Origin of the sequence: Streptomyces sp. NPDC048337 (genome assembly GCF_043201175.1) — a bacterium.
In the GTDB taxonomy this organism is placed as follows: domain Bacteria; phylum Actinomycetota; class Actinomycetes; order Streptomycetales; family Streptomycetaceae; genus Streptomyces.
On record NZ_JBICYR010000017.1, the window covers coordinates 57,672 to 168,036 of the forward strand.

Sequence of the window (110,365 nt, forward strand, 5' to 3'; positions counted from 1 at the left end):
CTCCAGAACGACGGCAAGCACGCCGCCACCGCCACCACTGAAGCGGCGGGCGCGCTCACGAAGGAGAACTTCGGGAGCGGGGCGGCGCTCCTGAAGGCCAACACCACCTGGGAAAGCCAGGTGAAGACCCTCGTGGCGGCCCTCGCGAGCATCTCCAACGGCCTGAACTACTCGGTCAAGTCCCACGCCAAGGACGAGCAGCAGCTCCACGCGGACTTCACCGCGTCCGCCATCGACCAGTACCTGAAGTAGGCCGCCCCCATGCTGACGTACGAGAATGTGATGCACGCCCCGCTGGACAAGCTCCAGACGGCGGTCACCGACTGGAAGGCCATGGCCGACAAGCTGGACGAGATGGCCGAGGCCGCTCGTAACGGCATGAAGGCCAAGGCCGACAAGGCGGAGTGGAGCGGGGTTACGGCCGGTGTCGGGCGGGCGTTCGTCGACAAGACGGCCAAGGAGTTCGAGGACGCGGCCAAAGAGGCCAGGGGCGTGCACCAGCTCCTCAGCGACGGCCACGCCACCATCAAGACGGCCCGGGACGCGCTGAAGAAGGCTGCCGACGAGGAGGCCCCGGCAGCCGGGTTCCGCGTGGACGCGGCCGGGAAGGTCTCGGCCATCCCGATGGACCCGAAGACCGAGTTCGCGGCCCGGCACGACCCGGACTACCAGGAGTGGAAGCGGAAGGAGGAGGAGAACCGCAAAGCCTGGCAGGCGAGGGTGGACCGGCTCGTCGAGGACTGCGCGGACGCCGATGACTCCCTGGCCCGCGCACTGCGCGCCAACGTCTCGGACGACCACAACTTCACGGCGCCGAAGTACACCACCCTGGACGGCGAACAGGCCGACCGGGCGGCCGAGCTGATGAAGAAGCTCAGCAAGGAGCCGGGCGGCGTGGCCCGCAACCCCGAGGCCCTGCGCGAGCTGGAGGAGCTGCTCGACGACAACCGCAACGACGCCGAGTTCGCACCGGACTTCTACCGCAAGCTCGGCCCCGAGGGCACGCTCGAGGCGTACGCGAGGCTGTCCATCGACGCGTCGTCCCTGGGTGAGGCGGGCAAGGACCGCCTGGGGATGGTCGGGAACATCCAGAACGACATGGGCGCGATGCTGGGGCTCGCCACGCAGAAGAGTTCGCCGAACCACCTGGATGCGGCGTGGACGACCGAACTGATGAAGGCCGGCCGCAAGGAAATGCAGGTCACCGGCGATCTGACCAGCAAGATCTACGGCTACCAGGCACTGGGCGCGCTGCTCCACGAGGGCAAGTACGACAAGGACTTCCTGACCTCGGTCGGCCGGGACATGGTGGCCTTCGACCGCGAGAACCCGAAGGCCTGGGAGCACGGGTCCCCGTATGACCCGAAGACGGTGCTGAGCCAGGGCAAGGACGGCAGCCGGGGCTTCTACCCGCTGACGGGCCTGATGGACGCGATGTCCCACAACCCGGACGCGGCGACGGCCTTCTTCAACGAGCCGGTCCGCCAGGACAGCAACGGCGACGGGATCGTGACCACGGCCGACAAGGCGGTGGACGGCCAGCACGGCAAGGCCCGGGGCATGGTCGACTACATGCTCGACAAGGAGTCGTGGGCCGACGCCTTCGACCGGAGCCCCAGCCACCCCTACGGCGAAGCGGGCCCGGCGCAGGACGCTGTGGGCGCTGCGCTGGAGGCGGCGGTCAGCGGCCGCGCGGCGGGCGACGAGGACGCGAAGCCGGTGCCGCACACCAAGGAGATGACGGCGATCATGGAACGCGTCGTCGAGAAGATCGGTGACAAGCCGGAGCTGGTCGTGGCGAAGCCGGGTGAGCCCGACGGCCCGCTGAAGGGGCTGTCCGGCCACTTCGGCCAGATGGCGGCCGAGTACATGCCGGACATCCAGGCCTCGGCGGAGAACAGCAGCGGGATTATCAAGGTCAGCGGTGACATGGCCGAGTTCCACAAGGCCGACATGGCGACCTTCATCGGGGCCGTCGGCCAGGACCCGGACGCGTACGGTGCCATCACCAACTCCCAGCGGGCGTTCACGACCACGCTCATCAACGACGTCGTCGCGCACCGGGGCGAGTACGAGGACTTGGACGCGGCGATCAAGACCGCGGTGCACCCTGGAGGCCAGATCGCCGGAATCCTGTCCGAGGCTCGGGCGGAGGGCACGTTCGCCGAGAACGGGCACAAGGCAGAGGAGTACGTCAAGGGCGTCGAGGATAACGCCAAGTGGATCAACCGGGGCATCAGCGCGGCGGGTGGCAAGTACCTGGAGATGGTGCCGCTCGCAGGGGACGTCGTGGAATGGCTCCAGGAAGACATCACGGAGAGCGTGGTCGAGCGGGCGAAGAAGGACCAGGGGGAGAAGACCGGCGAGGCTGATCACAAGGCGGTGATCAGCTATACGGACGCACAGGTGGCGGCCGGTGAGTCCGCTGCGCAGTCGGTCCGCAAGGCCGTGGCGGGGACGGGCATGAGCCAGAGGACGATCGATGCCCTCGCAGGTGTGGCTTCGACGGAGACGGCGAACGCTCACGCGGTCGGTCGAGGGCAGGTCGCCACTTCGAACGGCGGTTCCTGATGCGCAATGTTCGTATCCCCCTCGCATGCGCGGCGACCTTGCTCGCGGCGACAGCAATGACGGGCTGTGGCGACGAGAAGAAGGCGGCGGCCCCGCAGCTGCCGGAGCGCACCTGCTTCGGCGTCTTCACGCGGTCTGACCTGGAACCGCTGATGGGTTACGGGGAGACGGTGAAGGTGGATTCGCCGGTCGATCTCCGACTGACCGCGGAGCGCCGAGGGGCGACCTGCAACGTTTACGTCGACGGCAGGGGCAGGGTCCTCGTCTCGGCCACGCGGCAGCCCCTGGGGCAGCACTTCACCTGGCCCCCCACCGATGCGAACCAGCCCGCGCCGGATCCGCTGCCCCTCGGTGACAAGGGGCTCGTGAGGGACACGGGCGCCCGCGTCACTCTCACGTGCGAGGGCGCCAAGGACTCCTTCGAGCTTGAGATGGTGATCAGTGGATCCGTCGAGCACATGAAGCCTGGTACCTCACGGGCCCTGTTCACCAATCTCATGACGAAGTACGTAGACGTGGCCAAGCAGCAGACCGGCTGCGGCAGCCAGTGAGCACGGCGGCACGCATCACCGGTTTGCGTGGACCGGTGGACGCGTGCCCAGGGTTGATCACGGATGCCGCCGGTGAGGCGCTGAGTGACCTGCTGCAGTCCTCGTATCTGGTCAACGACGAGGGGCAGACCGTCGGCCTCAAGGCCATGGGCAAAGGGCTGGAGGAGGCCTACCGGGCGGAACCGAAGGGCCGGGAGTTCGCGGCCCCTGCATGCACCGTCACCGGGAGCGTGGTCAGGGGCATCGGGGGGAATTCGGCCTAGCCGGGAGCCGGGCCCCCGACGCCGAGAAGCGACCAGACCGGCGAGGACTACCTGGTCCTGGCCCACTCCGCGGCTCTGGCGATGGCGCAAGAGCTGGGGTGTGCGAACAACGGCGGACTGCCGGCCAAGGCAGGGGAACTGCCCGCGGTGTCGTAGCGGCGGTGCTGCCGCGCCCCGGCATGGCGAAGGCCGCTCAGGGGTGCGCCTGATCCTGAGCGGCCGCGCCGCGAAGCCGTGACCGGAATCGAACCGGCGTAACTCCCCGTGGGCGGAGCCCGCTGTCAGACGCGGTGCGGGCGAGTCTCTCAACCACTCGGGCACACGGCTGTGAGGTGGTGACGAGTACGACCGTACGGAGGTGCGCCGGTCGCCGGAAGGGATTCTCGCGGGTCGCAACACGACTGCCATGACGCGTTCACAGTCCTAGGTCCGTCGGCCGAGGGGGGATCCGTCTAATTGACAGGGGTGAATCAGGGCTGCGCGCCTTACTCTGGGGCGATGAGTGCCCTGGAGCCCCGGACCCCCGAGAAGACCGACCCCCTCGCCCCGACGACACCGCCTACCGGCGGGATCATGGGGGCTGCCTACCGGACGCTCAGCTTCGGGATCATTTCCGTTGTTTTTCTGATCGCCTTCGAGGCCACCGCCGTGGGGACGGCCATGCCCGTCGCCGCGCGTGAGCTGGAGGGGATCGGGCTCTACGCCTTCGCCTTCTCCGCCTACTTCACCACCAGCCTCTTCGGCATGGTCCTGTCCGGGCAGTGGGCCGACCGGCAGGGCCCGCTGCGGCCGCTGACCGTCGGGATCGCCTCCTTCGCCTCGGGGCTCGTGGTCGCCGGGACGGCCGGGGCGATGTGGGTGTTCGTGCTCGGGCGGGCCGTGCAGGGTTTCGGGGGCGGGCTGGTCATCGTCGCGCTCTACGTCGTCGTCAGCCGGGCCTACGAGGAGCGGTTGCGGCCCGCGATCATGGCCGCCTTCGCCGCGAGCTGGGTGGTGCCGTCGATCGTGGGGCCGCTGGCCTCCGGGACCGTGACCGAGCACCTCGGATGGCGGTGGGTGTTCCTCGGGATCCCGGCCCTCGTGGTCGTGCCGCTCGTCGTCGCGCTGCCCGCGATACGGCGGACCGCCTCCGGCCCCGTCGACACGGGCGCGCCGCCCGCGGCCTTCGACCGGCGGCGGATCCGGCTGGCCTTCGGGATCTCGCTCGGCGCCGGGCTGCTCCAGTACGCCGCCCAGGACCTGCGGTGGCTGTCCCTCCTCCCCGGCGTCGCCGGCGCGGCCCTGCTCGTCCCCGCCGTGCTGGGGCTGCTGCCGAGCGGGACGTACCTGGCGCGGCGCGGGCTGCCGTCCGTGGTGCTGCTGCGCGGGGTCGCCGCCGGGTCGTTCATCGCGGCCGAGAGCTTCGTGCCGCTCATGCTGGTCACCCAGCGGGGGCTCAGCCCGACCCTGGCCGGCTTCTCGCTCGCGGCGGGCGGGCTGACGTGGGCGGCCGGCTCGTGGGTGCAGTCGAAGGGGCGGATGGCTCCGTACCGGGAACGGCTGATGGTGGCCGGCATGGTGATGGTGGCCCTGGCCATCGCCACCGCCCCGGCCGTGCTGATCGAGTCCGTGCCGGTGTGGACGGTCGCGGCGGCCTGGGCGGTCGGCTGCCTCGGCATGGGCCTCGTCATCGGCTCCACGAGCGTGCTGCTGCTGAAGCTGTCCGCGCCGGAGGAGGCGGGGGCGAACTCCGCCGCCCTGCAGATCTCGGACGCGCTGGCCAATGTGGTGCTGCTGGCCGGTGGCGGGGCCGCGTTCGCCGCGCTCGGGGGCGGGGCCGTCGGCGCCTCCCACGCCCTGACCGAGGGGGCCTCGGCCTCGCACCCCGCCGCGTTCGCGGTCGTGTTCCTGCCGATGGCCTGCGTGGCGCTGGTGGGGGCCTGGGTCGCTACCCGTCTGGAGCCTGCCCCCAAGGAGTGAGGGCCCAAAGAATTCCGGTGTGGCGGGAGGGCCTGACGCGCTAGCTTTCCGGCCATGAACGAGCTGACCGTCCCGCTGTCCGACGCCGAGCACGCCGAACTGGCCGATCTCGCCGACGCCACCGGGCAGACGCCCGAGGAGCTCGCCCTGGACGCCGTACGGGCACGGCTGAGGGCGGAGCGGGCCCAGGCCGGGGCGCAAGCGGAGCGGCTCGCGCGGCGGCACGCGGCGCTGCTGAAGCGGCTCGGCGCATGAGCGCCCAGCCGCCCCAGGTGCGACACCTGACGCTCGCCGAGGTCCTCGACCTCGCCCGGCACGCCTGCCTGGCCCAGGACCAGCCCGTAGAGCTGCGCGCCCCCGGGCTGTTGGAATCGGCGGTGCACCGGCCGCGGGCCCGGATGTTCGGCACGCCCGCGTACGTGGACCCGTACGAGCAGGCCGCCGCGCTGCTCCACGGCATCGCGATCAACCACCCCCTCGTCGACGGGAACAAGCGCACCGCCTGGCTGGCCGCCGCGACCTTCTTGGCCGTCAACGGGGTCGACCTCGCCGATGTGGATCAGGACGCCGCCTACGCACTGGTGATCGACGTGGCCGCAGGGCGCGAGGTGGAGATCGCGCGGATCGCCGACCGGCTGCGGGCATTGAGCGAAGAGATGTGACGCTCGCCGCACCCCGCAAGGTCACGGGCCTGTCCCGCCGCGAGGGGCGGGCCCGCACCGGTAAGGTGGCCCGGTTGTCCTACGTACGACTGCCGAACTGCCGAGAGCGACGAACCGGAGACCGTGACTACTACCGCCTCCCACCACCTCTCACCCGCCTTCCCCGGCCGTGCGCCGTGGGGCACCGCCAGCAAGCTGCGTGCCTGGCAGGAGGGTGCCCTGACCCGGTACATCGAGACGCAGCCGCGGGACTTCCTCGCCGTCGCCACGCCCGGCGCCGGCAAGACCACCTTCGCGCTGACCCTCGCCTCCTGGCTGCTGCACCACCACGTGGTCCAGCAGGTGACCGTGGTCGCGCCGACCGAGCACCTCAAGAAGCAGTGGGCGGAGGCCGCGGCGCGGATAGGCATCCGGCTCGACCCCGAGTACTCCGCCGGGCCGCTCAGCAAGGAGTACCACGGGGTCGCCGTCACCTACGCGGGTGTCGGCGTACGGCCGATGCTGCACCGCAACCGGTGCGAGCAGCGCAAGACCCTCGTGATCCTCGACGAGATCCACCACGCCGGCGACTCGAAGTCCTGGGGCGAGGCCTGCCTGGAGGCCTTCGACCCGGCCACCCGGCGCCTGGCCCTGACCGGAACGCCCTTCCGGTCCGACACCAACCCCATCCCCTTCGTGACCTACGAGGAGGGGAACGACGGCATCCGCCGCTCCTCCGCCGACTACACCTACGGCTACGGGAACGCGCTGGGCGACGGGGTCGTCCGGCCCGTCATCTTCCTCTCCTACAGCGGCAACATGCGCTGGCGTACCAAGGCCGGCGACGAGATCGCCGCCCGGCTCGGCGAGCCGATGACCAAGGACGCCATCTCGCAGGCCTGGCGCACGGCGCTGGACCCGCGCGGCGACTGGATGCCGAACGTGCTGCGCGCCGCCGACCAGCGGCTGACCGAGGTACGCAAGGGCATCCCCGACGCGGGCGGCCTCGTCATCGCCTCCGACCAGGACTCGGCGCGCGCCTACGCCAAGCTGATCCGGGAGATCACGGGGACGAAGGCGACCCTGGTGCTCTCCGACGACACCGGGGCGTCGAAGAACATCGACACCTTCAGCGGGAACAGCGACCGCTGGATGGTCGCGGTCCGGATGGTGTCCGAGGGCGTCGACGTACCGCGGCTCGCGGTGGGGGTGTACGCCACCACCATTTCCACCCCGCTGTTCTTCGCCCAGGCCGTCGGGCGCTTCGTGCGATCGCGCAGGCGCGGCGAGACCGCCTCCGTGTTCCTTCCGACGATCCCCTACCTGCTCGGCTTCGCCAACGAGATGGAGGTCGAGCGCGACCACGTCCTCGACCGGCCGAAGAAGCAGGGCGAGGAGGACCCGTACGCCGAGTCCGAGAAGGAGATGGACGAGGCGAACCGGCAGGAGGACGAGGACACCGGCGAGGACGAGCAGATGTCCTTCGAGGCGCTGGAGTCCGACGCGGTCTTCGACCGGGTGCTGTACGACGGCGCCGAGTTCGGCATGCAGGCCCACCCGGGCAGTGAAGAGGAGCAGGACTACCTCGGCATCCCCGGGCTGCTGGAGCCGGACCAGGTGCAGATGCTGCTGCAGAAGCGGCAGTCCCGGCAGATCGCGCACAGCCGGCGCAAGCCGGACGCGGAGGCGGACCTCCTGGAGCTCCCGGCCGACCGGCGGCCGGTCGTTTCGCACAAGGAACTGCTGGAGCTGCGCAAGTCGCTCAACACGATGGTGGGTGCGTACGTCCATCAGAGCGGCAAGCCGCACGGGGTGATCCACACGGAGCTGCGCAGGGTGTGCGGCGGGCCGCCGAGCGCGGAGGCGACGGCGGGTCAGCTGCGCGAGCGGATCAAGAAGGTGCAGGAGTGGGCCACCCGGATGCGGTGAATTCCCACAGGGGGTGGCACGGGTCCGTGCGGAGGTTCACACGGACTTCGCTCGCTTCGGGGTCGTGTGACCGCATTCGCCCCCGTCGCCGCCGGTCCTGGATCTTGTCGAAGGCGGCGTGGCCAGACGGCTGTCGGGTTTGCGCCACCGCGCACGCACGTGGCTGGTTTCCGGCACCGGAGCCCTTCTGGAACCGGCATAAACAGGTGGCAGGCGCCCGGATTCTGGACGAGCCCTTCCGCTGAGCGGACCTGCTCGCTACTGTCCCCGCATCGAACGCACCGTGGCAGCGCCGCCGCGGGAGCGCAGCCGGTGCCATGGCCGCTACCGGCGGCCTCTCCGTGCGTCGCCACGGGACCGGCGGCGCGCCAAGCAGAGAGTCACCGCCGCTCACCGAAAGAGGGAGAGGCGTCGTGACCGCGGAAACCTCCCAGACTCTCGACAGAGGGCTCAGAGTCCTCAAACTGCTCGCCGACACCGACCACGGTCTGACCGTCACCGAGCTTTCCAACCGCCTCGGTGTCAACCGCACCGTCGTCTACCGTCTCCTCGCCACCCTGGAGCAGCACGCCCTGGTCCGCCGTGACCTCGGCGGGCGGGCCCGGGTCGGGCTCGGGGTGCTGCGGCTGGGGCGGCAGGTGCATCCGCTCGTACGCGAGGCGGCCCTGCCGGCGCTGCGGTCGCTCGCCGAGGACATAGGTGCCACCGCGCACCTGACCCTCGTCGACGGCACCGAGGCGCTGGCCGTCGCCGTCGTGGAGCCGACCTGGACGGACTACCACGTGGCCTACCGGGCCGGTTTCCGCCACCCGCTGGACCGCGGGGCCGCCGGGCGGGCCATCCTCGCCGCCCGTCAGGGCCAGCTGATCGAGCCGGGGTACACGCTGACCCACGGGGAGCTGGAGGCGGGCGCCAGTGGCGCTGCCGCGCCGCTCGTGGGGATCACCGGGCTGGAGGGCAGCGTGGGTGTGGTCATGCTGGCCGACGCGGTGCCGGAGCGGGTGGGGCCGCGGGTGGTGGACGCGGCGCGGGAAGTCGCCGACGCCCTTCGCTAGGCGCGGCCTTGGCGGTGTCCCCGGTGCCCGTGTCGGGTGCCGGTGCGGCGCCGTTGCCGGGGGCTCCGCCCCCGGACCCCCCGCGGGGCTCCGCCCCCGACCCCGCGCCTCAAACGCCGGCGGGGCTGGGTTTTGCCGCGGGCGGATAGATTGGGGCCGTGCTCTCTCGTCTCATGCGTTTGCCGCGTCCCACCGCGCTGGCCGTCTGCGCCGTGCCGGTCATCGGGTTGTTCGCCGTCGCGGCGTTCGCGCCGCTGCCCTTCGTGATCGCGCAGCCGGGGCTCACGGCCGACGTGCTGGGTGAGCGGGACGGCAAGGCCGTCATCGCCGTCTCCGGGGCCGCGACCCGCCCGACTAAGGGACAGCTCCGGATGACCACCATCCAGGCGACCGGGCCCTCCACCACCGTGAACCTGCCCGAGCTCGTCGGCCACTGGTTCGACACCACGCGGGCCGTCATGCCCAAGGAGGCCGTCTACTCCTCCGGTGGAAGCGACAAGGAGATCGAGGCGCACAACCTGGAGGAAATGGCCAAGTCCCAGTCGACCGCCACCCAGGCCGCTCTCGGCTTCCTCCACAAGGACCCCAAGGACCTGAAGGTCCAGCTGAACCTCGCCGACGTCGGCGGTCCGAGCGCCGGGCTGCTCTTCTCCCTCGGCATCGTCGACAAGCTCGACGGCGACGGCAGCGGCGGCGACCTCACCGGCGGGCGCACCATCGCCGGTACGGGCACCATCTCCCCGGACGGAGAGGTCGGCGCGGTCGGCGGGGTGGCCCTGAAGACCCAGGCCGCGAAGCGCGACGGGGCGACCGTGTTCCTCGTACCGAAGGCGGAGTGCTCGGACGCCCGGTCGGAACTTCCCGAGGGGCTTCAGCTGGTCCCGGTCACTTCGCTGACGGACGCGGTGAACGCTCTGCGCGCGCTGAACCGGGGAGAGACCGTACCGGCCTGCTGAGCGGTGCGCGGTCCAGGCCGCGCCAGGCCGGGAAGACCAGCGGGGTGAGGGTCGTCAGCAGGTACGTGCCGCCGAACAGCAGGAGCGCCCGGGTCGGGCCGAAGCCGTCCACCAGCAGCCCCGCCGCCAGTCCGCCGAGCGGCATGGTCAGTTCGCAGCCGGCCGTGGTCACCCCCGAGACGCGGCTGCGCAGTTCCTCCGGGATCCGCTCGTACATGACGGTGGTCAGGATCGGGTTGAGCAGGCCCGCGCCCAGGCCGGACAGGGCCATCGTCACCGCGAGCGGCAGTGGTGTGTCCGTGACGGCGGCGGTCACGAAGCGGGGTGCCCCGCAGACCAGGAAGGCCGCCGCGAACACCGCCCGGCGCGGGAACCGCTCGCCCCACGCCCCGTAGAGCAGGGCGCCCAGCAGCGCGAAGCCGCCGAAGAGGGAGATCGTCAGGCCCAGGGTGGTGGCGCCGCCGAGGGCCTCGCGGCCGTGTACGGGCAGCAGGACCGAGGACCAGCCCTGGTCCAGGCCGTTGGTCACCATCACCATCAGGGTGATGCCGGTCAGCAGCCGAGACCGGGTCAGGAAGCCCCAGCCCTCGGCCAGTTCCGCCCGGTAGGCCGCGAACGAGACCTTCCCGGAGGCGCGTTGCGGCTCGGCGGCCGGGATCCCGCGCAGGAAGGCGGAGACCAGCAGGGCGGAGGCCCCGAACGTGGCCGCGTCCAGCAGCAGTACGGTCTCGGCGCCGACGGCCGCGATCAGTACGCCGGCCAGCGCCGCCCCGATCATCCGGGCTCCGCGCGAGATCGCGTCGTAGAGGCTGGCCGCCCGGGCGAGGGTGGTGCCCGCGTGCTCGGCGAGGTTCGGGAGCAGGACGTAGCGGGCGGTCAGGCCGGGGGTGTGCACGAGGCCGCCGACGGCCATCAGCGCGCACAGCATCCAGAACTCCAGCACGCCCGCGAAGTGCAGCAGCGGGATCGCGCCGACGGCCAGGCCGCAGATCAGGTCGGAGGCGGCCGACACCCGGCGGCGGCCGATCCGGTCGATGACCGGGCCGCCGACGAGCGCGGCGATGACGACGGGCAGGGTGGCGCAGAAGGCGACGACCCCGGCCCGGCCGGCGCTTCCGGTGGTCTGGAGCACGAACCACGGGACGCCGATGAGGGTGAGCGAACTCCCCGCTATGGAGATGGTGTTGGCGGCCAGGACTGCGGTGAACGGCCGCCTGCTCATGCCGCGTGCGGGCGCTGGACGCGGGTGTGGGCCGACTGCTGCAGGCGCGTGCCGGCGCCGATCAGGGCCTCGCCGAGCCGGATGCGCAGGGTGGGGGCGGTGTCCGCCTCCCGGGCGAGGCGCCAGGCGGCGGCCTCGGCGGCCAGTTCGGTGGTGCGGGTGGCGTGTTCGCGGAGGTGGGTGAAGGCGTGCATGGCAGGACTCCTTCTGCGAATGGGGGGAGGGGAGGAATTGCTATTCGGCGGCGCGGCGCGGGAGGACGTGCGTGTGGACGCGGACGGACTCGGCGCCCTCCTCCGGCGGCACGTCGCGGTAGCTGTTGACGAGTTCGTGCATCCTGCGGACCAGTTCGAGGGTCTGCCTGGGCGTCAGGCGCAGCGTGAAGTCGCTGAGGTCCGAGCCGCGCCGCCACTCCCGCGACCACTGGTGGGCGGTGCCGAGCCAGGTGCTCATCTCCTGCGTGTGGATCGTCGCGATCTCGTGCAGGAAGAGGTCCGCAGCGCCCCGGGTCTCCGGATCCTCGTCGTAGATGAGCGACTCGTCGAAGGCGGTGCCGTCGTGGGCGGCCTTCCACCAGCGCTCCCGGCCCTTGCCGTGCTCGGGCGCGTCCTCGACGAAGCCGTGCGCGGCGAGCTGGCGCAGGTGGTAGCTGGTGGCCCCGCTGGACTCCCCGAGCCGCTGGCCCAGTTGGGACGCGGTGGCCGGGCCGTCGTGGCGCAGGGCGGCCAGGAGGCGCATGCGCAGCGGGTGGGCGAGGCCGCGCAGGGAGCGGGCGTCGAGCAGGCGCTCCCCGGCGGCGGGCGCCGGCCGCTGCTGCGGTTCGCGGGCTTCCTGGGGTTCGCGGGCTTCCTGGGGCTCCGGGGCTTCCGGCTTCTCGGGCATGGCACAACCGTAAGCTTGCAAAGACTCCTATGCAAGGGTTTCTTTGCAAGCTCTTCTTTGCATCCTTCGGGGCCGGGTCAGCGGCTGTCGTCCCCCGCCGCCTGCTCCACCAGCGGGATGATCCGCAGCGGCACCGGGTTCTCCATCACGATCGCCGTCGAAGCCCGGACGATCCCCTCGAACGCGACGACCCGGTCGATCACCCGCTGGAGGTCGGCGTTGGACCGGGCCACGAGCCGGCACAGCATGTCCCCGTGCCCGGTGGTGGTGTGCAGCTCCAGCACCTCGGGCACCCCGGCCAGGTGGGCCCGTACGTCGGCCCCTTGCCCCTGCTTGATCTCCAGGGTGGCGAAGGCGGTCACCGGGTAGCCGAGGGCCGCTGGATCGACCTGCGGGCCGAAGCCGCGGATGACCCCGTTCGACTGCAGCCGGTCCAGCCTGGCCTGCACGGTCCCGCGGGCCACGCCGAGGCGGCGCGAGGCCTCCAGGACGCCGATGCGCGGCTCGCGGGCGAGCAGGACGATGAGCCGGCCGTCGAGGTCGTCGATGCCCATGGGTGCCTCCCGGGCTCGGGGGTGGTCATAGTGCACAGATGTTTCAACCATCCTCCCGCCATGCTGGTCATTCTGTACAGCAGAAATGGAAACTATTGCGCAGCTTGTGGATCAGCGGGACTCTGCGCTCATGACTGAGACCCTCGACACCACCCCGCACACCGCGCGTGAGGCAGACCCCTTCCCGGTGAAGGGCATGGACGCGGTCGTCTTCGCCGTCGGCAACGCCAAGCAGGCCGCGCACTACTACTCGACCGCCTTCGGCATGAAGCTCGTCGCCTACTCCGGACCGGAGAACGGCGTCCGCGAGACCGCCAGCTACGTCCTGACCAACGGCGCCGCGCGCTTCGTCCTCACCTCGGTCATCAAGGCGACGACCGACCGCGGCCGCTTCCTCGCCGAGCACGTCGCCGACCACGGCGACGGCGTGATCGACCTGGCCATCGAGGTCCCCGACGTGCGGGCGGCGTACGCGTACGCCGTCGAGCACGGTGCGCGCGGCCTGGACGAGCCGTACGAGGTCAAGGACGAGCACGGCACGGTGACGCTGGCCGCGATCGCCACCTACGGCCAGACCCGCCACACGCTCGTGCAGCGCGGCGACTACACCGGCGTCTACCTGCCGGGCTTCGTCCCCGTCGCCCCGATGGTCGAGCCCCCGGCCAAGCGCACCTTCCAGGCCATCGACCACTGCGTGGGCAACGTCGAGCTCGGCCGCATGAACGAGTGGGTCGCCTTCTACAACAAGGTCATGGGCTTCACGAACATGAAGGAGTTCGTGGGCGACGACATCGCGACCGAGTACTCGGCGCTCATGTCGAAGGTCGTCGCGGACGGCACCCTGAAGGTGAAGTTCCCGATCAACGAGCCGGCGATCGCGAAGAAGAAGTCGCAGATCGACGAGTACCTGGAGTTCTACGGGGGCGCGGGCGTCCAGCACATCGCGCTCGCGACGAACGACATCGTGGCCACGGTCCGCTCCATGCGGGCGGCAGGCGTGCAGTTCCTGGACACCCCGGACTCGTACTACGACACGCTGGGGGAGTGGGCCGGCGAGACCCGCGTCCCGGTCGAGACCCTGCGCGAGCTGAAGATCCTCGTCGACCGCGACGAGGACGGCTACCTGCTGCAGATCTTCACCAAGCCGGTGCAGGACCGGCCGACGGTCTTCTTCGAGATGATCGAGCGGCACGGGTCCATGGGCTTCGGCAAGGGCAACTTCAAGGCGCTGTTCGAGGCCATCGAGCGCGAGCAGGCCAAGCGCGGCAACCTCTAGGCTCCCGCCTGGGGTCTGGGGCGGAGCCCCCGGCTTTTGAACCGGTCGTCCCCCTAGCGGGGGGAGGGGGACGGCTTCGGCTTCGGGGTGGCGGGCTGCGCCGCAGGTTTGGAGGCCTTCGGGAGTTCCGGGGCCACCCACGGCGTGGTCGGGAGGAGGTTCTCCGGGCCGCCCGGGGGCGGCTGGCCGATGGCCGTCAGGGCCTGCTTCGCCAGCGGCGCCCGCAGCGGCGAGAAGTGCGGGTTCGTACGCATCGCCTCCTGCAGGTGGCGCCGCGTCGCCGCCTCGTCCCCCAGGCCCCGCTCGATCATCGCCCGGTGGAAGGCGAAGTCCGCACTCCGCAACCCCAGTTCCGTCGCCTTCTTCGCGTACTCCAGCGCCGCCGAGTCATCGCCCGACCGGTGCAGCGCCCACCCCAGCGCATCCGCCACCTGCACGCTCTTGTGCCGCGTCCACTCCTCCGACAGCCTCCGCACGGCCGCCGCCGGATTCCCGTGGTCCGCCTCGTACAGGCCGAGCACCACGTCGTCGTCGACCCCGTTCGTGCCCTCCCGCGCCGCCAGCGTGCTCAGCATGTCGTACGGCGCGCGGGCCTCCTGCCCGCGGCCCAGCGCGTCCAGCAGCTCGCCCAGCTCCAGCGCCAGCTGCGGCACCGGGGTCCGCCCCAGCGCCAGCCGGTAGTCCCGCACCGCCTCCCCGCCGCGCCCCAGCGCGGCCAGCGCCCGGGCCCGGCCGCCCAGCGCCTCGGCCTGCGCCGGGTCCGTCCGCAGCGCGGCCTCGTACAGCCGCAGCGCCTGCGCCGCGTCCCCCCGCTCCCAGGACAGCTCCCCGAGCCGGAACAGCGCGTAGGCCTTCTCCGCCGGGGCCTTCGCCACGCCCGCCGCGTGCTCCATCGCCACCGCCGCGTCCTCGCGCCAGCCGCGGTCCCGGTAGACCTGCGAGGCCCGGACGTACGCCGCCAGCCCCGTCCGCAGCTCCAGCAGCCGCTCCATCGACTTCTGCGCGGCCTTGTAGTCGCCCAGGCCCGTGTACGCGTCCACCAGCACCGGGTACGCCGTCCACCGCCGCGGCGCCTGCGCCCGTACGAGCTCGCCCCACTTCTTCCCGGTCCCGAAGTCCCGCCGGGCGTTGGCCAGCGTGCCCATGCCCGTCATCGCGTCGAAGTTGCCCTTCTCGGCCGGGCGGACCTCCAGCGACCGCTTCAGCGCCTTCTCCGCCTTCGGGAACCAGGCCGGATCCGCCGTGCGCCGCGCCTGCTCCAGATAGGCGGCGCCGAGCACCGCCCACGAGGCGTCGTCGTCCGCGTGCGCCGCGACCCACTTCTCCCGGTCCGCGACCAGCGCCGTCAGGTCCACCGCCGCCGCGGGCGCGCCCATGCCGACCGCCTCCGCGGCCCGCTCGCTCGGCCCCGGCGGGCGGGCGTCGTCCCCGGTCCGGGCCGGGCGGATCAGCAGGGCCCCGGCGATCAGGACCACGGCGACCGCGGCCGCCACGAGCGTCTTGCGGCCGGTGAAGGTCACGGGCGGCGCCGGCGTCTGCGATTCCTCGTCGTTACCGTCGATGCGGTCGGTACGGTCCATGGGGTCACTGTGCGTCAATATGAAGAGCCCGCCGAGGTGTCCGAAGAGGGTCGCGGCCGTGTTCACACCGATGGCCCCGGCTGTCACTCTGACCTCATGGATGAAGACGTCTCCGCACGGCTCACCGCCCGCCTCCTCGAAGAGCTCCCGCCCGAGGCCCTGATCACCGACCCGCAGGTGGCCGTCTCCTACGCCTCCGACATGGCCAGCTTCTGCCCCGCCGGCACCCCGGCCCTCGTCGTCCTGCCCCGGACCGTGGAACAGGTCCAGCACGTCATGCGCACCGCCACCGCCCTACGGATCCCCGTCGTCCCGCAGGGCGCCCGTACGGGCCTGTCGGGCGGCGCGAACGCCTCCGACGGCTGCATCGTGCTGTCCCTGGTGAAGATGGACCGGATCCTGGAGGTCTCCGCCGTCGACCGGATCGCCGTCGTGGAGCCGGGCGTGGTCAACGCCGTCCTCTCGCGGGCCGTCGCCGAACAGGGCCTGTACTACCCGCCGGACCCCTCCAGCTGGGAGCAGTGCACCATCGGCGGCAACATCGGCACCGCCTCCGGCGGGCTGTGCTGCGTCAAGTACGGGGTCACCGCCGAGTACGTGCTCGGCCTCGACGTGGTCCTGGCCGACGGGCGGCTGCTGCGCACGGGCCGGCGTACCGCCAAGGGCGTCGCCGGATACGACCTCACCCGGCTCTTCGTGGGCTCCGAGGGCAGCCTCGGCGTCGTCGTCCGGGCCGTCCTCGCCCTGAAGCCGGCGCCGCCCCGGCAGCTCGCGCTGGCCGCCGAGTTCCCCTCCGTCGCGGCCGCCTGCGAGGCCGTCTGCGCCGTCATGGAGGCCGGACTGACCCCCTCGCTGCTGGAGCTGATGGACCGTACGACCGTGCGGGCCGTCAACGCCCTCGGCAGGATGGGGCTGCCCGAGACCACCGAGGCGCTCCTGCTGGCCGCCTTCGACACCCCGCACGCCCCCGAGGACCTCGCGGCGGTCGGGGAGCTGTGCACGGCCGCCGGGGCCACCGCCGTCGTGCCCGCCGAGGACCAGGCGGAGTCCGAACTGCTCCTCCAGGCCCGCCGGATGGCCTTCCCCGGACTGGAGGCGCTCAGGCCCGCCACGATGATCGACGACGTGTGCGTACCGCGCTCGCGGCTCGCCGAGATGCTGGACGGAACGGCCGCCATCGCCCGCGCGCACGATCTGCTCATCGGGGTCTGCGCGCACGCGGGCGACGGCAACACCCACCCGATCGTCTGCTTCGACCCCGCCGACGAGGACGAGACGCGGCGGGCCCGCGCGTCCTTCGGCGAGATCATGGCGCTCGGCCTGTCGCTCGGCGGGACCATCACCGGCGAGCACGGGGTGGGCGTGCTGAAGAAGGAGTGGCTGGCCCGAGAGCTGGGGCCGGTGGGACTGGAGGTGCAACGGGCGGTCAAGGCCGCCTTCGACCCGCTGGGCCTGCTCAACCCCGGCAAGCTCTTCTGACGGGGTCCCCGACGGCATCACAGGTCCCCGTCGGCCGACTCGTCCGACGGCCACGGGTCGCGCAGCCACAGCTCGTCGGCCGGGGTCGGCGCGAGCAGCTCGGCCAGCGCGTCGTCCAGGCCCAGCCGCTCGGCCTCCGTACCGGGCGGGACGACGCGCAGGGTGCGCTCCAGCCAGGCGGACACGGCGCCGGCGGGGGCCTCCAGCAGGGCGTCGCCGTCGGGGGAGCTGAGCGCCATGCAGAGCACGGCCTCGTTGTCGACCTTGGTGGGCCAGATCCGCACGTCGCCGTGGCCGCACGGGCGGAACACCCCCTCGACCAGCAGCTCGCGGGCGAAGGTCCAGTTCACGGGCGTGCTGGAGCCGGTGTGGAAGGTGATGTGGACGGCGTACGGGTCGTCCGTGAGGTAGAGGAGCCGGGCGGGTACGGGGATGCTGCGCTCGGGGGACAGGACCAGCTTCAGTTCCAGCTCGCGCTCGACGACGGGGTGGTGCATTGCGGCCTCACTTCGCTTCGGTGTGCGGCGCCGGATCGCGCCCCACATCCGGAGAGAGCTCCGTTGTGCCCGGGTATGACGCGACTTCGTGCCGCGAAAAGGAGATTGGCCGAATTCTGTCGGCTGACCGAAAACCGTCGTATGGGCGGCGGTTCGCCCGAAGGCTTGGATTCTCCCGTTACCGGACCTGTCGGAGGGAGGTTCTTGGCTATGGTCCTCCCTTGCACAGCCTCAAGCCACGATCGGAGTTGGGGACATTGACGGCCTCCCCTGGTGACGGCGAGCACGCGGCCCGCGAGGGCTACTACCCCGATCCGTCCATTCCCGGGTACGTCCGGTACTGGAACGGTGCCGCCTGGGTTCCGGGTACGAGCCGCCCCGCGCCCGCGCCCGCGCCTCCGGCGGAGCAGACGGGTCCGGTTTTCCTCGACCAGACCTCCGTGACGGAGGCGCTGCCGGAACCCGATCCCGAGCCGGTGGTGTGGCAGGCCGACCCCCTCCACCAGGCGGGCTTCGGCGGCCCGCGCGACCGCCGGGTGTCGTGGGGCAGCCCGCCGGAGCCGGAGGCCCGCCCGGCGGGCATCTCCCTGGCCCGTACCCCCGAACCCCGACTCCCCGCCCAGGCCGCGGCGGGCATCCTGTCGGCCCGCTCCGCGCAGGATGCGCACGACCCCGGTTCCGGCGGGGACGGGTGTGTGCCGGGGCGCCCCCGCAGGGCGCCGAACGCAGTGCCGCTGTCACCCTCCGACCCCTGGTCACGTTCGGCGCCCGAGGAGGTGCCCCGGCGCGCGCCCGGCCTCGCCGCAACCGCCCCGGCAGCCCCCGCCCCGGCGTGGCCAGAGGCTCCCGGGGCCGGGACCTCCGGGGCCACGACCTCCTGGCCCGAGGGCTTCGCCGCCTCCGCGGCACCCTCGGCCGAGGCCCCCCGGCGGGAACCCCCGGCCGAGGCCCCCCGGCGGGAACCCCCGGCCGAGGCCCCCCGGCGGGAACCCCCGGCCGAGCCGTCCCGCCCCGAGCCGTGGGCGCCCCGCAGCGGCGCCTACCTTCCGGAGGCCCGGCCCGAGGCCGCCGCCCCGGCCGCGGCCCGGCCGTGCCGTTCCGAGCCGTGGGAGCCCCGTACCGGCGGCGCCCGCCCCTCGCTCCCGGCGGACCGGGCCGCCCGCCCAACCGCCCCCCGCCCGGAGGGCACCGGCACCCCCAGAGCCGTGTTCGAGCGGATGGCCGAGCGCGCCGTGCGCCCCGCCGGGCTCGTGCGCCGGACGCTGGCCCGCGCCCTGGACTCCCTCATCCTCGCGGCGGTCGCGGCGGCCGCCGCCTGGCCCCAAGTCCCCGCCGCCACCGCCCACCTGGAGACCAAGGTGGACGCCGCGCGCGCGAGCGGCCGCACCACCACCGTCTGGCTGCTCGACGGAACCATCGCCGGCCACCTGGGCCTGGTCCTGGGCGCGGTCCTCCTCTTCGGCGTCCTCTACGAGGCCCTGCCCACCGCCCGTTGGGGCCGGACCCCGGGCAAGAAGCTCCTCGGCGTCCGGGTGCTGGCCACCGCCACCCTCCGCCCGCCTTCCTTCGGCGCCGCGCTGCGCCGCTGGCTGGTGTACGCGCTGCTGGGCCTGCCGGGTAGCCTCTGGTGCCTCGTGGACCGCCCGCGCCGCCAGGCCTGGCACGACAAGGCGGCGAAGACGTACGTGGCCCGCTGAGGCGGCGGGGCCGGGCCCCTCCCCCGAACGGACGCGGTCCCGTTGCGGGGCCGCCGGAGCCGGGTTCGACTCGGGCCATGAGTACCGATCAGCCGCCGCCGGGCGAACGGCCCGAGGACGACCCGTTCCTCAAGAAGCCCCAGGAACCGACGCCGCCCGGCGGGACCCCGCCCCCGCCGCCGGGTGGTCCGTACGGCGGCTCCGGCGCGGGCGGCGGCGGATACCCGCCTCCGCCGCCCCCGTACGGCGGAGGCGGCGGCCCGGGTGACCCGTACGGCGGGAGCGGCGGCTACGGCATGCCCGACCCGCTCGCCGGCATGCCCCCGCTCGCCGACTTCGGCAAGCGGCTGGCCGCCCGCATCATCGACGTGCTGATCGTGGCCGTCCCGCTGTTCCTCATCCAGCTGGCCTTCGGCACGAACCGCTACATGGTCGAGACCAACAAGGGCGAGGACGTCAGCGAGGTCATCACCAGGTCCTACAGCGGCAGCGGTCTGGCCATGACCCTGATCTCGATCGTCGCGTACGTCGGCTACGACTGGTGGTTCACCCACAAGAGCGGCCAGACGATCGGCAAGAAGGCGATGGGCCTGCGCGTCGCGATGCTCAACGACGGCAGCGTCCCGCCGTCCGGCGCGGCCCTCGGCCGCGCCGCCGTCCTCTGGCTCCCGACGCTGATCTGCTGCTTCTGCCTGTGGCCGATCGCGCTGGTCATCTCGATCCTCGTCGACAAGCCGTACAAGCAGGGTCTGCACGACAAGGTCGGCAAGACGGTGGTCGTCCAGTCCACCTGACGGGCCGACGGGCCGACGGGCAGCACACAGCGGGCGGTCTCCCTCCGGGGAGGCCGCCCGCACCGCGTCGTTCAGTGGTGCACGGGATGTTCGGCGGGGGCCGGCATCGGCTCCGGCACCCGGACCGCCTCGGTGCGGGCCGCGCGGGCGGTGCGGGCGGCGGCGGGGGCCGCGTGGCGGCCGCGGCGCCGCGGGAGGGGAACCGTTACGGCGACGAGCAGGCCGAGGGCGAGGGCGGCCGCGCAGATGACGGCGATCCCGAGCCCCGTGCTCGTCTGCGAGAGCAGCAGCATGGCGATCGTCGACGCGACGACGGTGGCGGACCCGTACGCGAGCTGTGCGGCAGTCGGACGCGGCATGGCGATATCCGTCCTCGGAGAGGGGAGGGGGAGTCGGCTCAACTAGGTCGCGCGTCAAGTGACTCTACGACGGGGGATGCCCGAGCGGAACAACCGGTAAGCGTGACCTAACCCACGGTGCCGGAGCACGGGGGGCGCACAGGATCACATCGCGTGTCGCGGAGCGGCCGCATGCGGCTCGCACGCGGCACACATGCAGCCCAAATACGCCAATAATGCTGCCCGGAGGCCCTCGCGAAGCCCTCGTGGGGCGCTGGAGAGCGGTCGGGAAGCGCCCTTCGCCCCATATGGCAGCGGAACGTCCGATTACCGGAACTGACTGACCGCATAGTGCAGTTGTAAGGAACAAGTCAAGGTCTGTCTTTTCTCTCGACTCTCCGGTCAAATGTCGTCACTTGAGACGCGCGCCGCGCGGAACCCCCCGCTCCTATGGAGACGTTCCGACCGTCCATGCGGCCGCGGGAGGGGAACGACATCAAGTGACCAGCAATTCCGCCAGACGGCGTGCGATCCGCGCTGCCGCCGTCACCGTGACCATGGCCGCGTGTGCGACCAGTGCCACCTTCTTCGCCGTCACCGCGGCCCAGGCCGCCGAGGACCGGGGTGCGACCGCCCCGGCCGCCGACCGCCAGGACCCGACGGCTCCCTCGAAGGTCGTCGAGCACGACCTCAAGGGTCCGTTCAGCGACCAGCAGGCGAAGCAGAAGAAGGCCGCCCTCGAGCAGGTGCTGAGCGGCAAGAAGGACGTCGAGCAGCGCGGCGCCTCGAAGGTCGTCAAGCTCGACGACAAGAAGTACGTCGAGCTCGGCCGCGAGAAGACCGACAAGATCTTCACGATCCTCGTCGAGTTCGGCGACCAGGTCGACAACACCACCATGTTCGACCCGGACGGCCCGGGCCCGAAGCCCTCGGTCCCGAAGTACGGCGGCACCCCCGGTCCGCTGCACAACACGATCAAGGAGCCTAACCGCGCTGTCAACAACAGCACGGCCTGGCGCAAGGACTTCAGCCGGGACTACTTCCAGGACCTGTACTTCGGTACCGGCCAGGGCAAGAACTCCCTGAAGACCTACTACGAGAAGACCTCCTCGGGCCGTTACTCGGTCGAGGGCGAGGTCGCCGACTGGGTCAAGGTCCCGTACAACGAGGGCCGTTACGGCTCGAACTACTGCGGCCAGACCAACTGCTCCAACGTGTGGGACACCGTCCGCGACGGCGTCACCGCGTGGACGGAGGCCCAGAAGAAGGCGGGCAAGACCGACGCGCAGATCAAGGCGCAGCTGGCCCAGTACGACCAGTGGGACCGCAACGACTTCGACGGCGACGGCAACTTCAACGAGCCCGACGGCTACATCGACCACTTCCAGATCGTCCACGCGGGCGAGGACGAGTCGGCCGGCGGCGGCGAGCAGGGCACCACCGCGCTGTGGGCGCACCGCTGGTACGCGTACGGCACCGACGTCGGCAAGACCGGCCCGGCGAACAACAAGGCCGGCGGTACCCAGATCGGCGACACCGGCATCTGGGTCGGCGACTACACGATGCAGCCGGAGAACGGCGGCCTCGGCGTCTTCGCGCACGAGTACGGCCACGACCTCGGCCTGCCGGACCTCTACGACACCTCCGGTGGCGGCGAGAACTCGGTCGGCTTCTGGTCCCTGATGTCGGCCGGCTCCTGGCTCGGCAACGGCAAGGACTCCATAGGCGACCTCCCGGGCGACATGACGGCCTGGGACAAGCTCCAGCTGGGCTGGCTGAACTTCGACAAGGCCAAGGCCGCGACGAAGTCCACCCACAAGCTGGGTGTGTCGGAGTACAACACCAAGGACAAGCAGGCGCTGGTCGTCGACCTGCCGAAGAAGCAGGTCAAGACCGACATCGTCGCTCCCGCCGAGGGCTCCTCGCAGTGGTGGAGCAACATGGGTGACGACCTCAAGAACACCCTCACCCGCTCGGTCGACCTGACGGGCAAGAAGTCCGCCGCCCTGTCCCTCAAGGGCTGGTGGGACATCGAGGCCGACTACGACTTCCTCTACACCGAGGTGTCCACGGACGGCGGCGCCACCTGGACCGCCCTCGCCGGCACCGCCGACGGCACGGCCATCCCGGCCGACGCCTCCGGCAGCCCGTCGCTGACCGGCGTCTCGGGCGCCTGGAAGTCGCTGAACTTCCCGCTCGACGCCTACGCGGGCAAGAAGGTCGACCTCCGCTTCCGCTACCAGACGGACGGCGGCGCGGGCGGCAAGGGCTTCACGGCCGACGCCGTCACCCTCACCGCGGACGGCTCCGCGCTGTTCACCGACGGCGCCGAGAACGGCGACAACGGCTGGACCGGCAAGGGCTTCTCGCGCATCGGCGCCGGCTTCACCAAGGAGTACGCGCAGTACTACCTGGCCGAGAACCGCCGCTACGTCTCGTACGACTCCACCCTCAAGGTGGGCCCGTACAACTTCGGCTTCGCCAACACCAAGCCGAACTGGGTCGAGCACTACCCGTACCAGGACGGCCTGCTGATCTGGCTCTGGGACACCTCCCAGAAGGACAACAACACCAGCCAGCACCCGGGCTCCGGTCTGATCCTCCCGATCGACGCCAACGCCAAGCCCATGAAGTGGGCCGACGGCACCCTGCTGCGGAACAAGATCCAGCCGTACGACGCGCCCTTCAGCGCCTACTCGACGGACGCGTTCACCCTGCACAAGAACGGCGAGGAGCTCTTCCTCAAGCCGAAGCCCGCGAACCTGGTCTTCGACGACCACAAGGGCAAGTACTACTACGACGAGAACCCGACCGGCTCGGTGAAGGTCACTGACACCAACACCAAGATCAAGATCGCCAAGGAGACCTACGACGGTCTCGTCATGACGGTCGAGGTCGGTCCCGCCGTTAAGTAATTCGGTAAAATCGCAGGTCAGAGCATGATCGGCCGTCGCCCTCTAGCGGGCGGCGGCCGATCGCGTTTAGATGCCCCGGTACGAGGTTCTTATTGACGGGGGAGATGACCGACATGCCAGGTGGAGGTTTCGTCAGATTGCCGGGCGGCAGCGTGGTGGTCGCGCTCACGCTGCCGAGGCCCTCCGGTGAGGGCGGAAATGTCCGTGTGCTGGTGCACGCCGCGAACCGGGCCCGCGCCCTGACCAGGCTGCGGAACCTCGGCATGCGGGCGGTGTACCTGCGGGGCAACGCGCAGCCGCCCACGCCCGACGAGGTCACGGCCGTCCTGCACCACCCGGACGGCCTGCTGTGGCGCGGCGCCCCCGACCGGGCGCAGGAGCTCTGGCACCCGATCCGGGCCCTGCTGGCCCCCTAGGGGGCCTAGGCGGCCTTGCCGCCGACCAGGGTCACCCCGGCCGCCCGGAGCTCCTCCAGCGCCTTCTCGGTGGTGTGCGGGGCCACGGCGGCCGTCAGGTCCAGCAGTACGCGGGTGGCGAAGCCTTCGCGGGCGGCGTCCAGGGCGGTGGCCTTGACGCAGTGGTCGGTGGCGATGCCGACCACGTCCACCTCGGTGACGTGCCGGTCGCGCAGCCACCGGGCGAGCGTGGCCCCGTTCTCGTCGGCGCCCTCGAAACCGCTGTAGGCGGCTTCGTACGCGCCCTTGTCGAAGACGGCGGCGACGGCTCCGGAGGAGACGGCGGGGGCGAAGTTCGGGTGGAAGCCGACGCCCTCGGTCCCGGCGACGCAGTGGACCGGCCAGGAGGTCTCGTAGTCCGGCTCGGCCGGGGGGTGCGCGAAGTGCGACCCGGGGTCGACGTGGTGGTCCCGGGTGGCGACGACGTGCCGGTAGCCGGCGGTGGCCTGGCCGATGAGCTCGGTGATGGCGGCGGCGACGTCGGCCCCGCCGGTGACCGCGAGGCTGCCGCCCTCGCAGAAGTCGTTCTGTACGTCGACGACGATCAGTGCGCGGTGCATGACGTTGTCCTTCGGCTCGATGGTGTTCTGCGGCGGCGGGGCCCTGCGGGGGCTCTTCCCCCACCCCGCCCCTTCCCGAAACTGGAGCTCCGCCCCAGGAGCCGGGCCGCGGGCTACGCGTACTCGGTCGGGAGCACGGCCTCGCCGCGGGACAGCTGGGTCGCGGACAGGGGGAGCCCCGCGCGCGCCGTGCGGTGGCGGTCCCGGGCCGCCTCCAGCGGCTCGCGGGCGATGACCTCGCCTGACTTGACCAGCTGGGTCAGCAGCTGGTGGTCGGCCAGGGCCGACGGGACCGGCCCGGTCCCGACGACCTCCGCCTCGGCGACACCCTCCGCGTCCAGACGGCGGGCCGCCCACTTGCGGCCGCCGATCGACGTCTTGCCGCCCGTGGACTTCTTCGCCACCGGCGCCAGCGCCGCCTTCGGGTCCGCCGAGGTCGCCCGCGCCACCAGCTTGTAGACCATCGAGCACGTCGGGTGCCCGCTGCCCGTCACCAGTTGCGTGCCCACCCCGTAGGCGTCCACCGGCGCCGCCGCCAGCGAGGCGATGGCGTACTCGTCCAGGTCGGAGGTGACCACGATCTTCGTCCCGGTGGCTCCGAGCTCGTCCAGCTGCTGCCGCACCCGGTGCGCCACCAGCAGCAGGTCCCCGGAGTCGATCCGGACGGCACCCAGCTCCGGGCCGGCCACCTCCACCGCCGTGCGGACCGCCTCGGCCACGTCGTACGTGTCCACCAGGAGGGTGGTGCCCCGGCCCAGGGAGGCCACCTGGGCCGTGAACGCGTCCCGCTCGCTGTCGTGCAGCAGCGTGAACGCGTGGGCCGAGGTGCCCACCGTAGGGATCCCGTACCGGAAGCCGGCCGCCAGGTCCGAGGTGGAGGTGAAGCCGCCCACGTACGCTGCCCGGGAGGCCGCCACCGCCGCCAGCTCGTGCGTGCGCCGCGCGCCCATCTCGATCAGCGGCCGGTCGCCCGCCGCCGAGGCCATCCGGGAGGCGGCCGCCGCGATCGCCGAGTCGTGGTTCAGGATCGAGAGGATCACGGTCTCCAGCAGCACGCACTCGGCGAAGCTGCCCTCCACCCGCAGGATCGGCGAGCCGGGGAAGTAGACCTCCCCCTCCGGGTAGCCCCAGATGTCGCCGGAGAAGCGGTACGAGGCCAGCCAGTCCAGCGTCCGCATGTCGACGACGGCCCGCTCGCGCAGGAACTCCAGCACCGCGCCGTCGAAGCGGAAGTTCTCCACCGCGTCGAGCACCCGGCCGGTTCCCGCCACCACCCCGTAGCGGCGTCCCTCCGGCAGTCGCCGGGTGAACACCTCGAAGACCGAGCGGCGGTCGGCGGTGCCGTTCGCCAGGGCGGCCTGCAGCATCGTCAGCTCGTAATGGTCCGTGAAGAGCGCTGTCGACGGCACGTCCACCGGCAGGCCCAGGTCCGCAGGGTTCATGTCACGGATGCTAGCGCACATTTCGTCAAAGTGACGAGATGTAGGCCCCGTTTGTGCGACGGACCGGTCACGGTGGCAGCATGGGACGAGTGAGTGTTGCTCCTGTAGAGATCGAACGCACCGAATCGGCCGAAGAGACCTTCGCGGTCCCGGAACCCGACGTCCCCTGGGTGACCCTGGTGCACAACGACCCGGTCAACCTCATGAGCTACGTGGCGTACGTGTTCCAGGCGTACTTCGGCTACTCCAAGGACAAGGCGCACAAACTGATGCTCGACGTCCACCACAAGGGGCGCGCGGTCGTCTCCAGCGGGACCCGTGAGGAAATGGAACGCGACGTGCAGGCCATGCACGGCTACGGCCTGTGGGCGACCCTCTCCCAGGACCGCGGCTGATGAGCGGCGGACACTTCGAGACCCTGAAGGGCGGCGGCGCCGCCATCGCGCTCGACGAGATCGAGATCTCCATCCTGCGCTCCCTGGTCGTGCAGCTGCTGGAGCTGATCGGACCCGGCGAGCCGGAGCCCGCCGAGGACGCGGACCCGCTGGCCGCCCTCTTCGCCTCCGACGGCCCCACCGAGCCCCCGGCCGACCCGGCGCTGGCCCGGCTCTTCCCCGACGCCTACGGGGGCCCCGGCGGCGCGGGCGACGAGGGCGTCGATCCGGCGGAGCTCAAGGCCCGTTCGGCGGAGTTCCGCCGCTTCACCGAGAACGACCTGCGCACCCGCAAGCGGGAGGACGCGCTGGCCGTCGTACGCAGCCTGGACGGGCTCACCCCGGCCGGCGACGGGGCGGCGGTCCTGGAGCTCACCGGGGAGCTGCCGCTGCGCTGGCTCGGCGCGCTCAACGACCTGCGCCTGACGATCGCGGCCCGCCTGGAGATCACCGAGGACGACGAGAGCGCGATGCTCTTCCGGCTGCCGGACGACGACCCGCGCAAGCCGATGGTGATGGCGTACCTCTGGCTCGGCGGGCTCCAGGAGACGCTCATCGAGACCCTCTGAACCCTCTGAAGATCCTCAAGGGCGAACGCCGTTCGCTCAGCGGACGCTCAAATCCGGATAACGATCAGATCACCGCGATGCGGTGATCTGATCCATTTCGGGACCTATGTCCTGGATTTCCCGTGTCCTGCGCCACATTTCCCGCCCCCGTTCACCCGTAATGGCGTGATAAATCTTCACGACCGCCGACGGGGCGCCACCCATGTCCCCCGGCTCGCTCAACCCGGCTGACCGCCGGCGTGCAACTCCATCCGTATCCGGGGGGATCGAGGACCCGATCCGCAGCCAACAGAAGGCGCGGGTCGGCGTGGAGAAAGGCGCACCAAGACATGACCTCTGTGCAGGTCGAGCAGCACGACAGGACGCCCGGCGAGGGCGTTCAGGGCGAGGGCGGCGGCGAGGGTTACCACCGCGCGCTCGGCGCCCGCCAGATCCAGATGATCGCGATCGGCGGAGCCATCGGCACCGGCCTCTTCCTGGGCGCCGGCAAGGCGATCTCCAAGGCCGGCCCCAGCCTGATCCTGGCCTACGCCATCGCGGGCCTGGTCATCTTCTTCATCATGCGGGCCCTGGGCGAGCTGCTCATGTACCGCCCCGTCTCCGGCTCCTTCTCGGACTACGCCCGCGAGTTCCTGGGCCCGTTCTGGGGATACGTCACCGGCTGGACGTACTGGCTCTTCTGGGTGGTCACCGGCATCACCGAGGTCACCGCCGCCGCGCAGTACATGTCGTACTGGACCCACGACAGCTTCCCGCAGTGGGCGTACGCGCTGATCTTCACCGTCGTCCTCTACGGCGCCAACCTGATCTCCGTGAAGCTCTTCGGTGAGCTGGAGTTCTGGTTCTCCATGGTCAAGGTCACCGCCATCGTCGGCATGATCCTGATCTGCGCCGGCATCCTCACCATCGGGTTCTCCGACGCCGCCGACACCGCGACCGTCGCCAACCTGTGGAACGACGGCGGCTTCTTCCCCAAGGGCATCGGCGGCACGCTGATGACCCTGCAGATCGTGATGTTCGCCTTCCTCGCGGTGGAGCTGGTCGGCGTCACCGCCGGCGAGTCCAAGGACCCCGAGAAGACCCTGCCCAAGGCCATCAACACCGTGCCGTGGCGCATCGCCGTCTTCTACGTCGGCGCCCTGATCATGATCCTGTCGGTCGTCCCGTGGACGCACTTCCAGCCCGGCGTCTCGCCCTTCGTCGCCGCCTTCGAGCGCATGGGCCTCGGCATCGGCGCCGCGATCGTCAACTTCGTCGTGCTGACCGCCGCCCTGTCCTCCTGCAACTCGGGCATGTACTCCACCGGCCGCATGCTGCGCGACCTCGCGCTCAACGGCCAGGGCCCGAAGGTCTTCACCAAGCTCACCAAGGGCGGCACCCCGCTCGTCGGGACCACCTTCTCCGCCGCGCTGATGCTGGTGGGCGTCTGGATCAACTACGTCGCCCCGGGCAAGGCCTTCGACTACGTCGTCTCCTTCGCCACCATCTCCGGCATGTGGGCCTGGATCATGATCCTGGTCTGCCAGATCCGCTACCGCGCCAAGGCCGACCGCGGCGAGCTGCCGGCCTCCCCGTTCCGGGCGCCCGGCGCCCCCTGGACGAGCTGGTTCGCCCTGCTCTTCATCGGCATGGTCATCGTGATGATGGGCCTCGACAAGGACGCCCGCGTCTCGCTGTACTGCGCCCCGCTGTGGGGCCTGATCCTGGGCCTGTCCTACCTGGTCCTGAAGTCCCGCAACCCGCGCGGCGCCGCCTTCGCCAAGGCCTCGTAGCCCGCTCCGTTCAGGCTGCCTGTCCAGTATTCGGGCCCTCCCGTACCACTCCTCGGTACGGGAGGGCCCGTCTGCTTATCCTGTCGCTCATGCTGACCCTCACCCAGGCCCTGTACGACCGGATCGTCGAGCACGCCCGCCAGGACCACCCCGACGAGGCGTGCGGTGTCGTGGCCGGCCCGGCGGGCACCGACCGCCCCGAGCGCTTCATCCCGATGCTCAACGCGGCCCGGTCGCCCACGTTCTACGAGTTCGACTCCAAGGACCTGCTGAAGCTCTACCGCGAGATGGACGACCGGGACGAGGAGCCCGTGATCGTCTACCACTCGCACACCGCCACCGAGGCCTACCCCTCGCGCACGGACATCACGTACGCGAACGAGCCCGGCGCGCACTACGTGCTGGTCTCCACGGCGGACAAGGACGGCCTCGGGGAGTTCCAGTTCCGCTCGTACCGCATCGTCGACGGCGTGATCACCGAGGAAGAAGTGCAGGTCGTAGCCACCTACTGACCACTATGTGAGCAGAAGGCGTCCACGATGCGGGATCACACTCCAAACGGGGGACCGGGAATCGTTAACATGACCGCATGGTTTCCCACGACGTGAGCATCGAGACGCCCGGCAGGCTGCTGCTCGTGGCGCGGCTGCACGTCGATCTGTGCCGCCTCGCCAGCGCCATGTGTCCTGCTGTCTGAGCACCAGAGCCCCCTCGCGCGGGGGGCCGAAGAACCGCGCGCCCTTCACTTTCCCACGCACTTGCTTACGCCCTGACGACTGGAGCCCGGCCATGGCCATCGAGGTCCGCATCCCCACCATCCTCCGCACCTACACCGGCGGCGAGAAGGCCGTGAACGGCTCGGGCGCCACGCTCGCCGAGCTCTTCGCGGACCTGGAGACCCGCCACAAGGGCATCGAGGAGCGCATCGTCGACGGCGGCCAGCTGCGCCGCTTCGTGAACGTCTACCTCAACGACGAGGACGTCCGCTTCCTGGACGGCATCTCCACCGGCGTCAAGGACGGCGACAACGTCACCATCCTCCCTGCCGTGGCCGGCGGCTCGAAGTAATGCGTTACGACTCCCCCCTGGCCGCGGTCGGCAACACGCCGCTCGTACGCCTGCCCCGGCTGTCGCCCTCGGACGACGTCCGCATCTGGGCGAAGCTCGAGGACCGCAACCCGACCGGCTCGATCAAGGACCGCCCCGCGCTCCACATGGTCGAGCAGGCGGAGAAGGACGGCCGGCTGTACCCCGGCTGCACCATCCTCGAACCGACGTCCGGCAACACCGGCATCTCCCTGGCGATGGCGGCGAAGCTCAAGGGCTACCGCATCGTGTGCGTGATGCCGGAGAACACCTCGCAGGAGCGGCGCGACCTGCTGGCCATGTGGGGAGCCGAGATCATCTCGTCGCCGGCGGCGGGCGGCTCGAACACGGCCGTCCGCGTCGCGAAGGAACTGGCGGAGCAGCACCCGGACTGGGTGATGCTCTACCAGTACGGCAACCCGGACAACGCGGGCGCGCACTACGCCACCACTGGCCCGGAGATCCTCGCGGACCTCCCCACCATCACCCACTTCGTGGCGGGCCTGGGCACCACCGGCACCCTGATGGGCGTCGGCCGCTACCTGCGCGAGCACGTGCCGGGCGTGAAGATCGTCGCCGCGGAGCCCCGCTACGACGACCTCGTCTACGGCCTGCGCAACCTCGACGAGGGCTTCGTACCGGAGCTGTACGACGCGTCCGTCCTCACCACGCGCTTCTCGGTGGGCTCGGCCGACGCGGTCACCCGCACCCGCGAACTCCTCCAGCTGGAGGGCATCTTCGCGGGCGTCTCCACCGGGGCCGCGCTGCACGCGGCGATCGGCGTCGGCCGCAAGGCGGTGGCCGCCGGCGAGACGGCGGACATCGTCTTCGTGGTGGCCGACGGCGGCTGGAAGTACCTCTCGACCGGCGTCTACACCGCGGCCACCACCGAGGAGGCCATCGAGGTCCTCCAGGGCCAGCTCTGGGCCTAGCGGCCTCTTGCTCCCGGCGCCCGCTTCCCCCATGGGGAGGCGGGCCGCCGCGTTTCGGGGTGGATTCACCCGAATGGCCCCTGTGAGTCGCCGGGACGGCGGTACGGGTCGAGGCTGAACGTGCCCGACCGACCCCACAGAGAGGCTGGTGGCCCGATGACGACCGCTCCCAACCCCGCGGCTCCCGGTAATTCCGGTGCCCCGCCTCCATCGGGGGGCGATTCCGCCTGGGCGGCGGGCGGCACCCTGTTCGCCGCCGTCCTGATGATGGTCAACGGCGTGTTCGCCATCTTCGAAGGGATCGCCGCCCTCGCCAAGGACGACGTCATCTGGCGGGTCCGCAACTACACGTTCAAGTTCGACGTGACCGCCTGGGGCTGGATCCACCTGCTCCTCGGCATCGTCGTCCTGATCATCGGCATCGCGATCCTCAAGGGCACGACATGGGGCCGGGCCCTCGGGATCGCCCTGACCGGAGTGCTGATCATCCTGCACTTCCTGTGGCTGCCGTACCAGCCGTTCTGGTCCCTCATCGCGATCGCGATCGGCGTGTTCGTGATCTGGGCCCTGTGCACCGACCGCAGCCCCAGCGTCTTCTGACCCCCCCCCGCCCCCGCGCGGGCCGGAACCCCGATCCGCCTCCCGGCCCGCGCGGCCCGCGCCCGCGGCAGCCCTGCGGGCCCCGCGCCTGCGGCCGCAGCCCTGCGGGCCCCGCGCCTGCGGCCGCAGCCCCGCGGGCCCCGCGTCCGTGGCCCGGATCCTGCGGGTTCCGCGTCCGTGGCCCGGCGGTCCGCCGCCCGGCAGCCCCGGAGCCTGTGGACCCCGCAAGGTTCGGCGGCCCGCGGCCTCCCGCCCGGTGGCCTCGTGCCCGCGCCCCGGCGGCCCTGAAGCCTGCGGGCCCGCAAGGTTCGGGGGCCCGCGGCGCGCGCGGCCCGCGCCCGCAGCCAGACACCACCCCACAAGCCCCACAGCCCTGCGGGCCCGCGGCCCCGCGCCCGTGCCCGGGGCCCAGCGGCGGGCTGTGGGCCAGGGCTCAGGGCGGGGTGTCGCCCAGTAGCTCCGCCAGGATCGCGGCGTGGCTGGAGGCCGGGTCCTTGACCGCGGTCAGCAGTGTCAGGGGGCCCGCCGTCGTCAGGCGCCGCAGGCGGGTCAGCTCCGTCGCCGCCTCCGGCGCCGCCAGCTCCGCCTCGTACCGCTGTCGGAACTCCCCGGCGGAGCCGCCCCCGTGGAACCACTTGCGCAGCTCCCCGGACGGGGTCACCGCCTTGGGCCACTCGTCCACCCGCGCCGCCTCCTTCGACAGCCCCCGCGGCCACAGCCGGTCCACGAGCACCCGCACACCGTCCGCCCCCGGCTCGGGAGCGTCGTACACCCGCCGGATCCGGATCACCCTCGTCACCCGCCACCTCCCAGTCCCTTGACCTCGTCCCACACCGCCGGATCCAGCACCCCCATCCGCCGGTGGAGCTCCCACAGCGACACCTCTTCCGGCCGGTCCGCCTCCAGGAACCCCGCCCGGCCGCCCTGCGCCCCCACCGTCCCCGGGGGCAGCGGGATCACCCCGGCCCGCCGGTCGTCGTACTTGCCGGTGATCCACGCGACCCGCGCCCGGTGGCTCCGTACCGGCCCCACCGCCAGGACCAGGCACATCCGCCCGTCCGCCAGGGACCACAGCTCACCGGCCCGCGGCCGCGGCGGCGGCCCGGTCCCGTGGGCGGGCGGGGCCCGGCGGGGGAGCCCCAGCCGGGCCCCGGCGACCAGCACCACCAGCGCCACGGCCACGACCGCAGCCACCGCCGGCCACCACGACGTGTCCATGCTTCGACCGTAGCCGCGCGGGAACGCCCCGGCATGGCAACCTGTGGCAACGTCCGTGCCCGCCGTCGCTCCCCCGGGTGACAGCGCAGGTGATTCCCCCCACAACGGCCCGCCGCGGAGGAGCGACCGGCCGTTTCGCGCCTTACGCTCGACCCACGCACGGCCCGCATTCCGTCCACGGACCGTCCACGGAGGTTCACGCTCCATGAAGCTCACCGTCGTCGGCTGTTCGGGGTCGTTCCCGTCCGCGGAATCGGCCTGTTCGAGCTACCTCGTCGAGGCCGACGGCTTCCGGCTGCTCCTCGACATGGGCAACGGCGCCCTCGGCGAGCTGCAGCGCCACATCGGCCTCTACGACCTCGACGCGATCTTCCTGAGCCATCTGCACGCCGATCACTGCATCGACATGTGCGCGTACTTCGTCGCCCGCTTCTACCGGCACGAGGGCGGCCGCTGCGGCACCATCCCCGTCTACGGCCCCGAAGGCACCGAGAAGCGCCTGTCCACCGCCTACGACGACGTCCCCGACGAGCGCTCGATGAGCGAGGTCTTCGACTTCCGCACCCTGAAGCCGGGCACCTTCGAGATCGGCCCCTTCCAGATCCGCACCGAGCGGGTCAGCCACCCCGTCGAGGCGTACGGCATCCGCGTCGAGCACGGCGGCCGCTCGCTCACGTACTCCGGTGACACCGGGGCCTGCCCCGAGCTGGGGCTGCTCGCCGAGGGCACCGACCTCTTCCTGTGCGAGGCCTCCTTCACGCACGGCAAGGAGGACATCCCCGACCTCCACCTCAACGGCCGCGAGGCCGGCGAGTACGCGCGCGGCGGCCGGGTCGGCCGGCTCGTCCTGACCCACATCCCGCCGTGGACGGACGCCGAGCAGAACCTCGCCGACGCCCGCGCGGTCTACGACGGCCCGGTGGACCTGGCGTACTCGGGCGCCGTCTACGAGATCTGACCCCGCCAGGGGACACGACGAAGCCCCCGCCCTCCCTTCCGGGAGAGCGGGGGCTTCGCGTCGTACGGGGCTGCCTACTTGGCCTCGGCCTTCTGCAGCTCGGCGAGCTCCTCGTCGGACTCGCGGCCCGGCGTCGGGAGGTTGAACTTCGTGATCGCGAAGCGGAAGACGAAGTAGTAGACCACCGCGAAGCAGAGGCCGATGCCGGCCAGGCCCCACGGGTTGTTGGCGATGCCCAGGTTCAGCAGGAAGTCGACCGCACCGGCGGAGAAGCCGAAGCCGTCGCGCATGCCCAGGGCCCAGGTCAGCGCCATGGACACACCGGTGAGGACCGCGTGGATCGCGTAGAGCACCGGGGCGATGAACATGAAGGTGAACTCGATCGGCTCGGTCACACCGGTGACGAAGGCGGTGAGCGCGAGGGAGAACATCATGCCGCCGACGACCTTGCGGCGCTCGGGGCGGGCGCAGTGGACGATCGCGAGGCAGGCCGCCGGGAGGGCGAACATCATGATCGGGAAGAAGCCGGTCATGAACTGTCCGGCGCTCGGGTCACCGGCCAGGAAGCGGGCGATGTCACCGTGGACGGCACCGTTGGCGCCGTCGAACGAACCGGCCTGGAACCACGGGAAGGAGTTCAGCAGGTGGTGCATGCCGATCGGGATCAGCGCACGGTTGGCGACACCGAAGAGACCCGCGCCGACGGCGCCCGAACCGGTCAGCCACTCACCGAAGTTGTGCAGACCCGTGCCGAGGACCGGCCAGATGAGACCGAAGACGATGCCGGTGACCAGACCCGCGAAGGCGGAGAGGATCGGGACCAGGCGGCGGCCGCCGAAGAAGCCCGCCCAGTCCGGCAGCTTGGTCCGGTAGAACTTCTGGTACAGCAGGGCGGTGATGATGCCCATGACCACGCCCCCGAGCACACCGGCGTTGACGGCCGCGTCCACGTGGATGATCTTGTCGCCGTCGACCTTGGCGACCTTCGGCAGGTTGCTGTCGGTGAAGGTGGCCAGCACCTTCTGGAAGACCAGGTATCCGGTGACGGCCGCGAGGGCCGTCGAGCCGTCCGACTTCTTGGCGAAGCCGATCGCGATGCCGACGGCGAACAGCAGCGCCATGTTGTCGAGGATCGCGCCACCACCGGCGGCCATGTAACCGGCGATCTTGTTCACGAAGGTCGGGAAGGATTCCTTCCCCAGCATGTCGCCCGCGCCCAGGCGGAGCAGGAGCGCACCGGCAGGCAGCACCGCAACGGGGAGCATGAGACTCCGGCCGATGCGCTGCATGACGGCCATCACGCCAGCGCCCTTCTTGTTTTCCGCAGCAGTCGCTGTGGACATGTGGTTCCTCCAGTGGGCAAGGCGCCGCCAGGGGACATGAACAGGGGGGACGGCGGCGTCTCAGAAAGGGAGACCACGGCTGCTCGGCATGCGCATGGTCTACACCATTCGGTGGTGTAGACCAGTTGTAGCACGGTCGGGGTTAGATAAGGAACCTTCGATTTTCTGTGGTCTAAACCACACGGCGAAGGGCCCTCGGATCGAAGGATCCGAGGGCCCTTGAGGCATGGGGCATAAGGCCCTGGCGGGTCTACGCCTTCACGTTCTCCGCCTGCATCGCCGCGATCTCCTCGTCCGACTCCCGGCCCGGGGTCGGGATGTCGAACTTCGTGATCGCGAACCGGAAGATCACGTAGTAGACGACCGCGAAACACAACCCGATTGGGATGATCAGCCACGGCTTGGTCGCCAGCTGCCAGTTGATGACGTAGTCGATCAGGCCGGCCGAGAAGCTGAACCCGTCGTGCACGCCCAGCGCCCACGTCACCGCCATCGACACACCCGTCAACACCGCGTGGATCACGTACAGCAGCGGCGCCACGAAGAGGAACGAGTACTCCAGCGGCTCCGTGATGCCCGTGACGAACGAGGTCAGGCCGACCGACAGCATCAGCCCGCCGACCTCCTTGCGCCGCTGCGGCTTCGCGCAGTGCGCGATCGCCAGCGCCGCCGCCGGCAGGGCGAACATCATGATCGGGAAGAAGCCCGACAGGAACTGCCCGGCATCCGGATCGCCCGCCAGGAACATGCTGATGTCGCCGTGCTTCACCTGGCCCTCCGGCGTGGTGTAACTGCCGAACTGGAACCACACCGGCACGTTCAGGAACTGGTGCAGGCCGATCACCAGCAGCGCGCGGTTCGCGACCCCGAAGATGCCCGCACCCCACGCCCCCAGCCCCACCAGCCAGTCCGAGAAGCTCTCCAGCCCGTCACCGACCGGCGGCCACACCCACAGGCAGAGCGCGGCGAAGGCGATCGCGACGAAGGACATGATGATCGGGACCAGGCGCCGGCCGTTGAAGAAGCCGAGCCAGTCCACCAGCTTCACCCGGTGGTAGCGCTGCCAGAACCAGGCGGTGAGCAGGCCCATGATGATGCCGCCGAAAACCCCGGGATTCTGGTACGTGAACCCCGTGAAGGCGTCACCCGCCCCCAGGCAGCCACCCCCGATGTCCTTGCTGCCCGCGGGGCACTTCTTCGGGAACGCGTGCAACACGCCCCGGTAGACGAGGAAACCCGCCACCGCGGCCAGCGCGGTCGAGCCGTCCGCCTTCTTCGCCATGCCGATCGCGACGCCGATGCAGAAGAGGAGCGGCAGGCCGAGGTCGGCGTCCAGCAGCGCCCCGCCCGCGCCCGCCATCACCTTGGCGACGTTGGTCCAGTTCAGGCCGTCCTTTCCGAAGACGTCCGGCTGGCCCAGCCGGTTGATGATCCCCGCCGCGGGCAGTACGGCGATCGGCAGCTGAAGGCTCCGCCCCATCTTCTGCAGCCCCTGGAACAAGCCGCCCCACCACTTCTGCTGTGGCACTGCTGCGGCGCTGCTCGCGCTCATCGGCGTCCTCCCTGACCGGCCCGTTTTTGGCAGCCGCAGCACTTGCGGCACACTGGTGTAGACCAGTTGAGGGCAGGCTGCTGCTGATCATCATCCTTCGGCAGATACCGGTCATGCGCTCGCGTAGATGGGCCAACCGTGCGTTAACGTGACAAAGCGGAGCGCACAGGCGGGAACCATGTACCTGGCCGCCGAGACTCGTTCTTCGTAGAACTCAGGGAGAAACACATGGCCACCAAGGCTGAGAAGATCGTCGCCGGGCTCGGCGGCATCGAGAACATCGAAGAGGTCGAAGGCTGCATCACCCGCCTGCGCACCGAGGTCGTCGACCCGTCCCTCGTCGACGAGGCCGCGCTGAAGGCCGCCGGCGCCCACGGCGTCGTCAAGATGGGCACCGCGATCCAGGTCGTCATCGGCACCGACGCCGACCCGATCGCCGCCGACATCGAAGACATGATGTGATCCGAGCGCTCCGAGCGATCTGAGCCGGCTCACCCGAAGACCCCGTACCGGACGCACCCGGACGGGGTCTTCGCGTTCCACCGCAGCGACTAGGCTCGGAGCATGTCTCGCATCGACGGCCGTACGCCCGAACAGCTCCGCCCGGTCACCATCGAACGCGGATGGAGCAAGCACGCCGAGGGCTCCGTCCTCATCTCCTTCGGAGACACCAAGGTCTTCTGCACCGCCTCCTTCACCGAAGGCGTCCCGCGCTGGCGCAAGGGCAGCGGCGAAGGCTGGGTCACCTCCGAATACTCGATGCTGCCCCGCTCCACCAACACCCGCGGCGACCGCGAATCCGTCCGCGGCAAGATCGGCGGCCGCACCCACGAGATCTCCCGCCTCATCGGCCGCTCGCTGCGCGCCGTCATCGACTACAAGGCCCTCGGCGAGAACACCATCGTCCTGGACTGCGACGTCCTCCAGGCCGACGGCGGCACCCGCACCGCCGCCATCACCGGCGCCTACGTCGCCCTCGCCGACGCCATCGCCTGGGGCCAGAAGAAGAAGCTCATCAAGGCCGGCCGCAAGCCGCTCACCGGCACCGTCGCCGCCGTCAGCGTAGGCATCGTCGACGGCGTCCCGCTCCTCGACCTCTGCTACGAGGAGGACGTGCGCGCCGAGACCGACATGAACGTGGTCTGCACCGGCGACGGCCGCTTCGTCGAGGTCCAGGGCACCGCCGAGGGCGAGCCCTTCGACCGCAAGGAACTGAACGCCCTCCTCGACCTCGCGGCCGGCGGCTGCGCGGACCTGGAGGCCCTCCAGCTGGGCGCGCTGGAACTGGAGCTCTAGGCCCCGCGTCTACGAAGATACGGGCGCACGGTGTCACAGCCGTGCGCCCGTCCACGTATCCACATCCTCTTGGGGGGACCCGCAATGAAGCCGAAGTTCCGCACGGCGGCGGCCATGGCCGTGGCAGCCGTCCTCACCCTCCCCGCCCTGACGTCCTGTGACGCGATCTCCACGGCGATGGACTGCGCGAACACGGCCGTGGCCATCACCGACGGCGTGGGCGACCTCCAGCAGGCCGTCTCCCAGGCCGGCAACAGCCCGCAGGACGCCCAGAACGCCCTCAACCAGATCGACGCGAACCTCAAGAAGATCGGCGACCAGACGGACAACGCCGACCTGGGCAAGGCCATCAACTCGATGACCACCGCCGTCAAGAACGTCCGCACCGCCATCGAACAGGGCAACACCGCCCCGGACGTAAAGCCGGTCGCCGACGCCGCGAGCGAGATCTCGAAGGTCTGCACCCCCGGATAATGGGGTCATGACTGCGACGCCCACCCGCCTGATCCTGGCCACCCGCAACGCGGGCAAGATCTCCGAACTCCACGCCATCCTGTCCGACGCCGGCCTGCCGCACGAGCTGGTCGGCGCGGACGCGTACCCGGAGATCCCGGACGTCAAGGAAACCGGCGTCACCTTCGCCGAGAACGCCCTCCTCAAGGCCCACGCCCTGGCCCGGGCCACCGGCCTCCCGGCGGTCGCCGACGACTCCGGCCTCTGCGTCGACGTCCTGAACGGCGCCCCCGGCATCTTCTCCGCCCGCTGGGCCGGCCGCCATGGCGACGACGCGGCGAATCTCGCCCTCCTCCTGGCCCAGCTCGGGGACATCGACGACGCCCACCGCGGCGCCCACTTCGCCTGCGCGGCGGCCCTGGCCCTCCCGGACGGCACGGAACGCGTGGTCGAGGGCCGCCTCCTGGGCACCCTCCGCCACACCCCGTCGGGCACGGGCGGCTTCGGCTACGACCCGATCCTCCAGCCCCTGGGCGAGTCCCGCACCTGCGCGGAGATGACGGCCGAGGAGAAGAACGCGATCTCCCACCGCGGCCAGGCCTTCCGCGCCCTTGTCCCGGTGGTCCGCGAACTGTTGGGCTGACACCGCCGACATACCGACGGCCGGTGTCCATCAGGATGGACACCGGCCGTTGCGGTAGGCCCGGTGGGACTCGAACCCACGACACACCGCACCTAAAGCGGCGCCCTCTCGGCCAGCTGGGGTACGGGCCCGTGCTCTGTGCCTACCTTACTGGTCGAGCGCTGCTCGTTGCGAAGGGATGGCCCCCCTTGATCGCTTGGCGAAGGTCGGAGTCTGGCTGTGGCATGAGGGGCACAAATAGCGGAGGTTCTCCCGGCGGTTGTCCAGGCGGTCGCCATTCACATGGTCGATCTCCAGGACGAGCCTCCGGCCGCGCCAAACGTCCCCAATGCCGCACTCCGCGCATACGTGTGGCACCCCGAGGTCGTCCAAGGCTCGGCGCAGCGTCACCGTCTTGGCGCGTGAGGAGCCGACGTCGAGCCGCTGCAGGATCTCCGTCGACGACTTCCGTGCGGGGGAGGGGCGGCCGATGGTGTGCCCCTGGCCAGTGAAGTGCTCTGTCGACAGCCCGTATTCCTGGATGCTCCGCCTGGCTTTGGCGCGTGCGGCGCCGTCGAACGGGTGGTGGCCGAGTGCGCGCATGACCCCCGCCATGCTCTCCGAGCCGGCGACAGCGGGTGTGATCTCCTCGCGTACGAAGAGGCGGCGTGACGAAGGAGTGTCTCGACGGGGGAAGTGCGACGTGTCTATCCCGAAGCGTTCGAGGAGCTTGGCGATGTGGACGCGGGCGCTGTTGTATGGATCGACGCCCATGTAAGCGAGCATCCCCGCGATGCTGTCCGTGTGGGCGGCCGCTTCTCGGAGCCGCTCCTCCGTGTAGCGCTGCCGGACCCGGACAGGAAGCGGCTCGTCGACGAAGTGGGACGTGTCGATGCCGTAGTGAGCCAGCCTGTCACGCAGGTACCGGCGAGGACCGGCCAGCAGTGGGGCGTCCAGAAGTCGCATGAGGTCGACAAGGCTGGTGGCCAGAGGCGCGGTTCGGCTCAGCAGGTCGCGGGTGTACCTGACCTCGCTCATGCAGCCCTCCTCGCCTTGCGACCGCGATAGGTGTCCGTAGCCGCGTGGCAGTTGGGGCACAGGATCCGAAGGTTTTCCTGCCGGTTGTCCCACCACTCGCCATTGATGTGATCGACTTCGAGTCGAAGTGGTTTGTTGTTCCACTCCGGACCGACCCCGCATTCGGCGCATTCCTCGGGAACGCCGACCTTCAGCAGCTCTCGTCGCAGGCGCTCGCCGGGGACCCTGCCGTCTTGCGGATCCCTGACCGAGAGCGTCGCTCCCAGAGCGCCCTTGGAGCGAGGCCTCCGTGTGGCGACGAAGTGCGATGTGTCGATGCCGAGAGTCGCGATCCGCCGGGCGATGTGCGTCTGGTTGCCGCCGACATTGCTGATGCCGAGTCGGCTGACCACCTCCGAGATGGATGTGGACTCGGCGACGAGTTCCCGGAGCCGCTCCTCCGTGTGCCGTGCCCATCTCGTGGGGAAGTGGGAGCAGTCGATACCCGCTTCCCGCATCTTGGCCCGCAGATAGCGCCTGCTGCCGCTGCTCGGTGTGCCCCCGCACCAGCGGACAGCATCGTCCCAGTTCTTCGTCTCGCGGGCCGCGGCTTCCAGTAGCTCCCGCGTGTATCGGACCGCCATCGCTTTCCCCTCTCGGCCGCGCATGCGGCTCTCGTACGGAGTAACGGACCGATAGTCGGACGGTTACGGCAGATTTCGTCCGATAAGCGGAGCGGCCCGCACCGGTTGGGGTGCGGGCCGCTGCGTTCGGGCGGGGGCGGGGGTCAGATGCCCAGGTCCTTGATGATCTTGGCTACGTGGCCCGTGGCCTTGACGTTGTAGAAGGCGTGCTCGACCTTGCCCTCCTCGTCCACGACCACCGTGGAGCGGATGACCCCGGTCACCGTCTTGCCGTACAGCTTCTTCTCGCCGTACGCGCCGTAGGCGGCCAGCGTCTCCTTCTCCGGGTCGCCGACCAGGGTGACCTTCAGGTGCTCCTTCTCGCGGAACTTCGCGAGCTTCTCCGGCTTGTCGGGGGAGACGCCGATCACGTCGTAGCCGGCCGTGGCCAGTACGTCCAGGTTGTCCGTGAAGTCGCACGCCTGCTTCGTGCAGCCGGGCGTCAGCGCGGCCGGGTAGAAGTAGACGATGACCTTGCGGCCCTTGTGGTCGGCGAGCGAGACCTCGTTGCCGTCCGCGTCGGGCAGGGTGAAGGCGGGGGCGGTGTCGCCCGGCTGAAGTCGCTCGCTCATCTGAAGAGTCTCCTCAAGAGGGGATCGGTATGGCACGAGACTAAGCTGCTGACAGACTGTTCATGGCGGACTACGCCCGCCGCACGACCACGACCACGACGACGGAGGCAGCGCGGTGCCGGAAGCCAGGACCCCCGCACAGATCGAGGCGGACATCGTCCGCCGCCGCGAGCAGCTCGCCGAGACGCTCGACGAGATCGGCGTGCGCATGCACCCGAAGACGATCATCGGGGACGCGAAGGCCCGGGTCGCCTCGACGGTCGACCACACCGCCGGGCGTGCCTTCGCCGCGGTCAGCCGGTGCGTGACCGACGTACAGGCCAAGCTGCGGCACGAGGACGGGGCCCCGCGTGTCGAGCGGATCGTGCCGGTGGCGCTGCTCACCGCCGGTGTGGTCGGGCTGCTCGTGCTGTCGGTGCGGCGCAAGCGCGGCTGACGCCCTCAGGTAGGTTCAAGGCGTGAGCGAGAACACCACCCACGACAAGCTGCCCATCCGCATGCTTCACGACCGCGTGCTCGTGAAGTCCGACTCGCCCGAGGGTGAGCGCCGCTCCGGCGGCGGCATCCTCATCCCGGCGACCGCCGCGGTGGGCAAGCGGCTGGCCTGGGCCGAGGTGGTCGCGGTCGGGCAGAACGTCCGGACCGTCGAGCCCGGCGACCGGGTGCTGTACGACCCCGAGGACCGGGCCGAGGTAGAGGTGCGGGGGGCGACGTACGTGCTGATGCGCGAGCGGGACCTGCACGCCGTGGCCGCGGAGCGGCTGGAGGGGACCAAGGACTCCACCGGGTTGTACCTGTAGACAGGAGGAAGGGTCGGTGATCGAGGTCACCGGCCCTTTTGCCTGCTCTTTGCTACCTTGGTGGGGAACCCCGACGAGACGCGCCGTACCGGGTACGACAAGACGACGCACCCCGTATCGCTCGATGTCTCGGAGGTGCCGTCATGGCATGGGTTCTTCTTCTCGTCGCCGGTCTGCTCGAGGTCGGCTGGTCGATCGGCATGAAGTTCACCGAAGGGTTCACCCGGCTGTGGCCCAGCGTGTTCACGGGGGCCGGGATCGTCGCCAGCATGGTGCTGCTCTCGTACGCCGCCAAGTCGCTGCCCATCGGTACGGCGTACGGGGTGTGGGTGGGCATCGGTGCCGCCGGTGCGGCCGTGCTCGGTATGGCGGTGCTGGGTGAGCCCGTCACCGCCGCCCGGATCTTCTTCATCTGTCTGCTGCTGGTCGCCGTGGTGGGGCTGAAGGCGACCTCCGGCCACTGATCCGCCGCTCCGCCGCGCTATTCGAGGAAGGCGGACGGCGGTGGCGGGCGCATGCCCGCCGTGGTGCCGCCGGCGTCCGTGCCGCCGGTCGTGGAGGCGCCTTCCGTTCCCGTGCCCGTGGTGGTGGTGCCCTGGTTGCCCTCGGTGGCGCCGGCGTTGTTCTGGCCGCCGTTGTTCTGGCCTCCCTGTGTCTGGCCCCCTTGGTTCTGGCCGCCGTTGTCCTGGCCTCCCTGGTTCTGCCCGCCGTTGTCCCGGCCGCCGTTCGGGGGCGTCGGCCGCCCGGGCCTGGTCGGCCGTCCCGGCCGGGTCGGCTCGCCTTCGCCCGTCGGCTCCTCCGTCGGCTCCTCGGGCCGGCCCGGCGGAATGCTCGGGGGCGGGGCCGCGCCGGGCTGGAGTTCCAGGTCGAAGTCGACGGGGTCGGTGCCCTCCAGGGCCGTCTTCGTGTACTGGGCCCAGATCCGGGCCGGGTAGCCGCCACCGCCGATACGGGACTCGCCGAGCGCGTCGTACAGCGATTCGAGCCTTCCGGTGTCGGGGTCCTGGCCCATCATCGCGACCACGGTGACCAGGTCCGGGGTGTACGCCGCGAACCAGGCCGAGCGGTCCAGCTCGCCGGTGCCGGTCTTGCCCGCGGCCGGGTGCCCGGCGGCGAGGGCGGCCGTGCCGGTGCCGTTGTCCACGACGCTGACCAGCATGGACGTGGTGGTGTCGGCGGCTTCGCGGGTGACGGCCCGGGTCGGGGTGCGGGCGGGCAGGCCGATGGTGTCGCCACCCTTGGTGATCTTCTCCACGAAGGTGTAGGGGGTGCGGCGGCCGTGGTCGGCGAGGGTCGCGTAGGCCTGGGTCATGTCGAGGACGCTGGCCTGCATGGTGCCGAGCGCCATGGCCGGGCCGGGGTCGAAGTTCGGGGTGTTCTCGGGGATGCCGAGGTCGACGGCGGTCTTCTTGACCTTCGCGGTGCCGACGTCGACGACCATCTGGGCGAAGACCGCGTTCACGGAGAGGTCGGTGGCGGTGTTGACGGTGATGTTCCCGTAACTGACCTGCCCCTCGTTCTCGGGGGCGTAGGGGATCCGGGTGCCGACAACGCGGCGCTTGTTGTCGCCGTTGTAGATCGTGTTCGGGGTGATCCGGCGACCGTCCTGGGTGCGGGAGTCGTTCTCGACGGCGGCCGCGAAGACGAACGGCTTGAAGGTGGAGGCGACCTGGTAGTCGTGCCGGGTCGCGTTGTTGACGTACTGCTTGGTGTAGTCGATGCCGCCGTACAGGGCGACGACCTTGCCGGTGGCCGGGTCGATGGAGACCCCGCCGGCGCGCACCACCCGGTCCGCCTTGCGCGTCTGCGGGTCGAGCTTGTTGACCATCTGGTCGTCGACGGCTTCGACGAAGGCGTTCTGGCGGCGCTTGTCGATGGTGGTGGTGATGCGGTAGCCGCCCTCGGCGAGGGTCTTGTCGTCGAGGATCTTGTTCTCGACGATGTAGTCCTTGATGGCCTCGACGAGGTACCCGCGCTGCCCGGACAGTCCGGCGGCGGCGCGGACCTTGCCCGGTTCGGGGAACTGCGTCGTCGCGCGTTCGGCGGCGGGCAGCCAGTCCTTCTTGACCATGCCGTCGAGTACGTAGTTCCAGCGGGCGAGGGCGCGCGGGCGGCCCTGGGGGTGGGAGACGACGTCGAAGGCGCTGGGGGAGTTGAGGAGGGTGGCGAGGTAGGCGCCCTCGGCGGTGGTGAGTTTGCCGACGTCCTTGCCGTAGTAGGCCTGGGCGGCGGCCTGGATGCCGTAGGCGTTGCGGCCGAAGTAGCTGGTGTTCAGGTAGCCCTCGAGGATGTATTGCTTCGACTTCTCGCGACCGAGTTTGATCGCGATGAAGAACTCCTTGACCTTGCGTTTGATCGTCTGTTCCTGGCCCAGGTAGTAGTTCTTGACGTACTGCTGGGTGATGGTGGAGCCGGACTGGGTGCCTTTGCCGGTCGCGGTGTTCCAGGCGGCGCGGAGCATCGCCTTGGGGTCGACGGCGCGTTCGGAGTAGAAGTCCCGGTCCTCCGCGGCCAGTACGGCTTCCTGGACGGTGCGGGGGATCTGGGAGAGCGGGACGTTGACGCGGTTGACCTCGCCGTCGCGGGCGAGCTGGGAGCCGTCGGAGTAGAGGTAGACGTTGGACTGGGCGGTGGCGGCCGAGTTGGCCGGCGGGATGTCCACCAGCAGGTACCCGGCGACGAGCGCGCCGCCGAGCAGCAGGGCGAGGAGCAGGATGCCGCCCAGGACCATGCGCCAGGTGGGGATGAGGCGGCGCCAGCCGGTCCGCTTCCGCCGGGGCTTCCTGCCGGGCCTGCCGGCCGTGCCCGGCTTACCCGTTGGCTGCGGCCCTGACCGCGGTCGTGACCGCGGGCGCGGCTGCGGCACCTCGGGCGGTGTGTCCGGATCGCGAGGGGTCCAGCCCGGTGGTGGTGACTGGTCGCTCATCCGGATCTCCTTGTATGAAAACCGCCGGCTTCGGCCGGTGGAGGAAATACAACTTCGGCTCGGAGCCTCGCGGCGGTGGAGTGCTGTCGTGTGATGCTGTGACCTGCGTTTGTGTTCGGATCGTGGCTGCTCCTAGCGTCCCGGGCATGGGGATCTCTTCCGTGAAGCGGGCGTTCAAGTACCGCTTCTATCCGACGGAGACGCAGGCAGCTGAGCTGAGTCGGACGTTCGGGTGCGTACGGAAGGTCTACAACCTGGCCCTCGCTGCCCGCACGGATGCATGGGCGGCGAGTCGGGAGCGTGTGAACTACGGACAGACCTCGTCGATGCTCACGGCATGGAAGCGGACGGAAGAGCTGGCCTACCTGGCCGAGGTGTCCTCGGTTCCTCTCCAGCAGGCGCTGCGGCACTTGCAGGCGGCCTTCGAGCGGTTCTGGAGAAAGGGTGCGGAGTACCCGCGCTTCAAGTCCAAACGGAAATCGAGTGCCAGCGCCGAGTACACGCGCAGCGCCTTCCGATACAAGGACGGGCAACTCACTCTTGCGAAGATGGTCGAGCCGCTGGCCATCGTCTGGTCCCGCCTCCTCCCGGGAGGCGCGGAGCCGACCACGGTCACGGTATCCCGCGACAGCGCGGGCCGATGGTTTGTGTCGCTGCTGTGCGAGGACACCCCGAGCTCGATGCCCGCCACGACGAACTCGGTGGGTATCGATGCCGGACTGACGGCCCTGGTCACCCTCTCCACGGGGGAGAAGATTGCCAACCCGAAGCACGAGCGCAAGGACCGGGAGCGGCTGGCCCGTGCTCAGCGGGCGTTGTCGCGAAAGGAGAAGGGCAGTAAGAACCGAGCCAAGGCCCGTACCCGGGTGGCGAGGATCCATGCCCGGATCGCCGACCGCCGACGGGATCACCTGCACAAACTGACGACTCGACTCGTGCGCGAAAACCAAACGCTCGTGATCGAGGATTTGGCCGTCAGCAACATGCTCAAGAACCACAGCCTTGCCCGCGCCATCTCCGACGCAGCATGGCGTGAACTGCGGCGGCTGCTGGAGTACAAGACGTCCTGGTACGGGCGCGAGCTGATCACCGTCGACCGGTGGTTCCCCAGCTCCAAACTCTGCTCGGCTTGCGGTGCGGTCGCCGAGGCGATGCCTCCGCAGGTTCGTGAGTGGACGTGTGAACACTGCAGGACGTCCCACGACCGGGATGGGAACGCAGCGGTGAATCTTCTGACCGCCGGGTTGGCGGTCATTGCCTGTGGAGCGGGTGTCAGACCTCAACGGGAGTCCTCCTCTCGGCTGGGGCGGTCCGCGGTGAAGCAGGAAGCCCCACCCGCAAGGGTGGGACTCCCCTCTCGCTAATGAGGGGAGGAAGCCAACTCCAGGACTCCTCGACGCTGTGCGAAATATCCACTTCTGTACCCCTGGTGTCTACCCGATGGCCGGTGATTCCGCTCCGGACGGGCGCAAATCGTTCGCGTGGATCGCCCCTCCGCACTAAGCTCGCGCGCTTTGGCCGACGTAGGAACGACGGGGCAAATCGGAGGGATACGGTGCGTCAGAGGGCGCGTGGGCGAGCACGTCTCTACCTGGCGGTCGCCGCGGGCGGTTTCCGGCGCTACGCGACCTACGGGATCGCCACGGCGGCCGGGGTGTTCACCAACACCGTCTTCGGTTTCATCGTCGCGTACACGTACATCGCGCTGTGGGACGAGAGGCCCGGACTCGGAGGCTACGACCAGGCGCAGGCCCTGACCTTCGTATGGGTGAGCCAGTCGCTGCTCGCCGCCGGGGCGCTGATCGGGGGCGGTTTCCAGGAGGAGCTCCAGGAGCGTGTCCGTACGGGTGACATCGCGGTCGACCTGTACCGGCCGGCGGACCTCCAGATGTGGTGGCTCGCGGCCGACATGGGGCGGGCGGGCTTCCAGTTGGTGGGGCGTGGGGTGCTCCCGTTGGTGGCGGGGTCACTGGTGTTCACACTGGCGCTGCCCGGCGATCCGGTGCGCTGGCTGCTGTTCCTGGTGTCCGTCGGGCTCGGTCTGGTGGCGAGCTTCGCGGTGCGCTATCTGCTCGGGCTGATGGCGTTCTGGCTGATGGACGGGTCGGGGATCAACATGATGGCCACGGTCGTCTCGATCTTCTTCTCCGGGATGCTGCTGCCGCTGACGGTCTTCCCGGGCGGTTTCGGCGAGTTCGTGCGGGTGCTGCCGTGGTCGGCGATGCTCCAGGTTCCGGTGGACGTGCTGATGGGCAGGCACGCGGGGGGCCGGGGTGCGGCGGAGGCGCTGGGGTTCCAGGCCGGGTGGGCGCTCGTACTGCTGGGCGCGGGGCGGCTGTTGCAGTCGGCGGCGACGCGGAAGGTGGTGGTGCAGGGTGGCTGAGGTGGTTCTGGAGCGTGAGCCCGCGGTCCTGGAGGTGCCCGGGCGCAGTCGTGCCCTGGAGGGGCTGCGCGGCTACGGGCTGATCGTGGCGATGTGGATCCGGTCGACGATGACGTACCGGACGTCGTTCCTCCTGTCGGCCTTCGGGAACGCGGCGATCACGCTGCTCGACTTCGTCGCGATCTACATCATGTTCTCGCACGTGGAGGTGCTGGGCGGTTTCACGCTGCCCGAGGTCGCCCTGCTGTACGGATCGGCCTCGGCCTCCCTGGGCCTGGCGGACCTGCTGCTCGGCAATACGGACCGGATCGGCGCCCGGATCCGCGACGGATCGCTCGACACGATGCTGGTGCGGCCGGTTCCGGTGCTCGCGCAGGTCGCGGCGGACCGCTTCGCGCTGCGTCGGCTGGGGCGGGTGGCGCAGGGGCTGGCGGTGCTGGGCTGGGCGGTCTCGGCGCTGGACGTGGACTGGACGGTCGCGAAGGCGCTGCTGGTGCCCGTGATGATCACGGCCGGGGCGGCGATCTTCGGTGCGGTGATGGTCGCCGGGGCGGCCTTCCAGTTCGTCGCCGGGGACGCGGCCGAGGTGCAGAACTCCTTCACCTACGGCGGCAACACGATGCTCCAGTACCCGCCGACGGTGTTCGCGAAGGACCTGCTGCGCGGGGTGACCTTCGTGGTGCCGCTGGCCTTCGTCAACTGGCTGCCGGCGCTGCACGTGCTGGGGCGGCCCGATCCGCTGGGGCTGCCGGGGTGGGTGGCGTACGCGAGCCCGCTGGTGGCCTTCGCGGTGTTCCTGCCCGCGTCGCTCGGGTGGCGCGCGGGAGTCCGTTCGTACCGGAGCACGGGGAGTTAGCAGTGGCCGCGGTGGATGCGCTGATCTCGCTGGACGGGGTCGAGAAGGTCTTCGACGTACGGCGCCGGGCGGGGCTGTGGCGCAGGGAGAAACGCCAGGTCAGAGCGGTGGACGGGATCAGTTTCGAGGTGGCCCGGGGGGAGATGGTCGGCTACATCGGGCCCAACGGCGCCGGGAAGTCGACCACGATCAAGATGCTGACCGGCATCCTGACGCCGAGCGGCGGCCGGCTGCGGGTGGCGGGCATCGACCCGGCGCGGGAGCGGATGAGGCTCGCGCACCGGATCGGGGTGGTCTTCGGGCAGCGCACGACGCTGTGGTGGGACCTGCCGCTGAAGGACTCGTACGGGCTGATGCGGCGGATGTACCGGATCCCGCAGGCGCGGTTCCGTTCGAATCTGGAGCGGTGCGTGGACCGCCTGGACCTGGCCGAGCTGCTCGACGTACCGGTACGGCAGCTGTCGCTGGGGCAGCGGATGCGGGGGGACATCGCGGCGGCGCTGCTGCACGATCCGGACGTGCTGTACCTGGACGAGCCGACGATCGGGCTGGACGTGGTGAGCAAGGCGAAGGTACGGGGCTTCCTGCGGCAGCTGAACGAGGAGCTCGGGACGACGGTGCTGCTGACCACGCACGACCTCCAGGACATCGAGCAGCTGTGCGAGCGGGTGATGGTGATCGACCACGGGCGGCTGATGTACGACGGGCCGCTGGGCGGGCTGCACTCGGTGGGGGACGGCGAACGGACCCTGGTGGTGGACCTGGAGCGGGAGCTGGCGCCGATCGAGCTGGCGGGCGCGCGGGTGGTGAAGGTGGACGGGCCGCGGCAGTGGCTGGCCTTCCCGGCGGGGGCCTCGGCAGCGCCGCTGGTGGCGGAGGTGGCGGCGCGGTATCCGCTGGTGGACCTGTCGGTGCGGGAGCCGGACATCGAGGACGTGATCGCGCGGATGTACGCGGGGCGGGGCTGAGCGGGCCCGGCTGAGGCGGGGATAAATCAGGGACAAGCCGGGGTCGGAGTAGGGGTCGAGCCATACAACTCCCCTGGAACCCTGCATAGTCTGGTGCGCATGAGTGACGAGCGGCCGGAGAAGCCGTTGCCGGAGCTGAGGGCGTCGGATGCCGACCGGGAGCGGGTGGTGGAGCGTCTGCGGGACGCCGTCGCCGAGGGCCGGCTCGACATGGAGGAATTCGAGGAGCGGCTGGAGGCGGCGTACAAGTCCCGTACGTACGCGGAACTGGAACCGCTGATTCGTGACCTGCCGTCGGCGCCGATGCCGGTGTCCGCACCGGTGCCGGCCTCCGGGGCCTCCGGGCCATCCGGGTCGGGCTCGGGGTGGCCGGCCCGCATCGGTGGTACGGGCACGTCCGCGACGGCGGTCGCGGTCATGTCGGGGTTCCAGCGCAAGGGCCGGTGGACGGTGCCCGCCCGCTTCGACGCGGTGGCGTTCTGGGGCGGCGGGGAGCTGGACCTGCGCGAGGCGGACTTCGCGCAGCGGGAGGTCGTGATCAACTGCGTCGCGATCATGGGCGGCATCCAGATCACGGTGCCGCCGGGCGTGGAGGTCGACGTACGGGGCTTCGGCTTCATGGGCGCCTTCGACCAGCGCGACGGCACGGGCCCGGCCCAGCCGGGCGCACCGCGCGTGGTCGTCACGGGCTTCGCCTTCTGGGGCGGCGTGGAGGTCAAGGTCAAGGCGCCGAAGCTGCCGCCGGGGGGCCCGCCGTCGCTCCGCAAGGAGCTGTAGAGGGGCGGTTGGTGCCGGTGCCCTGCCTGGGCCGCGGCGCGGGGCGGGTCCCTGGGGCGGCGGGCAGATCTCTGCCCGGGTGGCACCTACCCCAGCCGGGCCGCACCCACCCAGCTACGTCGGGCATATCCAGCCCCGCCGGCGTTTGAGGCGCGGGGTCTGGGGCAGCGGCGCCGCACAGGTGAGGCGCCGTTGCCGAGGCCTGGAGGAGGCCATCCGGGGCCCCGCACGGCATCCCCTCGCGGGAGCGGCGCGGCATCCCCCAGCGGGAGCGAAAGGGCGTGGCGGGAACTCCTCGCGCCTCCCAATAGTCGGATGCTATGCAGACAAAACCGGCGCCCCCGGGGGAAGGCAGGACACCGTGAGCAACCGCACCGGCACCACAGGAGCCGCCCCACCGGCCGGGCCGCCGGCGGGGGCAGGGGTGGCGCCCACCCGCGGCGTGTTCGTGTTCAGTGCGGCCGACGAGGAGCGCCGCCGCGGTGTGCGCCGGATGAAGACCACCGCGACCGGCCTCCTGATCCTGGTCGCGCTGGTCTACGTACTGGCCAAGTACGCCCAGCACGCCTGGGGCGCCGGCGGCTGGGCCGCCTACGTCGCGGCCGCAGCCGAGGCCGGCATGGTCGGCGCGCTCGCGGACTGGTTCGCCGTCACCGCGCTCTTCAAGCGGCCCCTCGGCCTGCCCATCCCGCACACCGCGATCATCCCGACCAAGAAGGACCAGCTCGGTGTCACCCTCGGGGAGTTCGTCGGGGAGAACTTCCTCTCCTCCGAGGTGGTCAAGGCCCGCCTGCACGCGCTCGGCATCGGCGGGCGCCTCGGCGCCTGGCTGGCCGAGCCGGCGCACGCGGACCGGGTCACGGCGGAGCTGGCCACCGCCCTGCGGGGAGCGCTGACCGTACTGCGCGACTCCGACGTCCAGGCCGTGGTCGGCGAGGCGATCACGCGGCGCGCCGAGACCGCCGAGATCGCGCCGGGCCTCGGCAAGACCCTGGAGAGGGTCGTCGCGGACGGCGGGCACCACCGGGCGGTGGACCTGGTGTGCGCCCGCGCGGCCGACTGGCTGGTCACGCACGGGGACTCGATCTCGGACGCCGTCCAGGGCGGCGCCCCCGGCTGGACCCCGCGGTTCGTGGACCGCAAGGTCGGCGAGCGCGTGTACAAGGAGCTGCTGCGCTTCGTCACCGAGATGCGGGACATGCCGGAGCATCCGGCGCGCGGCGCCGTGGACCGCTTCCTGACGGACTTCGCGGCCGACCTCCAGTCGGACACGGAGACCCGGGCCCGCGTCGAACGCCTCAAGTCCGAGATCCTCGCGCGCGACGAGGTCCAGGACGTCATCGCCTCCGCCTGGTCGGCGGTCCGCTCGATGATCATCTCGGCGGCGGAGGACGAGCGGAGCGAGCTGCGCCTGCGGGTGCGGTCCTCGCTGATCTCCCTGGGCGCCCGGCTGGCCACGGACGGGCGCCTCCAGCGGAAGGTGGAGGGCTGGATCGAGGGCGCGGTGGTGTACGTCGTCACCACCTACCGGACCGAGATCACCTCGCTGATCACGGACACGGTGGCCGCCTGGGACGCCGAGCACACCTCCCGCAAGATCGAGGCCCACATCGGCCGCGACCTGCAGTTCATCCGCATCAACGGCACGGTGGTCGGCGCCTTGGCGGGCCTGCTGATCTACGCGGTCTCGCACGCACTCGGGGGGTAGGACGTGGCGGGTGATCCCCGCTCGACCCCGGCGGGCCGGTTGTCCGTGCGGGGCTTGATGGCGCGGCGACTCCGCCCTGCCGCGCTGCGGCCACACCGGAAGGCTTACGCCGGCCCCATCCAGCCCCGCCGGCGTTTGAGGCGCGGGGTCCGGGGCGGAGCCCCGGTCTTGTGCCCGCACGTGCGCATCCTGCGGGGCAAATCCAGCCCCTCCGGCGTTTGAGGAGCGGGTCTGGGGCGGAGCCCCGGTCTTGTGCCCGCACGGGGGCACTCAGGGCGAGCCCCATCCAGCCCCGCCGGCGTTTGAGGCGCGGGGCTCGGGGCGGAGCCCCGATCTTGTAGCCGCACTCGCGCACTCAGGCAGCCCCATCCAGCCCCGCCGGCGTTTGAGGCGCGGGGTCCGGGGCGGAGCCCCAGGGGGCCGGGCGCAGCCCGGGACCGCTTGCGCTGCGGCGCCGCACCCGGTGCGAAGCCGGCGGCAGCCAGAGGCAGCCGGCGGCGGTCAGCCCCGGTCGGCGACGGCCCAGGACGCGGCAGCCACGACCCCGGCGGCCCCGAAGACGGCCGGCCACGCGCCGACCTTCTTCGCCAGCGGATGCGCGCCCGCGAAACCGGCGAGGTACAGCGCCCCGAGCCCGGCCGCCGCCGGCGCCCCGCCCTGCCGGTGCCACTCCCGCCCGGCCGCGAGCCCGGCGGCGCCGAGGACGACCCCGCCCAGCGGCCGCTTCTTCGTCCACCGCGCGACGGCGTACCCGCCGACCAGCCCGGCCGCCGCCACCACGGAACTCGGTACCTGCACCATGTCCAACTCTCCCAACGCCCTGTCTCCTCCGGTGCTACGAGGCTAACGCGGCCGCCCGGCGACCCGGCGGGCACCCAGCACCCAGACCACCACCACCACGGCTCCGCCGATCACGGCATCCGGCACCGAGTCCCGTACCGCCCGCGGCAGCAGCGCCACGAGTCCCAGGACGAGAAGGAAGGCGAGGGCGCACCGGCCGGCCGCCCGAAGCAGTCTCTCCACGCCTGCTCAACGCGACCGCGCCGCTTCCCGACACGGAGGACGCGGAGGGGATTTGTCGCACACTCGCCGGATCCGGGAGATGTGCGCCCCAGGGAACCCGAACCGCATAAATTCACTCTCCCCACCCAAAGGGAAAAATCCCCCGCACTCAGGAGCCTGGACATCGTGATCTGCTACGGACAGTCCGTCCTCGACCTCGCGGACGAACTGGTCGACGCCTATGCCGACGTCTTCTCCGCTCCGCCGTGGAACGAAGACGAAGAAACCATTCGCCAGTTCGCGACCCGCCTCCAGACCGACGCCCGGCGCCGTGGCTTCCGCACGGCCCTCGCCCAGTCCGAGGCCGGCATCGACGGCTTCGCCACGGGCTGGATCACACCGGCGGCCTTCCCCACGGACCGGGCGTACGCGCAGGTCGCGTCGCAACTCGGCCCGGACCGCGTGAAGGAGCTCCTGACCGGCGCGCTGGAGATCGACGAGCTGGCCGTACGCCCCTACGCGCGCGGCCGCGGCACCGGCCGGGCCCTGCTCACGGAGATCACCGCCGACGCCCCGGACCAGCGGGCCTGGCTGCTGACCTCCCGCCTCGCGACCGACACGGTGGCCACGTACCGCCGCCTGGGCTGGCACGAGGTCACCCCCCGCCCCGGCACGAAAACGGGCGTCATCGTCTTCCTCTCCCCGAACCACCCCAACCAGTAGGCACCCCGGCACACGCGCCCCGACCCACCGGAGGAGGTGAAGACACCCGCCCGAGGGGTGTCTTCCCGATCGGGTCGGGCATACCGGCCGCATGATGATCACCACGCAGCAGTCCACCGCACCCCGCCGCCAGCTCAACCTGGCCACGCGCCACCAGCTCACCACCGGCGGCATCCCCGACGGCACGATCACCTCCCGAACCCGCCCTGGCGGCCCCTGGCAGCGCCTGCTGCCCCGCGTCTACCTCCTCCAGACCGGTCCCCCGGACCACCGGCAACGCGCCCTCGCCGCCGTCCTGTACGCCGCCGAGCCCGCCGCCGACCCCCTCTCCGGCGACACGGCCACCCTCACCGGCGGCGCCGCGCTCGCCCTCCTCGGCATCCGCGACGCCCCGTACACCCCGGCTGACGTACTGATCCGCGCCCCGCGCCGCCTCACCGGCACCCCGGAGGTCCGCCCGCTCCCCACCTCCTGCTGGCCGCGCACCATCACCGTCTCCGGCATCCCCAGCACCCGCCCGGTCCGGGCGGCGGCCGACTTCGCCTCCCGCGCCGAGGACTCCGACCGCATCCGCTCGACCCTGGCCCACGTCGTCCAGGCCGGCTGGTGCCACCCGCACGACCTGCACGCCGAACTCCGTGCCTCCCGCCTCCTCACCCGCCCCGCGATCCGCGAGGCCGCGGCGGAACTCCTCGCGGGAGTCCGCTCGATCGCCGAGGCCCAGGCCCGCGACACCCTCACGGCGACGGACCTCCCGACCCCCTTGTGGAACGCCCGCCTCTACACCCCGGACGGCACCTTCCTGGCCAGCCCGGACGCCTACTGGCCCGACGAGGGCGTCGCCCTGGAGATCGACTCGGCGGAGTACCACTACACGCGCGACGCCTGGCACGCCACCCTCCGCCGCCGCCTCCGCCTGGAATCCCACGGCATCCTGGTGGTCAGCGCGACCCCGTCGATGATCCGCGACACCCCCACGGAAGTCCTCGCGGCCCTCCGCACCCTCCTCACCCTCACCACCCCCCGCCCCACCCCACCCACGGCCGTGGCCCGCGGCCACCAACAACTCCCGCTCTTCCCGAACCCCGGCTGATACCCAAAGGAGGGGAGTGTCCGCAGTGGTCCAGGCGATGCCTCACACTGGTTGAGGTCGTTTGAGGCCGTTGTCAGTGGGGTCTGTCACCCTCTGTGATAGCTGGTGGCACAGGGCACCAGCGGGTACGTGTTCGAAGGAGGGTGCATGACCAGCACTGAGGCTGATTTCACCTCGATTGAGATTTGTGCTGGAGCCGGCGGTCAGGCCATCGGACTGCACCAGGCCGGTTTCAGGCACCTCGCGCTCGTGGAGATCGACGCGCATGCGGTGGGGACCCTGCGGGCGAACATCGACGCGCAGCCGGACTGGAGCTGGGAGAAGGAGCACTGCGATCTCCTCCCCCCGACGGACGTCAAGCTCTTCGACCCCGACAGAGACCTGGGCAAGAGCGGTGAGCTGCTGCGACGGGACGGACTCGATCTTCTGGCTGGCGGAGTTCCTTGTCCGCCGTTCTCACATGCAGGCAAGCAGCTCGGAAAGGATGACGAGCGTGATCTCTTCCCGCGCATGCTGGACCTTGTCAAACAGCTGAAGCCCCGCGCGGTGATGATCGAGAACGTGCGCGGGATCATGGATCCGAAGTTTTCCGACTACCGCGACTGGATCGTGGCCAAGCTGCAGGGCGGCAACTACCGAGAAGAGGACGGAAACGAGGCCCATGACCGCGGCCTGGGCTACACCGTATGCAAGTGGGACGTCCTGGAGGCCAGTGACTTCGGAGTGCCGCAGTTGCGTCCGCGCGCGATTCTGGTCGCCATCCGCGATGACGTGCTCAAGGATCTGAAGTACGAGTGGCCGTCGCCCACCCACGAGGACCCGGTGAGCGTGGCAGCCGCGCTCGAGGAGACCATGCGCGAGCGGTATGAGCGCTACTACGACAGTGCTTATGGGGAGCTCGCCCGCAAGAAGTTCGACACCTGGCTCGCGAAGGCCGAGGGTCGTGACGCCGAGCTGAAGGGCAAGGGGGGCGGCATTGCGCCCACGCTCGTTGGCGGCTCCAAAAAGCACGGCGGGGCTGATCTGGGCCCGAGCCGGGCTAAGGCCTCCTGGAAGCAGCTCGGTGTCTCCGGGCTAGGCGTTGCCAATGACATCGTCACCTGCGCGAAGAAGGAATCCGAGCCCAGGGATCTCTTCGGGCCGGACGGGCCGATGCTCACGGTCGAGCAAGCAGCGATCATTCAGGGCTTCCCACGGGGCTGGCAGTTCACTGGAGGCAAGACCGCGCAGTACCGGCAGGTGGGCAATGCCTTCCCGCCGCCCGTGGCCGCGGCGGTCGGCAAGTCAATCATCGAGGTGCTCAGGGCTGCTCGCGAGCGAGACCGAGGGCAGGCGTAGTCAGACCGTGCCCGCACCGGCTCCCCGGGCACGGCGCTTTTCCACCTCGGCTGCGATCCGGACAGCACAGTCAGCAGCGGCTTCGTGCTCCCAGAACCGCAGCACCGTCCAGCCGGCTTCGCGAAGACGCTGATCGGTGTCCCGGTCGCGGGCCATGTTCCCGGCTACTTTGCCGGACCAGTAGCCGGCGTTCGTCTTGGGCGGTACGTAGTGTTCAGGGCAGCCGTGCCAATAGCAGCCGTCGATGAAAACGGCCACCTTCGTCGGACCGAAGACGATGTCGGCTGTCCGACGGAGGTTCTTGATGGGCCGGGCTGCCACCCGGTAGCGCAGCCCCTGAGCGTGCAGCATGGTTCGAATCAGCCGTTCGGGCTTGGTATCGCGGCTACGGATCGCCTGCATGTTCCGGCGCCGCGCCGCCGACGACGCCCATGATCCTTCGGGAGGCTCCCAAGGTTCGGTCATGTCTCAGTCCTCCGTCGCAGCGGATGCCGTGTGCGCGGGGAGGAACGGTGCCGTGATCACAGGGTCACCGCTTTCAGCCAGGGTCCAGGATTGCCCATCGATCACGGCGCACGGCCTGCTGTCTCCTGGCACGCTGGGGACGACACGAGCGCTGACGAAGTCGCCCTCCTGCGGTACCGGCAGGGCGAGCTGTCGGGCGATCTCCTGATGAGCCCGATAGTCGCCCATGATGATGATTCCCTCGCGGCGGAGTGAGGACCTGGCACCTCCGTTTCCTCGGACTCGCTTCATGTAGTCCTTCTGCTGGGCTACGGTGCGTACGACGTTCCGTCCGATCCGGCGGCGCTGAGCACGCCGGAACAGTTCATTGAGCTTGGCCTGGCCAGACTTCTCGGCGAACACGGCCTCGCGGTCAGCGGCGTCCATATGGAGCAGGGTGTTCTCGGGCAGCTCTGCGTCGCGCCAGAGCCAAAAGATTCTCGTACGGTGTTCCGCCTTAATGGTCAGTTTCATGTCCCGGTTGCTTCCCCCGTTGAGCAACTCGGGAACGATCCGCAGCAGACCGGCACTCCAGCGGCTCTCGTAGTCGTCCGCCCAGACGAGCAGGCACAGGTGTCCCACCGCTTCCGGGGGGATCATCCAGGCACCGAAATGCTGTGAGTACTTGCAGTCGACCTCAGCGCCGGCGATCCGGTAGTCCATGTCGATGCCGTCCTCGAACGCGAACTCGCGCTGGAGGTTGATCTCGACGACCGTGCCGGCGTGGGTCTTCTCCGTCTTGAACAAGGACTTCCAGTCGTACCGCCCGGTCACTTCACCGTTCAGCAGCTGATCGATCGTGTCCCTCAGTACGGTGGCGAACCGCTGCCCTGCGGGGTCGAGCCGACGCAGCTGTGCGTGGACCAGGGCCAGTTCGGGATCTTCCTGGGGCAGTTCCTGGTCCTGGATGACCACGGCGGCGGAGACATCGGGAGACAGCAAGCAGACCACCTGTCTGGCGAGGGGGCCGTCTCAAGCAGCCGACCGCGGGATGCTAACGAGTTTACCGGCGGTCATGCCCGGGAGGTCCCGTTCGCCCACGGATATCAGGTGCCAGCTCCGAACACCAGGCCGAGCAAGAGGATCGCCAGGGTCAAGGTCCCGGCGAACGCAACGGACCCCATGATGATCGCGCCCGGTGCCGACCGGTTGTCCCAGCGTGCCAGTGCGACGGCAGCGCCGGCGACGATCAGGGCGATCACCACGGCGATTGCGATCGTGAGAAACAGCACCGACAACGAGATGTTCAGCATGGGACGGTCAACTCCAGTGAAAGTGAAGAGGAAGGTGTGGGCACACAGGGCTCCCTGTCCGGTACCCGGGCAGGGGAGGGGGCGGAGTGATGGGCCGTCGTTGCTCCGCACTGCCGGATTCCGGCAGAAGTGCTGGTATGCAGGTTCTCGCTGGCTGCGGGTGTCAGTTCCCTCCCTGGGGCAGGGCGGCGCGCAGGACGAGTTCGGCCTGGTCGCTCAGGTCGGCGCGGAGCAGTGTGATCGCCAGCCGCATGGTGTCCTCATGTCCGCGCTCGCGGCCGCCGAGCAGGAGAACTTCCCCGAGCGAGGAGTGTTCGCTGGCATACAAGTCGGCGGCGGCATCGCAGAGTTCCTCGTCGGTGAGCGCCTTGCTTGCGGACCAGGCGATGCCGATGACACCTCGGCGGTCACCAGTGGACTGGGCCGCGAGCAAGGCGCCGACGGTTTCTCCAGCCTTTCCGTTTTGGCTGTTGCGCCGGTCGTGCGCCGGTCTCTGTGCCGAAACGGCGCCGCACGGGCTCGACGGGGCGGACACGAGGTGGGAGAGCCGTTCCGCCGCGCGGATGTCGCTGTTCTGAGGTGACGCAACGAGGTTCACCTTGCGCCGCGCCGCGGACTTCCGCAGGCGTTCGAGCTGGTCCAGCCGCACTGGGACGCCGCTGGCGCTGCCCCGCACTGCACCGTAGATCGCGTGGAGCGTTGCCTCAGACGGGACGCGGCGCCCCGTCCAGTAGTTGGACAGGGAGCTCAGGGGGATGCCGAGGTGCTTGGCCCGTGCCCCCTGCTTGGTCATGGGCATGGCTGCGATGAGGCTACGGAAGTTCGTTACGTATTCCTCCCGTGCCGGACTGCAGTCGGGCCAATAGGCGTTGCCGACCTGCCCTGCAAGGGCCATGAGTCCTCCTTCGTATAGAGATTGACGGAGGATCAGTCTTTCGTGATCGACGGTGGGGGGCGCAAGGGGTAATCCCCGGATTTCGCGGCTGGCTGTTTGCGGTAGCGCCTGACGATGCGGTGGACGTGTTTGCGTTTCATGAGGCGCACCGGCTGAACCTGTTTGCGTTGCGGCGCAAACATCCGAATGGGCTTGATCCGCGCAGTGGGCTGCCCGCCAGAATGGGAGCTCCGCGGCTGAGCGTCGGTCCGAAATGACCAGTCGAAGAAGGCTATTTAGGGGATGAATCGTGACTATTGCAGATATTCCGTCGTGGCGTAGTAGGCAGCTCTCGACCATGGTCCGCTGCGCGCTCTGGCTGGTCACAGAGGTCGGGGTGGGGGAGGTCTTCACGAAGACCCAGTTGCGAGAGGCCTTCCCGGAGACATCGCAGATCGACCGCCGCATGCGTGACCTCAGGGACCGGGGCTGGCGCATTGCCACCAACAGGGAAGACATCACGCTCACTCCGAGCGAGCACCGCTTCGTGGAGATGGGAGCGGAAGTCTGGAAGCCCGGGCAGTCAAGGGCTAAGTCAGATGCTGTCGTGTCGGCCCCACAGCGGCGTGAGATCCTCGACCGTGACGGTCATCTGTGCCGTGTGTGCGGGATCGCGGCCGGCGAAGCATACGAAGGCGGCGTAGAAACCGCTCAGCTGGATCTTGCGCGCAGGGAGGTCATCCGTGCCGGCAGTGTGGCCGTTGAGCTGGTCACCGAGTGCCGCCGGTGCCGGATCGGGGGCCGCGGCCGCCAGACCGATGTGGCCGGCGTACTCGGCCATCTTGAGCAGATGAGCCAGGTGGAGCGCGAGCACTTCGCTCAGTGGGTGGCTGAGGACCGCAGGGACTTCAGCCCGCTGGAGCGGTTGTGGGGGGAGTACCGGAGCCTGCCGGCGGAGTCGCGCGGGGCGGTTCGCCAAGTACTCGAGCGGCGCCCGTAGCAAGCGCCTCCGGGTTAGCCGGCAGAAAGACGGGCGGACGCCCGAGTCAAGGAGACCTGTAGATGCTGAACCTCAATCTTCCTCCAGACGCCGTGCAGAACGCAGAGTTCGTGGCGCGGCGGCTCAAAGAGCAAGCCGATGTCGATGGTGTGCGGGAGACCGTGACCGTCGACTGGAACGGTCGGCCGCTTCACGTGGGCGTGATCGACGTGCCGCTTCGCTCCCTCTACTACAACCCGGCGACGCACCGGATCAGGGCGCAGCGGGGACATGACCCGGATGTCGCCCGCGTCCTGGAGGAGGACCCGTGGCGCTCGGAGAGTCAGGACTACCTGCACCGCCTGCTGGTGGGCAAGCCAGCCAATCCGGACGAGGTCGATCCCGACTTCGATGCGTTGATGGACAGCCTCAAGTCCGTCGACCAGCAGGAACCGGGCCTGATCACGCATGAGGGGATCCTGGTCAACGGCAACACCCGCGCAGCCGCGCTCCGGGAGCTGAAGCGTCCGTCGATCCGGGTTGGCGTGTTGCCTCCGTCCTTCACCTGGGAAGACATCAATGCTGTCGAACTAGCCCTTCAGCTCCGGCCTGACGAGCGCCGCGACTACTCCTACATCAACCGTCTGATCGCCATGGAGGAGCAGGAGCTGATGGGTCGCGATGCAGCCGACATCGCGCGCGCCTTCCACGTCCAGCTCAAGACCTTCAAGCAAGAGCGCTGGATCCTGGGTGTGATCAGGGACATGATCGACCGTAGCCGTACCCCCGAGGGGGCCCAACTGGCGCTGTCCGACTTCGAAGGGCACCAGGAGAACTTCAAGGAGCTGCACCGCACCTACATGAAGGTGGCCGCTGCCAGCCAGGAACGCGCCGAGCAAGTCAAGGAGAACAGGATCGTTGCCATCCTCCTCGACTTCGCGAAGACGAAGACGCGCCTCATCGGTGCAGAATTCCAGGCGGATTACTTGGAGGGCAATCTCCCGGACCTTCTGATCACAAGCCCTGACGAAGCGCCGGCAGCTGTCGCGATCCCTGGGCTTGCCGTCTCGGTACCTGCCGACTCCGATCCCGTCAGGCAGGCCCGTGCGGTGACGAACCAGGTCCTGCAGTCCAGGGCCTCGGAATCGGCGCGTCATCTCCCCGCCGAGACGCGGGAAGCCGCTCGGCAGGCGGTGGTACAGGCGCGCCGGGGCATGCGCCGTGCGCTTGACGAGGCGGAGCGTGACGACCGGCTCAAGCGAGTACGGCAGACCACCGCGGAGCGGCTGGACGACGCCCGGGCTGCGATCGACCAGAGCGTCGACGACCTCGTGCAGGCTCTGGGCAAGGACAGCCTGGATGAGGACAGCTTCGACAGCGCGCTGCTGCGGCTGAAGGGCAGCCTGACCAAGCTGGCGCGTCAGGCCAGCCGTGGTGTGGCCAAGCCCGGGCACGGCGTCAACTGGCTGATCAAGGCAAGCGAGGGCTGAACGTGCTCGACACGGAGGTGCCGTCGCTCCGGCTGAGTTTCGACGAGACCAGGACGAAGGTTGTCTTCAGGGCCCTTCCGGGGGGCCAAGGCCATCTGGTCAGGCTGATCGCCCGGTTTAACAGTGGCAGTCAGCGGGGGAACCTTGCTGCGGAGGTGGACCTTGAGGACTTTCTGTCCCGTCTCACCCTTCTTGGCCACTGGCACGATCCGGCTGGTGTGTCCTTTGCGCCGGACCTCAAAGAGCTCGCCGAGGCATCGGTCCGCGATGCCCAGGCGGTCGAGGCGCGCCTCACAGCCGGGAGCCGGGGCCAGGACGTCATGGGTCCGGTTGCCGTCTCGGCCGTTCCCGGCCTGCTGGGAACGGCTTGGATAGCGCCCCTCACGGACTTCCAGACGCGCGATATCGCGAAGCTGCTGTCACTCACGCACGGAGCAAACTTCAGCGTGCCCGGCGCAGGCAAGACTCGCACGGCCCTGGCCGCGTACGCAGCCTTGCGGGAGTCCGGCTCAGTACGGCGGATGCTAGTTGTCAGCCCCAAGTCGGCGTACGAGGCGTGGCGCGACGAGGCAGCCCTGTGCTTTTCGGAGCCTCCGGCAGTGCGTGTCTTCAAACGCTCGCCCGACAACGATGCGGAGATACTGCTTGTCAACTACGAGAGGCTGAGCCGCTACCAGACTGAGCTCGCGGACTGGCTCAGCACGGGACGCACCATGATGGTGCTGGATGAGGCCCACCGGATGAAGCTGGGCGTCCGGGGAACGTACGGAGCAACCTGCATGGCGCTGGGTCCACTGGCCAGGCACCGGCTGATCCTGACGGGTACGCCAGCGCCGAACGGTGCCAGAGACCTGGAGAGCTTGCTGTCCTTCGTGTGGCCGGGGCACGGCCGGAGAGCAGTGGACAGGGCTGTGGCTGGCGGAGACCTCGCGCACGCAAGCAGGGTCCTGCGGCCGCTGTTCACACGTACGACGAAGAATGAGCTGGGTCTGCCGCCCGTTGACGTCCGGGTCAAGTACGTAGACCTTCCAGCAGCGCACCGCAAGCTGTACTCGGCGCTGCGCAACCAGCTCACCGGGCTAGCTGCCAGAGAGCAGGAAGAGTTCACCAGACTCGGCAAGGTCCTCGTGTACCTCATGATGGCCAGCACCAACCCGGCGCTGCTGGATACAGGGTCGGATCGCTACGAACCGCTGCCGTTCTACGTGCCCCCCCTGCGCCCCTCGGACGGTATGCCCCTGAAGGAGCTCATGCGGGATTTGCCCATGTATGAGACCTCGCCCAAATACGAGGCGGTTCTGCGGACGGTCTCCGAAAACGCCAGGGCTGGACGCAAAACGCTCGTGTGGTCCACGTTCGTCAGGAACCTGACCACGCTTGCGGGAGCGTTGGGCAGGTACAGGCCGGCCGTGGTGCACGGTGGAACGCCGGACAGGGACGAGGAGATCCGAAGATTCCGCGAAGACCCCGACTGCATGGTCCTGCTGTCCAATCCCGCGACCCTGGGCGAAGGAATCAGCCTCCACCACGTGTGCCACGACGCGATCTACGTGGACAGGGACTTCGCCGCGGGCCGGTTCTTGCAGAGCCTGGACCGGATCCACCGGTTGGGGCTAGCTGCCGATACCCACACGCGTGTCACGGTGCTCCTCGCGCGCGGCACCATCGACGGCATCGTCCACGACCGGCTGGGTCACAAGCTGGAGTTCATGGGCAAGATTCTGGATGACCCGCTGGTACAGGAGCTGGCGGATCCGGAGGAGGACGCTACCCCTTGGGGTATGGATGCCGCGGACCTTCGCGCCCTGATCCGCCACGTTGAGGAGCCGTCCGGATGACAGTCCAGGACGGCCCGCCCGCCCACATGGAGCCCTGACGCCCTCCGTCGCTTACATCGCCCCGTGGCACTCGTTGTACGGCTTGCCCGAGGTGCACCAGCAGGGGGACGTGGGGGTGGGGGGCCAGGGGGTGGCTTTGCCGCGGGCGGCCAGGGTGGTGGCGTATTCGGCCAGGAGGGACGGGGAGGCCGGGGAAGTTTTCTCCGAGGCGGCGAAGGCCTCGTACGAGGGGACGCTCGCCGTGACGATGCCGAGGTTCGTGGTGCCGGAGGTGGCCAGGGCTCGGAGGGAGGACTCGATGTCCCTCAGGTGGGCCTCGTGGGACGGGTACTCCGATGCCAGGGTCGGGTACGAGGTGAGGAGCTCGGCCAGTTCGCGGGCCGGCCAGTGGAGGATCGCCACCGGGAAGGGGCGGGACAGCGCGGCGCGGCGGTCGCCCAGTTCGGCGCGCAGGCGGGCGATTTCGGCGCGGAGTTCGGCCGGGTCGTCGGAGCCCAGGGCCCAGATGCGCTTCGGGTCGTGGAGTTCGTCGAGGGGGATCGGCCCGATGTGGCGGGTGTCCGCGACCATGTCCCAGTCGTCGTGCGGGCGTCCGAGGAGGCGGCGGACGCGGTGGCGGCCCGTCAGGAGGGCGGTGGTGGCCGTCGTGAGGGGCTCGTGCTCGGTGATGAGGAGGGACGCGGCCTCGGTGAAGCAGTCGTGTGAGGCTTCCAACTCGTCGTGGGTTTCGAGGGCTTCCGCGATGACCTCCCACGGGGCCGGGTCCTTGGGGGCGGCGGCGCGGATGCCCGAGATGAGGGCGCGGGCCTCCGGCTCGTGGCCGTACTCCCACAGGTTCGCCGCCTGCAGGGCCTTGATCAGGTACGGATTGGCGGGGGAGGCCGAGAGGAGCTGGTCGTAGAGGGTGCTCGCCCGATCGCGTTCGTCGGCCAGTTCGAGGTGGGCCGCGGCCTGGAGGAGCAAGGGCTCCTGGTCCTCGGGGTAGCGGGTCGCCGTGCGGATGAGGCGCTCGGCTTCGGCGATGTGCTCGGCAGGCGTCGTGTCGGGGCGCATGGTTTACACCGTACTGCCGCTGGTCAGTTGACGGGGGAGGACTTAGGGTGCGGCCCGTGCGAGATCGCATACCTGTGGTGGTGCAGGGGAGCGGCCGGCGGGTGCGCCGGGTCGGTCTCGCGGGTGTGTTGTGGGCGTGTGCCGAGGCGATCACCACGGTGGGTGTGGTGGTGGCGTTGCTGGTGGTGCACCAGGTGTGGTGGACCAATCGGCAGGCCGCGGCGGCCGCGCGGGAGCAGGTCCAGGCGTTGGAGAGTGAGTGGGCAGGCGGGGCTGGTGACCGTTCCAGTTCCAGTTCCAGTTCCGGTTCCAGTTCTGGTTCCGGTTTTGATTCTGGGTCTGGGTCTGGGGCCTTCTCTTCTTCCAGGGCCTCTTCCGCTGCCGGAGGGGATTCGTCTTCCGGTGAGGTGCGGGGTGGGGGAGCTTCGGCGTCCTCGCCTTCCGCTGCCAGGCCGCCGGTCACTCAGGACCGGGCGTACGCCGTCCTGCGCATCCCGCGCCTCGGCCTCGTCGTCCCCGTCGCGCAGGGCGTCGACAAGCGCAGCGTGCTCGACAAGGGATACGTCGGCCAGTACCCCGGGACCGCCCGGCCCGGGGAGCGCGGGAACTTCGCGCTGGCCGGGCACCGCAACACCCACGGGGAGCCGTTCCGCTACATCAACCGGCTGCGCGAGGGTGACCAGCTGATCGTGGACGTGAAGGGGCGCAGGTACACGTACGTGGTCGGGAAGGTGCTGGCCGAGACGACCGAGCGGGACACCGGGGTCATCGCGCCCGTGCCGCGCAGCATCGTGAAGCCGGATTACGGATACGGCGAGGCCGGTTCGTACATCACGCTCACCACCTGCACGCCCGAGTACACCTCCAAGTACCGGCTCGTCGTCTGGGGGACGCTCGCCGGCCCGTGATCCGGTTGTCAGTGGGCCCGGCTAGTATCGATCACGAGTACCTGATCTCGTACGGGAGTTCGTGCGGGAGTTCGTGCACTGCGGGATGGGGAGGGGGAGGTCTGCATGGGTCGTCGGCATCGTCGGCGCGGCGGGGAACGCTCGCTGTCCTTCCTCCTGTTCACCCGGCTCGCACGGGTCTCGCGGGTGGCGGCTGTGCTGCTGCCGTTGGTGCTGCTCGGGGGAGTCCTCGGGCTGTTCGCCGGGGAGAGCGGGCTGGGCGCCGTGGTGGTCGCCCTCGCGGCCACCGTCGCCGTGGGCGCCGAGGCCCTGGCCGCCGCGGCACGCCTCGTGCGGCCCGTGCCGCCGCACCGAATACGCACCGCGATCCGTGATCGCGAGCAGCGCACGGCCTTCCTGCCGCAGCGCGATCCCGATGCCTCGGGCCGGTCGCGGCCCAGGGCGCCCAGCCGTCTGGTCCCGACGGCCGCGTAGGGGCGCGCAAGCTCGCGACACCTCTGCACCTCATCGCACCCTTTTTGCTGCGTCCCTCGCGGGTCGTCACGCCGAAATGCCTCTTCTTCGACGTTCGACGAGACCCTTCGGAGGGCCCGCGTGTCCGTTTTCACCCACCATGTTGTAGAGCTGGGCCAGCTGCTTGAGCCGGTTCTGGCCGAGTCCGCGACCGCTGCCGCGATCGTGCTGTTCACCGTGCTCGTACGGCTCGCCCTGCACCCCTTGAGCCGCGCGGCCTTCCGCGGTGCGACCCCGGTGGCCGGCTGCCTGCCCGTGCTGTTGCAGCTGCCGGTGTTCTTCCTGATGTACCAGGCGTTCTCGTCGGCGGACGAGCTGCTCGCGCACCGGCTGTTCGCCGCGCCGCTGGGGGCCCGGTGGAGCGAGGCGCTGGGGGAGGGCGGCCTGGTCGGGGCGCAGGGGCTGGTGTTCCTGGGGCTGTTCGCCGCCATCGCGGCGGTGGCGGCCTGGAGCGCGGTACGGGGGCGCCGCGCGGCCGCGGCCGCGGCCCTGGTTCCGGGCGGTGCGGGTGCGGCGGGTGCCGCGGGCGGTCCGGGGGGAGCGCGAGGCGCGGGTGGTGCGGGAGGCGTGGGTGGTGCGGGCCGGGCGGGGGCTGCGGGCCGTGCCGGGAACCGTGGCCGTGCCGGGAACCCGGGTCGCGCCGGGAACCCGGGCCGTGTCGGGAACGTGGAGCGCGCGGGGGCTCGGGCGGTTCCGGTTGGGGTGAGTGCCGAGCAGCAGGAGATGGTGCGCAAGCTGGGCGGCGTACTGCCCCTGCTGTCGTTCGGGACGCTGATCACGGCTGCCGTGGTGCCGCTGGCCGCCGGGCTGTACCTGCTGACCACCACCGCGTGGTCGGTCGCGGAGCGCGCATGGCTTCAGCGCCGGGCTGCCGGAGCTGCGCGTTCCAGTCTGTGAACAGGGTCTTGCGGATTGGGCGGACTTCTTGGAGGATTCACCAATCCTCCGATGGCCGCAACCCATCGTCCGGCCCGGGGCATGCCCATGGGCCGACCACCCTCGACCACGGGAGAATGCCCATGAAGCTGCTGCGTGTCGGACCGGTCGGGTCGGAGCGCCCCGCGCTGCTCGACCAGGACGGGACCCTGCGTGACCTGTCCGGCCTGATCACGGATGTGGACGGCGCCCTGCTCGCCGACGACTCCGTGCTGTCCCGGGTACGGGAAGCGGCCGAAGCGGGCGAGCTTCCGGTTCTCGACGCCGAGGGGCTGCGCATCGGGTCGCCGGTCGGCCGCATCGGCAAGATCGTGGGCATCGGGCTGAACTACTTCGGGCACGCCGCCGAGATCGGCGCCGAGCCGCCGGCCGAGCCGATCCTCTTCCTGAAGGCCGCGGACACCGTGGTCGGCCCGGACGACACCGTCCTCATCCCGCGCGGCAGCGTGAAGACCGACTGGGAAGCCGAGCTCGGCGTCGTCATCGGCAGCACCGCCCGCTACCTGGGCTCCGCCGAGGAGGGCCTCGCGCACGTCGGCGGCTACACGCTGGTCAACGACGTCTCGGAGCGCGAGTTCCAGATCGAGCGCGGCGGCACCTGGGACAAGGGCAAGAACTGTGAGACCTTCACCCCGCTCGGCCCCTGGCTGGTCACCGCGGACGAGATCCCGGACCCGCAGGTCCTGGACGTGAAGCTGTGGGTGAACGGTGAGCTCAAGCAGGACGGCAACACCGCGGACCAGATCTTCCCGGTCGGCGAGGTCGTCCGGTACCTGAGCCAGTTCATGACCCTGTACCCGGGCGACGTCATCGTCACCGGTACGCCGGCCGGCGTGGCCATGGGCCAGCCGGAGCCGAAGCCGTACCTGCGGGCCGGTGACGTCGTGGAGCTGGAGATCCAGGGCCTGGGCCGTCAGCGCCAGGAGTTCAAGGGCGCGTAACCCGAAGCGACGCGGGAAGGGGCGGGGCCGCCGATGGTGGCCCCGCCCCTTCGTGTGCGTGCCCCGCTACGGAGCGGCGGGCGCGGCCGGGATCTCGACGACCACCCCGGCCCGGGACGAGACGCGGGCCGCCTCCAGTACGTCGAGGCAGTGCGCGGCCTCGTACGCGGTGACGGGGGCGGGCCCGCCGTCGCGCAGCGCGGCGGCGACCGCCGCGTAGTAGGCCGGGTAGTCGCCGGGCTCCGTCCGGAGCGGGGTCCCGCCGCCGGTCAGCGGGGACTCGCCCGAGCCCAGGCGCCCCCACAGGTGCTCGGGTTCCTCGCCCCAGGGAGCGTCCTGCCCCGGCCGCAGCCCCTCGCGCAGGGCGCCCTCCTGCGGGTCGAGGCCGTACTTCACGTAGCCGGCCCGCGAGCCGAGGACGCGGAAGCGCGGGCCCAGTTGGGCGGTGGTGGCGCTGACGTAGAGGTGGGAGCGGACGCCGTTCGCGTGGGTGAGGGCGAGGAAGGTGTCGTCGTCGGCCTCGGCGCCGGGGCGGCGCAGGTCGGCCTCCGCGTAGACCCGTACGACCGGGCCGAACAGCACCAGCGCCTGGTCGACGACGTGGCTGCCGAGGTCATAGAGCAGGCCGCCGATCTCCTCGGGGGCGCCCGACTCGCGCCAGCCGCCCTTGAGCTGGGGGCGCCAGCGCTCGAAGCGGGACTCGAAGCGCTGGATCTCGCCGAGCTCGCCGTCGGCGAGGAGGCGGCGGAGGGTGAGGAAGTCGTTGTCCCAGCGGCGGTTCTGGAAGACGGAGAGGAAGGTCCCGGTCCGCTCGGCGAGGGCGGCGAGTTCGCGTGCCTCGGCGGCGGTGGCCGCGAGCGGCTTGTCCACGACGACGGGGATGCCGGCGGTGAGGGCGGCGGTGGCCAGCGGGACGTGGGTCCTGTTGGGGGAGGCGATCACGACGAGGTCGAGGCCGTCGCCGTCCTCGCGGTCCCACAGCTCGGCGGCGGACGCGGCGATGCGGACCTCGGGGAACTCGGCGCGGGCCTGGGCCTGCCGACCCGGGTCGGAGGTGACGACGGTGTCGAGGACGAGTCCGTCGGTGGCGGCCACGAGGGGGCCGTGGAAGACGGAACCGGCGAGTCCGTAGCCGACGAGGCCGACGCGGAGGGGAGCGGCGGAGGGGGAGGAGGGGGCGGGGGCGTTCATACCGGCCACTTTGGCAACAGTGTTGTCTAAGTGCAAGGAGGGTGGACAATGGGCTGGTGAACAGGGGTAGCGGGGACTGGCAGGGTGGCGGTGGCGGCGGCGTGAATCTGCCGGCGCTGCGCGGGCACAACGAGGCGCTGCTGCTGGAGCTGCTGCGCGGCGCCGGGCCGGCGGGCCTGGGCCGCAGCGAACTCGCCGCCCGTACGGGGCTCACCCCGCAGGCCGTCAGCAAGATCACGGCGCGGCTGGGTGCGGAGGGGCTGGTCGGGGAGGCGGGCCGGGCCCCGTCCACCGGCGGCAAGCCGCGCACCCTGCTGCGGCTGGTGCCGCAGGCCCGGCACGCGGTCGGGGTGCACGTGGACCGCGACGAGATCCGGGCGGTACGGGTGGACCTGGCGGGCGTGGTCGTCGCGGAGAGCGGCGGACCGCTGGACTTCGGGGCCGGGCCGGAGGTGGTGGTGGAGGCGGTCGTACGGGAGGTCGCGCGGGTGTCCGATCCGGCCGGGCCGCCGCCGCTGGGCATCGGGGTGGCCGCGCCGGGGCCGCTGGACCACCGGACCGGGGTGATGGGCCGGGTGACCGGGTTTCCGGGCTGGGAGGGTTTTCCGCTGCGGGAGGCCCTGGAGGGGCGGCTGGGGGTGCCGGTTCCGGTGCCGGTGGTGCTGGACAAGGACACGAACGCGGGGGTCGCGGCGCCGAGGGACCCCGCGTCCCCCGCCTCCACCTCGGTGTACCTGCACGTCGGGACCGGGCTCGGGGCGGGGCTGCGGCTGGGCGGTGAGGTCTACCGGGGAGTGCGGTCGGGGGCGGGGGAGTTCGGGCACCAGGTGCTGCGGCTGGACGGGCCGTTGTGCCGGTGTGGGGGGCGGGGGTGTGCGGAGGTGCTGTGCCTGGAGGCGGTGGCCCGGGGGGATCTGGCGGAGGCCGCGCGGATCCTGGGGGAGGGGGCGGCGAACCTGGTCGCGCTGCTGGACGTGGACCAGGTGCTGCTGGGCGGGCGCGTGGTGGGGGCTGCCCCGGAGGTCTTCGTGGAGGGGGTCCGGGCGGTGCTGGGGGCGCGGGGGCGGGCGCTGGGTGCGGAGCCGGTGGTGGGGCTGGCGGTGAGGGGCGTCGCCGAGGGCGCCGCGGAGTTGGCCCTACGCCCGTTCTTCGGCCGCCCAACCTGACCACCCTCGGGGCGGCCCCGGGCCCCGGGTGCGCCGCCGCTGCCTGGGGCCGGCCCCCGGGCCCCGCTCCTCAAACGCCGGAGGGGCTGGATTTGGTCCGCCCGAGTGCGCAGGTGCGGCTCCAAGATCGGGGCTCCGCCCCGGACCCCGCGCCTCAAACGCCGGCGGGGCTGATTGTGGCCGGGATTGCCCGGAGGGCGGCTTCAGCCCCGTCGGCGTTTGAGGCGTCGCCGGGGGCGAATCCAGCCTCTCCGGCGTTTGAGGAGCGGGGTGCGGGGCGGAGCCCCGGATCCTTGGGCCGCACCGGAGTGATCAGCCCCCCGCCGGGGAGTCTGCCCGGCCCGGCGGAGCAAAGGGCTTGACCGCGTCGGCCGTCTGGGCGTAAACCGGAGCAACTCGGGCGCGGTGTGCAAGGGGAGGCAGGCCGGCATGGCAGGGTGCGGGCAGGACGGCCGGGGTGATTGTCACCTGGTCCGACCATCGTCCCGTCCGGCGAGCAGCGAAGGTCTTCCATGCGACTGCGCAAAGCCCTTGCCCTCACCGCCGTACTCGTAGCCACCACCGCCCCCACCGCGGCCGCGGACATCGGCACCGGCGGCGGCGCCCGCCCCGCGCCCGCGCTGCCCTCCCGCGCGCAGGCCACCTGCGGAGACGGGAAGAGCACCGCCTTCCCCATCGGGGCCCGCATCCGCGGCGGCCCCGCCGTGTACCGCACCGGCGGCGGGCCGCAGACCTGGTACCTGGACCTGACCAACACCACCAACTCCACCTGCACCGCCATCCACCCCGTCGTCGTCCTCACCGACAAGGCCCGCGCCCTGCGCCCCGCTCACCTGCGGATGGAGTTCGACGCCCCGAGCGGCACCCTCCCCGTCAGCCTGGAGCGCACCGACCGCGACGAGATCATCGCCGTCTTCGACGGCGGCGACGCCTTCCCCGGCTTCACCGTCGCCCCCGGCGGTTCCCTGACCGTCAAGGTCGCCCTCGCCTTCTCCCCCGACGCCCCCACCGGCGAGGTCGTCGCCGACGCCGCCCTGGTCCAGCGCAAGGGCGACGACGGCGACTGGATCGGCGAGGCAGGCGGCTACCGCTTCTCCGTCGAGGGCCCCGAGGGCTCCGGCGAGGCCGGCTCCCTCGCGCACACCGGCCCCCGGGAGTGGACGTACGGCGCCGGGGCCGCGGCCGCCCTCGCCGCCGGCGGCGGACTCCTGCTGGGAGCCCGGCGGCTGCGCCGCCCCGCCCCCTGATTCCGCACCTCCGGGCGCGAAGCCGTCCGTACACGCGGCCCGCATAGAGTCCCCCCGTGGAAGAACAGAACCAGCACCACCGCCCGGGCTCGCCCGTCCGCTCCGGCATCCCCGAGCACGGCCGCATCCCCAAGTACTACGCCGTCAAGGCCCGCATCGCCGAGCTCCTCGACGAGCTGGGCGAGGGCGGCACGCTCCCCACCGAGCGCGATCTCGCCGAGCGCTACGAGGTGTCCCGCGAGACCGTCCGCCAGGCCCTGCGCGAGCTGCTGCTGGAAGGCCGGCTGCGCCGCTCCGGCCGCGGCACCGTCGTCGCCGGCCCGAAGCTGGAGCAGCCGCTCTCCCTCGCCAGCTATACGGAAGGCGTACGCCGCCAGGGGCGCAGGCCCGGCCGAAACCTCATCGGCCTGGAGCGGTTCCCCTGCCCGCCCGACCTCGCCCCCGGCATCGGCGCCGAGCCCGGCGAGCCCGTCTGGCACCTGGAGCGCGTCCTGCTGGCCGACGACGAGCGGGTCGGGCTGGAGAGCACGTACATCCGGGTGGCTCGCGCCCCCCGCCTCGACGTCGATTTCCGGCCGGACTCCTCCTTCTACGGATACCTCCACGACAGCCTCGGCATCTCCTTCGGCGACGCCGACGAAAAGCTGGAGACGGTCCTCGCGACCCCCCGCGAAGCCCTGCTGATCGGCACCCCGCCCGCTCTCCCCATGCTGCTCATCCACCGTTTCTCGCGGGACCAGGACGGCCGGCCCCTGGAGCGGGTGCGTTCGCTCTACCGTGGCGACCGGTTCAGCTTCACGACCCGCCTGCGGCCCGAATAGTCCCGAGCCGATCCCCCCACACCGGCTGTAAAGGGACGTATTCAGATCACGGGAAGGTAACGGGTCTAGTCCAAGCGTCGGGGGCTGTTCACCGGCCCGTTGCCGGGCGGATCCTCACGGGTCACGGGCCGCGCCCACCGTGGTCGGCGTGAGAGTCATAGTCGTAGGCGGCGGCGTGGTCGGCACCATGCACGCCTGGCAAGCAGTCGAACGCGGCCACGAGGTCGTCCAGATCGAGCGAGAGGCGGAGGCCCGCGGCGCGTCCCTGCGCAATTTCGGCCAGATCTGGGTCAGCGGACGGGCCGGGGGCGAGGAGCTCGACACCGCTCTGCGGGCCCGCGAGCTCTGGGAGCGCATCGGCGCGGAGGTGCCCGGCCTGGGCTTCCGCGCCATCGGCTCCCTCACCCCCGTACGCAACCCCCGCGAGTACGCCGTCGCCGAGGCCGCCGCGGCCCGCCCCGACGCCGCCGCCCGCGGCTACGAACTGGTCACCGCCGCGGAGGCGCGGGAGATCAACCCGGCCCTGCGCGGCGCCTTCGAGGCCGCCCTGTGGTGCGAGCGCGACGCGGCCGTCGAACCGCGCACCGCGCAGCTCCACCTCCGCGAGGCGCTCCGGGCCACCGGCCGCTACACCTTCCTCCCCGGCCGCGAGGTCCGCGAGCTCGCCGGCCCCGGCGCCGTCCGCGACGACCACGGAGACGTCCACCGCGGCGACGCGGTCGTCCTCGCCACCGGCGCCTGGCTGTCCGGCCTGGTCCGCGAACTGGTCCCCGACCTGCCCGTGCGCCGCGTCCGGCTCCAGATGATGCAGACCGCCCCCCTCGGCGAGCCGCTCACCACCTCGGTCGCGGACGCCGACAGCTTCCGCTACTACCCCGCCTACAAATCCGCCGCCCTCGACGAGCTCAACTCCGGGCAGGCGCAGGCCCCGATCGCCGCCGAACACAAGATGCAGCTGCTCATGGTCCAGCGCCAGGACGGCGGGCTGACCATCGGCGACACCCACGAGTACGAGCACCCCTTCGCGTTCGACACCCTCGAGGACCCCTACGAGCACCTCACCGAGGTGGTCGAGTCCTTCCTGGGCCGCCCCCTGCCGAAGATCCGGCGCCGCTGGGCGGGCGTGTACGCGCAGTGCACCGACACCACCCGCGTCGTCCACCGCCAGCAGGTGGCCGACGGCGTCTGGCTGGTGACCGGACCCGGCGGCCGCGGCATGACCTGCTCGCCCGCCATAGCCGAGACCACCGCGAACGAACTGGGCTGGTAAGCACCATGACCGACACTCAGCGAAACCAGCGCGACCAGCGCAACCTCATCGTCCTCGACATGGCCGGAACCACCGTCGCCGACGGCGGCCTCGTCGAGCGAGCCTTCGAGCGCGCCGCCGAGCACCTCGGCGTCGAAGCCGGCACCCCCGACCACGCGGAGAAGCTCCGCTACGTCCGCGACACCATGGGCGAGTCGAAGATCTCCGTCTTCCGCCACCTCTTCGGTACGGAGGAACTCGCCCAGCGCGCCAACTCCGTCTTCGAGGAGGCGTACGGGGACCTCGTCGACAGCGGTCTCATCGCCGAGATCCCCGGAGCCCGCGCCACCATCGAGAAGCTCCGCGCCGACGACCGTACCGTCGTGCTGACCACCGGTTTCGCCCGCGTCACCCAGGACGCCATCCTCGACGCCCTCGGCTGGCGGGACCTCGCCGACCTCACCCTCTGCCCCGCCGACGCGGGCGGCCGCGGCCGGCCCTACCCGGACATGGTCCTGGCCGCCTTCCTGCGCACCGGCGCCGCGGCCGACGTACGGGACATGGTGGTCGCGGGCGACACGGCGTACGACATGCTCAGCGGCCGCCGCGCCGGGGCCGGCATCGTGGCGGGCGTGCTCACCGGCGCCCACGACCGCGCCGCCCTGGCGGAGCACGGCGCGACCCACGTGCTCGGCTCCATCGTCGAACTCCCGCGGCTGCTGGCGGAGCCGGCGTGAGCGGCATCCGATTCGACGGGGTGTCCGTCGCCTACGGCGGCAACACCGTCCTGGACTCCCTCGACCTGACCGTCGAGCCCGGCGAGGTGATGGCCCTGCTCGGGCCCTCCGGCTCGGGCAAGACCACGGCGCTGCGCGCGGTCGCCGGTTTCGTACGGCCCGTCGCGGGCCGGGTGCTGATCGGCGGCCGGGACGTCACCGCGCTCCCGCCGCACAAGCGCGGCATCGGCATGGTGGTCCAGCAGTACGCGCTGTTCCCGCACATGCGGGTCGAGGAGAACGTGGCCTTCGGCCTCAAGGCGCAGAAGGCACCGAAGGCCGAGATCCCGGGCCGGGTCGCCGAGGCCCTGGAGCTGACGGGCATGGCGGCCTACGCGCGGCGCCACCCCCGCGAGCTGTCGGGCGGCCAGCAGCAGCGGGTCGCCATCGCCCGCGCCCTCGCCATCCGCCCCGGGGTGCTCCTGCTGGACGAGCCCCTCTCGGCCCTCGACGCGCAGCTGCGCTCCGGGATGCTGGCCGAACTGGCCCGTCTGCACCGCGAACTGCCCGACGTCTCCATCCTGTACGTCACGCACGACCAGGTGGAGGCGCTCACCCTGGCCGACCGCATCGCGGTCATGGACAAGGCCCGCCTGCAGGACTGCGGGACCCCGCAGGAGCTGTACCGGGCCCCGCGCACCGAGTTCACGGCCTCGTTCGTCGGGAACGCGAACCTGCTGCCGGTGACGGTGGCCGAGGCCGGGGCCGTCTTCGCGGGCCGCCCGCTGGTCCTCGACCGCGGCCGCGCGGCGCCGGGCTCCACGGCCACCCTGTGCGTACGGCCGCACCTGCTCGGCCTCGGGGCCGGCCCCAACGCCCTGTCCGGCACGATCGCCGAGGTCCAGTGGCGCGGCTCCACGCACCGCCTCTACGTCGACGTGGACGGCCACCGCGTCAAGGCGGACCTCCCGGAGCTGCGGGAGACCCCGGCCCTCGGCGACCGGGTCACCCTCCACTTCGCACCCCGGGACGCCGTGCTGCTGGCCGCAGGGGTGTCGGATGCCTGACGCGACGCGCCGCCGCACCCTGCCGGTCCCGGCCCAGGGCTCCGCCCCGGCCCCCGCGCCGCGAACGCCGAGGCCGGACGGTACCGCCGGGGCCTCCGGCCCGGATGCGCAGGCTCCCGCCCTCCGGGGCGAAGCCGCCCCGGAGGCCGGCACCCGCCGGGACGGCGCGCTCCCGCCGGGGCCCGGCCGAGCCACCACGCAGGGGACCGGCACCGCCGACCGCCGAGCCACTCCGGAGGGGGTTAGGGTGCCGCGCGGCGTATGGGCTCTGCCGCCGCTCGCCGTGCTCGGGCTCGTGTTTCTCTATCCGCTCGCGCTCGTCGTCCAGCAGTCGTTCAGCCCCGAGAACGGGGGCGGTGCCTTCGGCGCGTACGCCTCCGTCTTCGCCTCGCACGGCTTCCGCGAGGCCCTCGGGACCACCGTCTGGCTGGCCGTCGGCGCCACCGCCGGCTGTCTCCTCCTCGGCTTCGGGCTCGCGCTCGTCATCGCCTTCGTGCCCTTCCCCGGCGCCAAGGCCGTCGCGAAGTTCATCGACGTCTTCCTCTCCTTCCCCTCCTTCCTCATCACCCTCGCCCTCCTCTTCATCTACGGCACCGTCGGCATGGCCAACGGCCTCGCCACCGGCCTCACCGGCGCCGCCGAGGGCCCCTTCCACTTCCTCACCACCCCCTGGGGCGTCCTCCTCGCGGAGATCACCTACTTCACGCCCTTCGTGATGCGCCCCCTGCTCGCCGCCTTCTCCCAGCTGGACACCGCCCAGCTGGAGGTCGCCGCCGGCCTCGGCGCCCGCCCCGCCCGGATCATCCGGAAGGTGATCCTCCCCGAGGCGCTCCCGGCCCTCGCCGCCGGCGGCAGCCTCGTCCTCGTCATGTGCCTCAACGAGTTCGGGATCGTCCTGTTCACCGGAGCCAAGGACGTCACGACCCTCCCGATGCTCGTCTACGGCAAGGCGATCCTCGAATCCGACTACGCGGCCGCCTGCGTGGTCGCCGTCGTCAACATCGCGATCTCCGTCGGCCTGTTCGGCCTCTACCGGGTGGTGAGCAAGCGTGCTGGTGCATAGCCGGGCCGGCCGCTGGGCGGCCTGGGCCCTCTTCGGCCTCCTTTTCCTCCCCCTCTTCGCCCTGCCCCTGCTCGTCGTGGTCGCGGCCTCCTTCGCCACCCACTGGTCCGGAGCCTTCCCCTCCGGCCCGACCACCGCGAACTACGCCTCCGCCGTCCAGGGCGAATCCCTCCAGGCCCTGACCACGAGCCTGGTCACCGCCGTCGTCGCCAGCCTGCTCGCGCTCACCGTCGGCACCTGGGCCGCCCTGGCCGGCGCCGCCCTCGGCAAGCGCGGGAAGCGGTCCCTGGACGCGCTGTTCATGCTGCCCGTCGCCGTGCCGTCCGTGGTCGTCGGCCTCGCCGTCCTTGTCGCCTTCAGCAAGCCCCCGCTGCTGCTCAACGGCACCAGCTCCATCGTCATCCTGGCGCACACGATTCTTGTCACGGCGTTCGCCCACCAGTCGGTTTCGGCCGCGATCGTTCGTCTCGACCCCGCGTACGAGCAGGCGGCGGCCTCCCTGGGCGCCCGCCCCGCGTACGTGCTGTGGCGGGTCAAGCTCCCCCTCCTGCTGCCGTCCCTCACCGCGGCCGCCGGGCTTTGCTTCGCCCTGTCCATGGGCGAGTTGAGCGCCACGATGATGCTCTACCCGCCGGACTGGATGCCCCTCCCGGTCCGCATCTTCACCGCCACCGACCGCGGTTCGCTCTTCGGCGGCTCCGCCGTCGCCGTGGTCCTGATGGCCACCACCCTGCTGGTCCTCCTGGCCGTCTCCCGCGTCCGCACCAAAGCCTCCTACCGCTGAACCGCACCGCGTCACCCGCCGACTCCCTTTCCCCGTAAGGAAGTTCCATGCCCAGCAAGAGACTCCTCCGCGCCACCGCCGCCGTCACCGGCAGCCTCGCCCTCGCCGCCTCCCTCACCGCCTGCGGCGGCTCCGCCTCCTCCGCCGACTCCAAGGGCGGCGAGAAGGTCGTCACCGTCTACAGCGCCGACGGCCTCAAGAGCGACAAGGGCGACGGCTGGTACGACAAGGTCTTCGCCGAGTTCACCAAGAAGACCGGCATCGAGGTCAAGTACGTCGAGGGCGGCTCGGGCGAGATGGTCCAGCGCGCCGTCCGCGAGAAGACCAACACCCAGGCCGACGTCCTGATCACCCTGCCGCCCTTCATCCAGCAGGCCGACGGCAAGGGCCTCCTGCAGTCCTACAAGCCGCAGGGCTCGGAGAAGGTCAACGGCGCGAACAAGTCCTCCGACGGCAAGTGGACCTCGGTCGTCAACAACTACTTCGGCTTCGTCCACAACAAGAAGGAGCTCACCGAGGCCCCCAAGACCTGGGAGGAGCTGCTCGACGCCAAGTACAAGGGCAAGATCCAGTACTCCACCCCGGGCGTCGCGGGCGACGGCACCGCCGTCCTCATCAAGGCGATGCACGACTTCGGCGGCAAGGAGCCGGCCCTGGAGTACCTGAAGAAGCTCCAGGCCAACAACGTCGGCCCGTCCTCCTCCACCAGCAAGCTCGCGCCGAAGACCGACAAGGGCGAGCTCCTCGTCGCCAACGGCGACGTCCAGATGAACTTCGCGCAGTCCAAGTCCATGCCGAACCTGGGCATCTGGTTCCCGGCCAAGGAGGGCGCCAAGCCCACCACCTTCGCCCTCCCGTACGCCGCCGGCCTGGTCGACAAGGCCCCGCACACCGAGAACGGCAAGAAGCTCCTCGACTTCATGCTCGGCGAGGAGGCCCAGAAGCTGGTCAGCGAGGTGGGCGGCGGCTTCCCGGCGCGCACCGACGTCAAGCCCACCGACGCCAACGCCGTCGAACTCACCAAGCTCATGACCGGTGTCGAGGTCTTCGAGCCGGACTGGGCCGACATCGACAAGAACCTCGCCGCCTACGTCGACGCGTGGAAGTCGGCAACCGGAAGCTGACTGGTCGCCTCCTGGTCACCCGCGGCCGGGAGAGTGACGCTTGCATAACGGGTCTGGACCGAAGGGCGGAGACGCGCCTTCGGTCCGGACCCGGTGCGTGTCCCCGCACTTCCCGCCGCTCACCTGCTCCCAGGAGGAGTACGTGTCCACTGTCCTGCCCGGACGTGTCCTCGCCGTGGCCGCCACCGCCCTGGTCGCCGCCACCCTCGCGACCACCCCCGCCACCGCCGCCGCGGCCGCCACGACCGACAAGGTCCTCGTCATCGGCATCGACGGCACCGTCCTCGACCGCGTCAAGGCCGCCAACGCGCCGAACCTGCAGGGCCTGATGGCCCAGGGGCTCACCGCCCGCAGCACCCTCTACGCGAACCCGATGGCCGCCACCTCCTCGGGCCCCGGCTGGTCCACCATCGCCACCGGCGTCTGGCCCGACAAGCACGGAGTGAAGGACAACTCCTTCACCGGCAAGAACTACGCCGCCTACCCGGACTTCCTCACCCGCATCGAGAACGCCAAGCCGGCGCTCAACACCTACGCGGCCGCCGACTGGGAGCCCATCACCTCCACCGACCAGAACGGCCCGATCTTCTCCGCCAAGGTCGACAAGCGCCTCTCCCTCAAGGGCGACCGCGACGGCTACGGCAACGAGGACCCGAAGATCGCCGCCGCCGCCTCCGCCGAACTCCGCGACCAGAACCCCGACGCGGCCTTCGTCTACCTCGGCCAGGTCGACTCCGCCGGACACTCCTACGGCGCCGCGAGCCAGCAGTACCTGGATGCCATCGGCCGCGTCGACACCATGGTCGGCCAGCTCCTCACGGCCGTGCAGAGCCGCCCGACGTACGCCCAGGAGAACTGGAAGATCCTGGTCACCACCGACCACGGCCACACCGACGCCGGCGGCCACGGCGGCTCCACCATCCAGGAGCGCGGCACCTTCGTCATCGCCAAGGGCGCGGGCATTCCCGCCGGTTCCGTACGGGACGACGTACGCCTGGTCGACGTGGCGGCGACCGCGCTCCAGCAGGTCGGCGTCTCCACGACCGGGCTGGACGGCGTCCCGCTGAACGCCCCCGACAGCGACCCCTTCGACACCCTGCGCCCCAATCTCCAGGGCCGCGTGGACGAAACGGGCATCCCGGCCGGAGTGAAGGGCTTCACCCACACCCCGCCCGCCGGCTGGTCCGTGGACAACTCCAAGATGGGCACGGGCGGTGTCACCGAGTGGGCCGGATGGGCCTTCGCCACCGACGAGTTCTGGAGCCAGGCGCAGCGCGACCAGTGGCGCGAGCTGAACGTCCGCTCCCGTGACGTCTTCGCCGTCGCCGACTCCGACGAGTGGGACGACAAGAGCCACACCGGTACCTTCGACTCCACCCTGATCACCCCCAAGTGGGCGGTCACCGGCGGCACCACGCGGAACCTGACCTTCCAGACGCACTACCGCCAGGAGTCCGGCCAGACCGCCCAGGTCCTCGTCTCCTACAACGGCGCCACCCCGACCGTGGTGAAGTCCTACACCGCGGACGCCGTCGCCAAGGCCGAGTCCGTCCCGCTGCAGATCCCGGCGGGCGCCACCGACGTCCAGATCCGCTTCCGCTACAGCGGCAGCAACAACTGGTACTGGACCGTCGACAACGTCCAGCTCGGCTAGGGGCTGTCCGGGCCGTGGACGCCGACGCGGTCCACGGCCCGCTCCCGCTAGGGTGGTGGTACAGACCACAGGTCAGAGGCCCCCCAGAGCGGAGAGAAGTCCGTGGCAGAGCGCAAGCCGATCGAATCCTGGCTCACCGACATGGACGGGGTCCTCATCCACGAGGGCACCCCGATCCCCGGTGCCGATGCCTTCATCAAGCGGCTGCGCGACTCCGGCAAGCCCTTCCTGGTGCTGACCAACAACTCCATCTACACCCCCCGCGACCTCCAGGCCCGCCTGTCCCGCATGGGCCTCGACGTCCCCGTCGAGAACATCTGGACCTCCGCGCTCGCCACCGCCAAGTTCCTCGACGACCAGCGCCCCGGCGGCACCGCGTACGTCATCGGCGAGGCCGGCCTGACCACCGCCCTGCACGACATCGGCTACGTCCTGACCGACCACGAGCCCGACTACGTGGTCCTCGGCGAGACCCGCACCTACAGCTTCGAGGCCATGACCAAGGCGGTCCGCCTGATCAACGCGGGCGCCCGCTTCATCTGCACCAACCCCGACGAGACCGGCCCCTCCACCGAGGGCCCGCTCCCGGCCACCGGCGCGGTCGCCGCGCTGATCACCAAGGCGACCGGCAAGAAGCCGTACTTCGCCGGCAAGCCCAACCCGCTGATGATGCGGACCGGCCTCAACGCGATCGGCGCGCACTCCGAGACCAGCGCGATGATCGGCGACCGGATGGACACCGACGTGCTCGCGGGCCTGGAGGCCGGCATGCAGACTTTCCTCGTCCTCACCGGTCTGACCTCGATCGAGGACACCGAGAAGTTCCCGTACCGGCCGACCAAGACGGTCGACTCGATCGCCGACCTGGTCGACCTCGTGTAACGCGTACGGCTGACACGTACGGCGCCGCTCCGGATGCGGAGCGGCGTGGCGCGCGTGAATCTCCTTGTTGAGGAGGTTCACCATGCGCAGTGTTCTGATCGCGCTCCGTGTCACCGGGGTGGCCGTCGCCCTGACGGCCGCGACCGCCGTGACCGCGCCCACCGCCCTCGCGGGGGAGGACGACCGCTGGGGGAGCGGCGGCGACCGAGGCAGCGTCTCGGTCGATCCGGACCCGGCCCACCCGGGGGCGCAGGTCAAACTGCGCGTCCAGGGCTGTGACGGCACGAGGGGCGAGGCCAAGTCCTCCGTCTTCGTGACGGACGTCGACCTGTTCGGCCGCGACGGCGGCCGCAGCCCGCTGTACGGCGACGCGGTGATCAGGTCGCACGCCCAGCCGGGCCGCCACTCCATCCGGGTGACCTGCGACGGCCACGACAAGCTCAGCGGCACCATCGAGATCGGCCAGTACCGCCCGACCCACCACGCCTCGCCGGTCTGGCCGGTCCACGCGGGCGGCGGCGGCATGGCCACCGAGATCGAGGAGACCTCCCGGCTGGCCGCCGCGGCCAAGAAGGACCACGGGGGCGACGGCCCGGGGCTGCCGCACACGGTGATCGGCGCCGTGCTGGCCGCCGCCGCGACCCTGGCCGTCGCGGGCCGGGCGCTGACCCTGCGCCGCCGCCGCAACGGTGACTGAGGGCAAGGCCTCCGGCGGCGGCCGGCTGCTGACCTTCGCCGCCTGGTCGGTGCTGGTGCTGGGCCTGTGGCTCTGGGGCCGCCAGATCACCGGGGTCCCGGCCCCGGTCGCCGGCCAGGCCGGCGGGGCGGCGGCCGTCCCCGGCTTGCCGGCCGCGCACGCGCCCCTCGCCGGATCCCTGCCCCAGCGCGTCGACGTGCCCTCCATAGGCATCCAGGCCCCGGTGATCTCCCGGGGCCTGGACGCCGACGGTGCGATCGAGCCGCCCCCGTACGGCAGCCCCGGCACCGTGGGCTGGTGGGGCGACGGCACCCGGCCGGGCGCCGCGGGGGCCGCGCTGATGGTCGGGCACGTGGACACCAAGTCGAAGCCGGCGGTGTTCTACGGGCTGAGCTCGGCGCATCCGGGTGACAAGGTGCGGGTGGTGCGCGCGGACGGCTCGGTCGCCGAGTTCACCATCGAGGACGTACGGGTCTACGAGCGGGCCGGCTTCGACCCGCACAAGGCGTACGGCCAGCGGGTCGAGGGCCGCGCCGAGCTGCGGCTGGTGACCTGCGGGGGCTCCTACGACAAGACGGCCAAGGAGTACACGGCGAACGTGGTGGTCTCCGCCTATCTGACGGGCGTGGGAGTCCGCCCGGGGACGGCGGCTTAGCCCGCCGTTCGGAGGAAACGTTCGGGGGGAACGAGGAAGCCCCTCGCAGCTTTCGCTGCGAGGGGCTTCCTCCGTCTGTGCGCCGCCAGGGACTCGAACCCCGGACCCGCTGATTAAGAGTCAGCTGCTCTAACCAACTGAGCTAGCGGCGCTTGCTGACAGGGAAAACTCTACCCCACCTCCGCGGGTGCTCGTGACCAGCCACGCCCGCCTTGTCCGATTAACCCATGTTTGAGGGGTTTATCGTGCACGATATGTCTGGCCGCGCAACATCTGACGCCCCGCCAGGTGCTGTCGTGGCCGACCAGTGGACGAGCAGGGGAGTGGACGGAACCGCATGACGATGCAGCCGCCGACGCATGTGCAGATGCCGATGCCCGCCTTCGAGGAGTACGAGCCCGCGGGCGACTGCGTGTGCCGGGGTTGCGCCCAGCGGCGCCGCTCCCTCGCCCGCGCGCGGGCCATACCGCTCCGGGACGGGGGCCATCCCGCCGCGCGCGGGGCCCGCCGGGCGCTGGTGCTGGCCACCGCCGCCGGAGTGGTCCTGGGCGGTGGCAGCGGAGCCGCGGCGGTGGTGACCACTCCGGTCCCCGGCGGCGGTCCGGTGGCCCTGGACGACCCCGGCTCCCCGCAGGGCGGGCGCGGTCCGCTGCACGGGCCGACGAAGGGCCCGGTCGGCAAGCCGGGGGCGCCGGCCGGCGTGAAGCGGATCGACCGGACGACGATCATCAACCGGGCGAAGCTGTGGCTGGACGCGAAGGTCCCGTACAGCATGTCCGACTACTGGACGGACGGGTACCGGCAGGACTGCTCGGGCTACGTCTCCATGGCCTGGAACCTCGGGACGAACGAGTGGACCGGCAGCCTGGACAAGTTCGCCACCAAGATCACCAAGGCGGAGCTGCTGCCGGGGGACATGCTGCTCTTCCACAACCCGGCCGACCCGAACAACGGCTCGCACGTCGTCCTCTTCGGTGGCTGGGTCGACGAGACGCAGACGCACTACATCGCCTACGAGCAGACGCGGCCCACGACGAGGAAGCTGGCCACGCCCTACGGCTACTGGAGCAACGGGACCAAGTACGTCCCGTACCGGTTCAACGGGGTCACGGGCGGGATCGTGCCCGTGCCTGTGCCCGTGCCCGTGCCGGAGGACCCGGCGGGGGGCGGTTCGAAGCCGGGGGAGCCGGCGGCTCCGGCCGCCTTCCCGGGCGCCGCGAAGTTCGGCCCGGGGCAGACCAACGACTCCGTCGCGCAGCTGGGCCGGATGCTGATCGAGCGCGGCGCGTACCGGTTCTACCCGAAGGGGGTGGCCGACCGGACGTGGAGCGAGCACGACCGGCTGGCCACCCAGGCCTTCCAGGCCGCGCAGGGCTGGACGGGCGCGGACGCCGACGGCATCCCGGGCACGCACACCTGGCGGCTGCTCGTGGAGCGGCAGGGCAGGGACATCCCGCCGACGGTGGAGGGCGCGCCGGGTCCGGGCGGCGTACGGGCCTACCCCGGGTCCGCGGTGTTCCGGCCGGGCCGGTCGCACGAGGCCATCGCCGCCCTGGGGCGGCAGCTGGTGAAGAAGGGCTTCGGCAAGTACTACACGTCCGGGCCGGGCTCCCGCTGGGGCGAGGCCGACCGCCGCAACGTCGAGGCCTTCCAGCGGGCGCAGGGCTGGCGCGGGGCCGCGGCCGACGGCTATCCGGGCCCGGAAACGTGGCGACGGCTGTTCGCATGACGGAGGTAACGATGTACCCCACCCGCACCACCACGACGACGGGCACCCTCCGGGTACCACCCCCGCCCCCCACCCACCCGACCCGAGCCGAGGCCCCGGCGACCCCCACGCCCCCGCACCCGTCCCGGGCCTCGGCCCCGACCTCGGCGGGCTCCGCGTCTCCGGGCGTGCAAGGGACTGCGCCTCCGGCGAGCCCGGCACCCGCGGCCGCGCAGCCGGCCACCGCCTCGGCCCCGACCACGTCGGGGTTCGCGTCTCCGCGTGCGTACTCGCATCCGGCCCCCGCGGAGCCCGCGCCCGCGCACGCCTACCCGGCCTGGGCTGTGGAGCCGGCCGCGCCGGACTTCGTGTCTCCGCGTCCGCACCGGGCCGCCGAGGCGGAGCCGGCACCCGTACCCGCCTACCCGGTCGGGGCCGCGGAGCCGGCCGCCGGCCCGGCCCCGGCCTCGGCCGACTTCGGGGTTCCGCGTCCGCACCCGGTTCATGCCGCGGACCGGGCGGAGGCGCACTCGTGGGGCGTCGGCGCGCCTCGGGAGGCGGTCGAGTCGGGCGGTGCGTTCGCGGCCGCGTCAGAGCCGACGGCCTCGGCCGAGACCTCGATCGGCTGGGCCACCGCGCCGACCGCCCTCCTGGTGGAGGCGGAGCCCGCCGCCGATGGCCCGCCGGCGCCGGTGGGGTTCGAGCTGCCCACGGCCCGGGTCCAGGCCGACTCCGAGCCCGTGCACCCGTACGCGGAGACGGCGGCCCGCACCCCGGTGGACACCCTGAGCCTGCGGACCGACGACGGGGAGCCCGCGATCCCGCACCCGCAGGACCCCGAGCCCGCCCGCCCGGAGCCCGCCCCCGAGCCCTGGCCGGACCTGGAATTCGACCGCGAGTCCGACCCCGAGCCCGACCTCGCCGTCGGCGCGGCGGAGGAGCAGGGCCCCGCCCCCGAGCCCCCGCAGGACTCCGGCGTGCCCGGCCCCGGCGTGGTCGAGATCGTCGCCCGTGCCGTGGCCCGCGGGCTGGTGCAGCGGCAGTCGGCGGCGGAGGAGGAGGACGACACGCAGGACATCCCCCGCGTCGGCCCCCACCGCGGCACCGCCGTCACCGAGGTGCCGGTGCACCTGCCGTTCCGCGGCGAGCCCAAGCCGCTGCCGGCGCCCCCAGGTCCCGCCACCCGCCCCGCCCCGTCCACCCCGCGCCCGGCCCCCGGCCGCCGCGTCCCGCCCGGCGACGAGCGGCTCCGGGAGCACCGCGGCCCGGTCCTGCCCGGCTGGATCGGCGTCGGCGTCGGCGGCCTCGCCCTCGCCGGCTGCGCGGCCGTGCTCTGGCGGGCCGGCGCCGTCCCCGCCACCGTCGTGGCCGCCTTCGGCGCGACCCCCCGCGCCTACCAGGGCCTGCGCGCCACCCACTGGCCCCCGCTCGCCTTCCTCGGCATCGTGGCGCTGCTCGCCCTCGGCGGCCTCGGCCGCGCCCGCGCCGGCCACGCCTGGGTGCTCACCCTCTTCGGCCGCTACCGCGGCACGGTCCGCCGTACCGGCCTGACCTGGGTCAGCCCCCTCCTGCTGCGCCGCCGCGTCGACGTACGCCTGCGGCACTGGCGCAGCGACCCCATGCCCGCCGTGGACTCCGGCGGCCTCGCCCTCCAGGTCGTCGTCCAGGTCGTCTGGCAGGTCAAGGACACCGCCCGGGCCACCCTCGCCGTCGCGGACCACGTCGACTACCTGGCCGAGCAGGTCGAATCGGCCATGGCCCGCGTCCTGTCCCAGCTCCCCGCCGACGCCTTCCACGAGGACGCCCCGACCCTGCGCGACGCCGAGGCCGTCGGCGACGCGCTGACCCGGATGCTGGCGGCGGAGACCGAGGCCGTCGGTATCGAGGTGTTCTCGGCCCAGCCGACCCGGATCGAGTACGCGGCCGAGGTCGCCGAGGCCATGCGCCGCCGCCGGGTCGCCGCGATCGACGCCAAGCACCGCGACACCGTACTGAGTTCGGTCGTGGACGCCGTCGACGACACCGTCCACCGGCTGACCTCGCGCGGGCTCGTCGAGCTCGACGACTACGAGCGCAAGGCCCTGGTGAAGGACCTCACGGTCGCCTTCTACACGGGGCGCGCCGAGTAGCGGCGGGCAGGGCGGGGCAGTCGCGCGAACCGCGGGAACGGGTGGCCGGAACGGACCGGACCACCCGTTCCCCCTTTGGTATGGACACGGACAACTCCCGTCAATAATCTGGGACTTGGTCTAGACCTGAATGACAGTGCGCGCACTCCCCGAACTCCCCCCACGTTCAAGGAGCATCATGCGTAGCCTCCGCATGCCCGGACGAGCCGGCGCCGCCCTGCTCGGTCTCGGCCTCATCGCCGGCGTATCCGTCCTCAGCGCCCCCACCGCGAGCAGCCACGGATACACCGACACCCCCATCAGCCGCCAGAAGCTCTGCGCCAACAAGACCGTCGCCGACTGCGGCGCCATCCAGTGGGAGCCGCAGAGCGTCGAGGGCTACAAGGGCTTCCCGGCCGCCGGCCCCGCCGACGGCAAGATATGTTCCGGCGGCCTGTCGCAGTTCGCCGAGCTCGACGACCCGCGCGGCGGCGCCTGGCCCACCACCAAGGTGACCAGCGGCCAGAGCTACGGCTTCCGGTGGCAGTTCACCGCCAACCACTCCACCACCGACTTCAAGTACTACGTCACCAAGAACGGCTGGACCGGGACCAAGGCCCTCACCCGCGCCGACCTCGACCCACAGCCCTTCCTCACCGTCGCCTACAACGGCGCCCGCCCCGCCATGACCACCGTCCACCAGGGCTCCATGCCGGCCGGGAAGTCCGGCCGCCACATGATCCTGGCCGTCTGGACCGTCAACGACACCCCGATGGCCTTCTACGCCTGCTCCGACGTTCAATTCTGACGCAACGTCAGATACCCTCCGGCGGCATGCGGACGACGACTGCACCCGAAACCGTCGCGGAGCTCATAGCGCGCCAATGGGGCGACCACCGGCCCGGGCTGAAACACGAAGGCGGTGTCCTCACCCACCACCGGACCGCCCAGGAGGCCGCCGCGCGCGCCGCGCTCCTCGTCGACCTCATGCCTCCGGGGGCCGAACCCCACCTCGGGGTGCTCCTGGACAACACCCCCGAGTTCCCCTTCTGGCTCGGCGCGGCGGCCCTCGCGGGGGCCGCCGTCGCCGGGATCAACCCCACCCGGCGCGGCCCCGAGCTGGCGCGCGACATCCTGCACACCGACTGCCGCCTCCTGATCACCGAGCGCGCCCACCTGCCGCTGCTGCGCGGCCTCGACCTGCCGGGCGTACGCATCCTGGTCACCGACACCGAGGAGTACGCGGCCCTCCTCGCCCCCTACGCGGCCGCCAAGCCGGGCGAGGCGACGCTGGGATCCCCCGGCCCGGCCTCGCGGCTCCTCCTCTACTTCACCTCCGGCTCCACCGGCGCCCCCAAGGCCGCCATCTGCACCCAGGGCCGGCTGGCGGCGGCCGGCTCCGCGCTGGCCCGGCAGTTCTCCGTCGCCCCGGACGACGTCCACTACGTCTGCATGCCGCTCTTCCACGGCAACGCCGTCATCGCGGACTGGCTCCCGGCCCTGGTCGGCGGGGCCGCGGTGGCACTGCGGCGGCGGTTCTCGGCCTCCGGGTTCCTGGACGACGTACGGGCGTACGGGGCCACGTACTTCACCTACGTCGGGCGGGCGATCCAATACCTCCTGGCCACGCCGCCGCGTCCGGACGACCGTACGCACTCCCTGCGGCTCGGCTTCGGCACCGAGGCCGGGGCTGTGGACGCGGCCCGCTTCACCGAGCGGTTCGGGGTCCGGCTGGTGGAGGGCTACGGAGCCACCGAGGGCGGGGCCTCGGTCCAGCGCACCGCGGACACCCCGCCGGGCGCCCTGGGCCGGGCGGGCGCGGGGGACGACCTGGCGGTGATCGACCCGGAGACGGGCGCGGAATGCCCGCCCGCCGTGCTCGACGCGGAGGGCCGGCTGCTGAACGGCTCGTCGTCCATCGGCGAACTGGTCAACCGGGGCCGCAGCCTTTTCGAGGGCTACTGGCGCAACCCCGACGCGGAGGCCGCCCGCACCCGGGAGGGCTGGTACTGGACCGGCGACCTCTTCTTCCGGGACGCGGCGGGCTTCCTGTACTTCGCGGGCCGTACGGACGACCGGCTCCGGGTGGACAGCGAGAACCTCGCCGCGGCGGTGATCGAGAACATCCTGGCCCGCTGGTCCGAGGCGGCGGCCGTCGCGGTCTACGCGGTGCCGGACGAGGTGGCGGGCGACCAGGTGATGGCGGCCCTCGCCCTCCGGGAGGGGGCGGTGTTCTCGGGGGTGGCATTCGAGGCCTTCCTCGCCTCCCAGCCCGACCTCGGCACCAAGATGCCCCCGCGCTACGTCCGCATAGTCCCGGAGATGCCGACCACGGCGACGAACAAGGTCCACCGGGTGGCCCTCCGCCGCGAGGCCTTCCTCTGCGAGGACCCGATCTGGCACCGCTCCCCGTCCGGGGCCTACCGCAGGCTGGACGCCACCGCGCGGTCCGCCCTGCTCACCTCCTACGCCACCCATGGCCGAGCACACCTCCTGACCCACTAGCCGGACTCCGCCCCGAGGCCGCCGCCCCGGGCGGATTGGCAGCAGCCAAATCCAGCCCCGCCGGCGTTTGAGGCGCGCGGTCTGGGGCGGAGCCCCAGGTCTTGGACGGGTCCGGGCGGAGCCCGGGGAACGGTGGAAGGGCGGGTAGGGGACCGCTCCGCTCAGCGCCCCCACGCCCCCGGGCAGCGGCATCTCCCGCCCCGCGGGGCAAGGACTTGCCCCGCACGGGTAGGGGACCGCTCAGCGCCCCCACGCCCCCGGGCAGCGGCATCTCCCGCCCCGCGGGGCAGGGACTTGCCCCGCACGGGTAGGGGCAGGCCCGCACGGGTAGGGGACCGCTCAGCGCACCCACGCCCCCGGGCAGCGGCATCTCCCGCCCCGCAGGGCAGGGACTTGCCCCGCACGGGTAGGGGCAGGCATACCCCCCGGACACCCCCTGGGCCCATGGCCGCCCCGCCCGCCGCGCGGCTAGCGTTCCCGCATGGACGATGCCCGCACCCCCTGGCAGGCCCTGCCCCGCCCCCGTTACCTCCGCTCCGCATGGCCCTGGCGCGCCGCCGGGTACCTCGCCGCGAGCGCCCTCACCGGCATCCCCGTCCTGCTCGCCATCCTCCTGCTCGCCGGCTTCGGCGCAGCCCTCGGCCCCGTGCTCATCGGCCTGCCCCTCCTCGCCGCCCTCGGCCTCGTCGGCCTCCCCACCGGCGCCGTCGAGCGCCGCCGGCTGCGGCTCGTCGACACCGAGCCCGCGCCCGCCCCGCACCGCACCCCCACCGAGCCCGGCCTCGCGGCCTGGGCCCGGCTGCGCTACCGGGAACAGGCCACCTGGCGCGAGCTCGGCTACGCCGTCCTGCACGGCTTCCTCCTCTGGTGGGTGGACCTCACCGTCCTCGCCGCCTTCCTCGGCCTGCCGCTGCTCCTCCTCGCCACCCCGCTCCAGCTCGCCCTCGCCGCCGACCACGAGGTCAAGGTGGTCAAGCTCTGGCTGGTCACCGCCTACCCCGCCGCCTTCGCGTGCGCCGCCGCCGGGGCCCTGCTCCTCCCCGCCCTCCTCTACCCCCTCTCCGCCTACGCCGGCGCCCGCGCGGCCCTCACCCGCGCCCTCCTCGCCCCCCGCGACCGCGAGCTCCGCGGTCGCCTGGACGAGGTCACCCGCTCCCGGGCCCGCCTCGTCGACGCCTTCGAGGCCGAGCGCCGCCGCATCGAGCGCGACCTCCACGACGGCGCCCAGCAGCGGCTCGTCGCCCTCACCATGACCCTCGGCCTCGCCCGCCTCGACGCACCCCCGGGCCCGCTCGCCGACCAGCTGGCCGCCGCCCACGAGGAGGCCGGCCGGGTCCTCACCGAGCTGCGCGAGCTGATCCACGGCATCCACCCCCAGGTCCTCACCGACTACGGGCTCACCGGCGCCCTCGCCGACATCGCCGAGCGCTCGGCCCTCCCCGTGGACACCGACGCCATCGACCCCGGCCTGCCCCGCCTGCCCGAGTCCGTAGAGGCCGCCGCCTACTTCGGCGTCTGCGAGGCCCTGGCCAACATCGGCAAGCACAGCGGCGCCGCCCGCGCCTCCGTCGCCGCCCGGCACACCGGCGCCGCGCTGCTGATCGACGTACGGGACGACGGCCGCGGCGGCGCCGATCCGGCCGCCGGCTCCGGCCTGACCGGACTCGCCGACCGGATCGCGGTCCTCGATGGCACACTGACGATCACCAGCCCGCCCGGCGGGCCGACCGTCCTGAGCTTGGAGATCCCGTGCCCGGTGAGCCCCTGAGAATCGTCCTCGCCGAGGACGGAGTGCTGCTGCGCGAAGGGCTCGTCGGCCTGCTGACGCGTTTCGGCCACCACGTGGCGGCCGCCGTCGGGGACGCGGACGGGCTCCGTACCGCCGTCGCCGCGCACGATCCGGACATCGTCGTCACCGACGTACGGATGCCCCCGGGCTTCACCGACGAAGGGCTGCGCGCCGCCGTCGAGCTCCGGGCCGCCCGCCCCACCCTGCCGGTGCTGGTGCTCAGCCAGTACGTGCAGCGCGCGTACGCCTCCGACCTGCTGGACTCGGGCGACGGCAGCGGCGTGGGCTACCTGCTCAAGGACCGCGTCGGGCAGGTGGAGCAGTTCCTCGACGCGGTGGTCACGGTGGCCGGCGGCGGCACGGTGGTCGACCCGGAGGTCGTGCGCCAGCTCCTGCGCCGGCGCCGCGACCCCCTCTCGGCGCTGACCCCGCGCGAGCGCGAGGTGCTGGGCCTGGTCGCGGAGGGGAAGTCCAACGGGGCCATCGCCCGGGAGCTGGTGGTGTCCGAGGCGGCCGTCGGCAAGCACATCGGGAACATCCTGGGGAAGCTGGACCTGCCGCCCGCCGAAGAGACCCACCGCCGGGTCCTGGCGGTCCTCGCGTACCTCCGGGGGTAATGGTTTTGAGCACCCCCGAGGACCAGGTAGTATTTTCTCTGTCAGCAGGCGCCGCTAGCTCAGTTGGTTAGAGCAGCTGACTCTTAATCAGCGGGTCCGGGGTTCGAGTCCCTGGCGGCGCACCTGTCCTTCGGGCGGTTTCCGGTTCACCGGGAACCGCCCGAAGTGTTTTCCGGGCCGTTGCCTCCTGGAGCTGCTCCGCCCCTAGAGCGTGAGCGACAGCAGCAGCGGTGCGGCCTTCCGGTTCAGGGTGTCGGCCGCGGCCCGCAGCCGGTGCGCGTGCTCGACGGGCATCGAGAGCGCCAGGCAGCCCACCGAGGCCCCGGCCGTGATCGGGACGGCCGCGCAGACCGTGCCCACGGCGTACTCCTGGAGGTCCAGCACCGGCACGGTGGCCGGCTGGGCGTCCAGCTTGGAGAAGAGGATCCGCTCGTTCACGATCGTCTTCGAGGTGAGCCGGGCGATCTTGTGGCGGGACAGGTGGTCGCGCCGCCCGTTCAGGTCGAGCTGCGTCAGCAGGCACTTGCCGACCGCACTGGCGTGCGCGGCGGAGCGGAAGTCGACCCACTCGTGCACCTTGGGGGTGCGCGGGCTGTCCGCGAACTGTGTGATCCTGACCTCGCCGTCCACGTACCGGCTGATGTAGACGGCCGCGCCCACGGTGTCCCGCAGCCGATCGAGGGTGTCCTGGAGCTTGTCGGTCAGGGCTTGCTGCCGGTCGACGCCGGAGCCGAGCAGGACGAGGGAATCCCCTATGGCGTAGGCGCCGTCGGACACCTGCAGGACATATCCCTCCCGGCGCAGCATGAGCAGCATCGGAGCGAGATGGACTGCGGGCAGGCCGGTCTCACGCGCGATCTGCACGTCGGTCACACCACCGGTGTGCCGTGCGATCGTTTCGAGTACGCGTAGTGCGTACTGCACCGAGTGGAACGGCGCGGTCGGCTCGGGCTTCAGCGCCACGGTTTCCCCCTAGCAGGTTGTTACCGCTTGCCCTACCACGATAGCCATCAAGAGGCCCATGTGGAGCGCCTGTTGAGGAGATTGATGGCTCAATCACGTCAGTCTGCCTGGACCTACTCCGCTGGCATATGCCATGGTCACGCGCGCTGTCCCGGTGCGCCGGGAATGCCCGGGCTCCACCCACGGTTCGAAGTCTTCGTACGGACGTGAAACCGAAACGGGAGCGACGATGAGTGACACCGGGGACGGGCAGCGGCAGGAGAGCGCAGACGGGATCCGCGGCACCGCGAGGGGCCGGGCACCCGTACCGCTCTCGGTCCTCGACCTCGTCACCGTGGGCGCCGGCAGCACCGCCCACGCCTCCCTGCGCACCAGCGTGGAGATAGCCCGGCTCGCCGAGTCCCGCGGCTTCCACCGCCACTGGGTGGCCGAGCACCACTCCATGCCCGGGGTCGCCAGCTCCTCCCCGGCCGTGATCCTCGCCCACCTCGCCGCGCACACCTCCCGCATCCGGCTCGGGTCGGGCGGGGTCATGCTGCCCAACCACGCCCCGCTGGCCATCGCCGAGCAGTTCGGCACCCTGGAGGCGCTCGCCCCGGGGCGGATCGACCTCGGGCTCGGCCGGGCCCCCGGCACCGACGGGCGCACGGCGGCCGCGCTGCGCGGGCCCGGACGGCTGGACGAGTCCGCGGAGGCCTTCCCCCGGCAGCTCGCGGAGCTCACCCGCTTCCTCGACGACGACTTCCCCGACGGCCACCCGTACGCCCGCGTGCACGCCGTACCGGGTCCGGTGCAGGGCCCGGCCGGGCGGCCGCCGCTGTGGCTGCTCGGCTCCTCCGGCTTCAGCGCCCGCCTCGCCGGCGAGCTCGGCCTGCCCTTCGCCTACGCCCACCACTTCTCGGCGGCCGGCACCCTGCCCGCGCTCGACCTCTACCGGCAGAGCTTCCGCCCCTCGGCCGTCCTGGACGCCCCGTACGCCCTCATCGGGGTCGCGGCGCTCGCCGCGGACACCGACGGGCAGGCCCGCGCCCAGGTGCTCACGGGCGCGCTGTCGATGCTGCGGCTGCGCAGCGGGCGGCCCGGGCTGGTCCCGACGCCCGAGGAAGCGGCTTCGTACGCCTTCTCCCCGCTGGAGCGGGAGTTCGTGGACGGCTGGCTCGCGAACATCGTCCACGGCACCGCCGACGAGGTGCGCACCGGACTCGACGACCTCGCCAAGCGGACGGGCGCGGACGAGCTGATGCTGACCGCCAACGCCCACAGCGGAGCCGCCCGGTTGCACTCCTACGGTCTCGTCGCAGATGCGTACGGCCTGCCGGTGGAGGCACCCGCGGCCGGTTGACCGTATGCGAACGGGGTTCGGCTGGTTTGTTGCCGAAACCTTGCGCAAAGATGGCTCAAGGGAGCCTTAAACCGCTCGTCACCCGGGGTGGCGGGCGGTTTCTGATGTGCGCTCAGGTCTCTGACGAGGGCATTTGTGCCGAGAGTGGTCTAGTCCTTCTTTGGTCCAAACCATTGACTGGGGGTGGCGGTGATCGCTATCACTTCTCCCACCCGGACTTCTTGCTCTCCCCTCCCACCCCACCGGAGGCAGTTCATGCACATCCGTAAACCCCTCATCGCGGCCGCCGCCACCGCCGCGCTGGCAGCCGGGGCGCTCGCCTCCGTCGCGGGGCTCGGCACCGCCCAGGCCGCGGACGCCTCGGCGACCGCCGCGGCCGGCGGCGTCCGTATCGCCTACTACGACCAGTGGAGCGTGTACGGGAACGCCTTCTACCCCAAGCACCTCGACACGCGTGGCATAGCGGGCAAGCTGGACGTCATCAATTACTCGTTCGGCAACATCCACCCCACCAACCTCACCTGTTTCGAGGCGAACAAGGCGGCGGGCGACGACAACAACCCCAACGCCGGTGACGGCGCGGGTGACTCGTACGCCGACTACCAGAAGTCCTTCAGCGCGGCCGACAGCGTCAGCGGGGTCGCCGACAAGTGGGACCAGCCGATCGTCGGCGTCTTCAACCAGTTCAAGCAGCTCAAGGCCAAGTACCCGCACCTGAAGATCAACATCTCGCTGGGCGGCTGGACCTACTCGAAGTACTTCAGCGACGCGGCGAAGACCGACGCCTCCCGCAAGAAGCTCGTGTCCTCCTGCATCGACCAGTACATCAAGGGCAACCTGCCGGTCGAGGGCGGATACGGCGGCGCGGGCAGCGCGGCCGGCATCTTCGACGGCATCGACATCGACTGGGAGTACCCGGGCTCGGACGGCGGCCACCTGGGCAACCACTACGCCCCCGAGGACAAGCAGAACTTCACGCTCCTGCTCAAGGAGTTCCGCGAGCAGCTCGACGCCTACGGCCAGGCCAACGGCGGCAAGAAGTACCTGCTGACCTCGGCCCTCCCGGCCGGCCAGGACAAGATCAAGTACATCGAGACGGACAAGATCGGCGCGTACCTCGACTACGCGAACATCATGACGTACGACATGCACGGCGCCTGGGACGGCGACGGGCCGACGTACCACCAGTCCCCGCTCCAGCCCTCGGCGGCCGACCCGACGGACGTGATCAAGCCGGGCGCCGAGAAGTACAGCATCAAGAACGCGATCGACTCCTGGATCGACGGCAACGCGGCCTACGGCATCGCGGGCAAGTTCCCCGCCAACAAGCTGACCCTGGGCTACGAGTTCTACTACCGCGGCTGGAAGGGCGTCCCGGCGGGCACCGCCAACGGCCTCGCCCAGACCGCCACCGGCGCCTCGGGCGCCCGGCCCACCAGCCAGCAGGCCGGCATCGCGATGTACAAGGAGCTCGGCGGGATCGTCGACAACCCGGCGACGACCTTCTGGGACGACCAGGCCAAGGCCTCGTACTTCTACAAGGACGGCGAGTTCTTCACCGGCCTGAACCAGAAGTCCATCCAGGCCCGGGTCGACTACGGCAAGCAGCGCGGCCTGGCCGGCGCGATGATGTACTCCCTGCTCGGCCTGGACAACAACACCACGCTGCTGAACCAGATCTCGGACGCCCTCGGCGGAACCACGCAGCCGCCGGTCACCACGCCTCCGACGACCACTCCGCCGACCACGACGCCCCCGACCACCACGCCGCCGACGACCCAGCCGCCCACCGGCTGCGGTTCGACCCCGGCGTACGTCGCGGGCACGATCTACACGGCCGGCAACGAGGTCTCCCACAACGGGCACAAGTGGAAGGCCCAGTGGTGGACGCAGAACGAGACGCCGGGGACCACCGGTGAATGGGGTGTCTGGAAGGACCTCGGCGCCTGCTGATCTCCCCCCACCCCGCGCCGAGCGCCGGCCGCCCCCGCCCTCTCCTCAGAGGCCGGGGGCGGCCGTGTGTACCCCTGCTAGACCAGGGGATGCGGGGCCGGCCCGTCCTGTTCGGCGGCGGCCTCCGCGGCCGCCGCCGCGATCTGGCGGGCGATCATGCCGGCGATCGCGTCCGGGGCCACCGCGCGGGAGTACAGCCAGCCCTGTCCGGTGTCGCAGCCGACGCGGCGCAGCCGGGCCGCCTGGCCGGCGGTCTCCACGCATTCCGCGGTGACGGTGAGGCCGAGCCGGTGCGCGAGCTGGACCAGCGCCTCGACGATGGTCTCGTCCGCCGGGTTCGGGTGCGTGCCCTCCTCGTAGCGGAAGCCCCGCACGAAGGAGCCGTCCAGCTTCAGCACCGAGACCGGCAGCCGGCTGAGGTAGGCGAGGTTCGAGTACCCGGTGCCGAAATCGTCGATCGCGATCCGCACGCCCATGTCGCTCAGCGCCTGCAGGGCCTGGAGCGGCCGGCCCGCCGAGCCCATCACCGCCGACTCGGTCAGCTCCAGCTGGAGCAGCTGCGGCGCCAGCCCCGTCTCGGCGAGGATCTCCGCGACATCGCCCACCAGGTCCGAGTCCCACACCTGCCGCACCGCGACGTTGACGGACACGAAGACCGGGGAGTCGCTGGGCTGCTCGATCTGCCAGCGCCGCGCCTGCCGGCAGGCCGTGCGCAGCACCCACTGCCCCAACTGGACGATGGAGCCGTCCTCTTCGGCGATCCCGATGAACCGATTCGGCGTCAACGTGCCGAACTGCGGGTGGTTCCAGCGCACCAGCGCCTCGACCCCGCGCACGGCTCCGCTCTCCAGGTCCACCAGCGGCTGGTACTCCAGCTCGAACTCCCCGCGGTCCACGGCCGGCCGCAGCGAGGAGGACAGCGCCTGGCGGGTCATGCGGTGCGCGTTGCGCTCCGGGTCGAAGAGGGTCCAGCGCGCCTTGCCGTCCGCCTTGGCCCAGTACAGGGTCGTGTCGGCGGCCTGCATCAGACAGGTCGCGGAGGTCCCGGCCACGGCCCGCTCCACCACCCCGATCGAGGCGGAGACCGACAACCGCTGCCCGGCCAGGTCGAACGGTTCCTGTACGGAGGCCAGTACGCTCCGCGCCAGGTCGGCGAGCTGCTCGGTGCCGGTGGAGTCCTCGACCAGCAGGGCGAACTCGTCGCCGCCGAGCCGGGCCACCAGGTGCCCGCCGGTGCGCCCGTATCCGGACTGGTCGGCGCACTGGGTCAGCCGGGCCGCGACGGCGGCCAGCAGCCGGTCGCCGACCCGGTGCCCGAGGGTGTCGTTGACCGCCTTGAACCCGTCGAGGTCCAGGTAGCACAGCCCGATCCGCCCGGTACCGCCGCCGTGGTCGTACGAGGAAGCCTCCAGGGCGGCGGAGAGCCGCTCGAAGAACAGCGCCCGATTGGGCAGCCGGGTCACCGGGTCGTGCATCTGGAGGTGGCGCAGCCGCGCCTGGAGGTCGCGCCGGTCGCTGATGTCGGCGACGGACAGCAGGACTTCGCCGGTCCCGGGCACCGGCCCCAGGGTCACCTCCGTCCACAGCGAGTGCCCGTCGGGGTGTTTGAGGCGTCGGGTGCAGCGCAGCCGGGCCTGGCGCCCGCGCAGCACCTCCTGGTATGCGGCCCAGGTCCGGGCCTCCGCGGCCAGGTCCACCAGGTCGGCGGCGCACCGGTGGACCAGTGCGTGCGGCTCGGTGCCCAGCAGTCCGGCGAACGCCTGGTTGGCCGCGACGACATAGCCGTCGCGGTCGACGACGGCCATGGCGAGGTGGGCCGCGTTGAAGGCGGCTTTGTAGTCGCGCAGATCGGACTCGGCGCGCGTCAGTGCTGCCGCCGCCGACACTGCTGCGTGACGCTCCGTAATGGCCGATCGGATGCTGTCGGCCGCCGAACCGGTTCCCTCTGAGGTTCCGCTCACCGTTGGCTCCCGCAGTGCTCGTGAGTGTCCGTGCAGGAAAGTCGCCCGATCATAGAGGCTGCCGGGAGGCCCTATCCAGCGGCGTCGCCGCGCGGGACGCGGGAGTTCGGCGTGATGACGCATCGCCGGTCCAAGATCGCGTGATCGTTTCTGCGCGGCTGTGAGCACGCGAAGACCCCTGCTGATCTCGGGTGATCGGTCGTGACGTTCTGTAGGCAAGCGCGTGAAGTCCGGGGGTCACCGGCTTGCCGTACCCCTCACTCGTGTGGGGCAGCGGAACAGGGCATTAGTAAGACAATCGCCCCAAGGTGGATGAACAGGTACGAAATCCACCACCGGAGGTCGATGTGCCGCGACAGCAGACACCCGGGGGAGTGGAACGCTCCCGCCTCCGGAGTACGGCGGCCGCGCTCACTTCCCTGACGGCGCTCGCCGCCATGTCGCTCGTCGCGGGGCCCGCGGTGGCCGTCTCCGGAGCCGGACCGTGCGCGCTGACGCGCACCGAGGCCCACCACTCCCTGGGTCTCGACACCTGGAACGGCGCCTACCCGAGGCCCGAGCGCACCCTCGACGCGGTCATGGTCTTCCTCTCCTTCCCGGACCACCGCACCGCCCTCACGCCCGCGGAGATCGCGGGCGACTACTTCCCCGCCACCAGCGACTTCTTCGAGCGGGCCTCGTACGGGCGGTTCCGCCTGGTCCCGCACCCGCAGAAGCAGTGGATCCGGATGCCCAAGCCGTCCACCGCCTACGGGATACAGCGCGACTGGGCCCCCGAGGACCGGGCGGCGTACCTGCGGGACGCGGTCACCACCGCCGACGCCGCGGTGGACTTCAGCCGGTACGACGTCGTCTACTTCGTCGCCGACCCGGACGCGCCCGGCGTGGACTCCGACGCCACGAAGGTCGTCAACTTCGACCGCCCGATCCGCGCCGACGGCACCGACCTGCGGCGGATCGTCACCGTCTTCGAGCGGCACCCGCCGGACCGGAACGTGCTCGCCCACGAGACCGGGCACGTCTTCGACCTGCCCGACCTCTACCACCGGCCGACGGACGGCAAGGGCGACTGGGACACGTACGTCGGCGACTGGGACGTCATGGGCAGCCAGTTCGGGATGTCCCCGGACCTCTTCGCCTGGCACAAGTGGAAGCTCGGCTGGCTCGACCCGGGCCAGGTGGACTGCGTGCAGTCCGGCTCCTCGCTGCACACGCTCCAGCCGCTCGCCCAGAGCCCGCCGAACGGCGGCACGGGCGGGACCCGGCTCGCCGTGATCCGTACGGGTCCGGGCAGCGCGATCGCAGTCGAGGCGCGGGGCTCGGCCGGCAACGACGGGGACACCTGCACGGAGGGGGTCCTGGTCTACCGGGTGCGCAACGAGGCGGCCTCGGGCGGCGGTCCGATCGAGGTCCTGGACGCCCACCCGTCGACGGAGGCCTGCTGGGACCGCTCGGTGTACCCGCCGCTCGCGGACGCGCCGCTGGAGGTGGGCCAGACCTTCACGGTGCCGGGGGAGCGGATCACGATCGAGGTGGCGGACCGGACCCCGTCGGGCGCGTACACGGTGAAGATCACGACGTGAGGCCGGTGCCGGACGACGAAGAAGGCCCCCACTCTGACGAGCGGAGGCCTTCTTCCGTCTGTGCGCCGCCAGGGACTCGAACCCCGGACCCGCTGATTAAGAGTCAGCTGCTCTAACCAACTGAGCTAGCGGCGCTTGCTGACGAGGTAGACATTAGCATCCCGATCGGCGGAACGAAAAATCGATATCCGCAGCTCGGGCAGCACGGACGAACGCCCACAGGAGCGCCTCGGGTCCGGGCAGCCACGGCAGGCGGGCATCGGGGGCCACCAGCCAGCGGGACGCCCCCTGGGTGCCGGCCAGTGGCGGCACGGTGACGGCGTCGCCGAGCCCGTGGCACAGGGGCGCCGGGGCGGTACGGGAACCTCCCCACTCCTCCCACGCCAGCAAGGCGGGGAGCCGGTGGGCGGTGCCGGTGGCGGCGAAGAGCAGCATCCGGCCGCGGTGCACGGCCACCGGACCGGAACCGGGGCCTTCGGCCCAGAGCAGGTCCAGCAGGCGCCGCCCGAGGACGAGCGGGACGTTGACGACGTCGAAGGCGCCCCCGCAGGGCAGCACGGCGAGCGAGGTCGGCTGCGCCTGCCACAGCGCGAGGGTCCGCTCCGGATGCGCGGAGGCGGAGGCGAGCCAGGCGGCGCCCTGCGCGGTGACGTGGGTGGCGGGCGCGGTGCGCACATCGAGGGCGGGGCAGGTCGGCGTCATACATCCAGGTCTACCTGGCGTAACGTTCCGGTTTCCAGGAGTTACCGGAAACCGGGACAGGGCGGGCGTTGCTGGGGTATGTTGCGCCCCGCATATGCCAGTCCGCTGCGCTTGGCCGCGGCAGTCCCGGGCAGTGGCCCGGGGGCCACCTTGGGCCTCCGCCCCCGACCCCGCGCCTCAAACGCGGCGGGGCCGGATTCGGCTCGCGCCGTCCGCTTGGCGAAGCCGGATTGGGCTAGTCGGCGTCCGGGCCCGGGCCGCGCTGGAGGGACTCGCCGAATTCGATCATCTTGCGGGCGTAGTCCTCGGTCCATTCCGCCCGCTCGGCGATCACCCCCGGCGACAGCCGGTCGAACCGCCGGGGATCCGCCAGCTGCGCCGCCGCCAGCGCCTGGTACTCCATCGCCCGCTCCTGCGCCGCCCGGAAGGCGAGCGTCAGCTCGGTCGCCCTGGCCAGCAGTTCTCCCGGGTCCTCGATCGACTCCAGATCGAAGAAGTGCTCCGGGTCCGTGGCGGCCTCCGACGGCTCGAAGAGCAGCGGCGCGGGCCGCGGCTTCCGCTCGGTCCGCTTCGGCTCTGCCATGCCTGTCCTCCTGCTGCTGCGCGTGCGAAATGCTTCCGGGCCACCGTCCATTGTCCAACGCCGCGCAAGACCGCACACCGATCGGCTAGAACACCCGTATGACCGATGAGGTGCACGAGGAGATCGACCGGCTCAGTGGCGAGGGAGTCGCGCAGGTGATCGGCTGGCGCCGCCATCTGCACCGGAATCCCGAGCTCCCCAACCGCGAGGTCGCCACCGCCCGGCTCGTGGCCGAGCGGCTGCGCGCGTTCGGGCTCGACGAGGTGCGGACCGGCATCGCCGGGCACGGAGTGGTCGGGGTCCTGCGCGGCGGCCTGCCGGGGGAGCGGGTGGCCGCGCTGCGGGCCGACATGGACGCCCTTCCGGTCCCCGACCGCTGCGGCGCGGACTTCGCCGCCCCCGGCCCGGCTTCGCACGCCTGTGGCCACGACTGCCACACCGCGATGCTGCTCGGGGCCGCGCGCGTCCTGGCCGCCGTACGGGACCGGCTCCCCGGCACCGTGCTGTTCGTGTTCCAGCCCGCCGAGGAGGGCCCTCCCGTCGGCGAGGACGGCGGGGCCCGGCTGATGGTCGCCGAGGGGGCCTTCGCCGATCCGGTGCCGACCATGGCCTTCGGGATGCACGTCACCCCGCACCCCAAGGGCTTCGTCGGCTGGAAGGCCGGCCCCATGTACGGGGCCTCCTGCCTGGTCCGCATCGTGTTGACCGGCCGTCAGTCGCACGCCTCCTCCCCCTGGCAGGGCGTGGACCCGATGCCCGCCGCCGGTGCGCTGCTGACGGGCATCGGCCAGCTGTACCGCCAGATGTCCGCCTTCGCGCCGCTGACCGTTTCCATCGGGCACGTCGAGGACGTCGGCCGCTACAACGTCATCGGCGAGACGGTCACCCTGTGGGGCACCGTCCGCTGTGCCGAGGAGCGGGACATGCCCGAGGTCAAGCGCCGCCTGACGGTGCTCGCCGAGCACACGGCCCAGGCGTACGGCTGCACCGCGGAGGTCGGGCTGCTCCAGGACGTGCCCGCCGTGCACAACGACCCCGCCTGGGTGGCGGCCGCGCTGCCCACCCTGCGCCGGGTCGCGGGTGCGGAGCGGGTCGTGGAGGTCGGCGGCACCCTCGGCTACGACGACGTCTCGGAGCTGGTGGGCCGCTTCGGCGGGCTGTACGTGATGCTCGGGGTCCAGGACACCGCCCTGGACCCGGCGACCGGCGGGCCCGTCGCGGTCCCGGGCGGGCGGGGCCTCGTCGGCAATCACCATCCCGCCTTCTACGCCGACGACGACACGCTGGTCACCGGCGTACGGCTGCACGCGCATGCCGCGTACGACCACCTGGCGGGGCGCCTCCTCAGGCCGTGACGGCCTCCGCGGCGCGCGCCGCGGCCAGCTCCGCCACGTCGTCCAGGACGCCGGCCAGCTCGCCAGCGAGCCCTTCGGGGGCGCGGAACCCCTCGGGCCCGACCAGCCCGTTGACGAACGGGATCGCGACGGACCGCGCGGCGGGCCGCATGCCGATCGTGGTGAGCACCGGCAGCAGCATCGCGGTGGCCGGGGCGCCGCCCGACGGGCCCCCGCTGTAGCCGACGAGGCCGACCGCCTTGTCCTTCCACTCGTTGTAGAGGAAGTCGATGGCGTTCTTGAAGGGGGCGGTGAAGCCGCCGTTGTACATCGGCATGACGAAGAGGAAGGCCTCCGCGGAGTCGACCAGGGCGCTCCAGTCTCGGGTGTGCTGGTGGGCGTAGACGCCGCTGGAGGCGTACTCGGGCTCGTCGAGGAAGGGCAGCGCGAGGGTGCCGAGGTCGATGTGGGTGACCTCGAAGCCGCCCCGTGCGCGGGCCTGGTCGGCGACCCATCCGGAGATCGGGCGGGCGTGGGAGGTGGGGCGGACGGAGGCGGAGATGACGTGGAGGCGGGTCATGGTGGCGAGCTCCCCGGGTGTGTTTGGTTGACGTGTCACCTATAAAACCGTGAAGTGTGTGACGTGTCAACCATGTAGGTGATGTGTCACCGATCTCGCTAGAGTGGACCCATGACCGCAGCCGAGCCCCGCTGGCTCACCGAGCCCGAACAAGCCGCCTGGTACGCCTGGCGCCGTATGTTTCCGCTGGTCAACGCGGGGATCGCACGCGACCTCAACCAGGACAGCGGCCTCTCGGAGGCCGACTACGACGTCCTGTCGGTGCTCGGCTCCACGGACGGCCACCGCATGCGCATCAGCGCCCTGGCCGCCCTCATGCAGTGGTCGCGCAGCCGGCTGTCCCACCAGCTCACCCGCATGGAACAGCGCGGCATCGTCCGCCGCGAGGACGTCGCCGAGGACGGCCGCGGAGCGGAGGTGGTCCTCACCGAGGCCGGCGTGGACATGATCATGGCGGCGGCCCCGCTCCACGTGGAGTCCGTACGCCGCCACCTGATCGACCTCCTCACGCCGGAGCAGCTGCGCACGATGGCCGAGGTGGGCGAGACCCTCCGCATCCGCATGGGCATCGCCCGCAAGCGGTAGCGAACCCTCAGGCCCGCCAGGCGACGCGGTGTTCGGCGAGGTGCGCCAGGACCGCCATGTTGGCCTCCCAGCCATCAGGGAACTTCACCGTCACGCCCAGCTGGACCGGCTCCGTCGACGGGTGGTTGTCCAGGAGTTCCGCTATGCCCGCCCGGGCCACCACCACGCACGCGTGCCGGTGCCGGGAGGCCAGCACGCACAGGCGGCCCGTCTCCAGGTGGAAGGCCGTCGCGTCCGGGCGGCCCGAGAGGGGGTGGAGGACCACCGTCAGGTCGTACTCGCGGCCCTGGAGGCGGTTCGCCGTGTCCACCGTGACACCCGTGACGCCGAGCGAGGCCAGTGCCGCGCGGACCGCGGCCGCCTGGTCGCGGTGGGCGGTGCCGACGGCGATGCGGTCGGGGGTGAGGGGGGACGGATCCGAGGACTGCTCGTCGCTGGTGACCGTTCCGCGGTCCAGGGCGCGGCGGACCACCAGGGCCACGGCGTGCACCGCCTCCGGGTCGTTGCGCGGGGTGTGCCGCGCGGGCAGCTCCAGCAGGCCCCACCCCGACTCGGCGGCCTCGTCCAGGACCCGGTCGGGGCCCGACCCGTCCGAGGGGACCCCGTACGACAGCAGCCGCTCGCCCGGCCCCGTACCGCTGCGGAACTGCGTGTACGGGTAGAAGGCGCGCGAGACCAGCGGCGCCGCCGTCGCCGGGAGCCGCCAGGACACGGGCAGCCGGTGCTGCGGCAGCTGCGGGTTGTGCGCGAGGAGGGTCGACACCGCCGAGGCGGAAGGGTCGTAGGACAGGCCGGCCCACTGCTCCGCGCCGACCACGCTGAAGGGGTCGAGCTGCCCCGGGTCGCCCACGAACAGCGCCCGCTCGAACAGCCCGGCCACGGCCAGCAGCGCGTCCGAGCGCATCTGGTAGGCCTCGTCCACGATCGCGTGCTCCCACGGTTCGACGTCCTTGACGAAGGCCCACTTCGCCGCCGTGGAAATGGTGACGGGGAGCTCGGCCAGGTCGCCGGGCTTGGCCGACAGGGTGACCGAGGGGAGCTCCCGCAGCGCCGGGTCGTAGGCGTCGCCGTCGCTGCTGTGCAGCCGGCCGACCTTCAGCTCCGGATCCTTGTCGGCGAGCCGCAGCACCAGGTCGTCGACCTGCGCGTTGGTCTGCGCGACCACCATCAGCCGGCGCCCGGCCGCGGCCAGCTCGCGGGCGGCGCGCACCACGAGGGTGGACTTGCCGGCCCCGGGCGGGGAGTCGACGACCACGCCCCGCTCGGTCCCGTGCAGCGTGTCGTGCAGGATGGCGGCGGTCGCCTCGGCGGCCGCGGCCCCCGGGTCGAAGGTCGCGGTCACAGAAGATCCTCGTCGGTCACGGCGTCGGGCAGCGGGATGGCGGCGGCGGATCCGGGCGGGCCCCCGTGCGTCCACGGGGTGTTCTCCGGATCGGGCAGCTTCGGGCCGCCGCGCGCGTCGTGCTCGAAGAGCGTCCAGCACACCCGGTCGCCCTTCTCCGGCACCGAGCCGGGCTCCGGGTCCCGGCCGCGGCCCATCTTGTCCAGCAGGCGCAGCACCAGCCCGCCGTCCTCCTCGAAGCGCACGAACCGCGCGCTCTGCGGGCGCCCGTCCAGCGACCGGTACACCTTCCCGCCGCCGTCCTCCGCGAGCTGCGGCCGGTCCTCCGTGGCCACCGTCACCAGCGGGCGCGGACTCGGCCGCTTCGACTCCGTCCACTCCATCACCACCTCGGTGACCTCACCGGCGAAGGCCTCGCCCGCGAGCCGCCGGCCCGCCATCACCAGGGGGTCGTCCAGCGCCTCCTGGGCGTCGAGCCGTACCTGCTCGGTCTCCCGGGTGGCCAGCTTCTGCGCCGCCGTCACCGCGTCGTCCCGGCGCGGCTGCGGCGGCTCGCCCGCCCGTACGCGGTCGCGGTGGCCGGTGTAGGACCAGCGGTCGCGGGTCCAGCGCTCCTCGGCCCGCTCGCCGGGCGGCAGGGCGCGCAGCAGGTCCACCGAGCGCCACACCGCCTCCCAGGTGGGCCGCATCTGGGCCGCGACCAGGGCCCGTACCTCGGCCTCCGCGCGCGCGAGCGCCCGTTCGTCCCGGGGGTCCGCGGAGCGCGCGGCGTCGTACCGGGCCACGGCGGGGGCCAGCAGCCCGTTGTCGAAGGCCGGATCGGTGGCCGGGCCGGCGGGCGGGACCAGCAGCGAGCCGTCCCGGTCCCGGGCCAGCTCGGCGCGCAGGGCCGCCTCCGCGCCGGACGCGCCCTCCGGCGGGCTTATCCACGCCAGCAGGGCGCCCAGGTGCTGGTCCTCCAGGTTGCTCTGACCGGTGGCCCAGTGCCGGGACAGCAGGTCCGTCGCCGACAGCAGCATCGAGGAGCCGGGCACCCGCGAGCGCTCCGCGAGGTGCGTGAACCAGCGCCCCAGCATCGGCACCCGCGCGGGCGCCGGATACGGATTCTCCGGATCCTCCTCGGCCGTACGCCGGAACCGCATCGACCGGCCCAGCAGCCGTACGTACTCGATGCCCGCCCGGCTCGGCACGATCAGCTGCGGTGCGTCCAGGCACAGTTCGGCCTCGACCTTGACCCTCTTGCCCGTCTCCGGATCGGCCTCGCTGCGCTCCACGAGCTCGACCTCGTCGCCGTACGCGTCCACGTAGGGCAGGACCTCGTCCGCGAGGTCGGCCAGGAAGGACCAGCGCAGATCGCGGTCGCGCGGCTGCGGCACGACCAGCAGCCGGGGCTCCCGCGGATCGGTGCCGACCAGGGCGCCCAGCGGGGCCCCGGCCTCGCCCGCCGTCGTCAGCGGTACGAAGACCAGCGGGCGCTCGCTCAGATGCCGGTGCCGTACGGTCGCGAGCGGCTGGGCTCGGCCCGCCCGCAGGGCCTCCAGCCGGGCCAGGGTGCTCAGGAGGGACATGCGCTCGCCTCCGCCGCCAGGTCCAGGGCCTCGGCGCGCAGCCGGGCCGCGTGGTGCAGGGCCGCCGCGGTGGGATCGTCGGCGGGGCCGTGCCCGGTGGCAGCCGCGAGGGCCGCCTCGACGGTGGTCAGCGCGCCCAGCTCGCCCCGTACGGAACGGCCCAGCGCGGTCACCTCGTCGGCGGCGCGGGCCCGGTCCCGGCAGTGGAAGGCCAGCTCGCAGGCGGCCAGGCACTCGGGGGCGTAGGAGGCGTCCACGGCGGCGACCGCCTCGGCCAGCTCCTCGGCGGTCCGCGACGGGTCGAAGCTGAGGCCCGCGGGCAGGGCCGCGGCCAGCTCCTCGACCCGGGTCAGCCGGTCCAGCTGACGCCGGGTCACGGAGCGCTCGCGGCGGATGTCGACGGGCGAGGCGGTGGGCAGGTTGGAGAAGTCCTTGGGGCAGACCAGCAGCACGGTGTGCCCGACCTCGGCGCCGGCCAGCTTCTCGGCGGTCTTCTCCAGGGCGAGCACGTACACGGCGGCCTGACGGGCGGCGGCGCCCACCTTCGCGGCGTCGGCGGACCCGTCGATCATCGGGAACGACTTGATCTCCACCACGGTCCAGCGGCCGTCGGGATGCACGACGACGGCGTCGGGCTCCAGATAGGCGGGCGAGCCGGCCACCTCCAGGGCCAGCATCGGGTGGTCCAGCAGGGTCCAGGCCCCCGCGGAGGTGGCTTCGCGCAGGGCGAGCGCGGTGCGGGCGGCGCGGCCCTCGGGCCCGGCGGCGGCCAGGTCGGGGACCGGGGCGCCGGGGCCGGGGGGCTCGGCGCCGGGGTCGAGGTGGTCGTGGACCAGCCGCAGCAGCTCGGCTCCGCCGTCGCCCTTGACCTTGGCCTCGAAGGAGTTCCCGCGGACGATGGCGAACTGCGACTGCCCGAAGGAGGCGGGCGAGCCGAGGGCCGAGGCGAGGGCGGTCTTGTCGACGCCGGCGCCGTCGAGCAGGGCGCGTCTGCCACAGCCGGGGTTGGCGGCGAGGGCCGCCAGTGCCCGGGCGTCGAGCGGGCGGGGCGGCACGGCGGGGCCGCGCAGGCCGGCGAGCCGCTGCCGCAGTGTCGTCGGCGGCGCGGGGCTGCTGGGCGGGTAGGAGCTCACGGGCGGAAGTGTCCCATCCGCCACTGACAATCGAGGACTTACACCGGAAAGCCGGGAAAACGGCCGCGGGGCCGGGTGGTGTTCATGTGATGGATGATGGACGGAACCATCACGTACCGGGAGAGAACACATGGCCCCCCGCATCCTGCTGGCCCGCCACGGCCAGACGGCATGGTCCCAGCTGGGCAAGCACACCGGGCGCACGGACGTGCCGCTGCTGGAGGAGGGCAAGCGGGGCGCGAAGCTCCTCGGCGAGCGGCTGGCCCGCGACCCGTGGAAGGGCCTGCCCGGCCTGGAGGTCCGCACCAGCCCGCTGGTGCGCGCGAGCGAGAGCTGTGACCTGGCGGGCTTCGGGGCGCAGGCGGACCCGTGGCACGCGCTGATGGAGTGGGACTACGGCGACTACGAGGGCATGACCCCGGCCGAGATCCAGGCGATCCGCCCCGGCTGGCTGATCTGGCGCGACGGGGTCCCGGGCGGCGAGTCCGTCGCCGATGTCGCGGCGCGCGCGGACGAGGTCGTCGCGTGGGCCCGCTCGGCGGAGCGCGACGTGCTGGTCTTCGCCCACGGGCACATCCTGCGGACGCTGGCCGCGCGCTGGCTCGGCTTCGAGGCGTCGTTCGGGGCCCGCATCCGGCTGGACCCCACTTCCCTCTCGGTCCTCGGCTGGGCGTACGGGGCCCCCGCGCTGGAGCGCTGGAACGACACGGGCCACCTGGACGCGTAACGCGGCGATCGGGGCCGCGCCCCGGTCACACGGTGGCGTGGCGGGTCAGGAAGGCGCCCACTCGGGGGGAGCGCTGGTGGGGGACGAGCGTGCGGGCCGTTTCCGACAGCATGGACCGGATCCGCGTCGACTGGACCTCGGTCAGCAGGTCCAGCACCCGCCCACCGGCCCAGGCGGCCTCGTCGGGCGCCCCCGCATGGGCCAGGTCACCGGCCAGCTCCGCGGTGTAGAGGGCCACGTTCCGGGCGAAGTGCGGATCCTGCAGGTCGGCGGCCCGCCGCGCGTGCCGGGCCGCGCGGGCGTGCTCGCCGAGGGTCGCCCAGCACCTGGCCTCCAGGTACTCCAGCTCGGCCTCGCCGAAGAAGGACATCCACTCGGGGTCCGCCCCCGCCTCCCCCCGGGAGAACTCCGTGTGGGCCCGAGTCAGCGCCTCCTCGCACGCCTTGCGGTCCGCCAGCCCCGCCCAGCCCCCCGCCTCCCGGAGGGCCAGGAGGGAGAGCAGCCGCGGGGAGCCCAGCGAGCGCGCGGCGCGGCGGCCCGCCTGGGCCGCCCGTACGGCCTCGCGCGAGCGCCCGCAGTCCCGTGCCAGGAACGCCATGTTGCTGAAGGCGTGCGCCTCCAGGCCCGCGTCCCCCGCCACCCGGGCCGTGGCGAGGGCCTCCGCGTAGTGCGAGCGGGCGTCGTCGAAGCGCCCGGAGTCGTGGGCCAGCCAGCCGACCGAGACGGCCAGTTCACCGGCGCCCGCGTGCAGCCGGTCCTCGGTGGACTGCCGGGTGGCCCCCGCGTCGAGCAGCGCGTACGCGGTGCGCAGGGGCTCGGCGGCCCTGCGGTAGAGGGCGTCGGCTCCGTGCCGGTCGTCCAGGAGCCGGATCTGGCGTACGGCGTCCTCGACGGCGGCGGCCTCGGACTCGCCGGCGCGGGAGGGGAGCCGGCGGGTGTCGCCGAGCAGGGTGAGGCCGATCGTCGCGGCCGCCACGGTCGCGGAGCCGCCCGCCATGAACGCGCGACGCAGCACGTCGCTCTCCTTGAAGCCGGAATGGGAGCCGGAACGGCCGATGAGCTGCGCCGAGCGGCCGCGGACGGCCTCGCGCGGCGAGAACCCGAGGTCGGCCAGGGTGCGGCCGGGGAACATGTGGAGGAAGACCCGCTCGTACGCGTAGTTGGGGCAGCGGATCTCGCCGGACTCGACCCGGCCGATGTAGCGGGCGTCGCAGGAAACCGTTTCGCCGATCTCCTTCGCCGCCCGGCGTACCAGCGCCGCGAACTCGGCCGGGGAGTGCTGCCCGCGCAGCCGCCGGAACGTGGAGTTGGGTGAGTGGGGGGACGCCGCCATGGACGTGGCCTCTCTGGCAAGGAACGCAGTGCCGGTGCTGTGGCAGGTGGAGTAAAGGTGGGCCCGGCGCGCATGAACGTACCGCCAGCGAGGGGTCGCGCATGCGGTGTTTGGCTACAAAAGGGATATCTCACCCGCCATCCGCCATGAACTGCCATCCTTTGCAGCGTCTTGCCGCCGCACCCGTTGACGTTCCCGTGCGTTGAACCCATGCGGATACGGATCGAGGAGGGGTTCCCCTTGATGGAGGGCGGCATGGAGAGCACTGGAACGAACACGGATCTGGACCTCGTGACCGTGCCCGCCCGGCAGGGACTGGAGGCGGTGGACATCATCCGCCGGGCCGCCAGCCAGGCCGGCGGGGTCGGCCCGGTCCTGCACGACGGCTCCGGCGACACCCTCGGCTTCCTCGTCCCGCCCGGCACCGCCGACGCCTGGGACCTGCCGGGCAGCGCGTGTACGCAGACCGACGGGCGCGGGATGCGCTTCGGCGACGCGGTCTCGCCGACCGCCGGCGCCACGGGGTGGCTGCTCCCGCCGGACGCCGTCGGCCCGGTCACCGACCCCGAGGTGCTGCGGGCGGCGCTCGGCGAGGCGGCCCGGCTGATCGAGGCCGCCGACAACTGCCGCTGACCGGCGACAATGGGGTCGTGGCAGGCAAGGACAGAGGCAAGGGCAGCAGGCAGCAGCAGCGCGGACGCGGCGCCGCCGAGCCGGTCGTCGGACAGGTGGGCGGCGGCCGGGCGGAGCTGGCGCCGGACCGGGAGCGCGCGGACGCCTGGACCCTGCTGATCGACGGGGCCCCGCAGTCGCACGTGGACCTGGCCGACCCCGGGTACCTGGACTTCGCGTACCAGCGGCGGATCGGCCACCTGATCGACCTCGCCGCCCCCGCCCGGCAGCCCCTGAACGTGGTGCACCTCGGCGGCGGCGCCTTCACCCTCGCCCGCTACACCGCCGCCACCCGCCCCCGCTCCACCCAGCAGATCGTGGAGATCGACGCCGAGCTGGTGGCCTTCGTGCGGGAGCACCTGCCGCTGGATCCGCAGGCGCGGGTCCGGGTCCGCGCCGTGGACGCGCGGGCCGGCCTGGCCAAGGTGCCGGACGGCTGGGCGGACCTGGTGATCGCGGACGTGTTCAGCGGGGCGCGCACCCCGGCGCACCTGACGAGCACCGAATTCCTGGACGACGTACGCCGTGCCCTCGCGCCCACCGGGTGGTACGTGGCCAACCTGGCGGACGGTCCGCCGCTCGCGCACCTGCGGGGGCAGATCGCGACGGCCGCGTCCCGGTTCGCGGAGCTGGCGCTGGCCGCGGACCCCGTGGTGTGGCGGGGGAAACGCTTCGGCAACGCGGTCCTGGTGGCCGCCGACCGGGAGTTGCCGGTCGCCGAGTTCACCCGCCGCGTCGCGAGCGATCCGCACCCGGGCCGGGTCGAGCACGGCCGCGCCCTGGCGGACTTCGCGGGCGGCGCGGCGCCCGTCGCGGACGCCTCGGCGGTGGCCTCGCCGCAGCCCCCGCCCTCGGTGTTCCGCTAGGAGAACGCTTGGGGAGCAGGGCTTCGGGGGCTTCACGGGATGCGGACGGAGAACGTTCGGACAAAGATCGGCGGAGGACTCCCGGAGGGCGGCCGCCATGCGTAGCCTGTGCGCATCCGGGAGGGCTGCCCCTCTACGACGCGTCAGGAGACGGCCGACGATGTCTGATTTCCCCGCCAACCCCGAAACCCCCAGCACCGCCACCTCCGACTACACGAAGCGGCTCGCCCGCCTCGAGCAGAACGGGATCAAGCGGCTGCTGCCCACGCAGGCGCCGTACCGGTGGAACCTGCAGAGGCTGAAGCTGGGCCGGGTCCTGGACATCGGCTGTGGCCTGGGGCGGAACCTGCTGAACTGCGGCCCGAACAGCGTCGGAGTCGACCACAACCCGCACTCCGTGCAGACCTGCCGCGAGCGCGGACTGACCGCCTACACCCCCGACGAGCTGGCCGCCGCGCCGGACTGCGGGCCGGGGTCCTTCGACAGCCTGCTCGCCGCCCACCTGCTGGAGCACGTGGACGAGGACACGGCGGCCTCGATCCTGGAGCAGTACCTTCCGCTGGTGAAGCCGGGCGGCTCGGTCGTCTTCATCACCCCGCAGGAGGTCGGCTTCCGCTCCGACGCCACCCACATCCGCTGGGTCGGCTTCGAGGAGCTGCTCCGCCACGCGAGCCGCGCCGGGATCGCGGTGAAGCGCACCTATTCCTTCCCGTTCCCCCGCCCCATGGGCAAGGTCTTCCCGTACAACGAGTTCGTACTGGTGGGCACGCTGCCGGCGTGATCAGGGGTCGACGATCTCCACCGCCGGCGCGTGGTCGTGCCAGGTGCAGAACGCCGACACCTCGCGGCCGTCCTTGGTGAAGGTGACCCGGATCCAGTACTCCTGCTTCCACACCTGCATCCGCCAGCCGGCCGCCGGGGTCGCCGAGACCAGCTCGGCCGAGGAAGCCCCGAGGGAGAAGACGACCTGCCCGCCGGAGAGCGGGTAGGCCTTCACGTCGCCCTGGTCCCCGCCGTCCGTCTTCTGGCCGGTGGAGCGGGGGCTTGGCGAGGCCTTCTGCGAGGGCTTGGCGGACGGCGGCACCGCGGACGGCGAGGCGGAGGGGCTCGCGGAGGCGGAGGCGGACGGCGCGGGGGACGGCGACTCCGCCAGCTGCGCGCGGTGCGTCGAGGAGGACAGCGGCTGCCCGGCCAGCGGCACCGCGAGCGGCGGATCGTAGGCCGTGCCCGACATGACGGTGTGCACGCCCCACCAGGACAGCGTCACCGCCGCCCCGGTCGCCAGCGTCCAAGCCATGGCATGTACAAGTCCTCGCAGCATCGAGGGACATACTGCACCACCTGCCACAAGAGCCGCTCGGCCCCTCCCCGGGTCCCCCGAATGGGCTACCGTGCGGGCCATGGCAAGTGTGCTCGTGGTCGAGGACGACCAGTTCGTACGTTCCGCCCTCATCCGGCACCTGACCGAGGCCTCGCACACCGTGCGGAGCGTCGGCACCGCCCTGGAGG

At 71.6% G+C, this 110,365-nt stretch carries 109 protein-coding genes, 5 tRNA genes, 3 pseudogenes and 1 riboswitch (2 of these 118 only partly in view); of the genes and pseudogenes, 77 read left to right on the forward strand and 40 right to left on the reverse strand.

Going from position 1 to position 110,365, the window contains the following annotated elements:
• The 4 genes in view from ACGFYU_RS25150 to ACGFYU_RS25165 are tightly spaced (at most 56 nt apart) and all read left to right on the forward strand, a layout consistent with a single transcriptional unit that may run on beyond the window.
• On the forward strand, nt 1–252 hold the 3' portion of the coding sequence (locus ACGFYU_RS25150) for a hypothetical protein (RefSeq protein ID WP_393829575.1). 171 nt of this gene lie to the left of the window's left edge; only the last 252 of its 423 coding nucleotides appear in the window; the start codon falls outside the window, past its left edge; the stop codon is at nt 250–252.
• A 9-nt stretch (nt 253–261) separates the two neighbouring features.
• On the forward strand, nt 262–2,571 hold the full coding sequence (locus ACGFYU_RS25155) for a hypothetical protein (protein WP_393829576.1): 2,310 nt from the start codon (nt 262–264) through the stop codon (nt 2,569–2,571).
• A gap of 56 nt (nt 2,572–2,627) precedes the next feature.
• The gene (locus tag ACGFYU_RS25160) at nt 2,628–3,122 is read left to right on the forward strand and encodes a hypothetical protein (RefSeq protein ID WP_393829577.1); all 495 of its coding nucleotides are present in this window, start codon (nt 2,628–2,630) and stop codon (nt 3,120–3,122) included.
• 53 nt (nt 3,123–3,175) lie between these two features.
• Entirely contained in the window at nt 3,176–3,385 is a 210-nt protein-coding gene (locus ACGFYU_RS25165) for a hypothetical protein (RefSeq protein WP_393829578.1), read from the forward strand.
• 229 nt (nt 3,386–3,614) lie between these two features.
• On the opposite strand, the gene ACGFYU_RS25170 is transcribed toward ACGFYU_RS25165, so the two are convergent.
• Nucleotides 3,615–3,712, reverse strand: a tRNA-OTHER gene (locus ACGFYU_RS25170).
• A gap of 171 nt (nt 3,713–3,883) precedes the next feature.
• On the opposite strand from ACGFYU_RS25170, the gene ACGFYU_RS25175 reads away from it, so the two are divergent.
• From ACGFYU_RS25175 to ACGFYU_RS25200, 6 genes are all read left to right on the forward strand, one after another.
• Nucleotides 3,884–5,344, forward strand: coding sequence for an MFS transporter (locus ACGFYU_RS25175; RefSeq protein WP_393829579.1), 1,461 nt, complete (start codon nt 3,884–3,886; stop codon nt 5,342–5,344).
• Between the two features lie 54 nt (nt 5,345–5,398).
• Nucleotides 5,399–5,599, forward strand: coding sequence for a hypothetical protein (locus ACGFYU_RS25180; protein ID WP_393829580.1), 201 nt, complete (start codon nt 5,399–5,401; stop codon nt 5,597–5,599).
• Nucleotides 5,596–6,006: a type II toxin-antitoxin system death-on-curing family toxin gene (locus tag ACGFYU_RS25185; protein ID WP_393829581.1), complete on the forward strand. Its 411-nt coding sequence runs from the start codon at nt 5,596–5,598 to the stop codon at nt 6,004–6,006. The genes ACGFYU_RS25180 and ACGFYU_RS25185 overlap by 4 nt, the downstream gene beginning before the upstream one ends.
• 123 nt (nt 6,007–6,129) lie before the next feature.
• The gene (locus tag ACGFYU_RS25190; RefSeq protein ID WP_393829582.1) at nt 6,130–7,914 is read left to right on the forward strand and encodes a DEAD/DEAH box helicase; all 1,785 of its coding nucleotides are present in this window, start codon (nt 6,130–6,132) and stop codon (nt 7,912–7,914) included.
• A 413-nt stretch (nt 7,915–8,327) separates the two neighbouring features.
• Nucleotides 8,328–8,969: an IclR family transcriptional regulator gene (locus ACGFYU_RS25195; protein WP_215018318.1), complete on the forward strand. Its 642-nt coding sequence runs from the start codon at nt 8,328–8,330 to the stop codon at nt 8,967–8,969.
• Nucleotides 8,970–9,142: 173 nt separating this feature from the next.
• A complete protein-coding gene (locus ACGFYU_RS25200) occupies nt 9,143–9,925 on the forward strand; it encodes a PDZ domain-containing protein (protein ID WP_393829695.1) in 783 nt (260 codons plus the stop codon).
• Here ACGFYU_RS25200 and ACGFYU_RS25205 read toward each other — a convergent pair.
• The 4 genes from ACGFYU_RS25205 to ACGFYU_RS25220 form a co-directional block, all read right to left on the reverse strand.
• Complete coding sequence (locus tag ACGFYU_RS25205; protein WP_393829583.1) at nt 9,855–11,147, reverse strand: MFS transporter; 1,293 nt, start codon at nt 11,145–11,147, stop codon at nt 9,855–9,857. The genes ACGFYU_RS25200 and ACGFYU_RS25205 overlap by 71 nt on opposite strands.
• Nucleotides 11,144–11,341 (reverse strand): hypothetical protein, encoded by a 198-nt coding sequence (locus tag ACGFYU_RS25210; RefSeq protein ID WP_393829584.1) that lies wholly within the window; start codon nt 11,339–11,341, stop codon nt 11,144–11,146. Before ACGFYU_RS25210 ends, ACGFYU_RS25205 begins: the two co-directional genes overlap by 4 nt.
• A 40-nt stretch (nt 11,342–11,381) precedes the next feature.
• Nucleotides 11,382–12,029: an ArsR/SmtB family transcription factor gene (locus ACGFYU_RS25215; RefSeq protein WP_393829585.1), complete on the reverse strand. Its 648-nt coding sequence runs from the start codon at nt 12,027–12,029 to the stop codon at nt 11,382–11,384.
• A 77-nt stretch (nt 12,030–12,106) separates the two neighbouring features.
• Entirely contained in the window at nt 12,107–12,583 is a 477-nt protein-coding gene (locus ACGFYU_RS25220; RefSeq protein ID WP_393829586.1) for an Lrp/AsnC family transcriptional regulator, read from the reverse strand.
• Between the two features lie 130 nt (nt 12,584–12,713).
• On the opposite strand from ACGFYU_RS25220, the gene hppD reads away from it, so the two are divergent.
• Nucleotides 12,714–13,859 carry a 4-hydroxyphenylpyruvate dioxygenase gene (gene hppD / locus ACGFYU_RS25225; protein ID WP_393829587.1) on the forward strand — a complete coding sequence of 382 codons (1,146 nt, stop codon included), beginning with the start codon at nt 12,714–12,716 and terminating at the stop codon, nt 13,857–13,859.
• 53 nt (nt 13,860–13,912) lie between these two features.
• Here the strand turns inward: hppD and ACGFYU_RS25230 are convergent, their stop codons facing one another.
• Nucleotides 13,913–15,439: a tetratricopeptide repeat protein gene (locus tag ACGFYU_RS25230; protein WP_393829588.1), complete on the reverse strand. Its 1,527-nt coding sequence runs from the start codon at nt 15,437–15,439 to the stop codon at nt 13,913–13,915.
• Between the two features lie 96 nt (nt 15,440–15,535).
• On the opposite strand from ACGFYU_RS25230, the gene ACGFYU_RS25235 reads away from it, so the two are divergent.
• Nucleotides 15,536–16,918 (forward strand): FAD-binding oxidoreductase, encoded by a 1,383-nt coding sequence (locus ACGFYU_RS25235; RefSeq protein WP_393829589.1) that lies wholly within the window; start codon nt 15,536–15,538, stop codon nt 16,916–16,918.
• Between the two features lie 17 nt (nt 16,919–16,935).
• Here ACGFYU_RS25235 and ACGFYU_RS25240 read toward each other — a convergent pair whose 3' ends face one another.
• Nucleotides 16,936–17,415, reverse strand: coding sequence for an SsgA family sporulation/cell division regulator (locus ACGFYU_RS25240; RefSeq protein ID WP_393829590.1), 480 nt, complete (start codon nt 17,413–17,415; stop codon nt 16,936–16,938).
• A 248-nt stretch (nt 17,416–17,663) separates the two neighbouring features.
• Here ACGFYU_RS25240 and ACGFYU_RS25245 point away from each other — a divergent pair, with 248 nt between their 5' ends.
• Complete coding sequence (locus tag ACGFYU_RS25245; protein ID WP_393829591.1) at nt 17,664–19,112, forward strand: RDD family protein; 1,449 nt, start codon at nt 17,664–17,666, stop codon at nt 19,110–19,112.
• A gap of 77 nt (nt 19,113–19,189) precedes the next feature.
• Nucleotides 19,190–19,906 (forward strand): RDD family protein, encoded by a 717-nt coding sequence (locus tag ACGFYU_RS25250; RefSeq protein WP_393829592.1) that lies wholly within the window; start codon nt 19,190–19,192, stop codon nt 19,904–19,906.
• Between the two features lie 71 nt (nt 19,907–19,977).
• On the opposite strand, the gene ACGFYU_RS25255 is transcribed toward ACGFYU_RS25250, so the two are convergent.
• Entirely contained in the window at nt 19,978–20,265 is a 288-nt protein-coding gene (locus ACGFYU_RS25255) for a hypothetical protein (protein WP_393829593.1), read from the reverse strand.
• A 536-nt stretch (nt 20,266–20,801) separates the two neighbouring features.
• Between ACGFYU_RS25255 and ACGFYU_RS25260 the strand changes: the two genes are divergently transcribed.
• Together ACGFYU_RS25260 and ACGFYU_RS25265 are read left to right on the forward strand one after the other, a co-directional pair.
• The gene (locus tag ACGFYU_RS25260) at nt 20,802–23,159 is read left to right on the forward strand and encodes an immune inhibitor A domain-containing protein (protein WP_393829696.1); all 2,358 of its coding nucleotides are present in this window, start codon (nt 20,802–20,804) and stop codon (nt 23,157–23,159) included.
• Nucleotides 23,160–23,272: 113 nt separating this feature from the next.
• On the forward strand, nt 23,273–23,575 hold the full coding sequence (locus ACGFYU_RS25265; RefSeq protein ID WP_382648225.1) for a hypothetical protein: 303 nt from the start codon (nt 23,273–23,275) through the stop codon (nt 23,573–23,575).
• A 5-nt stretch (nt 23,576–23,580) separates the two neighbouring features.
• Here ACGFYU_RS25265 and ACGFYU_RS25270 read toward each other — a convergent pair whose 3' ends face one another.
• Complete coding sequence (locus ACGFYU_RS25270) at nt 23,581–24,174, reverse strand: nicotinamidase (RefSeq protein WP_393829594.1); 594 nt, start codon at nt 24,172–24,174, stop codon at nt 23,581–23,583.
• Between the two features lie 113 nt (nt 24,175–24,287).
• On the reverse strand, nt 24,288–25,616 hold the full coding sequence (locus ACGFYU_RS25275) for a nicotinate phosphoribosyltransferase (protein ID WP_393829595.1): 1,329 nt from the start codon (nt 25,614–25,616) through the stop codon (nt 24,288–24,290).
• 80 nt (nt 25,617–25,696) lie between these two features.
• Here ACGFYU_RS25275 and clpS point away from each other — a divergent pair, with 80 nt between their 5' ends.
• The 8 genes from clpS (at nt 25,697) to ACGFYU_RS25315 (ending at nt 31,009) form a co-directional block, all read left to right on the forward strand.
• Complete coding sequence (gene clpS / locus ACGFYU_RS25280; protein WP_385185508.1) at nt 25,697–26,011, forward strand: ATP-dependent Clp protease adapter ClpS; 315 nt, start codon at nt 25,697–25,699, stop codon at nt 26,009–26,011.
• Entirely contained in the window at nt 26,011–26,619 is a 609-nt protein-coding gene (locus ACGFYU_RS25285; RefSeq protein ID WP_393829596.1) for a DUF2017 domain-containing protein, read from the forward strand. Before clpS ends, ACGFYU_RS25285 begins: the two co-directional genes overlap by 1 nt.
• A gap of 329 nt (nt 26,620–26,948) precedes the next feature.
• A complete protein-coding gene (locus tag ACGFYU_RS25290; protein ID WP_393829597.1) occupies nt 26,949–28,391 on the forward strand; it encodes an amino acid permease in 1,443 nt (480 codons plus the stop codon).
• Nucleotides 28,392–28,480: 89 nt separating this feature from the next.
• On the forward strand, nt 28,481–28,903 hold the full coding sequence (locus ACGFYU_RS25295; protein ID WP_393829598.1) for a Mov34/MPN/PAD-1 family protein: 423 nt from the start codon (nt 28,481–28,483) through the stop codon (nt 28,901–28,903).
• 77 nt (nt 28,904–28,980) lie between these two features.
• On the forward strand, nt 28,981–29,088 hold the full coding sequence (locus tag ACGFYU_RS25300) for a putative leader peptide (protein WP_393829599.1): 108 nt from the start codon (nt 28,981–28,983) through the stop codon (nt 29,086–29,088).
• Nucleotides 29,089–29,180: 92 nt separating this feature from the next.
• Nucleotides 29,181–29,459, forward strand: a complete 279-nt coding sequence (locus ACGFYU_RS25305; protein ID WP_393829600.1) for a MoaD/ThiS family protein — start codon at nt 29,181–29,183, stop codon at nt 29,457–29,459.
• Nucleotides 29,459–30,409, forward strand: coding sequence for a PLP-dependent cysteine synthase family protein (locus ACGFYU_RS25310; protein WP_393829601.1), 951 nt, complete (start codon nt 29,459–29,461; stop codon nt 30,407–30,409). Before ACGFYU_RS25305 ends, ACGFYU_RS25310 begins: the two co-directional genes overlap by 1 nt.
• 156 nt (nt 30,410–30,565) lie before the next feature.
• A complete protein-coding gene (locus ACGFYU_RS25315) occupies nt 30,566–31,009 on the forward strand; it encodes a hypothetical protein (RefSeq protein WP_393829602.1) in 444 nt (147 codons plus the stop codon).
• A 433-nt stretch (nt 31,010–31,442) separates the two neighbouring features.
• Here the strand turns inward: ACGFYU_RS25315 and ACGFYU_RS25320 are convergent, their stop codons facing one another.
• Together ACGFYU_RS25320 and ACGFYU_RS25325 are read right to left on the reverse strand one after the other, a co-directional pair.
• On the reverse strand, nt 31,443–31,799 hold the full coding sequence (locus ACGFYU_RS25320; RefSeq protein WP_393829697.1) for a DUF488 domain-containing protein: 357 nt from the start codon (nt 31,797–31,799) through the stop codon (nt 31,443–31,445).
• Nucleotides 31,800–31,804: 5 nt separating this feature from the next.
• Nucleotides 31,805–32,227, reverse strand: a complete 423-nt coding sequence (locus ACGFYU_RS25325) for a hypothetical protein (RefSeq protein WP_393829603.1) — start codon at nt 32,225–32,227, stop codon at nt 31,805–31,807.
• 205 nt (nt 32,228–32,432) lie between these two features.
• On the opposite strand from ACGFYU_RS25325, the gene ACGFYU_RS25330 reads away from it, so the two are divergent.
• Nucleotides 32,433–33,185: an MBL fold metallo-hydrolase gene (locus ACGFYU_RS25330; protein ID WP_393829604.1), complete on the forward strand. Its 753-nt coding sequence runs from the start codon at nt 32,433–32,435 to the stop codon at nt 33,183–33,185.
• Nucleotides 33,186–33,259: 74 nt separating this feature from the next.
• On the opposite strand, the gene ACGFYU_RS25335 is transcribed toward ACGFYU_RS25330, so the two are convergent.
• The gene (locus tag ACGFYU_RS25335; protein WP_393829605.1) at nt 33,260–34,528 is read right to left on the reverse strand and encodes a PTS transporter subunit EIIC; all 1,269 of its coding nucleotides are present in this window, start codon (nt 34,526–34,528) and stop codon (nt 33,260–33,262) included.
• A gap of 250 nt (nt 34,529–34,778) precedes the next feature.
• Nucleotides 34,779–36,080 (reverse strand): PTS transporter subunit EIIC, encoded by a 1,302-nt coding sequence (locus tag ACGFYU_RS25340; protein WP_393829606.1) that lies wholly within the window; start codon nt 36,078–36,080, stop codon nt 34,779–34,781.
• A 222-nt stretch (nt 36,081–36,302) separates the two neighbouring features.
• Between ACGFYU_RS25340 and ACGFYU_RS25345 the strand changes: the two are divergent.
• From ACGFYU_RS25345 to rdgB, 4 genes and pseudogenes are all read left to right on the forward strand, one after another.
• A pseudogene (locus tag ACGFYU_RS25345) lies at nt 36,303–36,542 on the forward strand (glucose PTS transporter subunit EIIB); the annotation flags it as partial.
• A gap of 102 nt (nt 36,543–36,644) precedes the next feature.
• Nucleotides 36,645–37,376 carry a ribonuclease PH gene (gene rph / locus ACGFYU_RS25350; protein ID WP_393829607.1) on the forward strand — a complete coding sequence of 244 codons (732 nt, stop codon included), beginning with the start codon at nt 36,645–36,647 and terminating at the stop codon, nt 37,374–37,376.
• A gap of 84 nt (nt 37,377–37,460) precedes the next feature.
• Nucleotides 37,461–37,850, forward strand: a complete 390-nt coding sequence (locus ACGFYU_RS25355; protein ID WP_393829608.1) for a hypothetical protein — start codon at nt 37,461–37,463, stop codon at nt 37,848–37,850.
• 7 nt (nt 37,851–37,857) lie between these two features.
• A complete protein-coding gene (gene rdgB / locus ACGFYU_RS25360; RefSeq protein WP_393829609.1) occupies nt 37,858–38,472 on the forward strand; it encodes an RdgB/HAM1 family non-canonical purine NTP pyrophosphatase in 615 nt (204 codons plus the stop codon).
• Between the two features lie 55 nt (nt 38,473–38,527).
• Here the strand turns inward: rdgB and ACGFYU_RS25365 are convergent.
• The 4 genes from ACGFYU_RS25365 to bcp form a co-directional block, all read right to left on the reverse strand.
• Nucleotides 38,528–38,603: transfer RNA gene (locus ACGFYU_RS25365), tRNA-Leu, on the reverse strand.
• 16 nt (nt 38,604–38,619) lie between these two features.
• Nucleotides 38,620–39,489 (reverse strand): HNH endonuclease, encoded by an 870-nt coding sequence (locus ACGFYU_RS25370; protein WP_393829610.1) that lies wholly within the window; start codon nt 39,487–39,489, stop codon nt 38,620–38,622.
• Nucleotides 39,486–40,136, reverse strand: a complete 651-nt coding sequence (locus tag ACGFYU_RS25375) for an HNH endonuclease (protein WP_393829611.1) — start codon at nt 40,134–40,136, stop codon at nt 39,486–39,488. Before ACGFYU_RS25375 ends, ACGFYU_RS25370 begins: the two co-directional genes overlap by 4 nt.
• A gap of 119 nt (nt 40,137–40,255) precedes the next feature.
• Complete coding sequence (bcp, locus tag ACGFYU_RS25380) at nt 40,256–40,723, reverse strand: thioredoxin-dependent thiol peroxidase (protein ID WP_393829612.1); 468 nt, start codon at nt 40,721–40,723, stop codon at nt 40,256–40,258.
• A 115-nt stretch (nt 40,724–40,838) separates the two neighbouring features.
• Between bcp and ACGFYU_RS25385 the strand changes: the two genes are divergently transcribed.
• The 3 genes from ACGFYU_RS25385 to ACGFYU_RS25395 all read left to right on the forward strand — a co-directional run bounded on the left by ACGFYU_RS25385 (nt 40,839) and on the right by ACGFYU_RS25395 (nt 41,987).
• Entirely contained in the window at nt 40,839–41,159 is a 321-nt protein-coding gene (locus tag ACGFYU_RS25385; protein WP_393829613.1) for a DUF3618 domain-containing protein, read from the forward strand.
• Nucleotides 41,160–41,181: 22 nt separating this feature from the next.
• Nucleotides 41,182–41,523: a GroES family chaperonin gene (locus ACGFYU_RS25390; protein WP_393829614.1), complete on the forward strand. Its 342-nt coding sequence runs from the start codon at nt 41,182–41,184 to the stop codon at nt 41,521–41,523.
• A gap of 48 nt (nt 41,524–41,571) precedes the next feature.
• Nucleotides 41,572–41,635, forward strand: a riboswitch (guanidine-III (ykkC-III) riboswitch).
• Between the two features lie 31 nt (nt 41,636–41,666).
• On the forward strand, nt 41,667–41,987 hold the full coding sequence (locus ACGFYU_RS25395; RefSeq protein ID WP_214938444.1) for a multidrug efflux SMR transporter: 321 nt from the start codon (nt 41,667–41,669) through the stop codon (nt 41,985–41,987).
• A 17-nt stretch (nt 41,988–42,004) separates the two neighbouring features.
• On the opposite strand, the gene ACGFYU_RS25400 is transcribed toward ACGFYU_RS25395, so the two are convergent.
• Nucleotides 42,005–44,449 carry a transglycosylase domain-containing protein gene (locus ACGFYU_RS25400; protein ID WP_393829615.1) on the reverse strand — a complete coding sequence of 815 codons (2,445 nt, stop codon included), beginning with the start codon at nt 44,447–44,449 and terminating at the stop codon, nt 42,005–42,007.
• 146 nt (nt 44,450–44,595) lie between these two features.
• Here ACGFYU_RS25400 and ACGFYU_RS25405 point away from each other — a divergent pair, with 146 nt between their 5' ends.
• The 6 genes and pseudogenes from ACGFYU_RS25405 to ACGFYU_RS25430 all read left to right on the forward strand — a co-directional run bounded on the left by ACGFYU_RS25405 (nt 44,596) and on the right by ACGFYU_RS25430 (nt 51,141).
• Complete coding sequence (locus ACGFYU_RS25405; protein ID WP_393829616.1) at nt 44,596–45,813, forward strand: RNA-guided endonuclease InsQ/TnpB family protein; 1,218 nt, start codon at nt 44,596–44,598, stop codon at nt 45,811–45,813.
• A 191-nt stretch (nt 45,814–46,004) separates the two neighbouring features.
• A complete protein-coding gene (locus ACGFYU_RS25410; protein WP_393829617.1) occupies nt 46,005–46,832 on the forward strand; it encodes an ABC transporter permease in 828 nt (275 codons plus the stop codon).
• Entirely contained in the window at nt 46,825–47,688 is an 864-nt protein-coding gene (locus ACGFYU_RS25415) for an ABC transporter permease (RefSeq protein WP_393829618.1), read from the forward strand. Before ACGFYU_RS25410 ends, ACGFYU_RS25415 begins: the two co-directional genes overlap by 8 nt.
• A 2-nt stretch (nt 47,689–47,690) precedes the next feature.
• Nucleotides 47,691–48,656 carry an ATP-binding cassette domain-containing protein gene (locus ACGFYU_RS25420; RefSeq protein ID WP_393829619.1) on the forward strand — a complete coding sequence of 322 codons (966 nt, stop codon included), beginning with the start codon at nt 47,691–47,693 and terminating at the stop codon, nt 48,654–48,656.
• Nucleotides 48,657–48,755: 99 nt separating this feature from the next.
• Nucleotides 48,756–49,391: pseudogene (locus ACGFYU_RS25425) on the forward strand (DUF1707 domain-containing protein); the annotation flags it as partial.
• A gap of 466 nt (nt 49,392–49,857) precedes the next feature.
• Nucleotides 49,858–51,141, forward strand: coding sequence for a DUF445 domain-containing protein (locus tag ACGFYU_RS25430; RefSeq protein WP_393829698.1), 1,284 nt, complete (start codon nt 49,858–49,860; stop codon nt 51,139–51,141).
• A gap of 501 nt (nt 51,142–51,642) precedes the next feature.
• On the opposite strand, the gene ACGFYU_RS25435 is transcribed toward ACGFYU_RS25430, so the two are convergent.
• The gene (locus ACGFYU_RS25435; RefSeq protein WP_393829620.1) at nt 51,643–51,942 is read right to left on the reverse strand and encodes a hypothetical protein; all 300 of its coding nucleotides are present in this window, start codon (nt 51,940–51,942) and stop codon (nt 51,643–51,645) included.
• A 42-nt stretch (nt 51,943–51,984) separates the two neighbouring features.
• Nucleotides 51,985–52,164, reverse strand: coding sequence for a hypothetical protein (locus ACGFYU_RS25440; RefSeq protein WP_393829621.1), 180 nt, complete (start codon nt 52,162–52,164; stop codon nt 51,985–51,987).
• A 165-nt stretch (nt 52,165–52,329) separates the two neighbouring features.
• Between ACGFYU_RS25440 and ACGFYU_RS25445 the strand changes: the two genes are divergently transcribed.
• The 3 genes from ACGFYU_RS25445 to ACGFYU_RS25455 all read left to right on the forward strand — a co-directional run bounded on the left by ACGFYU_RS25445 (nt 52,330) and on the right by ACGFYU_RS25455 (nt 55,297).
• Entirely contained in the window at nt 52,330–52,866 is a 537-nt protein-coding gene (locus ACGFYU_RS25445) for a GNAT family N-acetyltransferase (protein WP_393829622.1), read from the forward strand.
• 91 nt (nt 52,867–52,957) lie between these two features.
• The gene (locus ACGFYU_RS25450) at nt 52,958–53,959 is read left to right on the forward strand and encodes a hypothetical protein (RefSeq protein ID WP_393829623.1); all 1,002 of its coding nucleotides are present in this window, start codon (nt 52,958–52,960) and stop codon (nt 53,957–53,959) included.
• 147 nt (nt 53,960–54,106) lie between these two features.
• Entirely contained in the window at nt 54,107–55,297 is a 1,191-nt protein-coding gene (locus ACGFYU_RS25455; RefSeq protein WP_393829624.1) for a DNA cytosine methyltransferase, read from the forward strand.
• On the opposite strand, the gene ACGFYU_RS25460 is transcribed toward ACGFYU_RS25455, so the two are convergent.
• The 5 genes from ACGFYU_RS25460 to ACGFYU_RS25480 all read right to left on the reverse strand — a co-directional run bounded on the left by ACGFYU_RS25460 (nt 55,298) and on the right by ACGFYU_RS25480 (nt 58,802).
• Nucleotides 55,298–55,762, reverse strand: coding sequence for a very short patch repair endonuclease (locus ACGFYU_RS25460; protein ID WP_393829625.1), 465 nt, complete (start codon nt 55,760–55,762; stop codon nt 55,298–55,300).
• Nucleotides 55,763–55,765: 3 nt separating this feature from the next.
• Nucleotides 55,766–56,743: a NaeI family type II restriction endonuclease gene (locus ACGFYU_RS25465; protein ID WP_393829626.1), complete on the reverse strand. Its 978-nt coding sequence runs from the start codon at nt 56,741–56,743 to the stop codon at nt 55,766–55,768.
• Between the two features lie 104 nt (nt 56,744–56,847).
• A complete protein-coding gene (locus ACGFYU_RS25470; protein WP_393829627.1) occupies nt 56,848–57,054 on the reverse strand; it encodes a hypothetical protein in 207 nt (68 codons plus the stop codon).
• Between the two features lie 163 nt (nt 57,055–57,217).
• Nucleotides 57,218–57,949 (reverse strand): hypothetical protein, encoded by a 732-nt coding sequence (locus tag ACGFYU_RS25475; protein WP_393829628.1) that lies wholly within the window; start codon nt 57,947–57,949, stop codon nt 57,218–57,220.
• A gap of 574 nt (nt 57,950–58,523) precedes the next feature.
• Nucleotides 58,524–58,802, reverse strand: coding sequence for a hypothetical protein (locus tag ACGFYU_RS25480; protein ID WP_393829629.1), 279 nt, complete (start codon nt 58,800–58,802; stop codon nt 58,524–58,526).
• Nucleotides 58,803–58,990: 188 nt separating this feature from the next.
• Between ACGFYU_RS25480 and ACGFYU_RS25485 the strand changes: the two genes are divergently transcribed.
• Nucleotides 58,991–60,397 carry a transcriptional regulator gene (locus ACGFYU_RS25485; RefSeq protein WP_393829630.1) on the forward strand — a complete coding sequence of 469 codons (1,407 nt, stop codon included), beginning with the start codon at nt 58,991–58,993 and terminating at the stop codon, nt 60,395–60,397.
• Between the two features lie 2 nt (nt 60,398–60,399).
• A complete protein-coding gene (locus ACGFYU_RS25490; protein ID WP_393829631.1) occupies nt 60,400–62,235 on the forward strand; it encodes a DEAD/DEAH box helicase in 1,836 nt (611 codons plus the stop codon).
• A gap of 51 nt (nt 62,236–62,286) precedes the next feature.
• Here ACGFYU_RS25490 and ACGFYU_RS25495 read toward each other — a convergent pair whose 3' ends face one another.
• Nucleotides 62,287–63,288 (reverse strand): tetratricopeptide repeat protein, encoded by a 1,002-nt coding sequence (locus ACGFYU_RS25495; RefSeq protein WP_393829632.1) that lies wholly within the window; start codon nt 63,286–63,288, stop codon nt 62,287–62,289.
• A gap of 125 nt (nt 63,289–63,413) precedes the next feature.
• On the opposite strand from ACGFYU_RS25495, the gene ACGFYU_RS25500 reads away from it, so the two are divergent.
• From ACGFYU_RS25500 to ACGFYU_RS25515, 4 genes are all read left to right on the forward strand, one after another.
• Complete coding sequence (locus ACGFYU_RS25500) at nt 63,414–64,196, forward strand: class E sortase (RefSeq protein WP_393829699.1); 783 nt, start codon at nt 63,414–63,416, stop codon at nt 64,194–64,196.
• Between the two features lie 105 nt (nt 64,197–64,301).
• Nucleotides 64,302–64,670 (forward strand): DUF6412 domain-containing protein, encoded by a 369-nt coding sequence (locus ACGFYU_RS25505; RefSeq protein ID WP_393829633.1) that lies wholly within the window; start codon nt 64,302–64,304, stop codon nt 64,668–64,670.
• Nucleotides 64,671–64,790: 120 nt separating this feature from the next.
• The gene (locus tag ACGFYU_RS25510; RefSeq protein ID WP_393829634.1) at nt 64,791–65,606 is read left to right on the forward strand and encodes a hypothetical protein; all 816 of its coding nucleotides are present in this window, start codon (nt 64,791–64,793) and stop codon (nt 65,604–65,606) included.
• Nucleotides 65,607–65,728: 122 nt separating this feature from the next.
• On the forward strand, nt 65,729–66,586 hold the full coding sequence (locus ACGFYU_RS25515) for a fumarylacetoacetate hydrolase family protein (RefSeq protein ID WP_393829635.1): 858 nt from the start codon (nt 65,729–65,731) through the stop codon (nt 66,584–66,586).
• Nucleotides 66,587–66,652: 66 nt separating this feature from the next.
• Here ACGFYU_RS25515 and ACGFYU_RS25520 read toward each other — a convergent pair whose 3' ends face one another.
• Nucleotides 66,653–67,777 (reverse strand): Gfo/Idh/MocA family oxidoreductase, encoded by a 1,125-nt coding sequence (locus ACGFYU_RS25520; RefSeq protein ID WP_393829636.1) that lies wholly within the window; start codon nt 67,775–67,777, stop codon nt 66,653–66,655.
• 56 nt (nt 67,778–67,833) lie between these two features.
• Here ACGFYU_RS25520 and ACGFYU_RS25525 point away from each other — a divergent pair, with 56 nt between their 5' ends.
• The 13 genes from ACGFYU_RS25525 (at nt 67,834) to ACGFYU_RS25585 (ending at nt 80,902) form a co-directional block, all read left to right on the forward strand.
• A complete protein-coding gene (locus tag ACGFYU_RS25525; protein WP_393829637.1) occupies nt 67,834–68,943 on the forward strand; it encodes an ROK family protein in 1,110 nt (369 codons plus the stop codon).
• A gap of 512 nt (nt 68,944–69,455) precedes the next feature.
• On the forward strand, nt 69,456–70,190 hold the full coding sequence (locus tag ACGFYU_RS25530) for a hypothetical protein (protein WP_393829638.1): 735 nt from the start codon (nt 69,456–69,458) through the stop codon (nt 70,188–70,190).
• A 56-nt stretch (nt 70,191–70,246) separates the two neighbouring features.
• Nucleotides 70,247–71,011 (forward strand): GntR family transcriptional regulator, encoded by a 765-nt coding sequence (locus tag ACGFYU_RS25535; protein ID WP_393829639.1) that lies wholly within the window; start codon nt 70,247–70,249, stop codon nt 71,009–71,011.
• 148 nt (nt 71,012–71,159) lie between these two features.
• Nucleotides 71,160–72,281: a TIGR03364 family FAD-dependent oxidoreductase gene (locus tag ACGFYU_RS25540; protein WP_393829640.1), complete on the forward strand. Its 1,122-nt coding sequence runs from the start codon at nt 71,160–71,162 to the stop codon at nt 72,279–72,281.
• A 5-nt stretch (nt 72,282–72,286) separates the two neighbouring features.
• Nucleotides 72,287–72,997, forward strand: a complete 711-nt coding sequence (locus ACGFYU_RS25545; protein WP_393829641.1) for a phosphonatase-like hydrolase — start codon at nt 72,287–72,289, stop codon at nt 72,995–72,997.
• Nucleotides 72,994–74,043, forward strand: a complete 1,050-nt coding sequence (locus tag ACGFYU_RS25550; protein ID WP_393829642.1) for an ABC transporter ATP-binding protein — start codon at nt 72,994–72,996, stop codon at nt 74,041–74,043. The genes ACGFYU_RS25545 and ACGFYU_RS25550 overlap by 4 nt, the downstream gene beginning before the upstream one ends.
• Complete coding sequence (locus ACGFYU_RS25555; RefSeq protein ID WP_393829643.1) at nt 74,036–75,106, forward strand: 2-aminoethylphosphonate ABC transporter permease subunit; 1,071 nt, start codon at nt 74,036–74,038, stop codon at nt 75,104–75,106. The genes ACGFYU_RS25550 and ACGFYU_RS25555 overlap by 8 nt, the downstream gene beginning before the upstream one ends.
• A complete protein-coding gene (locus ACGFYU_RS25560; RefSeq protein WP_393829644.1) occupies nt 75,093–75,890 on the forward strand; it encodes an ABC transporter permease in 798 nt (265 codons plus the stop codon). Before ACGFYU_RS25555 ends, ACGFYU_RS25560 begins: the two co-directional genes overlap by 14 nt.
• A 47-nt stretch (nt 75,891–75,937) precedes the next feature.
• Complete coding sequence (locus ACGFYU_RS25565; RefSeq protein WP_393829645.1) at nt 75,938–77,014, forward strand: 2-aminoethylphosphonate ABC transporter substrate-binding protein; 1,077 nt, start codon at nt 75,938–75,940, stop codon at nt 77,012–77,014.
• Between the two features lie 142 nt (nt 77,015–77,156).
• Nucleotides 77,157–78,668 (forward strand): alkaline phosphatase family protein, encoded by a 1,512-nt coding sequence (locus ACGFYU_RS25570; RefSeq protein ID WP_393829646.1) that lies wholly within the window; start codon nt 77,157–77,159, stop codon nt 78,666–78,668.
• A 102-nt stretch (nt 78,669–78,770) separates the two neighbouring features.
• Nucleotides 78,771–79,550, forward strand: coding sequence for an HAD-IIA family hydrolase (locus ACGFYU_RS25575; RefSeq protein ID WP_393829647.1), 780 nt, complete (start codon nt 78,771–78,773; stop codon nt 79,548–79,550).
• Between the two features lie 82 nt (nt 79,551–79,632).
• Complete coding sequence (locus ACGFYU_RS25580) at nt 79,633–80,247, forward strand: hypothetical protein (RefSeq protein WP_393829648.1); 615 nt, start codon at nt 79,633–79,635, stop codon at nt 80,245–80,247.
• The gene (locus ACGFYU_RS25585) at nt 80,240–80,902 is read left to right on the forward strand and encodes a class F sortase (protein ID WP_393829649.1); all 663 of its coding nucleotides are present in this window, start codon (nt 80,240–80,242) and stop codon (nt 80,900–80,902) included. The genes ACGFYU_RS25580 and ACGFYU_RS25585 overlap by 8 nt, the downstream gene beginning before the upstream one ends.
• A 78-nt stretch (nt 80,903–80,980) precedes the next feature.
• Here ACGFYU_RS25585 and ACGFYU_RS25590 read toward each other — a convergent pair.
• Nucleotides 80,981–81,054, reverse strand: a tRNA-Lys gene (locus tag ACGFYU_RS25590).
• Nucleotides 81,055–81,269: 215 nt separating this feature from the next.
• Between ACGFYU_RS25590 and ACGFYU_RS25595 the strand changes: the two genes are divergently transcribed.
• The 7 genes from ACGFYU_RS25595 (at nt 81,270) to ACGFYU_RS25625 (ending at nt 89,751) form a co-directional block, all read left to right on the forward strand.
• On the forward strand, nt 81,270–82,631 hold the full coding sequence (locus ACGFYU_RS25595; RefSeq protein ID WP_393829700.1) for a peptidoglycan-binding protein: 1,362 nt from the start codon (nt 81,270–81,272) through the stop codon (nt 82,629–82,631).
• A complete protein-coding gene (locus tag ACGFYU_RS25600; protein ID WP_393829650.1) occupies nt 82,628–84,739 on the forward strand; it encodes an SPFH domain-containing protein in 2,112 nt (703 codons plus the stop codon). Before ACGFYU_RS25595 ends, ACGFYU_RS25600 begins: the two co-directional genes overlap by 4 nt.
• Nucleotides 84,740–84,932: 193 nt before the next feature.
• Nucleotides 84,933–85,526, forward strand: coding sequence for a lytic polysaccharide monooxygenase (locus ACGFYU_RS25605; RefSeq protein WP_393829701.1), 594 nt, complete (start codon nt 84,933–84,935; stop codon nt 85,524–85,526).
• Nucleotides 85,527–85,552: 26 nt separating this feature from the next.
• The gene (locus tag ACGFYU_RS25610) at nt 85,553–87,223 is read left to right on the forward strand and encodes an AMP-binding protein (protein ID WP_393829651.1); all 1,671 of its coding nucleotides are present in this window, start codon (nt 85,553–85,555) and stop codon (nt 87,221–87,223) included.
• Nucleotides 87,224–87,704: 481 nt separating this feature from the next.
• On the forward strand, nt 87,705–88,991 hold the full coding sequence (locus tag ACGFYU_RS25615; RefSeq protein ID WP_393829652.1) for a sensor histidine kinase: 1,287 nt from the start codon (nt 87,705–87,707) through the stop codon (nt 88,989–88,991).
• Nucleotides 88,973–89,629 carry a LuxR C-terminal-related transcriptional regulator gene (locus ACGFYU_RS25620; protein WP_393829653.1) on the forward strand — a complete coding sequence of 219 codons (657 nt, stop codon included), beginning with the start codon at nt 88,973–88,975 and terminating at the stop codon, nt 89,627–89,629. The genes ACGFYU_RS25615 and ACGFYU_RS25620 overlap by 19 nt, the downstream gene beginning before the upstream one ends.
• A gap of 48 nt (nt 89,630–89,677) precedes the next feature.
• Nucleotides 89,678–89,751: transfer RNA gene (locus ACGFYU_RS25625), tRNA-Lys, on the forward strand.
• Nucleotides 89,752–89,833: 82 nt separating this feature from the next.
• Here ACGFYU_RS25625 and ACGFYU_RS25630 read toward each other — a convergent pair.
• Nucleotides 89,834–90,592: an IclR family transcriptional regulator gene (locus tag ACGFYU_RS25630; RefSeq protein WP_393829654.1), complete on the reverse strand. Its 759-nt coding sequence runs from the start codon at nt 90,590–90,592 to the stop codon at nt 89,834–89,836.
• A gap of 229 nt (nt 90,593–90,821) precedes the next feature.
• Here ACGFYU_RS25630 and ACGFYU_RS25635 point away from each other — a divergent pair, with 229 nt between their 5' ends.
• Together ACGFYU_RS25635 and ACGFYU_RS25640 are read left to right on the forward strand one after the other, a co-directional pair.
• Nucleotides 90,822–91,934 (forward strand): LLM class flavin-dependent oxidoreductase, encoded by a 1,113-nt coding sequence (locus ACGFYU_RS25635; RefSeq protein WP_393829655.1) that lies wholly within the window; start codon nt 90,822–90,824, stop codon nt 91,932–91,934.
• A 255-nt stretch (nt 91,935–92,189) separates the two neighbouring features.
• Nucleotides 92,190–93,887 (forward strand): glycosyl hydrolase family 18 protein, encoded by a 1,698-nt coding sequence (locus ACGFYU_RS25640; RefSeq protein WP_393829656.1) that lies wholly within the window; start codon nt 92,190–92,192, stop codon nt 93,885–93,887.
• Nucleotides 93,888–93,964: 77 nt separating this feature from the next.
• Here ACGFYU_RS25640 and ACGFYU_RS25645 read toward each other — a convergent pair whose 3' ends face one another.
• Nucleotides 93,965–95,848 (reverse strand): putative bifunctional diguanylate cyclase/phosphodiesterase, encoded by a 1,884-nt coding sequence (locus ACGFYU_RS25645; protein ID WP_393829657.1) that lies wholly within the window; start codon nt 95,846–95,848, stop codon nt 93,965–93,967.
• Nucleotides 95,849–96,195: 347 nt separating this feature from the next.
• Here ACGFYU_RS25645 and ACGFYU_RS25650 point away from each other — a divergent pair, with 347 nt between their 5' ends.
• Nucleotides 96,196–97,431, forward strand: a complete 1,236-nt coding sequence (locus ACGFYU_RS25650; RefSeq protein ID WP_393829658.1) for a M6 family metalloprotease domain-containing protein — start codon at nt 96,196–96,198, stop codon at nt 97,429–97,431.
• A gap of 61 nt (nt 97,432–97,492) precedes the next feature.
• Here ACGFYU_RS25650 and ACGFYU_RS25655 read toward each other — a convergent pair.
• The 3 genes and pseudogenes from ACGFYU_RS25655 to ACGFYU_RS25665 form a co-directional block, all read right to left on the reverse strand.
• Nucleotides 97,493–97,566: transfer RNA gene (locus ACGFYU_RS25655), tRNA-Lys, on the reverse strand.
• A pseudogene (locus tag ACGFYU_RS25660) lies at nt 97,557–98,133 on the reverse strand (bifunctional DNA primase/polymerase). Before ACGFYU_RS25660 ends, ACGFYU_RS25655 begins: the two are co-directional and overlap by 10 nt.
• Before the next feature lie 235 nt (nt 98,134–98,368).
• The gene (locus tag ACGFYU_RS25665; RefSeq protein WP_393829659.1) at nt 98,369–98,716 is read right to left on the reverse strand and encodes a hypothetical protein; all 348 of its coding nucleotides are present in this window, start codon (nt 98,714–98,716) and stop codon (nt 98,369–98,371) included.
• 98 nt (nt 98,717–98,814) lie between these two features.
• Between ACGFYU_RS25665 and ACGFYU_RS25670 the strand changes: the two genes are divergently transcribed.
• Nucleotides 98,815–100,071, forward strand: a complete 1,257-nt coding sequence (locus tag ACGFYU_RS25670; RefSeq protein ID WP_393829660.1) for a M20 family metallopeptidase — start codon at nt 98,815–98,817, stop codon at nt 100,069–100,071.
• On the opposite strand, the gene ACGFYU_RS25675 is transcribed toward ACGFYU_RS25670, so the two are convergent.
• Nucleotides 100,061–100,669 (reverse strand): NADPH-dependent FMN reductase, encoded by a 609-nt coding sequence (locus ACGFYU_RS25675; protein ID WP_393829661.1) that lies wholly within the window; start codon nt 100,667–100,669, stop codon nt 100,061–100,063. The two genes, ACGFYU_RS25670 and ACGFYU_RS25675, sit on opposite strands and share 11 nt — an antisense overlap.
• A gap of 72 nt (nt 100,670–100,741) precedes the next feature.
• Between ACGFYU_RS25675 and ACGFYU_RS25680 the strand changes: the two genes are divergently transcribed.
• Nucleotides 100,742–101,215 carry a MarR family winged helix-turn-helix transcriptional regulator gene (locus ACGFYU_RS25680; protein WP_393829662.1) on the forward strand — a complete coding sequence of 158 codons (474 nt, stop codon included), beginning with the start codon at nt 100,742–100,744 and terminating at the stop codon, nt 101,213–101,215.
• 7 nt (nt 101,216–101,222) lie between these two features.
• Here ACGFYU_RS25680 and ACGFYU_RS25685 read toward each other — a convergent pair whose 3' ends face one another.
• The 3 genes from ACGFYU_RS25685 to ACGFYU_RS25695 are packed head-to-tail and all read right to left on the reverse strand — an operon-like array spanning nt 101,223 to nt 105,258.
• On the reverse strand, nt 101,223–102,557 hold the full coding sequence (locus ACGFYU_RS25685; RefSeq protein WP_393829663.1) for an AAA domain-containing protein: 1,335 nt from the start codon (nt 102,555–102,557) through the stop codon (nt 101,223–101,225).
• Entirely contained in the window at nt 102,554–104,125 is a 1,572-nt protein-coding gene (locus ACGFYU_RS25690) for a hypothetical protein (RefSeq protein WP_393829664.1), read from the reverse strand. Before ACGFYU_RS25690 ends, ACGFYU_RS25685 begins: the two co-directional genes overlap by 4 nt.
• Nucleotides 104,113–105,258, reverse strand: a complete 1,146-nt coding sequence (locus ACGFYU_RS25695; RefSeq protein ID WP_393829665.1) for a hypothetical protein — start codon at nt 105,256–105,258, stop codon at nt 104,113–104,115. Before ACGFYU_RS25695 ends, ACGFYU_RS25690 begins: the two co-directional genes overlap by 13 nt.
• A gap of 130 nt (nt 105,259–105,388) precedes the next feature.
• On the opposite strand from ACGFYU_RS25695, the gene ACGFYU_RS25700 reads away from it, so the two are divergent.
• Complete coding sequence (locus tag ACGFYU_RS25700) at nt 105,389–105,985, forward strand: histidine phosphatase family protein (RefSeq protein ID WP_393829666.1); 597 nt, start codon at nt 105,389–105,391, stop codon at nt 105,983–105,985.
• 25 nt (nt 105,986–106,010) lie between these two features.
• Here the strand turns inward: ACGFYU_RS25700 and ACGFYU_RS25705 are convergent, their stop codons facing one another.
• Nucleotides 106,011–107,318: a tetratricopeptide repeat protein gene (locus ACGFYU_RS25705; RefSeq protein ID WP_393829667.1), complete on the reverse strand. Its 1,308-nt coding sequence runs from the start codon at nt 107,316–107,318 to the stop codon at nt 106,011–106,013.
• Between the two features lie 255 nt (nt 107,319–107,573).
• Between ACGFYU_RS25705 and ACGFYU_RS25710 the strand changes: the two genes are divergently transcribed.
• The 3 genes from ACGFYU_RS25710 (at nt 107,574) to ACGFYU_RS25720 (ending at nt 109,637) form a co-directional block, all read left to right on the forward strand.
• Nucleotides 107,574–107,951 carry a hypothetical protein gene (locus tag ACGFYU_RS25710; RefSeq protein ID WP_393829668.1) on the forward strand — a complete coding sequence of 126 codons (378 nt, stop codon included), beginning with the start codon at nt 107,574–107,576 and terminating at the stop codon, nt 107,949–107,951.
• Nucleotides 107,952–107,968: 17 nt separating this feature from the next.
• The gene (locus tag ACGFYU_RS25715) at nt 107,969–108,856 is read left to right on the forward strand and encodes a spermidine synthase (protein WP_393829669.1); all 888 of its coding nucleotides are present in this window, start codon (nt 107,969–107,971) and stop codon (nt 108,854–108,856) included.
• 160 nt (nt 108,857–109,016) lie between these two features.
• Nucleotides 109,017–109,637, forward strand: coding sequence for a class I SAM-dependent methyltransferase (locus tag ACGFYU_RS25720; protein WP_393829670.1), 621 nt, complete (start codon nt 109,017–109,019; stop codon nt 109,635–109,637).
• On the opposite strand, the gene ACGFYU_RS25725 is transcribed toward ACGFYU_RS25720, so the two are convergent.
• Entirely contained in the window at nt 109,638–110,177 is a 540-nt protein-coding gene (locus ACGFYU_RS25725) for a hypothetical protein (protein ID WP_393829671.1), read from the reverse strand.
• Between the two features lie 79 nt (nt 110,178–110,256).
• On the opposite strand from ACGFYU_RS25725, the gene ACGFYU_RS25730 reads away from it, so the two are divergent.
• Nucleotides 110,257–110,365 carry the 5' portion of a response regulator transcription factor gene (locus ACGFYU_RS25730; RefSeq protein ID WP_215019570.1) on the forward strand. The gene runs 578 nt beyond the window's last position, so only the first 109 of its 687 coding nucleotides appear in the window; the start codon lies at nt 110,257–110,259; its stop codon lies beyond the right edge, outside the window.

Coding starts and splice junctions, on each gene's coding strand:
- ACGFYU_RS25220 (WP_393829586.1), bottom strand. CDS start 12,583: ATGGGCATCGACGACCTCGACGGCCGGCTCATCGTCCTGCTCGCCCGC.
- ACGFYU_RS25435 (WP_393829620.1), bottom strand. CDS start 51,942: ATGGTGCAGGTACCGAGTTCCGTGGTGGCGGCGGCCGGGCTGGTCGGC.
- ACGFYU_RS25315 (WP_393829602.1), top strand. CDS start 30,566: ATGACGACCGCTCCCAACCCCGCGGCTCCCGGTAATTCCGGTGCCCCG.
- ACGFYU_RS25555 (WP_393829643.1), top strand. CDS start 74,036: ATGCCTGACGCGACGCGCCGCCGCACCCTGCCGGTCCCGGCCCAGGGC.
- ACGFYU_RS25325 (WP_393829603.1), bottom strand. CDS start 32,227: ATGGACACGTCGTGGTGGCCGGCGGTGGCTGCGGTCGTGGCCGTGGCG.
- ACGFYU_RS25680 (WP_393829662.1), top strand. CDS start 100,742: ATGACCGCAGCCGAGCCCCGCTGGCTCACCGAGCCCGAACAAGCCGCC.
- ACGFYU_RS25595 (WP_393829700.1), top strand. CDS start 81,270: ATGCCGATGCCCGCCTTCGAGGAGTACGAGCCCGCGGGCGACTGCGTG.
- ACGFYU_RS25375 (WP_393829611.1), bottom strand. CDS start 40,136: ATGCGCGGCCGAGAGGGGAAAGCGATGGCGGTCCGATACACGCGGGAG.
- ACGFYU_RS25285 (WP_393829596.1), top strand. CDS start 26,011: ATGAGCGGCGGACACTTCGAGACCCTGAAGGGCGGCGGCGCCGCCATC.
- ACGFYU_RS25215 (WP_393829585.1), bottom strand. CDS start 12,029: ATGCCCGAGAAGCCGGAAGCCCCGGAGCCCCAGGAAGCCCGCGAACCC.
- ACGFYU_RS25600 (WP_393829650.1), top strand. CDS start 82,628: ATGACGGAGGTAACGATGTACCCCACCCGCACCACCACGACGACGGGC.
- ACGFYU_RS25505 (WP_393829633.1), top strand. CDS start 64,302: ATGGGTCGTCGGCATCGTCGGCGCGGCGGGGAACGCTCGCTGTCCTTC.
- ACGFYU_RS25355 (WP_393829608.1), top strand. CDS start 37,461: ATGAAGCCGAAGTTCCGCACGGCGGCGGCCATGGCCGTGGCAGCCGTC.
- ACGFYU_RS25210 (WP_393829584.1), bottom strand. CDS start 11,341: ATGCACGCCTTCACCCACCTCCGCGAACACGCCACCCGCACCACCGAA.
- ACGFYU_RS25530 (WP_393829638.1), top strand. CDS start 69,456: ATGCGACTGCGCAAAGCCCTTGCCCTCACCGCCGTACTCGTAGCCACC.
- ACGFYU_RS25180 (WP_393829580.1), top strand. CDS start 5,399: ATGAACGAGCTGACCGTCCCGCTGTCCGACGCCGAGCACGCCGAACTG.
- ACGFYU_RS25270 (WP_393829594.1), bottom strand. CDS start 24,174: ATGCACCGCGCACTGATCGTCGTCGACGTACAGAACGACTTCTGCGAG.
- ACGFYU_RS25260 (WP_393829696.1), top strand. CDS start 20,802: ATGGCCGCGTGTGCGACCAGTGCCACCTTCTTCGCCGTCACCGCGGCC.
- hppD (WP_393829587.1), top strand. CDS start 12,714: ATGACTGAGACCCTCGACACCACCCCGCACACCGCGCGTGAGGCAGAC.
- clpS (WP_385185508.1), top strand. CDS start 25,697: ATGGGACGAGTGAGTGTTGCTCCTGTAGAGATCGAACGCACCGAATCG.
- ACGFYU_RS25310 (WP_393829601.1), top strand. CDS start 29,459: ATGCGTTACGACTCCCCCCTGGCCGCGGTCGGCAACACGCCGCTCGTA.
- ACGFYU_RS25450 (WP_393829623.1), top strand. CDS start 52,958: ATGATGATCACCACGCAGCAGTCCACCGCACCCCGCCGCCAGCTCAAC.
- ACGFYU_RS25300 (WP_393829599.1), top strand. CDS start 28,981: ATGGTTTCCCACGACGTGAGCATCGAGACGCCCGGCAGGCTGCTGCTC.
- ACGFYU_RS25290 (WP_393829597.1), top strand. CDS start 26,949: ATGACCTCTGTGCAGGTCGAGCAGCACGACAGGACGCCCGGCGAGGGC.
- ACGFYU_RS25635 (WP_393829655.1), top strand. CDS start 90,822: ATGAGTGACACCGGGGACGGGCAGCGGCAGGAGAGCGCAGACGGGATC.
- ACGFYU_RS25495 (WP_393829632.1), bottom strand. CDS start 63,288: ATGCGCCCCGACACGACGCCTGCCGAGCACATCGCCGAAGCCGAGCGC.
- ACGFYU_RS25205 (WP_393829583.1), bottom strand. CDS start 11,147: ATGAGCAGGCGGCCGTTCACCGCAGTCCTGGCCGCCAACACCATCTCC.
- ACGFYU_RS25200 (WP_393829695.1), top strand. CDS start 9,143: ATGCGTTTGCCGCGTCCCACCGCGCTGGCCGTCTGCGCCGTGCCGGTC.
- ACGFYU_RS25640 (WP_393829656.1), top strand. CDS start 92,190: ATGCACATCCGTAAACCCCTCATCGCGGCCGCCGCCACCGCCGCGCTG.
- ACGFYU_RS25275 (WP_393829595.1), bottom strand. CDS start 25,616: ATGAACCCTGCGGACCTGGGCCTGCCGGTGGACGTGCCGTCGACAGCG.
- ACGFYU_RS25405 (WP_393829616.1), top strand. CDS start 44,596: ATGGGGATCTCTTCCGTGAAGCGGGCGTTCAAGTACCGCTTCTATCCG.
- ACGFYU_RS25395 (WP_214938444.1), top strand. CDS start 41,667: ATGGCATGGGTTCTTCTTCTCGTCGCCGGTCTGCTCGAGGTCGGCTGG.
- ACGFYU_RS25580 (WP_393829648.1), top strand. CDS start 79,633: ATGCGCAGTGTTCTGATCGCGCTCCGTGTCACCGGGGTGGCCGTCGCC.
- rdgB (WP_393829609.1), top strand. CDS start 37,858: ATGACTGCGACGCCCACCCGCCTGATCCTGGCCACCCGCAACGCGGGC.
- ACGFYU_RS25400 (WP_393829615.1), bottom strand. CDS start 44,449: ATGAGCGACCAGTCACCACCACCGGGCTGGACCCCTCGCGATCCGGAC.
- ACGFYU_RS25670 (WP_393829660.1), top strand. CDS start 98,815: ATGACCGATGAGGTGCACGAGGAGATCGACCGGCTCAGTGGCGAGGGA.
- ACGFYU_RS25700 (WP_393829666.1), top strand. CDS start 105,389: ATGGCCCCCCGCATCCTGCTGGCCCGCCACGGCCAGACGGCATGGTCC.
- ACGFYU_RS25255 (WP_393829593.1), bottom strand. CDS start 20,265: ATGCCGCGTCCGACTGCCGCACAGCTCGCGTACGGGTCCGCCACCGTC.
- ACGFYU_RS25720 (WP_393829670.1), top strand. CDS start 109,017: ATGTCTGATTTCCCCGCCAACCCCGAAACCCCCAGCACCGCCACCTCC.
- ACGFYU_RS25470 (WP_393829627.1), bottom strand. CDS start 57,054: ATGCTGAACATCTCGTTGTCGGTGCTGTTTCTCACGATCGCAATCGCC.
- ACGFYU_RS25155 (WP_393829576.1), top strand. CDS start 262: ATGCTGACGTACGAGAATGTGATGCACGCCCCGCTGGACAAGCTCCAG.
- ACGFYU_RS25335 (WP_393829605.1), bottom strand. CDS start 34,528: ATGTCCACAGCGACTGCTGCGGAAAACAAGAAGGGCGCTGGCGTGATG.
- ACGFYU_RS25370 (WP_393829610.1), bottom strand. CDS start 39,489: ATGAGCGAGGTCAGGTACACCCGCGACCTGCTGAGCCGAACCGCGCCT.
- ACGFYU_RS25265 (WP_382648225.1), top strand. CDS start 23,273: ATGCCAGGTGGAGGTTTCGTCAGATTGCCGGGCGGCAGCGTGGTGGTC.
- ACGFYU_RS25515 (WP_393829635.1), top strand. CDS start 65,729: ATGAAGCTGCTGCGTGTCGGACCGGTCGGGTCGGAGCGCCCCGCGCTG.
- ACGFYU_RS25295 (WP_393829598.1), top strand. CDS start 28,481: ATGCTGACCCTCACCCAGGCCCTGTACGACCGGATCGTCGAGCACGCC.
- ACGFYU_RS25615 (WP_393829652.1), top strand. CDS start 87,705: ATGGACGATGCCCGCACCCCCTGGCAGGCCCTGCCCCGCCCCCGTTAC.
- ACGFYU_RS25230 (WP_393829588.1), bottom strand. CDS start 15,439: ATGGACCGTACCGACCGCATCGACGGTAACGACGAGGAATCGCAGACG.
- ACGFYU_RS25610 (WP_393829651.1), top strand. CDS start 85,553: ATGCGGACGACGACTGCACCCGAAACCGTCGCGGAGCTCATAGCGCGC.
- ACGFYU_RS25185 (WP_393829581.1), top strand. CDS start 5,596: ATGAGCGCCCAGCCGCCCCAGGTGCGACACCTGACGCTCGCCGAGGTC.
- ACGFYU_RS25330 (WP_393829604.1), top strand. CDS start 32,433: ATGAAGCTCACCGTCGTCGGCTGTTCGGGGTCGTTCCCGTCCGCGGAA.
- ACGFYU_RS25565 (WP_393829645.1), top strand. CDS start 75,938: ATGCCCAGCAAGAGACTCCTCCGCGCCACCGCCGCCGTCACCGGCAGC.
- ACGFYU_RS25460 (WP_393829625.1), bottom strand. CDS start 55,762: ATGACCGAACCTTGGGAGCCTCCCGAAGGATCATGGGCGTCGTCGGCG.
- ACGFYU_RS25690 (WP_393829664.1), bottom strand. CDS start 104,125: ATGTCCCTCCTGAGCACCCTGGCCCGGCTGGAGGCCCTGCGGGCGGGC.
- ACGFYU_RS25175 (WP_393829579.1), top strand. CDS start 3,884: ATGAGTGCCCTGGAGCCCCGGACCCCCGAGAAGACCGACCCCCTCGCC.
- ACGFYU_RS25455 (WP_393829624.1), top strand. CDS start 54,107: ATGACCAGCACTGAGGCTGATTTCACCTCGATTGAGATTTGTGCTGGA.
- ACGFYU_RS25340 (WP_393829606.1), bottom strand. CDS start 36,080: ATGAGCGCGAGCAGCGCCGCAGCAGTGCCACAGCAGAAGTGGTGGGGC.
- ACGFYU_RS25545 (WP_393829641.1), top strand. CDS start 72,287: ATGACCGACACTCAGCGAAACCAGCGCGACCAGCGCAACCTCATCGTC.
- ACGFYU_RS25710 (WP_393829668.1), top strand. CDS start 107,574: ATGGAGAGCACTGGAACGAACACGGATCTGGACCTCGTGACCGTGCCC.
- ACGFYU_RS25725 (WP_393829671.1), bottom strand. CDS start 110,177: ATGCTGCGAGGACTTGTACATGCCATGGCTTGGACGCTGGCGACCGGG.
- ACGFYU_RS25665 (WP_393829659.1), bottom strand. CDS start 98,716: ATGGCAGAGCCGAAGCGGACCGAGCGGAAGCCGCGGCCCGCGCCGCTG.
- ACGFYU_RS25240 (WP_393829590.1), bottom strand. CDS start 17,415: ATGCACCACCCCGTCGTCGAGCGCGAGCTGGAACTGAAGCTGGTCCTG.
- ACGFYU_RS25520 (WP_393829636.1), bottom strand. CDS start 67,777: ATGAACGCCCCCGCCCCCTCCTCCCCCTCCGCCGCTCCCCTCCGCGTC.
- ACGFYU_RS25475 (WP_393829628.1), bottom strand. CDS start 57,949: ATGGCCCTTGCAGGGCAGGTCGGCAACGCCTATTGGCCCGACTGCAGT.
- ACGFYU_RS25250 (WP_393829592.1), top strand. CDS start 19,190: ATGAGTACCGATCAGCCGCCGCCGGGCGAACGGCCCGAGGACGACCCG.
- ACGFYU_RS25605 (WP_393829701.1), top strand. CDS start 84,933: ATGCCCGGACGAGCCGGCGCCGCCCTGCTCGGTCTCGGCCTCATCGCC.
- ACGFYU_RS25305 (WP_393829600.1), top strand. CDS start 29,181: ATGGCCATCGAGGTCCGCATCCCCACCATCCTCCGCACCTACACCGGC.
- ACGFYU_RS25485 (WP_393829630.1), top strand. CDS start 58,991: ATGCTGAACCTCAATCTTCCTCCAGACGCCGTGCAGAACGCAGAGTTC.
- rph (WP_393829607.1), top strand. CDS start 36,645: ATGTCTCGCATCGACGGCCGTACGCCCGAACAGCTCCGCCCGGTCACC.
- ACGFYU_RS25235 (WP_393829589.1), top strand. CDS start 15,536: ATGGATGAAGACGTCTCCGCACGGCTCACCGCCCGCCTCCTCGAAGAG.
- ACGFYU_RS25705 (WP_393829667.1), bottom strand. CDS start 107,318: ATGGCGGCGTCCCCCCACTCACCCAACTCCACGTTCCGGCGGCTGCGC.
- bcp (WP_393829612.1), bottom strand. CDS start 40,723: ATGAGCGAGCGACTTCAGCCGGGCGACACCGCCCCCGCCTTCACCCTG.
- ACGFYU_RS25160 (WP_393829577.1), top strand. CDS start 2,628: ATGACGGGCTGTGGCGACGAGAAGAAGGCGGCGGCCCCGCAGCTGCCG.